Source organism: Zhenhengia yiwuensis, from assembly GCF_014384995.1.
Classification (GTDB): Bacteria; Bacillota; Clostridia; order Lachnospirales; family Cellulosilyticaceae; genus Zhenhengia; species Zhenhengia yiwuensis.
On the sequence record NZ_JACRSY010000018.1, the window covers coordinates 1 to 85,798 of the forward strand.

The 85,798-nt window shown below is 34.7% G+C and carries 88 protein-coding genes; 19 read left to right on the plus strand and 69 right to left on the minus strand.

Annotated elements, in window-relative coordinates:
• From H8718_RS11795 to H8718_RS11830, 8 genes are all read right to left on the minus strand, one after another.
• The coding region (locus H8718_RS11795) for a phage portal protein (protein WP_249333073.1) at positions 1 to 920 on the minus strand (920 nt) is incomplete at its 3' end.
• 8 nt (positions 921 to 928) lie between these two features.
• Entirely contained in the window at positions 929 to 1,669 is a 741-nt protein-coding gene (locus H8718_RS11800) for a DNA-methyltransferase (protein WP_249333074.1), read from the minus strand.
• Between the two features lie 24 nt (positions 1,670 to 1,693).
• The gene (locus H8718_RS11805) at positions 1,694 to 3,190 is read right to left on the minus strand and encodes a terminase large subunit (protein ID WP_249333075.1); all 1,497 of its coding nucleotides are present in this window, start codon (positions 3,188 to 3,190) and stop codon (positions 1,694 to 1,696) included.
• Positions 3,191 to 3,375: 185 nt separating this feature from the next.
• Positions 3,376 to 3,816 (minus strand): phage terminase small subunit P27 family, encoded by a 441-nt coding sequence (locus H8718_RS11810; protein WP_249333076.1) that lies wholly within the window; start codon positions 3,814 to 3,816, stop codon positions 3,376 to 3,378.
• A gap of 192 nt (positions 3,817 to 4,008) precedes the next feature.
• On the minus strand, positions 4,009 to 4,314 hold the full coding sequence (locus H8718_RS11815; protein ID WP_330597676.1) for a DNA cytosine methyltransferase: 306 nt from the start codon (positions 4,312 to 4,314) through the stop codon (positions 4,009 to 4,011).
• A gap of 695 nt (positions 4,315 to 5,009) precedes the next feature.
• Positions 5,010 to 5,201 (minus strand): hypothetical protein, encoded by a 192-nt coding sequence (locus H8718_RS11820; RefSeq protein ID WP_249333078.1) that lies wholly within the window; start codon positions 5,199 to 5,201, stop codon positions 5,010 to 5,012.
• An 18-nt stretch (positions 5,202 to 5,219) separates the two neighbouring features.
• Positions 5,220 to 5,789 carry a hypothetical protein gene (locus H8718_RS11825; RefSeq protein WP_249333079.1) on the minus strand — a complete coding sequence of 190 codons (570 nt, stop codon included), beginning with the start codon at positions 5,787 to 5,789 and terminating at the stop codon, positions 5,220 to 5,222.
• Between the two features lie 149 nt (positions 5,790 to 5,938).
• Positions 5,939 to 6,343 carry an HNH endonuclease gene (locus H8718_RS11830; protein WP_249333080.1) on the minus strand — a complete coding sequence of 135 codons (405 nt, stop codon included), beginning with the start codon at positions 6,341 to 6,343 and terminating at the stop codon, positions 5,939 to 5,941.
• Between the two features lie 105 nt (positions 6,344 to 6,448).
• Here H8718_RS11830 and H8718_RS11835 point away from each other — a divergent pair, with 105 nt between their 5' ends.
• Positions 6,449 to 6,850, plus strand: coding sequence for a hypothetical protein (locus H8718_RS11835; protein ID WP_249333081.1), 402 nt, complete (start codon positions 6,449 to 6,451; stop codon positions 6,848 to 6,850).
• Between the two features lie 156 nt (positions 6,851 to 7,006).
• On the opposite strand, the gene H8718_RS11840 is transcribed toward H8718_RS11835, so the two are convergent.
• From H8718_RS11840 to H8718_RS11880, 9 genes are all read right to left on the minus strand, one after another.
• The gene (locus H8718_RS11840; RefSeq protein ID WP_249333082.1) at positions 7,007 to 7,471 is read right to left on the minus strand and encodes a sigma-70 RNA polymerase sigma factor region 4 domain-containing protein; all 465 of its coding nucleotides are present in this window, start codon (positions 7,469 to 7,471) and stop codon (positions 7,007 to 7,009) included.
• Between the two features lie 22 nt (positions 7,472 to 7,493).
• Positions 7,494 to 7,808 (minus strand): hypothetical protein, encoded by a 315-nt coding sequence (locus H8718_RS11845; RefSeq protein ID WP_249333083.1) that lies wholly within the window; start codon positions 7,806 to 7,808, stop codon positions 7,494 to 7,496.
• 397 nt (positions 7,809 to 8,205) lie between these two features.
• On the minus strand, positions 8,206 to 10,359 hold the full coding sequence (locus H8718_RS20840) for a phage NrS-1 polymerase family protein (protein ID WP_249333084.1): 2,154 nt from the start codon (positions 10,357 to 10,359) through the stop codon (positions 8,206 to 8,208).
• Positions 10,360 to 10,385: 26 nt separating this feature from the next.
• Positions 10,386 to 10,940, minus strand: a complete 555-nt coding sequence (locus H8718_RS11855; RefSeq protein WP_249333085.1) for a hypothetical protein — start codon at positions 10,938 to 10,940, stop codon at positions 10,386 to 10,388.
• Between the two features lie 2 nt (positions 10,941 to 10,942).
• Positions 10,943 to 11,467 (minus strand): ERCC4 domain-containing protein, encoded by a 525-nt coding sequence (locus H8718_RS11860; protein WP_249333086.1) that lies wholly within the window; start codon positions 11,465 to 11,467, stop codon positions 10,943 to 10,945.
• Positions 11,468 to 12,106: an AAA family ATPase gene (locus H8718_RS11865; protein ID WP_249333087.1), complete on the minus strand. Its 639-nt coding sequence runs from the start codon at positions 12,104 to 12,106 to the stop codon at positions 11,468 to 11,470.
• A 14-nt stretch (positions 12,107 to 12,120) separates the two neighbouring features.
• Entirely contained in the window at positions 12,121 to 12,645 is a 525-nt protein-coding gene (locus H8718_RS11870; protein ID WP_249333088.1) for a host-nuclease inhibitor Gam family protein, read from the minus strand.
• A gap of 97 nt (positions 12,646 to 12,742) precedes the next feature.
• A complete protein-coding gene (locus tag H8718_RS11875; protein ID WP_249333089.1) occupies positions 12,743 to 13,132 on the minus strand; it encodes a hypothetical protein in 390 nt (129 codons plus the stop codon).
• 121 nt (positions 13,133 to 13,253) lie between these two features.
• The gene (locus H8718_RS11880) at positions 13,254 to 13,496 is read right to left on the minus strand and encodes a helix-turn-helix domain-containing protein (protein WP_249333090.1); all 243 of its coding nucleotides are present in this window, start codon (positions 13,494 to 13,496) and stop codon (positions 13,254 to 13,256) included.
• A gap of 257 nt (positions 13,497 to 13,753) precedes the next feature.
• On the opposite strand from H8718_RS11880, the gene H8718_RS11885 reads away from it, so the two are divergent.
• Both H8718_RS11885 and H8718_RS11890 read left to right on the plus strand, forming a co-directional pair.
• Positions 13,754 to 14,161 carry a helix-turn-helix domain-containing protein gene (locus H8718_RS11885; protein WP_249333091.1) on the plus strand — a complete coding sequence of 136 codons (408 nt, stop codon included), beginning with the start codon at positions 13,754 to 13,756 and terminating at the stop codon, positions 14,159 to 14,161.
• A 37-nt stretch (positions 14,162 to 14,198) separates the two neighbouring features.
• On the plus strand, positions 14,199 to 15,371 hold the full coding sequence (locus H8718_RS11890) for a tyrosine-type recombinase/integrase (protein WP_249333092.1): 1,173 nt from the start codon (positions 14,199 to 14,201) through the stop codon (positions 15,369 to 15,371).
• Between the two features lie 172 nt (positions 15,372 to 15,543).
• Here the strand turns inward: H8718_RS11890 and H8718_RS11895 are convergent, their stop codons facing one another.
• Positions 15,544 to 17,322 (minus strand): M3 family oligoendopeptidase, encoded by a 1,779-nt coding sequence (locus tag H8718_RS11895; RefSeq protein WP_249333093.1) that lies wholly within the window; start codon positions 17,320 to 17,322, stop codon positions 15,544 to 15,546.
• A 255-nt stretch (positions 17,323 to 17,577) separates the two neighbouring features.
• Between H8718_RS11895 and H8718_RS11900 the strand changes: the two genes are divergently transcribed.
• Entirely contained in the window at positions 17,578 to 18,435 is an 858-nt protein-coding gene (locus H8718_RS11900) for a tetratricopeptide repeat protein (protein ID WP_249333094.1), read from the plus strand.
• Positions 18,436 to 18,474: 39 nt separating this feature from the next.
• Here the strand turns inward: H8718_RS11900 and bioA are convergent, their stop codons facing one another.
• From bioA to H8718_RS11935, 7 genes are all read right to left on the minus strand, one after another.
• Positions 18,475 to 19,818: an adenosylmethionine--8-amino-7-oxononanoate transaminase gene (bioA, locus tag H8718_RS11905; RefSeq protein WP_249333095.1), complete on the minus strand. Its 1,344-nt coding sequence runs from the start codon at positions 19,816 to 19,818 to the stop codon at positions 18,475 to 18,477.
• An 11-nt stretch (positions 19,819 to 19,829) separates the two neighbouring features.
• Positions 19,830 to 20,522: a dethiobiotin synthase gene (gene bioD / locus H8718_RS11910; protein ID WP_249333096.1), complete on the minus strand. Its 693-nt coding sequence runs from the start codon at positions 20,520 to 20,522 to the stop codon at positions 19,830 to 19,832.
• Entirely contained in the window at positions 20,515 to 21,483 is a 969-nt protein-coding gene (gene bioB / locus H8718_RS11915) for a biotin synthase BioB (protein WP_249333097.1), read from the minus strand. Before bioB ends, bioD begins: the two co-directional genes overlap by 8 nt.
• A 12-nt stretch (positions 21,484 to 21,495) precedes the next feature.
• Positions 21,496 to 22,074, minus strand: a complete 579-nt coding sequence (locus H8718_RS11920; protein WP_249333098.1) for a biotin transporter BioY — start codon at positions 22,072 to 22,074, stop codon at positions 21,496 to 21,498.
• 99 nt (positions 22,075 to 22,173) lie between these two features.
• Positions 22,174 to 23,589 (minus strand): sensor histidine kinase, encoded by a 1,416-nt coding sequence (locus tag H8718_RS11925; RefSeq protein WP_249333099.1) that lies wholly within the window; start codon positions 23,587 to 23,589, stop codon positions 22,174 to 22,176.
• Entirely contained in the window at positions 23,580 to 24,254 is a 675-nt protein-coding gene (locus H8718_RS11930; RefSeq protein ID WP_249333100.1) for a response regulator transcription factor, read from the minus strand. The genes H8718_RS11925 and H8718_RS11930 overlap by 10 nt, the downstream gene beginning before the upstream one ends.
• Before the next feature lie 18 nt (positions 24,255 to 24,272).
• Positions 24,273 to 25,022, minus strand: a complete 750-nt coding sequence (locus tag H8718_RS11935; RefSeq protein ID WP_177668574.1) for a TraX family protein — start codon at positions 25,020 to 25,022, stop codon at positions 24,273 to 24,275.
• A gap of 138 nt (positions 25,023 to 25,160) precedes the next feature.
• Here H8718_RS11935 and H8718_RS11940 point away from each other — a divergent pair, with 138 nt between their 5' ends.
• Both H8718_RS11940 and H8718_RS11945 read left to right on the plus strand, forming a co-directional pair.
• Positions 25,161 to 26,822, plus strand: a complete 1,662-nt coding sequence (locus H8718_RS11940) for a sialidase family protein (RefSeq protein ID WP_249333101.1) — start codon at positions 25,161 to 25,163, stop codon at positions 26,820 to 26,822.
• 244 nt (positions 26,823 to 27,066) lie between these two features.
• Positions 27,067 to 27,390 carry a hypothetical protein gene (locus H8718_RS11945; RefSeq protein WP_177668578.1) on the plus strand — a complete coding sequence of 108 codons (324 nt, stop codon included), beginning with the start codon at positions 27,067 to 27,069 and terminating at the stop codon, positions 27,388 to 27,390.
• Between the two features lie 69 nt (positions 27,391 to 27,459).
• On the opposite strand, the gene H8718_RS11950 is transcribed toward H8718_RS11945, so the two are convergent.
• The 7 genes from H8718_RS11950 to H8718_RS11980 form a co-directional block, all read right to left on the minus strand.
• On the minus strand, positions 27,460 to 28,122 hold the full coding sequence (locus H8718_RS11950) for a hypothetical protein (RefSeq protein WP_177668580.1): 663 nt from the start codon (positions 28,120 to 28,122) through the stop codon (positions 27,460 to 27,462).
• A gap of 23 nt (positions 28,123 to 28,145) precedes the next feature.
• The gene (locus H8718_RS11955; RefSeq protein ID WP_177668581.1) at positions 28,146 to 28,796 is read right to left on the minus strand and encodes a PspA/IM30 family protein; all 651 of its coding nucleotides are present in this window, start codon (positions 28,794 to 28,796) and stop codon (positions 28,146 to 28,148) included.
• A gap of 213 nt (positions 28,797 to 29,009) precedes the next feature.
• Entirely contained in the window at positions 29,010 to 29,666 is a 657-nt protein-coding gene (locus H8718_RS11960) for a DUF488 domain-containing protein (protein WP_249333102.1), read from the minus strand.
• Positions 29,667 to 29,948: 282 nt separating this feature from the next.
• Positions 29,949 to 30,683, minus strand: a complete 735-nt coding sequence (locus H8718_RS11965) for a class I SAM-dependent methyltransferase (protein WP_249333103.1) — start codon at positions 30,681 to 30,683, stop codon at positions 29,949 to 29,951.
• 145 nt (positions 30,684 to 30,828) lie between these two features.
• The gene (locus H8718_RS11970) at positions 30,829 to 31,323 is read right to left on the minus strand and encodes a hypothetical protein (RefSeq protein WP_249333104.1); all 495 of its coding nucleotides are present in this window, start codon (positions 31,321 to 31,323) and stop codon (positions 30,829 to 30,831) included.
• 141 nt (positions 31,324 to 31,464) lie between these two features.
• Entirely contained in the window at positions 31,465 to 32,172 is a 708-nt protein-coding gene (locus H8718_RS11975) for a DUF3169 family protein (RefSeq protein ID WP_249333105.1), read from the minus strand.
• Positions 32,159 to 32,377 carry a helix-turn-helix transcriptional regulator gene (locus tag H8718_RS11980; RefSeq protein WP_177668591.1) on the minus strand — a complete coding sequence of 73 codons (219 nt, stop codon included), beginning with the start codon at positions 32,375 to 32,377 and terminating at the stop codon, positions 32,159 to 32,161. The genes H8718_RS11975 and H8718_RS11980 overlap by 14 nt, the downstream gene beginning before the upstream one ends.
• Before the next feature lie 195 nt (positions 32,378 to 32,572).
• Between H8718_RS11980 and H8718_RS11985 the strand changes: the two genes are divergently transcribed.
• Positions 32,573 to 33,976 (plus strand): VanW family protein, encoded by a 1,404-nt coding sequence (locus H8718_RS11985; protein WP_249333106.1) that lies wholly within the window; start codon positions 32,573 to 32,575, stop codon positions 33,974 to 33,976.
• A gap of 127 nt (positions 33,977 to 34,103) precedes the next feature.
• On the opposite strand, the gene H8718_RS11990 is transcribed toward H8718_RS11985, so the two are convergent.
• The 10 genes from H8718_RS11990 to H8718_RS12035 all read right to left on the minus strand — a co-directional run bounded on the left by H8718_RS11990 (position 34,104) and on the right by H8718_RS12035 (position 44,621).
• Positions 34,104 to 36,029 (minus strand): glycosyltransferase, encoded by a 1,926-nt coding sequence (locus tag H8718_RS11990; RefSeq protein WP_249333107.1) that lies wholly within the window; start codon positions 36,027 to 36,029, stop codon positions 34,104 to 34,106.
• Positions 36,030 to 36,140: 111 nt separating this feature from the next.
• The gene (locus H8718_RS11995) at positions 36,141 to 36,785 is read right to left on the minus strand and encodes a nitrite/sulfite reductase domain-containing protein (RefSeq protein WP_249333108.1); all 645 of its coding nucleotides are present in this window, start codon (positions 36,783 to 36,785) and stop codon (positions 36,141 to 36,143) included.
• 113 nt (positions 36,786 to 36,898) lie between these two features.
• The gene (locus H8718_RS12000; protein ID WP_177668599.1) at positions 36,899 to 37,843 is read right to left on the minus strand and encodes a calcium/sodium antiporter; all 945 of its coding nucleotides are present in this window, start codon (positions 37,841 to 37,843) and stop codon (positions 36,899 to 36,901) included.
• Between the two features lie 271 nt (positions 37,844 to 38,114).
• Entirely contained in the window at positions 38,115 to 39,068 is a 954-nt protein-coding gene (locus tag H8718_RS12005; protein WP_249333109.1) for a siderophore ABC transporter substrate-binding protein, read from the minus strand.
• 37 nt (positions 39,069 to 39,105) lie between these two features.
• Complete coding sequence (locus H8718_RS12010) at positions 39,106 to 39,858, minus strand: iron ABC transporter ATP-binding protein (RefSeq protein WP_283246212.1); 753 nt, start codon at positions 39,856 to 39,858, stop codon at positions 39,106 to 39,108.
• A complete protein-coding gene (locus H8718_RS12015; protein WP_177668603.1) occupies positions 39,858 to 40,808 on the minus strand; it encodes an iron chelate uptake ABC transporter family permease subunit in 951 nt (316 codons plus the stop codon). Before H8718_RS12015 ends, H8718_RS12010 begins: the two co-directional genes overlap by 1 nt.
• Complete coding sequence (locus tag H8718_RS12020; protein WP_177668605.1) at positions 40,798 to 41,751, minus strand: ABC transporter permease; 954 nt, start codon at positions 41,749 to 41,751, stop codon at positions 40,798 to 40,800. Before H8718_RS12020 ends, H8718_RS12015 begins: the two co-directional genes overlap by 11 nt.
• Positions 41,752 to 42,004: 253 nt before the next feature.
• Positions 42,005 to 42,784 (minus strand): type III pantothenate kinase, encoded by a 780-nt coding sequence (locus H8718_RS12025; protein WP_177668607.1) that lies wholly within the window; start codon positions 42,782 to 42,784, stop codon positions 42,005 to 42,007.
• Positions 42,784 to 43,980, minus strand: coding sequence for a bifunctional phosphopantothenoylcysteine decarboxylase/phosphopantothenate--cysteine ligase CoaBC (coaBC, locus tag H8718_RS12030; RefSeq protein ID WP_249333110.1), 1,197 nt, complete (start codon positions 43,978 to 43,980; stop codon positions 42,784 to 42,786). Before coaBC ends, H8718_RS12025 begins: the two co-directional genes overlap by 1 nt.
• 14 nt (positions 43,981 to 43,994) lie before the next feature.
• Positions 43,995 to 44,621: an ECF transporter S component gene (locus H8718_RS12035; RefSeq protein ID WP_177668610.1), complete on the minus strand. Its 627-nt coding sequence runs from the start codon at positions 44,619 to 44,621 to the stop codon at positions 43,995 to 43,997.
• A 477-nt stretch (positions 44,622 to 45,098) separates the two neighbouring features.
• Here H8718_RS12035 and H8718_RS12040 point away from each other — a divergent pair, with 477 nt between their 5' ends.
• Positions 45,099 to 46,445, plus strand: a complete 1,347-nt coding sequence (locus H8718_RS12040) for an MATE family efflux transporter (RefSeq protein ID WP_249333111.1) — start codon at positions 45,099 to 45,101, stop codon at positions 46,443 to 46,445.
• On the opposite strand, the gene H8718_RS12045 is transcribed toward H8718_RS12040, so the two are convergent.
• A complete protein-coding gene (locus tag H8718_RS12045) occupies positions 46,436 to 46,936 on the minus strand; it encodes a hypothetical protein (RefSeq protein WP_249333112.1) in 501 nt (166 codons plus the stop codon). The genes H8718_RS12040 and H8718_RS12045 overlap by 10 nt on opposite strands.
• A 238-nt stretch (positions 46,937 to 47,174) precedes the next feature.
• Between H8718_RS12045 and H8718_RS12050 the strand changes: the two genes are divergently transcribed.
• The 3 genes from H8718_RS12050 to H8718_RS12060 all read left to right on the plus strand — a co-directional run bounded on the left by H8718_RS12050 (position 47,175) and on the right by H8718_RS12060 (position 50,721).
• A complete protein-coding gene (locus H8718_RS12050; RefSeq protein WP_249333113.1) occupies positions 47,175 to 48,419 on the plus strand; it encodes an MFS transporter in 1,245 nt (414 codons plus the stop codon).
• Between the two features lie 12 nt (positions 48,420 to 48,431).
• Positions 48,432 to 49,529 carry an ArsR/SmtB family transcription factor gene (locus H8718_RS12055; RefSeq protein ID WP_249333114.1) on the plus strand — a complete coding sequence of 366 codons (1,098 nt, stop codon included), beginning with the start codon at positions 48,432 to 48,434 and terminating at the stop codon, positions 49,527 to 49,529.
• A gap of 79 nt (positions 49,530 to 49,608) precedes the next feature.
• Positions 49,609 to 50,721 carry a DEAD/DEAH box helicase gene (locus H8718_RS12060; protein WP_249333115.1) on the plus strand — a complete coding sequence of 371 codons (1,113 nt, stop codon included), beginning with the start codon at positions 49,609 to 49,611 and terminating at the stop codon, positions 50,719 to 50,721.
• 78 nt (positions 50,722 to 50,799) lie between these two features.
• Here the strand turns inward: H8718_RS12060 and H8718_RS12065 are convergent, their stop codons facing one another.
• A complete protein-coding gene (locus H8718_RS12065; RefSeq protein WP_249333116.1) occupies positions 50,800 to 51,723 on the minus strand; it encodes a DUF368 domain-containing protein in 924 nt (307 codons plus the stop codon).
• Positions 51,724 to 51,841: 118 nt separating this feature from the next.
• Here H8718_RS12065 and H8718_RS12070 point away from each other — a divergent pair, with 118 nt between their 5' ends.
• The 6 genes from H8718_RS12070 to H8718_RS12095 all read left to right on the plus strand — a co-directional run bounded on the left by H8718_RS12070 (position 51,842) and on the right by H8718_RS12095 (position 57,024).
• Complete coding sequence (locus H8718_RS12070) at positions 51,842 to 52,930, plus strand: sensor histidine kinase (RefSeq protein WP_249333117.1); 1,089 nt, start codon at positions 51,842 to 51,844, stop codon at positions 52,928 to 52,930.
• On the plus strand, positions 52,920 to 53,627 hold the full coding sequence (locus H8718_RS12075; RefSeq protein ID WP_177668624.1) for a response regulator: 708 nt from the start codon (positions 52,920 to 52,922) through the stop codon (positions 53,625 to 53,627). Before H8718_RS12070 ends, H8718_RS12075 begins: the two co-directional genes overlap by 11 nt.
• Before the next feature lie 107 nt (positions 53,628 to 53,734).
• Positions 53,735 to 54,007: an OadG family protein gene (locus tag H8718_RS12080; protein ID WP_177668625.1), complete on the plus strand. Its 273-nt coding sequence runs from the start codon at positions 53,735 to 53,737 to the stop codon at positions 54,005 to 54,007.
• 20 nt (positions 54,008 to 54,027) lie between these two features.
• The gene (locus tag H8718_RS12085) at positions 54,028 to 54,378 is read left to right on the plus strand and encodes an acetyl-CoA carboxylase biotin carboxyl carrier protein subunit (RefSeq protein WP_249333118.1); all 351 of its coding nucleotides are present in this window, start codon (positions 54,028 to 54,030) and stop codon (positions 54,376 to 54,378) included.
• Between the two features lie 28 nt (positions 54,379 to 54,406).
• Entirely contained in the window at positions 54,407 to 55,582 is a 1,176-nt protein-coding gene (locus H8718_RS12090) for a sodium ion-translocating decarboxylase subunit beta (protein ID WP_249333119.1), read from the plus strand.
• 14 nt (positions 55,583 to 55,596) lie between these two features.
• On the plus strand, positions 55,597 to 57,024 hold the full coding sequence (locus H8718_RS12095) for an oxaloacetate decarboxylase subunit alpha (RefSeq protein ID WP_249333120.1): 1,428 nt from the start codon (positions 55,597 to 55,599) through the stop codon (positions 57,022 to 57,024).
• 49 nt (positions 57,025 to 57,073) lie between these two features.
• On the opposite strand, the gene H8718_RS12100 is transcribed toward H8718_RS12095, so the two are convergent.
• The 6 genes from H8718_RS12100 to H8718_RS12125 are packed head-to-tail and all read right to left on the minus strand — an operon-like array spanning position 57,074 to position 62,071.
• A complete protein-coding gene (locus H8718_RS12100; RefSeq protein WP_249333121.1) occupies positions 57,074 to 57,604 on the minus strand; it encodes a HugZ family pyridoxamine 5'-phosphate oxidase in 531 nt (176 codons plus the stop codon).
• 12 nt (positions 57,605 to 57,616) lie between these two features.
• Entirely contained in the window at positions 57,617 to 58,423 is an 807-nt protein-coding gene (locus H8718_RS12105; RefSeq protein ID WP_249333122.1) for an ABC transporter ATP-binding protein, read from the minus strand.
• The gene (locus tag H8718_RS12110; RefSeq protein WP_177668637.1) at positions 58,424 to 59,404 is read right to left on the minus strand and encodes a FecCD family ABC transporter permease; all 981 of its coding nucleotides are present in this window, start codon (positions 59,402 to 59,404) and stop codon (positions 58,424 to 58,426) included.
• 2 nt (positions 59,405 to 59,406) lie between these two features.
• Entirely contained in the window at positions 59,407 to 60,339 is a 933-nt protein-coding gene (locus H8718_RS12115) for an ABC transporter substrate-binding protein (protein WP_177668639.1), read from the minus strand.
• A gap of 2 nt (positions 60,340 to 60,341) precedes the next feature.
• Positions 60,342 to 61,568 (minus strand): coproporphyrinogen-III oxidase family protein, encoded by a 1,227-nt coding sequence (locus H8718_RS12120; RefSeq protein ID WP_249333123.1) that lies wholly within the window; start codon positions 61,566 to 61,568, stop codon positions 60,342 to 60,344.
• 2 nt (positions 61,569 to 61,570) lie between these two features.
• The gene (locus H8718_RS12125) at positions 61,571 to 62,071 is read right to left on the minus strand and encodes a flavodoxin family protein (protein WP_177668643.1); all 501 of its coding nucleotides are present in this window, start codon (positions 62,069 to 62,071) and stop codon (positions 61,571 to 61,573) included.
• A 149-nt stretch (positions 62,072 to 62,220) separates the two neighbouring features.
• Between H8718_RS12125 and H8718_RS12130 the strand changes: the two genes are divergently transcribed.
• The gene (locus H8718_RS12130; protein ID WP_177668646.1) at positions 62,221 to 62,859 is read left to right on the plus strand and encodes a helix-turn-helix transcriptional regulator; all 639 of its coding nucleotides are present in this window, start codon (positions 62,221 to 62,223) and stop codon (positions 62,857 to 62,859) included.
• A 63-nt stretch (positions 62,860 to 62,922) separates the two neighbouring features.
• Here the strand turns inward: H8718_RS12130 and H8718_RS12135 are convergent, their stop codons facing one another.
• From H8718_RS12135 to H8718_RS12200, 15 genes are all read right to left on the minus strand, one after another.
• Positions 62,923 to 64,260, minus strand: coding sequence for a dicarboxylate/amino acid:cation symporter (locus tag H8718_RS12135; RefSeq protein WP_249333124.1), 1,338 nt, complete (start codon positions 64,258 to 64,260; stop codon positions 62,923 to 62,925).
• A gap of 217 nt (positions 64,261 to 64,477) precedes the next feature.
• Complete coding sequence (locus H8718_RS12140; RefSeq protein WP_249333125.1) at positions 64,478 to 64,765, minus strand: hypothetical protein; 288 nt, start codon at positions 64,763 to 64,765, stop codon at positions 64,478 to 64,480.
• Positions 64,766 to 64,884: 119 nt separating this feature from the next.
• Positions 64,885 to 65,637, minus strand: a complete 753-nt coding sequence (locus tag H8718_RS12145) for an exodeoxyribonuclease III (RefSeq protein ID WP_249333126.1) — start codon at positions 65,635 to 65,637, stop codon at positions 64,885 to 64,887.
• Between the two features lie 18 nt (positions 65,638 to 65,655).
• A complete protein-coding gene (locus H8718_RS12150) occupies positions 65,656 to 66,303 on the minus strand; it encodes an HAD family hydrolase (RefSeq protein WP_177668650.1) in 648 nt (215 codons plus the stop codon).
• Positions 66,304 to 66,348: 45 nt separating this feature from the next.
• A complete protein-coding gene (locus H8718_RS12155) occupies positions 66,349 to 67,590 on the minus strand; it encodes an MFS transporter (RefSeq protein WP_249333127.1) in 1,242 nt (413 codons plus the stop codon).
• Positions 67,591 to 67,666: 76 nt separating this feature from the next.
• The gene (locus tag H8718_RS12160) at positions 67,667 to 68,500 is read right to left on the minus strand and encodes an ABC transporter substrate-binding protein (RefSeq protein ID WP_177668654.1); all 834 of its coding nucleotides are present in this window, start codon (positions 68,498 to 68,500) and stop codon (positions 67,667 to 67,669) included.
• A 15-nt stretch (positions 68,501 to 68,515) separates the two neighbouring features.
• Positions 68,516 to 69,439 carry a prenyltransferase gene (locus H8718_RS12165; protein ID WP_177668656.1) on the minus strand — a complete coding sequence of 308 codons (924 nt, stop codon included), beginning with the start codon at positions 69,437 to 69,439 and terminating at the stop codon, positions 68,516 to 68,518.
• Positions 69,439 to 70,266, minus strand: a complete 828-nt coding sequence (locus tag H8718_RS12170; RefSeq protein WP_249333128.1) for a carbohydrate ABC transporter permease — start codon at positions 70,264 to 70,266, stop codon at positions 69,439 to 69,441. Before H8718_RS12170 ends, H8718_RS12165 begins: the two co-directional genes overlap by 1 nt.
• Complete coding sequence (locus H8718_RS12175; RefSeq protein ID WP_249333138.1) at positions 70,259 to 71,134, minus strand: carbohydrate ABC transporter permease; 876 nt, start codon at positions 71,132 to 71,134, stop codon at positions 70,259 to 70,261. Before H8718_RS12175 ends, H8718_RS12170 begins: the two co-directional genes overlap by 8 nt.
• Complete coding sequence (locus H8718_RS12180) at positions 71,124 to 72,428, minus strand: ABC transporter substrate-binding protein (protein WP_249333129.1); 1,305 nt, start codon at positions 72,426 to 72,428, stop codon at positions 71,124 to 71,126. Before H8718_RS12180 ends, H8718_RS12175 begins: the two co-directional genes overlap by 11 nt.
• Positions 72,425 to 73,504, minus strand: coding sequence for an ABC transporter ATP-binding protein (locus H8718_RS12185; RefSeq protein ID WP_249333130.1), 1,080 nt, complete (start codon positions 73,502 to 73,504; stop codon positions 72,425 to 72,427). Before H8718_RS12185 ends, H8718_RS12180 begins: the two co-directional genes overlap by 4 nt.
• 222 nt (positions 73,505 to 73,726) lie before the next feature.
• Positions 73,727 to 74,476: an NAD-dependent protein deacylase gene (locus H8718_RS12190; protein ID WP_249333131.1), complete on the minus strand. Its 750-nt coding sequence runs from the start codon at positions 74,474 to 74,476 to the stop codon at positions 73,727 to 73,729.
• A 95-nt stretch (positions 74,477 to 74,571) separates the two neighbouring features.
• Entirely contained in the window at positions 74,572 to 74,703 is a 132-nt protein-coding gene (locus H8718_RS20615; protein ID WP_283246213.1) for a clostri-philic family protein, read from the minus strand.
• A gap of 91 nt (positions 74,704 to 74,794) precedes the next feature.
• Positions 74,795 to 76,258: a DEAD/DEAH box helicase gene (locus H8718_RS12195; protein ID WP_249333132.1), complete on the minus strand. Its 1,464-nt coding sequence runs from the start codon at positions 76,256 to 76,258 to the stop codon at positions 74,795 to 74,797.
• A 27-nt stretch (positions 76,259 to 76,285) separates the two neighbouring features.
• Positions 76,286 to 76,912, minus strand: coding sequence for a YczE/YyaS/YitT family protein (locus H8718_RS12200; protein ID WP_249333133.1), 627 nt, complete (start codon positions 76,910 to 76,912; stop codon positions 76,286 to 76,288).
• A 150-nt stretch (positions 76,913 to 77,062) separates the two neighbouring features.
• Here H8718_RS12200 and H8718_RS12205 point away from each other — a divergent pair, with 150 nt between their 5' ends.
• On the plus strand, positions 77,063 to 77,455 hold the full coding sequence (locus tag H8718_RS12205; protein ID WP_249333134.1) for a DUF2500 domain-containing protein: 393 nt from the start codon (positions 77,063 to 77,065) through the stop codon (positions 77,453 to 77,455).
• Between the two features lie 134 nt (positions 77,456 to 77,589).
• On the opposite strand, the gene H8718_RS12210 is transcribed toward H8718_RS12205, so the two are convergent.
• From H8718_RS12210 to H8718_RS12225, 4 genes are all read right to left on the minus strand, one after another.
• A complete protein-coding gene (locus H8718_RS12210; protein ID WP_249333135.1) occupies positions 77,590 to 78,090 on the minus strand; it encodes a hypothetical protein in 501 nt (166 codons plus the stop codon).
• Positions 78,091 to 78,113: 23 nt separating this feature from the next.
• On the minus strand, positions 78,114 to 82,496 hold the full coding sequence (locus H8718_RS12215) for a PolC-type DNA polymerase III (RefSeq protein WP_249333136.1): 4,383 nt from the start codon (positions 82,494 to 82,496) through the stop codon (positions 78,114 to 78,116).
• A gap of 146 nt (positions 82,497 to 82,642) precedes the next feature.
• Complete coding sequence (locus tag H8718_RS20845; protein ID WP_249333137.1) at positions 82,643 to 84,850, minus strand: sensor histidine kinase; 2,208 nt, start codon at positions 84,848 to 84,850, stop codon at positions 82,643 to 82,645.
• On the minus strand, positions 84,825 to 85,517 hold the full coding sequence (locus H8718_RS12225; protein WP_177668678.1) for a response regulator transcription factor: 693 nt from the start codon (positions 85,515 to 85,517) through the stop codon (positions 84,825 to 84,827). Before H8718_RS12225 ends, H8718_RS20845 begins: the two co-directional genes overlap by 26 nt.
• Positions 85,518 to 85,798 lie beyond the last annotated feature (281 nt).

Here is an 85,798-nt window from a genome sequence, read left to right on the forward strand (position 1 = left end):
GCCTTATTAATAGCCTTCTCAAATTTGTTTACGATTGGCATAATAGCCAGTTTTACAAAAGCATCCCACACATCTTCAGGAATCGTTGAGTTAAATAGATTGACTGGTACATTAAAGAGCCTACAAATATCTGCATCAATAGCATTCTTAGATTCAATCATCTGCATTTCTGCACCAGTTTGTTGCAATTCATGATAGGTAATACCTTCATTTAGGACAATACAATCATTATTTTGTTCATAAAGTCTTTTCCAAGCTTTCTTCAACTCTCCAATAGCTTCTGCAGTCAATCGCCTTGTACTTTGTAGAACGCCACGCTTTACACCTCCATTTCCCATCGTTTGAGTGGTGTAATTCATATTATCTAAAGCTTGCTTTAAGATGTTATTACACTCCACTACAATCCCTTTTCCTTTTACCCCATCAACTGTATTCTTGGTACAGATAATAAAGTTATCAGGATTAAAATTCTGCCCCTGAATACTTATTGTAACTGTCTTAAAGATAATGTCAGGCGAGTATAAAAGGGATATATCTGTTGTGGGTATGTAATAAAGTGACCATCTATCCTTTGAATACCCTTGTCCACACATATAGACATAGCAGGCTCCATCCAATAGGTAATCTCTCACCATAGCTTTCTTAAGTTCATCACCACTCATAAGGCTATTAGGCGAGTCATTTAATAAATCTATTCTTTTATCTCCTTTTACTTCTTCCACACTACCTTCTAGTTCCTTGTAAAGCTTTACTTCTAAGTTGGATATGACATTGCTTATAAGTTCCACATTCGCATAAACAGAAGGAAGTCCAATAGCCTGTTCTCTTGATAGCGTCTTACTCTTAATCTTTTCATGTTCTGCCCCTTCTAGGTGTAAATCTAATTCTTGAGGACTTACCTCTACACTTTGCCTATTCAAAAAGTCCCTTAAGCCCATTGTTTTTCACCTTGAGTTAAGGAACCTTCTATTCTTTCTTTAGCCACATTAAAATACTTCTCATCCATCTCAATACCTATAAACTTTCTATTCGTATTCATACAAGCTACTCCTGAAGTTCCTGAACCCATACAATTATCAAGTACTGTCATGCCTTCATCTGTATAAGTTTTAATAAGGTATTCAAATAATGGAACTGGTTTTTGAGTAGGGTGAAACCCTCGTTCTGATTTGATGTTAAGCACATTAGAAGGATAATTAGTCCATTGAGGTGTAAATTCACCATTTAGAGTATCACGATAAATCCAATCTTCATTTTTTAATGGTTTTCTAATCCGACTTTTAGGCTTTTCTATCCTAACTAATCCTTGTGGATTATATTTAGGTGCCTTTTTGTAAAAGACGCATACATCTTCCACTCTTCTCATAGGCTGATACTTGGCAAAACAAAAGCCTGTAGGTATATTTTTAATCCAGTACCAACAATACCTAAAGCGTTTTCTATTACTTTCAATCAACTGAGTTGTAAAGGGCTGAGCTGCTGTTAATACAATAGCCCCATCCTCTTTAATAATTCGCTCATATTCCGTCCATAGCCTATCTAAAGGAATGATGGAATCCCACTTACACTCTGTTGTTCCATAGGGTAAGTCACACAAAATCATATCAACTGAACCTGTAGGAATCTCTTTCATGACTTCTAAACAATCTCCTTTATATAACTTATACATTCATTCTCCTCTCTAAAATTCCTATTAAAAAACCTGAACAACAAAGTCCTCTTGAAGCCTATCTTTTTCAAGGAGATACATGGCATTAATCAGTGAAGCCACCATATCTATTTTCCCTGTCGATTTCTTCTTGTTGACGTATCTGTTCAAGTTCGTATCATATAGACACCTTGCATTCGCAAAGTTAATTTCTAATAATCGGTTACGCTCATAACCAAAATGTTGTGTAAGGACAAGCTCCTCTAATAATTTAGTTGGACTATGTAGCACACTTGAGTGCTGTTTAATTTCTATCGTTTCATACCCACTACTTTCTAGCTTTTGGGCTGTACTAAGGCAATTGTAGCGATCAAACCCTATTCCCATGATAACCACGCCGTATCTTTTTTCTAACCCAAGTATAAAGCTTTCAATAAAGCCATAGTCAACTACATTTTCACCACACGCAAAGCAATTACCATTTCTAATCATAGCCTGATAATCTACCTTTTCAACCCGAGTCTTTTCTTCTATCCTATCAGCTGGTATGAAAGCCCACACATTCGCATAAACCTTGCCACCTTCCTCAGTAATCATCGCTACGGAACAGTTATCCGTTGTCATGGCTAAATCAATGCCTATATAAACCTGTCTACCACACCAACTAAATGGCTCATGCAATCTACACTTTCTTACTTCTTCTGTAGGAATATAGATTTCTCCTATCATCCCATCAAGCCATATATTAAGGTGCTTACACTTGAAAGAGGTTAACTTAGCCCCTCCCATCTCAAGAGCCTTTTTATATTCACTTTCTAGGTATTCCTTACCATCCTCTAGGGTGCTTTGCAAAGGATTAGCTTTCATGAAGTTCTCAACTGTCATTTCATCTTTTTCATCTAAGCTATAGAGCATAGCAAAGAGCTTTTCATCTTCTACCACACCATCAATAACCTTCTTGCTGTAATCCGTCCACTCAAGAAATGGGTTCTGTGTGTTTGGGTAGCTAGTAGAAATTAATATTAAAAGCCTATTTTGAACTGAAAGCATACCTGAAGTCATAGATTCAATAAGTCCACCATCTTTAGCGGCTCCTACCTCATCTATACATGCAGCTGAAACTCTTAAGCCATCTGTCGTATTATAGTCACTGGATAATGCTTTAAGGGTATTCTTATTTAATTTGCATGTAATGGTGTCCCTTTTAATATCAAACTTATCTAAGATGAAAGGACTTGATTCAATGAGTTTTTTAGTTTCATTATAGACAATCTTTGCTTGTTCCCTTGTATTGGCACAAAGGTAGAACTCAGAATATCTAGGTTCTAAAAGCATCAATATTACCATTATCAATGCACTATTTACGCTTTTTGAGTTTTTCCTTGCTATCCATAGTAAACAAATTTCATACCTACGCTTATCAGGTCTATCTTTCCTTTTCCAGCAAAAGATATTAAGTACAAAAAAATACTGGTAGCCCACACAAGCCTCATATAACGATTGGCCTGCTACAGCTCCAGTAGCAAAATTAATTAGTTTCATGATGTTCATTATCTTATCGGCTGTTTCATAATCAAAGAAATAATCTAGTTTCTCCTCATGATTTAGCTCATAGATAAACTTTTTGCATATAGCTTTTATGTATTTGTTGGTCGGAAACTTGCCATCTAGTACATTCACAGCATACTGATAAGCTGGCGAACTAAAGTCCCTATTATTTAATCTTATTAACCATCACCTCCTAAAATTGAAAGGAGTGGGTCAGTCTTCTCAGCCTCAGCCACATAATTCATGTTTGCTAATTTAGCTCTTGATTGCGGACTTAAACTCAGTTCATTGCAAAGTCTAAAGAACTCCTTCATATATGAATTTTTAATCTTAATATGTGGGTTAGGATTGCCATCCAAGTCAACTACACCATTCTCATTAATATGGGTCTCACACGTCTGAATACGATCAATAGTAATAGCTGTTTGGGCTAATATGTAAACATCTAGGTTACTTAATATTCCTGAAGTCTCTAAATAATTTACTATCCCTTCAAAGAATACCCTTTGCTTTTTAGTCAAAAAAGAAGGTGGTCTAATATTATCAGACTCACCCTTTAGTTTCATTTCATATTCTAAGCGTTTATTAATTTCATCTTTTGTCATAAGCCCCGTTTTCATAGTTATACTTTTTGCTGGTCGTGCGATACTTAATCCCTCCTTCTATCATTTTATTTTTTAATTAATTTATTTTAAGAAATCTTTGGCCACAGGATTAAACCCTAGTTTTTATTACTTATTTTTAATTTACTTTATGAAATGTTATTGCCTGCATTAAAAACTTGACTTTTATTATTTTATTTTTTAATTAATCTATTTTGCTTCAAACATAGAAAAGAGGTTTTTATGAATCTCCATTAATACATTCACTACTATGCTATTTCCAGCTTGCTTATATAGTTGAGAATTAGAGATTCCTATCCCTTTTACTTTTAAAAAATCATCATCTGAAAATCCCATTAACCTCCAGTATTCTATAGGCATCAATTTTCTTATACGATAATCTATATCTAATATACCTTGTTGCGGGTTAGTTGTAATTGTATGTGCCACACCCTTAGCTACCCTACCCCTTCTACTCTTACTTGTAGGCCTTTCCAAATCAATAGAATCTCCCAACGTAGCTATAGCATAACCCTTTTTAGTGGGCTCACTGATTTTAACGAGTATAAAAAAAGAGCCACAATATGTGACTCATAAAATTATTTTCTATGCTTATTTTTTAATTATCCTATTTTCTACGGAATATTATGTACCCAATAAACCACCCCTTCACTTATAGAAATCATTAATATAAGACTGGTGGCAGTCATTTAGTATATAAACTCATAGTAATCTCAATAATCCTAGCTTTATATCGTTAAAAAGAAAAAAGCAGGCTATTGTTAAACCTACTTCTCTTGAAAGTTAAAATGTATTTTTAATTATTCTATTTTAGCTTAGTAAAAATGGTTAAATATTATACCATAATTACTAAGCCTCTTTTTCTTATTTATTATATATTTATGGTTAAAATTACTTGTTACTTATAAAAATTCTTTATTATATCTAGAAATTTACTTAGTAGTACCCAAACTGTTTTTCTTTCTTGTTTTTTACAATTCCATACTATCATTACTACGTTAATTTTTTCTATATTTATAGAAGTTTTATTATCCATAATTGCCTCCATCGAGGCTTAGCTAAAACTATTTTAGCATATATAATTAATCCTATCAAGAAAATTTCATTTTTAAAAAAATATATCTTTTGATGGAGGCGCGTGGCCTTGAATATAATAAAAAATCCCCTTACTGTAGCAAGGGGGGGTATTTCTATCTAGTTTCCTTATCCTTATTATCTTTTTTAGAGTTAAGTTCTTGAAAAAATTCATACTTCCCATCATAACCTTCATTCACAGCTACAATGCCAATAGGCTGCGCATCTATCTGCAGTATTGAATCTATTGAACTAGATGTATTTTCAGGATTAATCTCTACCTTATTCTCTCCAAATTTACCACTCATAATAGTTCCTCCTTTCTATCATAAATTCATATATATTGCCACAAAAATTAGTGACCACATTAAAACTACTAATGCCTTATTAAAAGCTGCTCCCCTAGTATTATTTAATACTCTATGTGACTTGATTACATTTACGTATGTAAGCACTATACTTGCAGTTCCATTAACTCTATCCTTTATCATCAACTGAGTATTAATTTCATTTATATCCAAAGTATCATGCTTATCAACTTTAATTACTCTATATAGGTTAAAGAAAGTTACTACAAAACCACAATATACCAGTATTGCAACTAGATCCTTTAAACCAAAATTCGATGTTAAAAATACTTCTTTGATTGGTACTCTTTCTAGTATAAAAACTAAAATACCTCCAACAGCAGTTAATACAATTCCTGCTCTATTTTCAAAACTTTGTTTCTTATTTCTTTCATACTCATACTCTTTTTGCACAACCTCAAAATATTCTTGAATTGTAGTTTCTTCTATTTTAATTTTTTTTGGTTGGTTGTTCTGCTGAGTTTGTTGGGTATTTTGAGTTGGTTGTGTTTCCTGTTTCTCTTGCCTTGGTTCTGCCCCTTGATCCATAACCACATCCCTCTCTTCTAATATGTTTCATCAATATTCTATATAATTTTACTCTAAAGCACAAGTTTTAATTAAAATATATCTATCAAATATTCTTATTTAAATTAGCTACCGAAATATCTATTACTTCCAATATTGAATCACTCTTCCTAACGAAGCTCCCCTATGCCCATTATGAATTGAGTTCTATCTTCTGTTTTATTTACTACATCAATTTCTCTATTCCAATCCACCACACTACTATCCCTCATCTGCAAGTTACATGTCCTACACAACACAGCCACATTCTCTTCATCTAACCTTAATTCAGGATAATCTTTAAACGACTTGATATGATGCCCTTGCAAGTTGTCAGTAACAATTAACTTCCACTTACTCCAGCACCTCTCACAATAAGGATGTTCTTTCACTTTCCTATTCCTGAGCTTTTGCCACGCATAAGATGAATAAAAGCGTCTCTTTTCATCTGATACTTTCCTATTATATTTTGGTGCACACTCACACCTTTGTTTATGTAAAATGATGTTTCCACATCTACTGCAAACTTTCTTCATGATGTTTTCTCTAAAATAAAAATAGTAGCCATTGTGACTACTTATATATTACTTTCTATTATAAACTGTTGTATACTAATCTAAAAATGTATAGGAGGCCTTAATATGTATAAAATAGCCTATTTGGATAAAGATATTGAACTGGTATCAATTGATGAAGTTATTGATTTGATTACCACCTTAGTTAAAAGAGACATCTACCCTTCACCTTATTTCTTATCTATCACACTGCCCAATAAAAATATCATTTATTTTGGTATAGGTTCTACTCCAAATCACATTGTAGTTTTCTTTAAGCCCTATTCCATCCTTGAAGATGATAAAATTTCACGCAATACTTCTCAATCATATGAAAACTCACCCGTTATCAAATTCTTAAATCCACATTCTACACATAGCTTCGAATGTAATGAGTATAACCTACTTCTCTTTGATTCTGTTATTCCACACCTCCATTCACTATTAATTGATGGAGATATGTCATGTATTCCCTGTTATTCTTATTAAAACAATACCCCCAGTATTTCTACTGAGGGCACCTTAAGGAATGTAAAACAAAAAATATTTAAGGGTGGAGTTAAATATGAAATTTAAGACACTATTATCTTAACACTTCTGATGTATCATTTATAAGTCAATTTTCCAATCATTTTTGTATCATTTTTATATCATTTTCCTATCACCCAGCACCAATAGTGGAATGAGCTTATCTTTTAAGGCGCCATTCTTTCTCCTATTAAACGTAGGTGTTGTAATATCGAGTATTTCACACACTCTATTAATGGAGTAATGCTTGAAGTAACGCATTTCTACTAGCAATAATTCCTTTTCACTTAGCACCTTTAAGGCATTCTCCACCTTTCTTACTTGCCTTTCTCTACGTCTTATGGCTTCTTTAAGGTTAAGAACCTTCTCCTCTAGTCTTTCCTCTCTATTAATCACTTCATCTTCCACAGAACTACTAAAGGCATACGTAACACTTCCAGCTTTCTCATTAGGGCTGGCTCCTCTGATACCTATTACCTCTTGTATTTCTTCTAAATCTATTTGTAGGTTAGCGATCTCAGCCTTTAGTTTGGGTACTTCATATAAGATGCTTTCTACCTTTTTATAATTACTTTCTTTCACGCTGTCCCTCCTATGATGTCTTTTACTTTAATAATACTTCTATCAGTTCTAACACCTCAAATTCAATCACACTATTAAATCCTTCTTTGGCGAGCTGTTGCAACTTGTCCATAATCTCATGCAACTTCAGAAAATACTCCCATTCCCACTCACCTTCTTTATAAGCTTCTATAAGTTCGGCTTTCTCCTGCCTTGCCCTTGTTAAATCTATTTCACCTCTTTCGTATTGCTTGTATAACCCTCTTGAGGCAATATAATAGTTCTGTTTATAGGAGGTTAATCCTTGTGGCAAGTCTTCGCCTGATTTAGCCAATTTATCTAATTCTTTCATCTTCATCTCTGTTCATCCCTCCTGCCTGTTCATTTAACCACGTTTCTCATCTTCAACCTATTTTTTCTACATATTTCTTTATAACTTACTCCATTCATCGCATTAGCACCATTTACAAGCACAAAAGCACAAAACTTTTTCTCTATGTGTGCACGCTGTATCCTTTGGCACTCAATGGATTGATCCACATCAACACAAAAGCACATTACTTTTACAAAACTTCAGAGTTTATACGCCCTACTCTATATATTATATATATATACTTTTTTATATATATTTTAGTGTACTAATGTGATAGAAAGGCTGTAGTCATTGATACTCAAAGGATTGAGCAAACACAAAACTGCGTACACTAGACCACAGTATAAAAAGTTTTGTACACTTTCTATTCAAACTGTAGACATTAAAATGGCAAAGTCAGTCCCTCTACATAGGGTAGTTTCCAAAATCTTTGTCTCGTTTTTGCCTTACCTTTGCCTGCTATAAATGGCTCTTCTGACTTATAACCTTTCTCATTTAATGTATTTCTTATAGCATTAGCCTTGCAATGAATACCAAACTCATCACGTAGGTATTTCGCAATCATACTTACAGTACAAGCACCTAGCTTTTCACTTTCCCAATCAAAAATATCATCTAATGCAACTTCTACTTCTGACTTCGTAGTAAACGCTACATTCAATGTGTTATTAAACGCTTGTTCTTCTGCTGTCATATAAAGTGGTTCGTTCGCTTGCACTTTCTTTGCGTAGAGATGCATTAACTGTCCCCATAACCTTGTAGGATTCACGTCATTGATATACTGTAGGCTTTCAACTGGCAACACAACAAATCGCCTATTCCCTGTCTTATCACGTAGAAATTCATCATCATTAACCGTTCCCATATAGGCTGTTCGTCTTGGATAGATACAGAAGCTCCTTCCATAAGGATGTCTAAACTCATCATTCTTATTAGATATAAAACTTTTGAGTTTATCTACATCCGACTTTTTAAAGGTACTTCCTATCTCACCTAACTCTACCACCCAATACTTGGTGGCTTGCATAATACTATCATTCTTTTCAAGATTTAAAGTTAACCCATCTCTATAAAATTGAATAGGAATAAATGAGGTTGCCCATCTCGTCTTTCCCAATCCTTGCTTTCCCTTAAAAACAATAACAAACTCTAATGATCGGTTTGCTTCCATTGTATTAAAAGCAATATGGATACAATTGAGAAGCCACTTAAGCAGTATCTTGTTGTAGAAATCTATTACTTCCTTGTCTTTTGTTTCATACTGAACTGTAGCTAACAATTTTTCTATTTCATCTGTTCCTGTATCTTCTGTAACACTCTTACATTCATTTAGAAAGTCTCCTACTGGGTTATACCTATTTTCAGCACCTATAACATACACAAAATCATAGAGAGACTCCTTAGAGAGCTTATAGTCATTTTCAGTGCAGAAGTCTTTTATTTTAGTAAAAGTTACATCAGCTAAACTCTCATCATGTTCTATCCCTTCAAATTCTAATCTTCTTGTTAGGTCATTCAATCTTACCTTTATCCCTTTATGTTTGAGCAGTATCTTCATATTCTCAGCTACTTTCATAGGCTTTTTACCATCTAATATAAAAGGAATATAAGTTACTGTAGGTTGAGCTATTGCATTTGATTCTCCTTGTTCTGCATGCCCTTTATGTGGTTTATTTGTTCTAATCTGCTTGTTATAACTTGGGTCATAAAAACAATTAGCCCCATCTATAGCCTGTGTAATAACCTTACAGCCATAAGTATAGAGTCCTCTTAACTTGTCCCATTTTTCACGCATTAATCCACTTGATCTAAACAACCTATCCACAGTATCAAAATCTCCCTGTGCATAAAAGGCTAGCATATTACAAAGGGCCAGGTCTGCCTCTGATTGTGAGGGATACTTACCACTCCAGTTGCCACTATAGAGTTCATTAAATAAATCCCACTGTTTTGACCTTCTAATAGTCTCAATAATATCAGCATCGCTTCGATTAAAGTTGTAACTTGCTGGTGCCTTCTTTTTAGCGCGTTGCTCCTTCTTCAGATACTTATCAAAAAGTGGCTTAATACTCTCTGTGCAATCCCTTAGCGTGGTATAAGGTTCAATGACTTTCCCTGTTACTGTAAAGAATCGCCCTTTCTCGTAACACTCAAAGTTGCCTTTTCTGCAAGCTCCCTGTGGCTTAGTGCCTTTACAAATGACATGGATACCCTTACCGCTTGGTGAGACTTCGGCATAGCTGCCTAGTGTGGTTATCACTTCATTGACTATAGAATCTTTCAAGTCTACTCCATCTATATCTACACCAAAGATGCCATCCCCTAGCATAAAACCCAATCCATCATACTTCCCTACTACACGCATAGCTGTATCATAATCACACCATGTACGAGGGTTATTACTTTGTGCCATGCCACCCGTTCTAGCATTAAAGGGCTTTTTAGTGTATTTACCTGTCTTTTCATCTAAGAACATTCTGTACACTACCCATCTGTTCATTTCTTTAAGTTCTTGTGGTACATCACTATAACGCACTCTCTCACCTCTTTTCTAGCTGTTTTCTAGAATGGTAAAGAATCATCTTCCCAATCTATCTGAGTCTCTACTACAGGTATAGCTTGCTTTTTAAGTAATACTGGCTTTGGAATAAGAGCAGTCTTGACACTTTCTGTATCTGTTGTATAGCGTAATGTAGTAAAGAACCCCGTATTCCCTTCAATCTCGTATTCCTTCTCACCAAAAATACCACCAAAGAGTTTGGCTCTCAGGTTGTGCTCATTCCAATCCCACTTATAGCCTGTATTACTCTTTTCAATGTGGTGAATAAAAGTCTTGAAGTTCTTTTTAATTTGCTCATCCTTTTCACTTCCATCATCTTTAGGGCAAGTTAGCCTATAAGTACCTTTCCACTTTTTATCACCTTTTTGTTTTTCATATTGCTCTAGATAAAAGTTCTTATATGGGCCTTCTGCAATATCAAAATGAATCACTACCACATTCCCCCAGCCATAAACCTCTTCATTTGCATCTATAATCTTACAAACATAGCCTCCTACAGGAAGCTTTCTTTTTTCTCCTCTAACTTGTGTTGTTTCGTATCCATTCCATTTTTTCATTTTTATATTTCTCCTCTTCTTAGTAATTCTCTTAGTGTGTAAATTAATGTCTTGTATATAAAGTCACCACTATAAGTGCTGTCTTTTAAAAAAGTAACTTTCAAATCATATCGAGCTTCAAATACTTTAAGGGTAGCATTGAATGAATTAGGTAAATACTTTGTATTGTAGTTATGCAATAAGATATCTTCATAACTAGCATTTTCTATGAGTAGGTGCAAACATCCTCTCGCCCTTAGGAATTCCTTTTCAATACGTTCTCTACTCTGCGTGAAGTTACCACTTAATTCATTAAGATTAGCTTTTCTTTCAATCGTGCATATATCTTGCAAATAGAAAGCTCTGTTCCAATGTGGAAGCTGTACTTTTAATGTGTAATCACCAAAATCCAGTTTTTCACATACGTACTTAATCTTGTGTGCTTCAAAGTACTCAATAATATGCTTACACCTCTGTTCCCTCGTATCAATTACCACAATAGCCTCTTTTAAGATTTCTTTGATTTCCTTATCCGAGTACCTAAACATCTAAAACTCCTCTAAGACACGCAATACTGGCACAATATCGTTCTCTATCTCATCCTCTTCAAATGCACCAAAAGGTGTCTTGGCTGTAGAGTTCTTGCTGTGGGTTTCAAAGATGTATCTACCATCCTTACATTTTGCTAATAAAACCACATTAAACTTAGATTCAGGAACCAACTTGTTCAGTTTCTTTCCTGTGGTCTTCATCCTTGTCCACATATAGCCATCCTCTGTGCGTTCCGTTTCACTATGGGCTGTATAAATAATAGTTAGGTCATCTCTAAGGTCACATACCACATCCAAGATGCTATAAATATAACTTGCTAAGTCTAACCACTTATCAAAGTTCTTCTCTTTAGACCGTCTCATTTCTTCACCAATCATAATGCCATTTAAGGTGTCTACCACGATATACTTCAGATCACTCTTTTCACTAATGCCTTTCATCAGGGCTAATACCTTATTAGGATCATCTGTAGCAATGTAATTTTTATTAGCTGCATTATACTGTTGTCTAAAGCCTCTCCATGCACTTCCCTTTTTATCTGCATCGATATAATAAGTTTCCTTTGGGTCTAAATTCCTTAATGATGTGGTTTTACCAGCACCTGATTCACCTATAATACAAATTGCTTTTGCCATCTTTCTTACTCCTTCTAATATTTAATTTCTAGCTCTTCTGATTTCATAATTGTGTTAAGCCCTTTTATATTAAGGATTTCTCCTGTATTGACATCTACAATCCCATCATCTGTAGGTAGTAACGACTTTTTAAAGTCTGCCCACTTAAAACTCAATACTTCTTTTTTACTCAGAAACTCTTCTCTTTGATTGGCCTGTGCCCACTCTATAAGCTTCTCTGTATCCTTTTCAAAGTCTTCTTTAGCCTTTTTAACAATCACATCCCCACTAAGGAGTTCTACCTTTTTCATTGTCTTTGTCTCATGTTGTGGTACTTGTTCAAATAAAAATTTAAGCTGCGTTCTTAAATAATCTCGTTTATTATTCAAACTTAGCTGTCTTTCCTCAAACTTATTGGTCAGTTCCTCACTTTGTAAAATAAACATCTCTCTAAGTTCAGCTAATTTATAATCAAGTTCTTTTATTTCTTCTAATAACTTATTCATTTCTACTTTCATTTGAACAATTGTTTCATCTACTTCAATTACTTTCTTAGCCATTCGATTCTTTCCTTTTATATTTTTAGTTTTTAAATTAATAATTATTTTATAATCTAATTGTTGCACAAAAAAAAATTCTTTCTTTCTCTCTTTCTCGTTAACATGCATTCTTTACCTCATATTCTTCTCTCTCATCACTACCCTGATACTTCAATAGATATTCCATGTTACTATCACAAATATTTTTAAATACCTTATTCATAAGCGTACTAAACTGTTCATAATCTTGAAAACATATATCCAATCCACTCTTTAGACTTCTCATTAACTCACATGCTTGATGAATCCAAAAACCATGCGTTAGCTGTTTCTCATATGGAATAATAGACTCTGCAAAGTCACCTTCTATAATTTTAAACCAAGCTGAGAATACTGGATCACCTTCTTTTGTTTCCTTCAAATGCATCTTATCTACTTTTACATTATAGAAACCATAGGGTACTACTCTCTTTTTCATAGGTTCTAGTGCTCTACATAATTTACTCATGTGCCATCCCCTTATTCTATTTGATGTATTATTAATAAGTTATACAAAATAATTCACTTTTTTTCACATTTAATACTATATCATACCTGTAATATTTTTTCTTTACGCAATATATGGAAATCTATACACCATACCCCATAACTTCAGCAATATCAACAGCTCTTATCTTAGTGGTTCCAAATTTTATAGCTGGAAGCTCTCCTCTTTTAATCATGCAGTAGACTGCCTCACGTGTAACTCCTAAAATTTCTGCTACCTCTTGCACAGAATAAAGTGCCTTGTTTAGTCCCAATGTTCTTTTTTCAAGTTCCTCTACCCTTCCTATTAACTCATGTACTACATTTTGTAATTCTTTGTTTGTCATTATTCTCATTATCCTTTCTATCTGTTTTCACTAAAACTTATACCCTATTCCTTTAAAAGATAACTATTCATGAGTAAAATAAATCTTTTCCCATATAATAATTAGTACTTTATAAGGTTATAGCATTATTTTAGCTATCATTCAGTCAAGTAAATTTCGTTTTTTCACTTGACGAATACCAATATATTATTTTATTATCTAATAGTCAATAAATACTTCGAAAAAAGACTAATGGAAATTAATAGGAGTGAACACAAATGAACAAAAGAGAAAATAATATAAAAAATACAGGACTTATTATTAAAGACCTTTGTAAAGAAAAAGATATTACAGTTCAGGAACTCGAAAAAAGATGTGGTCTGGGAAATGGAAGTGTTAATAGATGGGTTTCAGGCTCTAGCCCTACTATTAAAATGCTTACCCCTATATCAGAATATTTTAATGTCAGCATAGATTACTTAGCTGGCCTTACTGAACAAAAAGATAAATTCGATGAATGGAATAAAAAATATAATGTAAAAAAACTAGCTGATGAGGCAAAGCTCTTTGATTCTATTGGGAAGCTAAAGCGACTTTTTTCAGATGTAGAACTTATTGACCTCAATGAAAATGATATGGCTCTTTTAAAAGCCTATCTAGAATTATTACAAAAACGAAAAGAATAGCCACTGTGGCTATCTAGACATCAAGAGGGGGCTAATTATGGCATCAATATCAAAAAGAACTAGAAAAAATTCTAAAGGAGAATCTGTATCACACTGGCGAGCTCAAGACATCGTTAATGGAAAGCGTGTAGAATTCACTGCAAAAACCAAAAGACTTGTAGAGGAAAAATTAAGACAATATATTAATGATATCGAACAGTATGGTAGTGTTCTAGATAAAGATGAATATTCATTGTCTGAATGGGTTCATATTTTTCTTTATACTAAATCTTATCCCACTGTAGCAAAATCTACTTTTCATCGTCAACAGGCTAGCTACAAACATATTTCCACATCTTCTTTAGGATCTGTTACCTTACAAAATATTTCTCCACGTCTTATTCAAAAGTTTATTAATTCCTTGGAGCTGTCCAACTCATCACTGCGCCAAATTCGCATTTTACTTAATCAATCTTTTGAATATGCTATAGATAATAATTTATTAAGGACAAACCCTATGAGAGGGGTTATTGTACCTAAAAAAAATAAAGATAATACCATTAGAGTACTTTCAAAAGAGCAACAAAAAAACTATATCCTTGCTCTTGAGAATGAGCCTAACAGGCTGCTTTTTTTAACTGCTCTGTTTACAGGATTAAGATGTGGAGAACTCATCGCCCTAAAATGGAAAAATGTAGATTTAGAAAAAAGTACTCTTTTCGTATGTGAAACTGTAGTTAGAACTAAGGTCTATACTTCAACTGGTAAGTCACATTTTGAAACTGTTACAAATCAACCAAAAACTCAATCTAGTATTAGAACTGTTCCTCTACCTGAATTTCTCACTCAAGAGCTTTCTGTTTATAAACCTTCAGGCACCAATATAAGTGAACAATATGTCTTTGGAACATCCATTGGAACTCCACAATGGGACTGTAATATTAGAAATTGGCATTATAGAGTATGCCAAAAAGCTCAAATTAACCCTACAATATCTATAGAAAATGGTAATCAAGTTGTTAAATATATAGGAGTTCCCTTTCACGCTTTAAGACATACCTTTGCAACGCGTATGATAGAGGCCGGGGAAAATGTAAAAGTTATTCAAGAACTACTAGGACATTCAGACATTCAAACAACACTTAATATTTATACACATGTTCTTGAAGAAACCAAAATAGCTTCTGCGAAAAAGCAACATAATCTTTATTATGACTTACTTTCTCTTTAAAGCAATATTTCCCAATGGTTTAAAGGATATTTTTTTCCCTCATTTTTTCCCTCACTTTTTCTTGAAATATATCTAAAACAACTTAAAAACTCATATAAAATGCTAAAAAAATATATAAAAAAAGAACCTTCCTTACTCACCAAAACAGCAAGTAAATCAGGTTCTATCCTACTTATATTTCATAACTTAATCTAATAAACTCTTCAATATCTTCTTCTATTGTTTTAAGAGAGCTTCTCCAAAACTCAACATCATGAACATCAATATTTGCAGCACTTGTAACATCTTTAATTTTCATTTTACCAGTAAGACTTAGCAGTTTTTCATACTCACTTGGGAAAGTATCCGGACGCTCTAAATACTGCGCATATAATCCTTTAGCAAAGAGTAACCCAAAAGCATATGGGAAGTTATAGAAATGTACATCTGCATAATAATAATGTGGTTTCCATGTCCACATATAAGGATGTAAGAAGTTTGGATCTAAACCATCACCATAGGCCTCTTTTTGTGCATCTAACATAGCCTCTTTAATTTCTTCTACTGTAAGAGGACTTTCTTCTCTATGATTAAAAACTGTTGTTTCAAATAAATATCTAGAATAAATATCTACAATAACTTGTGTGGCATCAGAAATTTCTGTTTCTAAAATAGCGAATGCCATCTGCTTGTCAGCTTGTTTAATAGCAGCTTTTTTAACAATGGTCTCACAAAATGTTGAAGCAGTCTCTGCAAGTGGCATTGGATAGTGTGTATTATGAGCGGATTCATTTTTAAGGCATTCGCTATGGAAGCCATGTCCAAGCTCATGAGCCATGGTGATTACATCACTGAAGCTATCTCCATAGTTAAGAAGGATTCTTGACTCTTTGAGTGTACGGATACTTGAGCAGAATGCTCCACTTCTTTTACCTTCTTTAGGCATCACATCAATCCAGTTATGATCAAAGGCCTTTCTTGCAAAGTTTCCTAAATGCTCACTAAAGCTTCTAAAGTTTTCTTCTACAAAGGCTTGTCCTTGTTCATAGCTATAAGTCATATCTGCACTAGAAACAGGTGCATACAGTTCATAAAATGGTAATCCATTCTTATAACCTAAAAGTTCTGCTTTTCTTCTTAAATAACTTCTGAATTTTGGCATAGACTCCTTCATCGCTGCTAACATAGCATCTAAAGTTTCCCTGTCCATACGTGAATTTTGAAGGGTCATTTCAAGTGGTGAACTGTAACCCCTTAACTCACTTAGAGTAAGCGCTTCTCCTTTTATACCATTTAGAGCAGCCGCTACCCCTTCTTCTATTTTTTTATAGGAAGCAATTTCTGCATGATAAGCCTTTTCTCTTACTTCCTTATCCGTATCATAAGCCATATTGAGGACCACAGTAAGAGGATATTCTTTTATCTCCCCTTTATCTTCTATTTCTACCTTATGCATAGATACAAGTAAATTTTTATAATTAGCCCATGCAGATGAACCTGTGTTTTTCATACGTGCAATAATAGATTCTTCTCTTTCATCCAACATATGTGCATTATCTTCTACAATTTCATTTAAATAGAATTCATGTTCTTTTAAAAGTGGTGAACTCTCTATAAGCTCTTGCAGATTTTCAATACTACTTATCCACTTACTTGTTTTGGTTATGGTTTCAGCCAAAGTATTCATCTTTGTTCTTAAAATATCACTATATTTAAGTGCTAATTTATTTTTTGAATCTGTAGCTGAAACAAGATGGCAAAAAGCACCTAACTTTTCTCTAATAGCAAAAAGCTTTAATTGCTCTTCAATAATCTTTTCTAATTTCTCTTTTTCATCTTCATGATTATCTAGGGCCTGCTCTGCCCATTCAATCATTTTCTGCAATTGTACATCTAATTTCTTTAAATCCTCTTGAAAGTTTTCCCCTTCAAAGGAATCATACAATTCTTTTAAACTCCATTCTAAACTCATAAGTGACCTCCCATATTTTTTAGTTATTATATCATAAATTAAATATTTATATATAAAAAATCACTTTATTTTTAGAGTTTATTACACATTCCTTTTTTAAGTTTAAATACTAAAGACAAATATTATTTTATAAGTCTTCTATACCCAATGTCTCTTCTTCAAATTCCACTTCAATTTATATAAGGCAGTTTTTTGACCTTGTCTTGTATGATATAATAAGAAATGAAATTTTATAAAATCACTAGAGGATAAACTATGGATATGATACAACTAGGCGAAGACGCCTATGAAGATGGTAAATATTTAAAAGCCCTTAACTACTTTTTAAAAGGCTACGAACAAGACCAAGATACGTATACACTTCTTAATATTGCTCTTACTTACCAGGCTCTTAAGGATAATGATAAAGCTATGAGTATTTATAAAGAAATTATACAGGAAGATCCAGATGAATCGATGGCTTACTATGGCATAGCTTCTCTATATGATGACCAAAAAGATTATGAACAAGCTATTTATTATTATGAGCAAGCCATTGAAGTAGACCCTATGTATGACAGAGCTTATTTCTTCCTAGCCAATGCTTATGATACTATTGGCGATACACAAAAGGCTATTTACTATTATAAAGCGCTCCTGGAGATGGTTCCTGATGACTTCTGGGTCCTTACTAATCTAGGGTCTATCTATGAAAATGAGGGCCTTATAGACTTTGCCTATCAAATGTTTAAAAAAGCATTAGCTCTAGAGAGTACAAATGCTGTTGGCTTATTTAACATGGCTGTTATTTTGAGTAAGCTTAAACGCTTCAAGGAATCTATGACTTACTACGCAAAGTCTATCAATGAAGATCCCTACTATCCCTATGCCTATCTTAACTTAGCTGTTCTCCACAAAGAGCACGGTGATCTTAAACAAGGACTAGATATCCTTACAGAAGGTATTCGCTATAACGAGGAGGGCTTCCTTTACTATAATAGAGCTTGTTTCTACGCACTTCTTGGCTATAAAGAAGCCAGCAAAAAAGATTTAGACCACTCTATCACCCTTTATGCAGGTTTTAGGGAGTATGCTAAACAAGATAAGGATCTTGTAGATATTATTAATTTATAGAATAAAAAGGTGACTATTACTTAGGAAATAGTCACCTTTTTATCTATTAAAATAGTTCTCTACACTTTCTTTTGCAATAGCAAGCATTTCATCCATTTCGCTTTCTGTTAGAGTAAGTGGTGGATTGAAATAAAGTACATTACCAAGTGGTCTTAAAATTAAACCTTTAGAAACAGCTATTTTATAAATTTCATAACCTACTCTTAAACTACTATCAAAGCTCTTTTTAGTGGCCTTATCTTCTACTAATTCTACAGCATTAATAAATCCAATCTGTCTAATCTCTCCTACATAAGGATAATCCTGAAAAGTAGCTTTAACTTTCTTATTAAATATGGCATTACGTTCTGGTAATTCTTCTAAGATATTCTCTTTCTCAAAAATATCCAGTACAGCTAACGCACAACTTGCGCCAAGTGGATTACCACTATAGGTATGGCTATGCATAAAAGCTTTGCCTTCCTTATAATCTGCATAGAAAGCTTCATAGATTTTATTCGTTGTTACAACTATAGCCATTGGCATATAACCACCTGTAAGCCCTTTAGAAAGACAAATCATATCCGGTGAAATTCCAGCATGCTCACAAGCAAACATCTTGCCTGTACGCCCAAAGCCTACAGCAATTTCATCTGCTATAAGATGAATGCCATACTTGTCACATGCCTGTCTTAACTTCTTAAGATAAATTGGTGGGTAAATTTTCATACCCGCTGCTGCTTGTACTAAAGGCTCTACAATAAAAGCTGCTACTTCTTCACCTATTTGAGCTAAGCTTTCTTCCACCTTTTCAAAACACTCACCCTGGCAACTTGCTCTATCTAGTCTATAAGGACATCTATAACAATCTGGTCCCTGTACTCTTATTACATCAATCATAAGCGGTTTATAGACTTCTGTATAAAGGTCTAAGTCCCCTACAGATAAGGCGCCTATTGTCTCTCCATGATACGCATCTGTTAGAGCCATAAACTTCTTTCTCTGACTATCACCTATCTGAGCATGATAATGGAAGCTCATCTTAAGCGCTGCTTCTACCGCTGCCGACCCATTATCTGTAAAGAAAAATTTATCTAACCCTTCTGGTAAGTACGTATGTAATCTATGACATAATTCAATCACTGGCTTATGTGAAAAGTTGGCAAAAATAACATGTTCTAAGTTCTGTACCTGCTGAATAAGGGCCTCATTAATCCTTGGATTAGAGTGCCCAAACAGGTTACACCACCAAGAACTTACTGCATCTAAATATTTCTTTCCATCTACATCATAAAGAGCGAGACCTTCCCCTTTCTCAATGACAATAGGACTAAAAGTTTCATAGTCTTTCATTTGTGAACAAGGGTGCCATATATAATCTAAATCCTTTTGTACATAATCCATTTAACCCCCTCCTATTTGCAAAGGCTCATTAGTTTTTCTGCATCTAAATTAATACCTACATTTTCTTCTGTAGCACTTGGAATCACTGCAATAACTTCTACCCCAGTAAGTGCTTCAATCATTCTTTTATTATCTTCATGAAGTGTATTACCTTCTTCATATCCATTTAAGATAATGCCTTTTACTGCTAAACCTTGGCTTTGTATGTACTTCACAGTAAGCACCGTATGATTAATGGTACCAAGTCCTGCCCTCGCTACAACAAGTATATCTAAATCAAGCCTTTTTATAATATCTTCTAATAAAATGAACGCTTTTTCTGTAGCTTGTATAGGACAAATAATACCACCACTTCCTTCTACAAAAAGATATTCATACTTATTTAAAAGTGCTTTATAATCTACTTTAATTTTATCCAAATTAACTTCTATTCCCTCTATTTGAGCAGCTAAATGAGGTGATACTGCTGTTTCAAAAGTATAAGACACACATTTATCATAATCTTCCTTGAAATCAGCTATACCCATAACATACTTAGCATCTCCAGGAATCAGCTTACCTTCTTCATAATAAGCACCACTTAGTGCAGCTTTATAATAACCTGCCTGAATGCCTTTATCCCTTAATGCCTTAATCAGGTGCGCTGTAACAAAAGTTTTGCCTACATCTGTATCTGTTCCTGTGATAAAAATACTTTTACTCACTAAGTCTCACCTCGAATCCTAATGTTTTAAGCATCTTAAGGTCATCTTGTATAGTGTTACCACATGTTGTAAGTAGATTTCCAGTAATTGTCGCATTAGCTCCACCTTCAAAAGCCAGGCGGCCATTATCTGTCAGGTACATTCTCCCTCCAGCAAGCCTAATAAAAGCTGTTGGGTGGATAAATCTATAAATAGCGATACTTTTTAGTACTTCCTCCTCTGTAATAGGCACCACCTTCTCCATAGGCGTTCCTGGGATAGGTACGAGTACATTAACTGGTATAGAGGTTACCCCCATCTCTCTTAACTCAAAAGCCATGTCAATACGATCTTCCATTGTTTCTCCAAGCCCAAATAATCCACCACTACATACTTCTAATCCTACTTTTTGAGCCGCCTTAATGGTTTTGATCTTATCCTCATAGGTATGTGTGGTACAAATTGAAGCAAAATAATTTCTGGACGTTTCTAGATTATTATGATACCTAACTACACCAGCCTCTTTAAGCTTAGTAAAATCCTCTTCATCTAAAAGACCATGTGAAGCACATAGCTTAATCTCGCCTTCTTCACTCATTCTTTTATAGATTTTGGCCACATCCTCTACTTCCTTTTTAGAAAGCCTTTTACCTGAAGTTACAATAGAGTAACGTAGTACACCTTCTGCTTCATATAACTTGGCATCTTTTACAAAGATTTCTCCATCTAATAAAGGATATGTTTCTACCTGTGTATTGTAGTGCGCTGACTGAGCGCAGTACTTACAATTTTCCGAACAAGCACCACTTTTACCGTTGATAATAGAACATAAGTCAAATGTATTTCCGCATAATTGCTCTCTAATAGACTTTGCATAGTTTCTTAGCACTTCTACATCATAATCCATAAGCTTATAAGCTTCTTCCTTACTGATACTGTAGCCTTCTAATACTTGTTTATAAAGATTTTTTATCCACTCCATTTTCTCCTCTCCTTATGCTGTCAATCTATTTCTTCTAAGGGCAGGAATCATCTTAACCCCCATTATGGCCGTGATGATACATATTAAAATATCACCTGGTGCACAAGAAATAGCACCACCCCATACAGCTACCCATACACCCATTTCATTACCTATGTAGAAATTATAGATGATATACATATAAACAACACCTAATACATAAACCACTATGAGCCCTATAAGAGATGCTATAAATAAATTTTTAAAATTAATCTCTTTAAACTTCTCTACGCAAAGTCCAATGACATAAGCACCTAAGACAAAACCTATTAAATAACCAAAGGTTGGCTTAACAACATAATGTAAACCACCTCCTTCTGTGAAAACAGGTATACCTACTAGTCCTACAAGTACATAAATAAGCTGTGAAAGTGCCCCCACTTTGGAACCTAATAATACACCTGCTAATGCACAAAATAAAAATTGTAAAGTAAAAGGTACAAGTGGTGGTGGTAATGGAATTTTAATAAATGCTCCTATGGCTGTTAATGCTGCAAATAATCCACATAATGTAATAGTCCTTGTCCGACTCATTGATTTTGTATTTATCATAATTTTCTACCTCCTTATTTAAAAATAAGTTACCATACAAAAAAATATAAGTCAACTTTTATTTTTATAAAAGTTGACTTATATTTTTAATCTATACCTTTATTTAATCTGCAAGTTCGTAATTTTTACACCTGCACCACCATAAGCTGTATTATAAAGCTTTACTTCCGCGCCCATTTTTTTAGCAATCATTTGTACTGCATATAATCCTATACCAGCATGCTCCTTATTATTTCGCGATGTATCTTCTTGATAGAATAAACTTAGTCCATGTAATAATGTTTCCTCAGTAAAGCCACATCCACTGTCTTCTACTATAACGTCTACTCCCTTATCTCCCTCTACTATAGCAGTACTTATACTTCCTCCTACGGGTGTAAACCTTATGCTATTACTTATAAGGTTATCCATCATTTCTCTAAAAGCATGTCTGTCTAATGTATAACTTACTTTATTAAGTTTAAGATTCCACTCTAAATCTAATTTCTTTTCTCCTAATAAGAGTTTATAATCTTTTACCATCTTACTCAGCTCTTCTTGGAAATCTATTACTTCAGGTCTCATCTTATACTCTAATTGATGTAAATGATTAATTTCATGAATATCTTCTACTAACTTCATGAGCCGATCTATATTATGATCTATAGCCTCTATCTTCTTAATAACAATTTCATCTTGAACTGTATCCATAAGCATTTCTGTATAACCTTTTATAATGGTAACAGGGGTTCTCAAATCATGTGAGAGGGAACTGATTAGATTTTTACGTTCTTCTTCTTGCTTCCAGCTCACTTCTAAAGCTTCTTTAAGCGCTAAACGCATAGTTTCAAAACTACGTGTTAACTCACCTAGTTCATCATTACTGTCTGAATTTAAGCTAACATCTAGGTTATGTTCTTCTATTGCTTTAATGCCTTTACTAAGTTCCTGTAAGGGCCCCTCAATGGTCCGTAAGAACTTAGAAGCATAGATAAGGGTAAAAAATACTAAGTACACAAAAGGGGCAACGACTAAAATAAGATTCATATTTTGAGCAATCCAGTTAAGAGCCTTGCCCTCTGCACTATTAGACATGGTATAGGCGACTACCATACTTCCTTTTAGCCTTCCTGCTTCTACAATTGGAAAATATCTTATTACCTTAGGCCTTAGTATACCTATTACCTGTTTTTGCTCACTTAGTAGCCGCTTAGTATCCCACTCCATAATAGGAAGTTGTCTGTATAAATCATGGGCATAAATACGCTCTCCCTGTTCATCCCTTACCTCATATGCTAGAGCATCTCCTTCTACAGCATTCTTCATCTCTTGTTCAAATCCCACATTCAGTATTTCTCCCTTATACTCTAATATAGCATTTCTAATAAGCGGAATCTGTTTGTCATAATAATCGGCACCTCTTATAAGTCCCATATTAATCAAGCTGAACATACCCAAAAGGCTTAACCCACAAGCTACACCTGTCCACAGTAGCACTTTAAAAAGATAAGTAATAAACCTTGCCTTTATTCCCATCTGTATCCTATCCCCCATACTGTCTTAATGTACTCTTCAGTCTCTCCCGCTTCTTGCATCTTCTTCCTTATATTTTTAATATGCTCTGTAATGGTACGACTCTCCCCTTCTACGTCATATCCCCATAGCCGTTCATACATCTGCTCTTTAGAAAAAGTCTGCCCCTTATTCATAGCCAAAAAGCTTATAAGTTCAAATTCCTTCTTTGTAACATGAATATCCTGCCCCTTTATACTTACAGATTCACTCTTCAAATCAATCATACAGTTTTTATGATAAAGTATACTCTTTTTGCTGTCTGTACGCCTTTCTTCTCTTCTTAAATGGGAATCTATTCGTGCCTTTAATTCTTTCAATCTAAAGGGTTTAATTAGGTAGTCATCTCCACCTAACTCTAGCCCTCTTATAATATCTTGCTGGCCTACTTTAGCAGTTAGAAAAAGAATTGGACACTGCACTTTATCCCGTATTTGCAGACATAACTCATAGCCACTTACATCAGGCATCATCACATCTAGTAAAATAAGGTCTAGGTGCACATTCAGTTTCTCAATAGCTTCTGTAGCGTGATGGGCTGTATAAACTAAATAGCTCTGTCCTTCTAAATAGTCTTTCAGCATATCCGTTATTTCTTTTTCATCATCTACTACTAAAATGTTATACATAAGGGCCTCCTTTATCTTCTACATCAATCCTACTTTAATGATATAAATGATAATCAAATGAAGTGGATAAAAAGCATAGAATAAAATTTTTAAGTTCTTTCCTTTCTCTCCATTATAAAATCTTATAAGAATAAGGGCTAGTAAGCTACACATATTCTGAGCAAAATCAAATAGGATAGGTCCATAATAGTTTGGTCCTGTAATAACTTCTATAATTTCACTTGCTGTCATAATACCCATAGCCCATGTTCCTACAATAGCATAAATCTGATACATAGAATGATAAATGACAGTAAGTATACTCACACTTATAGCCATCTTCTTAAATTCATTGTGATATTTATAGAAGAAGAATATCATAAGTACACCATAAATATCTCCATCTGTCATAAAAAGTACACCGCAAAGTGCTCCCAATATTACAATTATACATTTTCCTTTGAAGTGAGCCTTATCATAAAGCCAAATGGTTACAAGCCCTATAACCAGATTAAATAGAGTATTGAGCCCACTAAAACCTTCACCAAAGGCTAACCTAAATGTCATTACAAATGGTATTTGTGAAATAAGTGCAATACCTAATAAACGAAGCAAATAGTTACGTCTACTATGCGTTTTAAGAAACCCCTCTGTTATAAAGTAACAAAAGATAGGAAATGTAATACGTCCTATAAAATGAAAAAGTGCTATATCCGGAAATAGTACCCAGCCTATATGGTCTAATACCATCCCTATAATCCCAATAAGTTTTAATACATTTGCATTCATTCATGCTTACCTCTTTTCTTTTTAATCTAAAAAGATTTTAAAAGGTAATTATCAAAAATTTATCAAGAAAATTTGTCTATTTTATATTATAATTTAATTTATATTTCTTTATTTTATATATAATAAAAGGAGTTTTTCATGACAACAAATATTTTTGTAAGCACCAATCCAAACAAACTTCACTCACCAGACCTTGCTGGAAATCCTGAGCATATGGGAAATCTACAAGGATGTCGTATTCCTTCTCTTCTTATGGCTCATTCTCATGATGAATCTACACCTCATACGCTTCTTGCTATTGCTGATATTGGTAATGATAGCGCTGACTGGGGGAAAGTAGATATTGGCCTAAGACGTAGCTTTGATAACGGTAAAACTTGGACAAGTCCTGTACAAACCATTTTGTCTTTACCTGCCCATCATGCTCCCCAAGAATTTCATGACTGGCATTCTGCTTTTTATATTGATGCTGTTACCACGCAGGCTAAAAATGGAGAGCTTGTTATGCTTGTTGATATGTGGCCAGAATGCAAAGGGTTACATGCATCCTCTTATTTAGAGGAAGGCACAGGCTATAAGTTAATTGATGGCACTTACTATCAAGTACTTTATTCTGGAGACTCTAAAGTAACAGATGAGTCTATAGAATCTTTTGGCGATGCCTATACCATTCGTGAGGATGGATGGATTTATGATGCAAAAAACCAGAAAACTCGTTACTACATACCTCAGCATCATCATGCTGACCATCGCTATATCACTATGGGAGATATGTACTATGCAGTAGGAGAAGGTGACTATATCCATAAATGTCCACCGTTAGTTCCACTAGACCCTTCTTCAGATCCTACAACTCCTCATGATATTTATGTAGGCAATATTTATTTAAACTACCATAAACCTCATTTTGACCCAGAGCATCCTGTTTTTGTTCAAAAACGTCATATCACTGTGCCTGATTCTCTTTATGAGACTTATGAAACAGACCCAGCTCCACTTAGAGCCGCTGTAACCTCTTACCTTTGGGTAACCCGTAGTACTGATTTAGGTGCTACCTGGTCACAACCTTATGATATTACCCCACAAGTTAAAGTCGATTCGGATGGTGCTTTTTTAGGTACAGGCCCTGGTACTGGCCTTACCCTTAAGCATCAATCTAATCCAACTAGAAATGGCAGAATCATTATGCCTGTTTATGCACTCGATAAGGCTGCAGCTATTTATAGTGATGATAACGGCTATACTTGGCATAGATCGGATACCAATGGCAACAGATATATGAATAATATTGATGAATGCCAACTCATTGAGCTGTTGAATGGAGACATTATTTCATTTGGTAGACAGTATACAAAAGGTAAAACACCTATTTCTATTAGCCATGATGGCGGAGAAACTTGGAGTGAGCAACAAACCACAGACCTTATCTCTGTTCGCTGCCAAAAGTCAGTCATTACTTATCCAGTAGATACCTTCCCTTATCCGGAGCAAATGCAACAAGGGAAACAATATGTACTTTCCTCCCATCCAACAGGTAATGCCCCTCTTGATGCCTCTAGAACGAATGGTGTAATCTCCTTAGGAGAAGTACAAGAAGATGGCACTATACACTGGATTAGAGAACGCTCTCTTAACTTCTCTCCTAACCCTTATGAAAATGTTAAAGGGTATGAAAGATTCTTTGGCTACTCTAGCCTAGCTGTTCTAGAAAATGGTCATATTGGCATCCTCTATGAGCCACAACCTAATAATTGTATTGTCTTTACTTCTTTTGATCTAAATTGGCTATTTGAAGCATAATTAAAAAGCCAACCTAAAACTATTCCCATCCTTAATGGAAGGTATCATTTTAGGTTGGCTTTGGTTACTTTATAAATGTCTTCTCCACCACCAATAGGCTATGAAGATTGCAATAATGATAATAAATGTAATAAGTATAGCTGGTGAACCATGTCTTATAGCAGGCATTCCATAATACCAACTATTAAAGAATCCCCCTGTAAAGAATGGGTTAGGTCTATACGTATTCCCTGATTGTGTGTATGTGTTATCCTGCGGTTTAGAAGTACTAAAAGATCCTGAGTTCACCTTATTTGAATTTGAAGATTTTGACTCAGTACTTTCTGTTTTACTACTAAAAGATCCTGAGTTTACCTTGTTTGAATTCTTATTAGAAACAACCCCACTATCTTTTATCGTGCTAGATTTTGGCGCAGTACTTGACTTAGATGAGGACTTCGTTGAAAAAGAACCTGAGCTTACTTTATTTGAACTACGTTTAGTTGTTGAAGATCTTGTAGAAGATGACTTGCTTCTAGATGATCTAGTAGAACCGGATTTCGGTTTTGCTTGGACCGTATACACTTGACCCAGCCCTACGTTAATAATAATACAGCTTATAAAAACCCAAAGAAATCTTTTTAAAAATATCCTTTTTTTATTCATAGCAATCAAATCCTACAAAAATATCATAAACTTTATCTAACAACTCTTCATCAATGGATAAATAGTCTACTGACCCATTTGTGTATTTACAATATTCTAGAATATGTTGATTTTCCTTATTATTTCGTTCTACTAAATAAATGTAGTGCTTATTAGAAAAGTCATCTGTTAATAATCCTACTACTTCAAAATGGACATCTCTGTGTTCATCATTTGAGTAAAGTGTAATAGGTGCCATTCCAGTTGTTACATAGTAGCGCTCTTTATCACAACCTACTACTTTTGAGTTGTAACTACAATAATGACAAGATTTGAATTTACATTCATTCACACAAGACCCACATTTACAAGTATGACAAAGTTTAAGCTTATTTAAATCATCTATAATACCAGACTTAAACTTTAAAGCATCCTTTTTATACTGCTCATCACTTTTTAAGAAGTCTAAAGGTCCCTTACCATCTGCTAGACGGTCTGCTTCATCTAACTTCTCAAGGTAGTCTTTAATAAGATGAACTTTTCGCTTAAAAAAACGTTTGTCTACTTCCTCTTGTGATAAAAAATTTTCTATCTCTTCTATATTCATAATTAAATCAATATATGCCTGACTATATGCCGCACGCTCAGCATCTGTAAAATCTTTAATTTTATTCATCTGCTAAATCCCCTTTAATTAGGTTATCTATATTTATTAAGTTCGTCTTGAATAGAGGCATCTTTATTATCTGATAAGTATTCACTTAGTTCTGCATCTACATCAGGGCGTTTAAATTCTTCCAGACCTTGAGCATAGCTTTCAGCTTCCATTACTTTTTGCTCAATATCCGATAAAGAAATGTGACTTTCTTTGTTCACTTCAGTTAAAATTTCATTCACTTTACTTTGTGCCTTAGCTGTAGCGTATCTGGCAGATAACTCTGATTTCTTAGTCTTAAGTTCTTTAACTTCTTTTTCAAGTGCTGCTACATTAGTCTTTACTTTATCTGCTGTTGTCTGTAAAGTTTTAATAGTTGTCTCTAAACTTGCTACTTCTTGATCAAATTCTTTTTTCTTTAATAAGAAAGTTGTAGCTTTTTCTTCATCTCCTGCCGCAAGTGCCTTGCGGATACCTTCTTCATATTGTTTAATTTTTTCTTGAATTGTCCTTACTTCAGTTTTCTTTTGAGAAATTGAACCAATGAAAGATGCACTTTCAAGTTTTGCTTTATTGATTGCCTCTTCACGTTTTCTAATGGCTAAGTCAATTTGTTCAATAGGATCTTCTATTTTATCTAAAGCTTTATTGGCTTTACCACTAATAATGTTACCAAGTCTACTAAAAAAACTCATATCTATCCACTCCTTAATTTTGAACTCTAATTTTACCCTCAGTTTTTTAATATTCTGTAGATATATGAATATATACTACCATGTAATAACTGAGTATTCTATAGTAAAACTATGAACAAATTTTAAAGAGTGTAAAAATAAAAGCCAATCTAATCCTTATTCATATTTTAAGCAGCTGATAAGTTTAGACCGGCTTTTATTATATTTGTAAACCTATCCGTTTGGATTAGGTTTAGGAAAATCATAATCATCCTTTAATACACGTTTGGCATTAACAATGAAAACTTCTTTACTACACCTTGCATAAGCTTCTTCTAATTTTTCTGCTTCTGTCTTAATAGGACCAAATAAGTCTATCTGGTCAACTGGCTCACAAAATTCTTCTTTCATACGCTGCTCCATATGAGCATGGGTTTCTAGCGTCCCATCATGCAAAATATGGCGTACTTCATAACCCATTTCAGCAAATTTTCTTGCTACAAGTGTACTTCTATGACAATCTGTTGGGTCCTTTTCTGCGCACATAAAAGCAATGGTATACCCTTTTTCTAGTCCATTTTCTATTCGCTTAATACCCTCTAAAAAAGCCTCTGTCTTAGCCAGTTTAGTAAAATCTAAGTAGCCTTCCTTTGTATTAAGTTCTATTTGATCTTTTATAATCCCAAAAGACTGATACATATGAATATAAGCTATGCCTCTTTGTTTTAAGTATAGCTGCAAAATTTCCTTATTAAATTGAGGATGAAAACCTGAATAGGCCATAGTCCTTACATCGACTACGCAGTTAATATTATATTTCAGTAAAAGTTCCAGGAAACTTTCCTGTGTGTGATGTGCATAGCCAATAGTGTAGAGAATACGATTAGTCATAGGTTTTCTCCTTTCTTAATTTTTACTTCTATTACTCCTGTAAATTGTAGTATGAGTCTGCATACTCTAGGCTATTCCTTTTATACTTTATTATTTTATAAATTTATGGATAGCCTTAATCACCTTCATATCATTATTTTCTACTGCATCCATTACGCAATGATGAATATGCTCTTGTAAAATAAGCTTCCCACATTATTAAGCGCTGATTTCACCACTGCAATTTGAGTTAAAATTTCCTATATAAAGGCCTTCTTCCCCCACTCTCTTATATGTAAACATTTATTTCTTTTTAGCATGGATAATCAGCATCATAGGACGTCTTAATTCATCTTGCATTTCTTTATTATCTTTGAGTAAAGATGGTTCAGGCTGTGGCTCTACTACCTTCATAATTTCAAAACCTGCTCCTATTAGGTCATTAATATAAGTTGTTACTGTTCTATGATACTTGACCATTTCTGCTCCTAAAAACTGTGCCTTACGGGCTCCCTCATAAAAATAATGGTCTACGGGCCAGTGCATACGATTTCCTTCCTCATCATAAGTCCAATCTTGTGGACCATTAGCAGTAAATACTGGATGTTCTACTGAGAAGATAAACTCTCCCCCTTCCCTCAAGCACTTATTGACTTTCTCACATACCTTACTAAAAGTCTCGATATAATGAAATGCTAAAGAGCTTATAACCACATCAAACGTCTTCTCAGCATAATCTATCTCTTCAATAGGCTGCTTAATATATTGAATGATTGTTGACTTTGTCATAGCCTTTGCTTGATTTAGCATGTTTTCTGACAAGTCTATCCCTATAACAGATTCAGCTCCGTGCTCTTGTGCATATCTACAATGCCACCCAAACCCACAACCTAGGTCTAAAACATGCTTACCTCTAAAATCTGGAAACATCTTTTTTAGCTCATGCCATTCACCAGCACCTTCTAAACCTTTCACTGAACGTGCCATCTGCTTATACGCATTAAAAAAGTTTATATCATCATATTTATTCTCTTTCATCTTAAATATCTACCTTACTATATTTATATAACTTAATATAATTTTATCACACTTATACAAAAAAGCCTTACAACCCCAAGAAACTAAAATGCCCCTACCTACTGAGCAGGAAGCATTTTAAATCTCGTTTTTGTAAGACTTTTTTCTATAGACCGCAGTCTATTTCAATTTCAACATTATAAACTTCATTTTCAAATAAACTATTTAAGAACTCCGCCATAAAGTACTTCTTGCTCATTTTTTTTAGTTTATTTCTATCTGTAATCTGACACTGATTTAAAAGCACTTTTGCTTCACTGATACAACTATTCATAATACCTTGAATTTCTCTCTTTTTCTGTTCTGCCTCTGCACTTCTATTACCACTATAAAGAAACTCTCTCAAATGGATAATAGCATCCCTAAAAGTCTCATTTAAGGCCTCTACTTTTGCAAGAGCTTCCTCATCTGTTATAGCGCCTTTAAGACTTAATTGTACTGGATTTATATAGAGTCTATCTTCAACAAGCATACAAACTGTATCTTCTTTAGCTAACTCCATTACTTTACCTAATTCTGTTAATGCATAGCTTTGCCCATTTAGTTGATATTGCGTTTCAAAGGCTTCTTTAGTTATTTTTTGTATTGTTAATTGATTCATATTCTAATTTCTCCTATGTTGCAGACACTTTAATCATGCCCTCTTTCTTCTATTACTTTTTTATTATAACATAATGAGTCTTATAGAGACATATATGCTTTTATTCGATTTATATTCTAAAGTACACAAAGACCTAGCCCTTTACGCTCTAGGTTTTTTATTTGCATGATAAGTCATTAAAATCGTCTGTGCTCCCCAAATAATTCCAATTGGCAAATAAATAGCAGGACTAATTTCAAATACTCTACTTAATAGATAACAAGCGATAAATAGGAATACATACAGCGGTATCATAGCTGAAAGTGTATTAAAGCTTGCTTTTCCTGTTTTATACTTTTCACATTCATCTAACCTGTCAAAGTAATGCTCATGGAATTTCGGATCTAAAGGATCTGCATTTAGTTCTGGTCTTACCTTCTTAACCAAAGAGATATGTCCAACCTCTCCTAAAAAAGCTATACATACGTTAAGCATAAAAAGCATTGAAGCAGGTATTGTAAGTTCAAATAAATTGACACCTAATGCTGTAAAGTTGATCACCGCACATAGAGTGCAACACATTAAGGTTATACCCATTACTTTTTCATATTTTTCATAAAATGAGCCTTCTTCCTCACAGTATCCATCTTTTTTAAGCTGCATGCTAAAGTAAAAATATCCTCCTATACCTGCAATCCCTGTAATAAGTGCAACTATAAATAAGCTAGGCGCTAAAGCTTCTAACACATTTACAATATTATGTAAGTTATCAGCTGATTCCATTCTACTGATTAAACTCCCTACTATCGCTCCTATAAAACCACAAATGATAAAAATTGAAATACCTTTTTTCCAGTTATAACTTTTCATTTCCGTCCTCCTCTAACCAAAATAATTCTTCTATTGATTTATTAAATATCTGAGCAAGCTTAATGACTAATACAATAGAAGGATGATAATCTCCACGTTCAATGCTACTGATAGTCTGCCTTGAAACACCACATCTCTTACCTAATTCTGTCTGACTTATAGCCAGTTCTTCTCTTGCCTGTTTCACATGATTATAAAGTGGCATCTAACTCACCTCCTGTTTGACAAGTAAAGTTGTCATATCCCAAATATAATTCATGACAACTTTACTTGTCAATGACAAATTTACTTGTCATTAATAAAATCTATATTTTCCTTTAAATCCTTATATTATAAATTTCATCTTTGACACTCCCTTACATCTCTGTTTATAATTATGTAAACAGCAAAGGAGATTGATATGACGAAAAATAAACACCGAAAATATAAATTCATTATCCCTATTTTATTACTTATCCCTATTATCTATATCATGAGCGTATACAATCAAGTAAAAGCATACGATACTGTGCTAGCTCATAATATATGGGTTAATCATTTTGACATAGGTGGCATGACCCCAGAAGAAGCTAGCGAATATCTGAGCCAAAACCTTATATCCACGCTTGATAGCAAAACTATTACACTTACTACTGAAAATACCACTTCTACAGTAGATATTACATACAAAGAATTAGGTGTAACCTATAACCTAGATGAAATTTTATCTGAGGCTATACAAATTGGACACGAAGGTAACCTTTTTGAGCGCTATAAATCACTTAAGAATCCATCGGTTGAACCGCTCCATTTTACACTTGCTCCAAATCTAGACTCTTCCAATTTACAAGAACGCGTAGAATCTTATCTTGAGCCCTTCTACAAAGCTCCAGTTAATGCGGAGATTAAGAAACACCCAAGAAGCTTTGAGATTACCCCTGAAGTACCGGGCTATAAAGCCGATCTTGACTTTGCAGTGACTCAAATTCAAGAACTAATAGCACAAAGTGAAGAAGGCACCATATACCTTCCACTTATTACATTAGAACCAGAATATACTTCAGATATTCTCCAAGATTATAAAACACCTCTTGCTAGTTTCTACACGACCTTTACAGCAGATAGTCCTGATCGCAATACGAATATTACACTTGCAGCCCAGAAGATTAATACAACCCTCCAGCCAGGGGAAAAGTTTATGTTTTCTAAGCAATTAGAACCTATTACTATTGATGCAGGCTATAAAAATGCCAAAGTTATTACAGGTGGTGAATTTGTAGATGGCATTGGTGGGGGGATCTGCCAAGTATCTTCAACCCTTTATAATGCAGTCATCATGACAGATCTAGATATATACATGCGCCGCAATCATTCTCTACCAGTATCCTATACACCACTAGGCCGAGATGCAACCTATGCTACAAATAGTGTGGATTTCCAATTTATTAACAACTCTGGTTATCCTCTCTATGTAGAAAGCTATATTGAAGATAATAAAGTCTTCGTTAACCTGTATGGTCACAAAGACTTTAAGCCGGATTATACAGCTCAATTTGAATCAGAACTTGTCGAGACATTAGAAGCACCAGAGCCACTCTATAAAGATGATCCTACTTTGCCACCGGGCAAAGAAATCATCAAATCTCATGCTAAAGAAGGACACAAAATAGTACTTTACAAACTTTACTATAAAAATGGTGAACTTATTAAGAAAGAAAAAATTAATACGAGTACCTATAAACCTCAACGCGCAGTTATTCTTCGTGGTCCACAACCGCAGAGTTCTGAAGCGAGTTCTATAGCAGCTGATTCTAAACCTCAATAGAAAACTTTACATAGTAATGAATTTAACTAAATAAAATAATAAACCCACAAAAGGACACTTTATAACAATGCATTCTTCTGTGGGTTTCACTTCTTATATAAATACTGATTTACTTCACCTTTATGACCTAGGGGCTTAAATATTGATATTCTTGTACTCTTCTATATTCTTCTAAATAAATAGGAGCTTTATTAATCTCATAATAGGCACCTATATTGCGTAAATAGATTTTTATAATAGCTTGCATCTGATCAGGTTTTAAATCTTCAAACTGTAGCCCAACCTGATCTTGTTGTATTCTAACTACTTTACCTTTTAAGATGACTTTTCTTCCTTCATCTATTAGCTTAATATGCATCTCTTTTCCCAATTTCATTCTATGAGCTAAGGGACATTGTATGCCTATCCCTCTCTCCGATAAATCCTTTAAATAGCCTCTATAAGTGTACTTTCCGTTTCTGAGTTCTATCACCAAATCTTCTTTTATCTTAATGCGTTCTACACTTCGATAAATAGGTTTTTGATAAGCTACATAAATACTTACAACTGCTCCTATCAAATTATACATACTCCAAATAACATTAATGCTATAAGCTCCAAATGCTATCTTCCCTTGCAATACAGCATATGTACCAAGTCCCCAACCTACTAATGTTAAGATGGTAATAATAATATGTGGTAGACTTGTTTTAAATTGAAAATAGGCTTTTTCATTTACAACATCCTTAGGTGTTACATTAAATTTAGTATTTAAAGCAAACAGCTCTCTTATCACTGAAAAACTTATATGTGGTGCCATAGCTACTTCATAGAAATGCGACCATTGTAAACTTCTTGTATGCGGTGATAGTGTCTTGAAAATAAGCCATTGTCCAATTAGAAATGGAATAAAATAACCTAATATTTCCTGTGTCGAACTTTCAATAATAAGAGTATGAGTGATTAAATACATAATAGGTGCTAAGATATAAATCATTTTCTGAATGCTCGAACCCCAGTACAATACACCGTCTATATAAGCAATACGCTGTGGCCAAGTTAAACCTTTTGTAAAAATAGGATTGAAGTGTTTTATAACTTGTAAGTTACCTCTACACCATCTATCCCTCTGCATAACTAGATCGGAATAAGTTGTTACGCTTAACCCAAGTACGAGTACCTCGTTAATAAATACACTTTGATAACCTTTGGATTGCAAAAACATACCTACAGCCATATCCTCTGTAATAGAGCAAGTTGGGTATCCTCCAATTCCATCAACACAACTCCTTCTAAAAACAGCATTGGTACCTACATGTAATACTGCATTAATAGCTGCCCTAGCCTCTTGTACATCTCGCATGAAAAAGTCCTGCTCATTAGGTATATCTTTTTTTAAGTTATACTGATACATATCCTGGTTATAGTAGAACTGCGGTGTCTGAACAAAGGCAACTTCTTCCTCTATAAAGTAGCCTACCGTCTTTTCTAGAAATTTTTCTGTTGGCAGCATATCGGCATCTAAAACAGCGAATAAGTCTCCACCTATATACTTTAGAGCATTATTAATGTTACCAGCCTTTGCACCTTCATTTCCTATCCTTGTTATGTACCCTACTCCATAAGTCTGGCACAACGTCTGTAACTCTTTTCTTTTTCCATCATCACACACATAGATTTTCATCTTATGCTCTGGATAATGCATATTTAAACTTGCTACAATAGTCTTCTCTACAAGTTTAATAGGTTCATTATAAGTACAAATAAGTACATCTACACTAGGAATTTGATTTCTATTAAATCCATCTAACGTTTTTTTAGGAAGCCTATAGGTCCTTGAAAACAAATATTGAAAAATAAGAAATTGAGTTAATCCTAATAGTTCAGCTACCATCAATATAATACCTGCCCCAAACGATGTCAAAGAACTTGTAGGAATAACTGTAAAACGCCACATAATATAGATAATAACTATTGCAGTATTGGTAAAAAGAAAAACTCTACGATACTTTATCCATTTTTTCGAAAGAATAAAAGTGCTTAAAATACATAGCATAGCAAAACAAAAATACATATTTTCCCTCCCTTCTATCCTTCCATAATAATACATTATTCCATATCAAACCATACTTAATAGTAATTCTTTCCTATGTTTATTTATTTGTTTTTATTTATTTGAAGATAATTAAACTTCTTGAATAAGTCTAATAAAATGGCCTAGTCCTATGCGGTCAATAAAGAAACCTAATTTCTCTCCTGGATCTGCTTTTTCTTTATATACTTTTATTAATTTATCAACATACTCTAAGGCTTCTTTTTCAGTAAGACCTGTAACTAAAGTATCTGCCATTCTAGGATGATATCCTGCTGATCCCCCTGCTATAATCTTATAGCCTTCCTTATCTCCTATAACCCCAATATCTTTACTATAGACACTCCCACATGCATTTAGGCATCCTGCTACCCCAATCTTAGTCCTGCAAGGCATCTCTTCCCACTGGTATTTTCTAGAAAGCTTCATTCCAATGCTTATTGAATTAACTTTTGAGCGCTTACAAAAAGCCGCTGGACACATTTCTACATTTTTAATAGAATTCTGCTCTCGTACAGCAGGCTCCATTCCAAGTTCTTCCCATATATACGGTATATCTTCTGCTTGTAAGTTCGTAATTAGGATGCGCTGTCCTGATGTAAGTTTTAGTACACCTTTATATTTTTTAGTGACTTCACCTATTCTAATTAACTGATCAGGTGTAATAAAACCTCCTGGAATATGTGGTGTTATGGCATAAGTACGTTTGCCATCTCTTATTTTTTGTAAATTTGCCATATTATCTTCCTCAAATCTATTTTTTATTTTTATTATAATTCATATTCTAGTATGAATAAAAGTCCTACAGTCTTAGTATCAAAACTGTAGGACTTTTTAATTTACCTAATCTACTATCTCATTATAATATAAGCCATATAAATAACATAACTTCCTACAAGAAGACCACCTTCAACACGGGTAATCTTTTTATTAATTGCAAAGAAGTAAGTAGCGATAGTTACAATAATCATAATTAGAATATCCGTAAAAATTGGACCTGCCATCTCAATTGGATTAATTACTGAAGATACTCCTAGGATAAGAAATACATTAAAAATACATGAACCAATAACATTACCTAATGCAATATCACTTTCACCTTTTCTAGCAGCCACAATAGAAGTTACAAGTTCTGGAAGTGATGTACCAATGGCAATAATTGTAAGACCAACAAGTGTTTCACTCATCCCCCATGCACGTGCAATGCTTGAAGCACTATTTACTACCATATCTCCACCAATTACAATACCAACGATACCACCTATTGCAAATAAAATACTCTTACCAAGTGGCATACCTTCTATTTCTTCTTCCTCACCATTAGCTCTAGCTTTTAATGCTACTTCAATTAAGTAGTACATAAAAATGCCGAAGAATAATAAAAGCATAATCCCATCTATACGAGATAACATATTAACATTCCCACTATCAAGGGCTATGTCTTGAACCATAATAAAGAGTGCTACACCTGATAACAGTGTAAATGGAAATTCTTTAACAAGTACAGACTTTTTAACAGCTAAGGGATAAATTATAGCAGCGGAACCGACTACCATAAGTAAGTTGAAGATATTTGAACCTACTACATTTCCTACAGCAATACCATTTTGTCCTTTCATAGCAGAACTTACACTTACAGCAAGCTCTGGTGCACTTGTGCCAAATGCAACAATTGTCAGACCAATGATAAGTGCTGGTACTTTAAGTGCCTTAGCAATGGATGATGCGCCATCTACAAAGAAGTCGGCACCTTTAATAAGTAAGACAAAACCAATTAATAACAAAATATAATCCATATTCATTTCCTCCCTTTATTTTTTGAAGTCAATAGCACATAAAAAACCTTCAGAATAAAAGGGGGATTCTAATATTCCCCCTTATTATTCTGAAGGTCTTGCATCAAGATAAATCTTGTTAATTAACCGAGTGCCCCTAGCACCGTCATGACGATTAATTATCACAAATTGTGTAGCTACTCCCCTTCAAAAGGTATTTTGTGCTTGTCTACGGTTTATTATACCATAAATTTGTAATTACACAATCTTAACATGATCGTTTAAATTATATTTACTTAATAGCGTTTGCGATATCTTCCATCATTATACGTGTTGCTGTTAAACCGCCACCTGATAAGTACCATGGCTGTTGGCTAAGGTATACAATGTTACCATTTTTGTATGCATCTGTTGTTTTAACTAACTCGTTTTCTAAAATTTCTTTTGCTGGTACTGCATCTCCCATCATAGAGCCTCTATCTAAAACGAATATGAACTGTGGATTTTTCTCTACAATGTATTCAAATGATACACTTTGACCATGTGTTGTTTCTTCTAATGTTTCATCAATATTTGTGAAACCTAAGTCATTGATAAATGAGAAACGTGAGTTATTACCATAAGCACTTACTGAACCATCATTAATAAGTGTAATTAAAGCATTATAGCCTTCTGCTTCCACTTTTTCTTTAATAGCTTGTATTTCTTTTTCAATTTCCGCTACCTGAGTATTTACTTGTTCTTCTACACCAAACATTTCTCCAAGAAGAGCCATATTTGATTTAAATGATGCTGTATAGTCATTGTTGTCAATTGCCATTGAAATAGTTGGAGCGATTTCTGTAAATTTATCATACATATCTGCTTGTCTTCCGCCAATGATGATAAGGTCTGGCTTAGTACCATAGATTTTTTCGAAGTCTGGTTCTTTTACTGAACCTACATCTACTAAATCATCACGATCTAGTGTTTCAAGATAACCTGTTAAACTTGATTTTGGAGCTGCTACAACTCTATCAGCTAAACCTAATTCTTGCATAGCATCTAATACACCAAGTTCAAATACAACTACTTTAGATGGATTTTTCGGTACAACTGTTTCACCAAGTGTGTGTGTTACAGTCATTGTTTCATTTTCTACTACTTCTTCTGTAGCTTCTGGTTTTGACATCCCTTTAAAGATAAATATACCTGCAATCAGTACAAGAATGATTGCACCAATAATCATACCTACTTTTTTATTCATGATTTTCTCTCCCTTTACTTTCTATTTTAATTTTCTTTTAGTAATATACACAAATATTTTGGTTATTTAAGCGATGAATGCAAAATGGCATTTCATAAATTTCTTCTAAGACTTCTTTTTTAATAATTTCCTTTGTTGGTCCTGCTTTAGCTACCTTACCATTTTTAAAAGCAATAATATGATCTGAGTAGCAAGAAGCAAAGTTAATATCATGCATAACAATAATAACTGTTTTGCCAAGCTCTTCTGAGAGCTTACGGATAACCTGCATCATCTTCACAGAGTGATGCATATCTAGATTATTAAGTGGCTCATCAAGAAGTACATATTCTGTATCTTGAGCAATAACCATGGCTATGTACGCACGTTGTCTTTGACCACCACTTAGCTCATCTAAGTATTTATCTTGCATATCTGTAAGCTCCATATAATCAATAGCTTCCTGGATATGCTTTTCATCTTCTGGTGTTAAACGGCCTTGTGAATGTGGAAAACGACCAAATCCTACAAGCTCTTTAATTGTAAGCTTAAGTGACATATGGTTAGACTGCTTTAAGATAGCAAGCTTCTTTGCTAGCTCATTACTTTTCCACTCTTCTAATTTCTTACCTTCTAGTGTAACTTCACCAGAGTCTCTTTGGACCAATCTTGTAATCATACCAAGTACTGTACTTTTACCTGCTCCATTAGGCCCTATAAAAGAAGTTACTTTTCCTTTTGGAATTTCTAAAGATACGTCTTCTACAACATTTTTATTTCCATATTTCTTAAATAGATTTGTAATCTTCATTATTGTCTACTCTCCTTTAAGAGCAAGTAAATAAAGTAAACGCCACCAATAAGGTTTACAACTACACTAAGCGTTGTACTAAAGTTAAGTACTTGTTCTACAATAAGCTGTCCGTATATTAAAGTCAGTCCGCCTAGTAAAATAGCTGCTGAAATTAAATACGTATGTTTGTACGTTTTTAAAATTTGTCGTGATAAGTTTACAACTAATAAACCTAAGAATGTGATTGGTCCAACTAATGCTGTTGAAATAGATACAAGAATGGTTACAACAATAATAAGCTTTTTCACGACCCTATCATAATCTACACCTAAGTTAATAGCATGGTCACGACCAAGTGCAATAACATCGAGTACAGTAAGCTCATCCCATACAAAAGGTATAATAAGTAAGATAAGGATAACTGCTAAAATTAAAATACTCGTATTAATATTATTGAAACTTGCAAATAAGTTATTTTGCAGTGCTAAAAATTCATTTGGATCAATAACCCTTTGCATAAAGGATGATAAGCTTGAGAATAATGTTCCAAAAATCATCCCTACAAGAAGTAGGAAAACAATATCCCCTTTTCCCCTTTCAAAGAGCACCTTATAAAGCGCTACTGAACACACAACCATAATACCAAGCGCAATGATAAAGTTATAATTCTGGTTAGTAATCAGTGGGCTAGTACTTCCTAGTACAAACACAATAAACGTCTGAACTAAAACATATAAAGAATCTAATCCTAACACACTTGGTGTTAATATGTGGTTATTTGTAATAGTTTGAAAAATAACAGATGAACTTCCTATACAAAAAGCTGTAAGGAGCATTGCAAAAATCTTAGGGATACGGTTTCCCATAGCATAATCTATATAACTCCACTCTACCCCTACAAATAAGAATAAAATTATTCCTACTGCAAGTAAGGCTGTAAGTAAGGCCAGACGGCGTTTATTTTGCATGTTTTTCCCTCCTTAAAATGAGATATAAAAAGATGATACTTCCTACTACACCTACAGTAAGACCAATTGAAATCTCATAAGGGAAGATGACAATACGTCCAAATATATCACATGCTAGAAGGAATACAGACCCAATAAGTGCTGTATCAATAAGTGTTCCTTTAATACGATCACCTTTATAAAGGGAAACGATATTCGGTACAATCAGCCCAATAAATGGAATACTTCCAACTGTAATAACCACACTTACAGTAACTAGTGCTACAACTGCTAGACCCATATAAAGGATACGATTGTAATTGATACCGAGGTTTGTCGCAAAATCCTCACCCATCCCTGCAATGTTAAAATGATTTGCATAAATAAATGCAATCACTACAAGAGGAATACAAAGATAAAGCATTTCATAATTTCCTTTTAAAATCATAGAAAAATCCCCTTGCATCCAAGCACTTACATTTTGCATAATGTCATACTTATAAGCGATAAAAGTTGTAATAGAACCTATAATATTTCCAAACATAATCCCTACAAGTGGTACAAATACAACGTTCTTAAAGGTAATTTTTCGGATAACCATCATAAAGGCCATAGTTCCTGCTAGTGCAAAGATAAAGGCAACACTTGTTTTAAGCATAATACTTGCTCCTGGGAATAAAACCATCCCAATTACAACACCAAGCTGTGCAGCATCTATTGTGGCACCTGTCGTTGGGGATACGAATTTATTACGGCTAAGCTGCTGCATAATAAGTCCGCTAATACTCATCCCTATCCCCGCCATCAGTAAGCTGATAAGACGTGGCATACGACTAATCATGAAAAGTTCTATTGCAGCTTCATTGCCTGAAAGTATATCCATTACTGTTATCTCCTTAGCCCCAATAAAGAGGGACATAACAGATAAGATAATCATAAGTATAATAAGTAATAGTCGTTTCATCTGCTCTCTCCATATATGTATGTTGATTAATTTTAATGATAATTCTTTTCACTTACAGAGTATACATGTAAATGATAATCACTGTCAATATGTTTTTTTAATAATAATTATCACTTTTATTAAAACACCACTTAGTAGCTTTACTTTTTAAACAAAACAAAGCACCTTGCAAAACTTATTTAAGTTTTGCAAGGTGCTTCTTATTGACCAACTACTATAAATCTTTATACTTTATATAGATCATACGCTATCTTTAGCCTAAGGCTTTATTTTTTTCATAAATAAGGACTAAACCTTTTAGTGTGAGTAAACCATCATATTCATCAATGACCTGTGTCCCATCTTGAATAATTTTAGCTAATCCCCCTGTTGCAATAATTTTCATATGAGGAGCATTCATCTCTTCTTTTACTTTATTTACAATATACTCAACTTGTCCAATATATCCATATACAAGCCCTGCTTGCATACTCGAAATTGTATTCTTGCAATCTAATATACTTTTGGGTCTCTTAATCTCCATATGTGGCAATTGAGCAGCTCTTTGCCACATCGCATCTGCGCTAATTCTAATTCCTGGTGTAATTAAACCACCAATAAACTCACCTTTTTCATTGACAATATCATAAGTTGTAGATGTACCAAAATCAATCGTCATACAAGGTCCTCCATGTAACTCATAGGCAGCTACACAATTTACAATACGGTCTGCACCTACTAATTTAGGATTATCTGTTCTTACTGATAAGCCTGTCTTAATCCCAGGTCCTACTATAAAGGGCTTCTTATTTAAATATTTTTTTATACTATTTGTAATGGAGTGCATAATATTAGGCACTACAGAAGAAATAATTACATCTTTTATATCCTTAACATTAATCCCCTTATTTCTTAACATTTCTACCATGGTAATACCATATTCATCTGATGTTCGCGGGATTTGTGTTGTCATTCTAAAACTGACTACTAACTCCATATCTTTCATTACACCCATCACAACATTTGTATTACCTATATCTATTGTCAATAACATTATTCTACCTCACTTAAATAAGTCTTAACTTGGTCAAGTATAATATCCCCTAACTCATTTTTCGTCATCTGTGGATATTCTATTATTTCTCCATTAGATTTAATAATTGTAGCAATATTTGTATCACCTTTAAAACCTGCTCCAGATTGAGCAATGTTATTAGCTACTATAAAATCTAGGTTTTTGTTTTGTATTTTATTTTTAGCATATTCCACCACATGCTCCGTCTCTGCTGCAAAACCTACTAATACTTGATGCTTCTTCTTCTCGCCTAAACTTTTTAAAATATCTGGGTTAGGCACTAAATTTAAAACTAATTCTTTACCATTCTTCTTAATTTTATGGGCACTCTCATTCTCAGGTCTATAGTCTGCCACAGCCGCAGTTTTAATAACTGCATCCGCCCATTCAACATGCTCATCTACCGCCTTATACATATCTCTTGCACTTTTAACATCGATACGCTTTACCCCTCTTGGACACTCTAACTGGGTAGGACCAGAAACAAGAATAACCTCTGCACCCCTTTTGACTGCCTCAGTAGCAATTGCATACCCCATTTTCCCTGAAGAATGATTCGTAATATAACGCATAGGATCTATAGCTTCAATTGTAGGTCCTGCAGTTAATAGAAGATGCTTTCCTTCAAGATCTCTTTCTCCTTCAAGCTCTTTTGTTACATAAGATACAATTGTATCAGGAGTAGGTAGTTTACCACTTCCTATATCACCACAAGCAAGCCATCCAGAATCAGGCTCTATAAACAAATACCCTTTAGATTTTAAGTACGCTATATTTTCCTGCACAATTGGATTTTCATACATAGCTGTATTCATAGCCGGTGCAATCACAACAGGTCCTTTTACTGCCATAACAGTAGTTGTAAGCATGTCATCAGCTATGCCATTTGCTATTTTTCCAATTACATTAGCAGTTGCTGGGGCAATAAGCATCAAATCAGTCTTTTTTGCCAAAGCTATATGTTCTACTTCCCACTTATGCGGTCTTGCAAAAGTATCTGTTACAACATAGTTATTTGTAATAGTCTCAAATGAAAGGGGCTTTACAAATTCACATGCATTTTCTGTCATAATTGTATTAATCTCATACCCTAACTTTCTCAATTTGCTTGCTACATCTAGTAGTTTATAGACAGCTATACCACCTGTCACACCTATCAAAACATGTTTTTTCATATGTCTCCCTCTCTTTAGTATAATTTTTCTTTAAAGACACTCTTTAGTACTTTACAAACTAGAGTGACTATAATTGCTGCTACAATTGCTTCTGGTATGCCATTAACGCCTATAATCCCCATAATTACTCCAAACAGGGCTTCAAAAGTAACTTCTTTAGCTGCAGCATATTGCTGCCCAAAAAATATATAAATACCACTCATGACTAACACAGTATTTGTAAGAGATCCTACAACACCCGCTGTAGCATAAGCAATAACTTTTGTTTTATCTATCTTACTAACCCACTTATAGCTGTAATAAGCTACAATTCCTATCAACATACGTGGTACAAGTGCAATTACTAAACTCCATATATTACCTTGTGCACCTCCTATTGTAATAAAAGGTGAAAATACAAAAGATGTAAGCGCTGGACTTACCGTATTAATAATAATCGATAATATTCCAAATGCCCCTCCTAATATAGCCCCTGCTAAAGGTCCTAAGAAAATTGCGCCTATAACAACCGGAATATGTATGGTTGTTGCCTTAGTAAATCCTAAAGGCACAAATCCCAGAGGAGTAAATGCCATTATAATTTCTATAGCCAATAGTACTCCCATTAATGTTATAAATTTTGTATTTTTCGACTTTTTCATCTTATTCCTCCTGCTATCGCTCTTTTATTAAGATGCAATGCTTATTTAACATGGTCATTATATCATACTCCTTGAATAATGCTAGAGAGTCATGCTATCTTAATTAAGATAAGTACATACTTTTCTTGTCCTATTGGTATAAGCTTTGTATGCCGTTTAGAAATATAAAAAATGATTTTCGCCTCAGTCAAGATACATTCTTTAATCAGTCCTACTTTGATTTATATACACTATGTGATATACTCGACTTGGATAAACTTCAACGCTATCATTCTTTTAACTCTACACTTTGTGTGCATACTATCCTTACCCATTACCTTGCTTTCGACCATCAAGAAAGTACACCTTGTGATTATTATGAACTTTTTATTCCCTTAAAAGCTCTAAGGGATTAAATGCTATTAACCTTAGAGTTACTCCAAAGTTTATGCTCGATAATGATCTAACTATTACTTGAACTTAAAGGGGGTATAAAATATGGATCATACATTAGAACTTGGCCAAGAAAAACTGGGCAAGCTTTTCATTAAATATTCTATTCCAAGCATTATAGGGATGCTTTTCTTCTCTATTTATATTGTTATTGATGGTATTTTTGTAGGGCAAGTTGTCGGTGCTAATGGCCTTGCTGCCATCAATATTGCCATGCCATTTTTCAGTATTGCTATGGCTGTTAGCATTATGGTTTCTTCAGGTGCTAATACAATCGTCGCTATTGAATTAGGACAAGGTAATATAGCTAAGGCACGTCAAACGTTTAGCTTAGCTTTCTATACTTTAATGATTTTATCTACTACAGTGTGTATTCTTACACTGGTTTTTATAGAACCTATCTGCAAGGCATTAGGTGCTACACTAGAGCTTATGCCAATGGTTAAACGTTACTTAGCTGTACTTTGTATTTTTACACCTGTATTTACCGGAAGTGGTCTCTTATCAGGCGGTATCCGTAGTATGGGTAAACCAACCTATTCTATGGTATGTACGGTCATTGGCTCAGTGCTTAATATTATTTTTGACTATCTACTTGTTGTGGTATGGGGCATGGGCGTATTTGGAGCGGCACTAGCTTCTGGACTTGCCTTTATGATTGCCTTTATTGTAGGTTTTGTTGCCTATTTGCCACGCAAAAGTACGCTTCACTTTACAACTTGTAAATTCGATTTTAGAAAAATAGTCCGTTTCTTCTATAACGGTTCATCTGAAGCTTTAACAGAAGTTGCTGTAGCTTTTTCAACTTATATCTTCAATATTGTTCTCCTTATGCGTATTGGTGAAAAAGGCGTATCTGCCTTTTCCATTATTAGTTATGTGACTTCGCTCATCATTGCTGTTCTATTAGGTGTCGCAACAGGCATTGCTCCTATTACAGGCTATAATTATGGTGCAGGTCACAAAGAACGTGTCATTTCCCTTAACAATCTAGCCCTTAAAGTTATGGCTACACTAGGGATTATCTGCACACTAGGTATGTTTATCTTTGGTAAACCTCTTATTCTACTCTTTGCTCCAGGAGACCCGGAACTTATTGAAATGACTGTATGGGCCACTAAACTTTACTCTTTAGCTTTCCTTGTTAATGGTATTAACATTTTAGGTTCTGCTTACTTTACTGCCTTAGAGGATGCCAAAACTTCAGCACTTATTTCTCTCCTACGTGGTATTATCTTAATCTTTATTGGTATTCTGATTCTACCTCAATTCCTTGGTGATGCAGGTATTTGGTTAACTGTATTTTTCAGTGAAATGATTACACTCTTATACACTCGATATCTTTTCCAGAAATCTTATCGTCACCTTAGACAAAAAGCTACTCATTCTTGAGTAGCTTTTTCTTGTTCTTCTTCTATTTCCTGTGTTATCTGAGCAGATTCTGTTTGGGACACTTCCTTATCTGTAAGTTTAGCAATAAGTGCTGGCATTAATACAAGTATACTAATAAATGCTACTATAATAGCAATCTTAATCCATCCCATAGCTATATGCCACTCCACCTTATTTCGCATAGCCCAATCTGGCTGATTTTCTCTCTCAATCATCCAATACTGAAAGCGTTTCATCCACTGAAACCATCTTATTCTCTTGAAAGACGTTGGCTCATAGGGTTTTCCCTTAAACATGTACAATCTAGATGAATTTCTAAAGAAAGGTTTATATAAAATCCACCCCGTCGTTTCCCATTCATCTACAAAATCATATTCATATTCAAGTACCCACCTAACCTTATCTGATTTAATGGTTATCATCTTACTTTTGTGTTTACTTGATAGAAATTCAGAAAAGTGCTTTTCTATCTTTTGCATCTGTGTCGCCACCCTTATATCCCCCTATTTTAGATATATACATACACTATTATACATAATCCCCTACATAATCTACATATTTTTGGCTAAATTCTTAAACTCACAAAGATTAATACATATCTTCTATCACGTATTTTAATTTTCTTACTTAAATATTTTTATATAATGATCTAAATTTATATTTGACTTTCATATAAATTCAGATTATTATTTTATTATATTTTAGATGAATATCTAAAGGAGGATTTATATGAATATCTATAGTTCTTACAAAGATCTAAAAACAGAAAAAGAATATTGGAAACTCTTTGTTGCTAATACCATTAGCAGACTAGGTGATTCTATCGATGCTATTGCTTATAGCTGGATGGCGTATGAAATTACAAATTCTGCTTCTTGGCTCGCTATCATTATGGGCGTAAATGCTATCCCAACTATTCTCTTTCAACCTTTAGTCGGTGCTTTGGTTGAACGTATCAACCAGAAAAAACTTATGGTCCTGACTGATCTTGGACGTGGTCTTATTGTCTTTTTAACAGCACTCTTCCTGATAACGGGTGATCTTACAGCTTGGATTCTTCTCATTTTTACATTCCTTAATTCTACACTTGAAGCTTTCAGAATGCCTGCTGGTATGGCAGTCTATCCTAAAATTATTTCTAAAGAAAAATATACTCTTGCAACCTCTCTTAATCAATCTATTTCCCAAATTGCTCAAATTATAGGTATGGCTGCTGCTGGATTTATTATAGGACTCATAGGTACTGGTGGTGCTATTATGATTGATGCTACTACCTTTATCATTTCTGGTATCATCCTAAGTTTTCTTAACCTTAAGCAATCAACCTCATCTGAAAAAATGGAACTGAGTTTCAAAAACTATGTGATAGATCTCAAAGAAGGCCTTCATTATTTCAAAAGTCATAAACTTGTTTTAGTCATCTGCCTATTAGGAAGCTTAATGAATGTGGTTGTATTTCCTATAGGCTCTTTCCAAGCTGTCTATATTAATGATACTTTAGGGCTTGCAGCCATTGCACTTTCTGTTTCTAGCATTGCCTTTTCCTTAGGTATGGTACTAACTTCTTATCTTTATCCTAAAATGAGTAAACATATTCCCCGCTACAAGCTTTTTCTAGGCTCTTGGGGAATCCTTATGGTTCTTCTTATAGCTCTATCTTTAAATGGACCTCATTTTATACCTACTGTCATCTGGATTATGCTCTTCTTAACATTCTTCCTTAGTGGCTGTTCACTTGCTCTTCTTAATATTTCAGCTAATATATCTTTCATGGAACATGTAGAAGAAAATTATCTAGCTCGTATAGGTGGGTTATTTAATAGTATGGTTATGCTTGCTACGCCTATTGCCTCTTTCTTCTTCGCTCTTATAGCAAAGTTTTTAAATATAAGCCAAATCTTCCTCTTAACAGGTATCAGTGGTATGATACTCTTAATTGTAATGTACTTTAACCAAACATTAAAAAAACTATAAGAGGTGACTTAATTGAATTACATCCTTACTGAAAATACCACGCCTTTACTAGAAGCTTTTCTTCTTTTAGGCAATATTATTAATGACAATAATCCTAAAGAGCAACAAGAAAATTTACTTAAATGCTCTACTCCAGCAGCAACCCAAGTTGCCATGAAACTTGATACCCCTATTAAAGTTTATAACTCTGTAAAAGAACACATAAGCTCAAACTTAGATCGCTTAAACTTCTTTTTTAAAACATGGGAAGACCCTCATACTTCTCTGGCTTCTCTACTTTTTGCCTCTACCTTAGATACTTCTTTTAATGACCAACTTGCAAACTTTAAAGCTTTTTCTTCTGAAGAACGTTTTGAGTTTTTAAAAGGCTGTGTGTTAAGTGTTGGGCTAGATGAAAATATTATTGATAAGAATAACCCCGAATATGACATGATTAAAACTGAAAAAGATCTTTTTAACTGTATTGAAAAAATCAAAGATCTTTCTTATGAACATAAATATCATTTACTTCTGCTTTATTATCATTTTGAGGATTTACTTCAAGAATTACATACCATCCTTCTTGATACACTATCCATTATGGAACCTTTCTTTAGAGAAATGCAGATAACTATTACAGATTTTGTAGAAGATTTTAAAAGAAATTTAACTGAGCATGGTCTTTATTTCTTTGAAAAAGAGTTTGGCATAACGCTTAAATCCGATAAACTTAAAATTTATCCTACTTTTAATGGTTTTAATAATCTTATTCTAGAAAATTTCCTTGGCAGAGGTTCATATGACCATATGTTTCTAGGTATTTATTTATTTGAAATAATACGTCTTAAAAATGATGTCTTTATGGATGAGAAGAATCTAGCGCCTTTTTTAAAAGCCATATCCGACCCTAGTAAACTTGAAATTTTAAAACTTCTAAAATATGAAAAACTCTATGCCAGCCAGTTAGCCGAAAAGCTTCAAATTAGCAACGCAACTATTTCTCATCATGTATCTACTCTCCTTAATCTAAATCTTCTTACGTTTGAGAAAGAGCAAACTAAAATTTACTTTTCTTTAAATAAAGAAAAAGTACAGATTTACTTAACTTTGCTTCAAAGAGTTTTTGAGTAGACCTTGTTTTTTCTAGTACATCCTCGGTATTATGTGTATAATAAGATTTAGTAAAATTAATGACATTAGGAGTATTACTATGGAAAATACATTTTCAACTCTTGGCTTAGACCCATCCCTTATAGAAGGCTTGGCTAAACAAAATATCACAGAGCCTATGCCTATTCAATCGCTTGTTATCCCTACTGCACTTGAAGGTAAAGATCTTATTGCCCAGGCCCACACAGGAAGCGGTAAAACTTTAGCTTTCTTACTACCACTCTTTACAAAGGTGGATACAAAGCAGCGTCAAACACAAGCACTTATTTTAGCACCTACTCACGAGCTTGTTGTTCAAATTCAAGAGCAAATTCGTCTTCTTGCTGAAAATAGTAGTAAAGCTGTAACAAGCCTTACTATTATGGGGGGCATGAATATTGAAAAGCAAATTGAAAAACTTAAGAAAAATAAACCTCATATTATTGTAGGCTCAACAGGTCGTATCCTAGACCTTATGAAAAAGAAAAAGATTACTGCTCATACCATTAAAATGATTGTTTTAGATGAAGCGGATAACCTTCTAGATAAAAATCAAAGTCATCCTATTAAAGATATTTTAAAAACCGTTATGCGTGATACGCAGATTATGCTATTTTCTGCAACGATTAATGACTTTACACTTAAAACAGCTGAAAGCTTACTAAAAGACCCCGTAAGACTTAATGCTTGCGAAGAAACTATTTTAAATCCAAACATTACACATCTTTATACGGTAGTAGAGTTTCGTAAAAAACTAGAGACACTTCGTAAAATGCTTACAACTCAGAATCCAACAAAGTCTCTTGTTTTCCTTAACAATAATCATGAAGTGGAAGTTGCCGTAAATAAACTCGCTTTCCATGATAAAAAGGTTGGTGGCCTTTACGGCAGCCAAACGAAAGAACAACGTAAACAAACACTTGACCAATTTAGAAGTGGTAAACTAAATGTCCTTGTTTCTTCTGATCTTTCTGCACGTGGTCTAGATATTCCAAATATTAGTCACGTCTTTAGCATGGACCTTCCTCCAAGTGCTCATGACTATTTACATCGTGCTGGTCGTAGTGCACGTGGTCATAACAAAGGAACTTCCATTTCTATCTTAACCCCAAAAGATTTAGCAACAGTTAAAGAGTATGAGAAAAAACTAGGTATTCAAATGACTGAACTTTAACTAATCAAGCCTTTTCTATTACACACAAAAGCCTTAGCAAGCTAGAGACCTCTCTAGCCTTGCTAAGGCTTCTTTAATTTATTCTGATAGCATAGTAGCAACCTTTAACCCAAACATCAGGCAAATACATCCTATGACTAAACTTAGTATGGATACCTGCTCTATCTGGGCTACAATTAAAATAGCCACTGGAGAACTTATAACCAGACCTAAAATGGCCCAATAGACAAGTGTTTTTGCCTTTTGGAAAAGAAATTCTATAAGCTTGGCTATTAGAAATATACCCAAGCCTACTCCTATAGCAAAGGGAATAAGCATAATAGCTGATTGTATACATGCTACAAAGTTAAATGTCACTAAATGCTTAATCACCTGATTAATCGTTTCAATAATAGGTAAATAATACCCCATAATGGTTAAGACCATAGATCCACTCACTCCAGGAATCACCATAGTTGCTGATGCTATGATACCTACTACAAACATTTTGATAGAACCTATAAGGCTAAGTTCTAAATCTACCTGTATGTTTTGATCCCCATTTACTAAACTTAGACCTACTACAAGGACAAACATCAAGACAAAAGCTATAATATATCTTATATTGATTTTCTTATTTTTTACATTTTTATAGAGCATAGGCACTGAGCCTAAAATTAAACCTATAAAAAATAGATTAGTTGGCAAAGGATAATTAAGAAAAAGCCATTCTATAATAAAAGATAAACCTATAATGCCTACTACTACCCCTATCCCATATGGAATTAAAGTACGTATGCTTTCTTTAGGTTTCTTAAACAAGTGTGTTACAGCTGAAATAATCTTATCATATATGCCCATAGATACTGCGAGTGTCCCACCGCTTACACCTGGAATAATATTAGCAATTCCTATTATAATACCTTTAAACAATTCTTTTATGAAGTTTAAATTCCCCATCTTACCATCCTTTAGCATTTTATATTTTGTTTTTATTTTTATTTCTAGTACTACATCTATCATTTTCTTTTCCTTAATACAATATGCCTTAGTATTTCTTAACGACTTCTTAGCAACTTGACTATTGGTCTTTTTTTACTCCTATTGTATAATAAAACATTATAATTTTAGAGGTGTCCTCATGCTAAAAGATATGACTTTAAAAGATTTTCTTAAAGATTGTTGCATTACTGTTACTCTCCTTATCATCGCCACTTTTTTTGCTTTCTCTTTTCATATAGCTACTAAAAACTCTCCTAACATTGGAATTATTTATATGCTTGCTATTGTTTTAATTGCAAGGCTAACTTCTGGCTACTGGTTTGGTGTTATAGCTTCTTTAGTAGGTGTTGTCTGCGTCAATTTTCTCTTTACCTACCCTTATCTAGAGCTAAACTTTATACTTACTGGCTATCCTGTTACTTTTCTAGGTATGCTTTCTATCTCTCTACTTACAAGCACAACGACAACACATCTTAAACATCAAGCGCGTATTATTACGGAACGCGAGAAACTTCTTCTTGAAGCAGAGAAAGAAAAGATGAGAGCCAATCTACTTAGAGCCATTTCCCATGATCTCCGTACACCTTTAACCAGTATTATCGGCTCTAGCAGTACCTACCTTGAAAATCATGAAGCTTTATCTAAGGCCCAACAAATAGACCTAGTCCAACATATTTATGAAGATTCTAACTGGCTTTTGAATATGGTAGAAAATCTTCTTTCTGTTACGCGTATACATAATGATTCTGCCTCTGTTACAACTTCTTTAGAACCCATTGAAGAAGTCGTTTCAGAAGCTGTATTTCGTCTAAAAAAAAGGTTGCCTAATGCTCATATTAAAGTCAGTGTACCTGATGAATTTCTCATGATTCCTATGGATGCTATCTTGATTGAACAAGTTATTATTAATCTTCTTGAGAATGCCATTATTCATTCTCATAGTATTAAACCTATTGAATGCTCTGTAGATTATGATGATCATTTTGTGTCTTTTCATATTATTGACCATGGAATTGGCATTCCCGAAAATAAACTATCTAGTCTATTTGATGGCAATTCCTATATGGACACAACGGGTTCTGATATACATAAAGGCATGGGCATCGGCTTATCTATTTGCAAAACCATTATTATAGCCCATGAAGGTATGATCTTCGCATCAAATCATAAAGATGGTGCAAGTTTTACTTTTAAATTACCTAGGGGGAATGAAACCAATGACTTATAAACTTTCTGTATTAGTAATTGAAGATGAAAAAAACATTTGTAATTTTATTGAAACCACCTTACAAACTCAAAACTATAAAGTTTTTAAAAGCTATTCTGCATCAGAAGGCCTCTCCCTCATAACTTCTCAATGCCCTGACCTCATTTTACTAGACCTAGGTCTACCTGATTTAGATGGTATAGAAGTGATTCGTCAAATTCGTACTTGGTCTAATACTCCTATTATTGTTATTTCTGCTCGTAATGTAGAGAAGGAAAAGGTTAAGGCACTGGATTTAGGTGCAGATGATTATATTACGAAGCCTTTTGGAACAGCAGAACTTCTCGCACGCCTACGTACAGCTCTCCGTCATAGTCAAACTACACATCTTTCTTCTAGTACCATTCATACTTTTCGTAACAACGAACTTAAGATGGATTTTAATAGACGTCTTATTATGATTAAAGACGAAGAAATTCATCTTACTCAAGTAGAATATAAAATCGTTTCTCTCCTTGCGAAAAATGCTGGTAAAGTTATGACTTATGATGCTATTATTACAAACATCTGGGGCCCTTATGCCGATACCAATAATCGTATTTTACGTGTGAATATGGCTAATATTCGCCGTAAAATGGAAACGAATCCTGCTGAGCCTAAATATATTTTCACTGAAATAGGTATAGGCTATCGTATGATTGAAGAAGATCCTTGTTAAGATTATGCTAAGAAACCTCCTTTTGAATTGATAAGTACATTTAAGTGGTCTATTATTGTATTGAATTTTCCAACTTTTTACTTATTAAATTTAAGGAGGTTATTTTAATGGAGCCATCCAATGTATTTGTCTGTCTTATGGGCCTTGGGACTGTATTTGTTGGCTTAACCTGCATTATTATTTTGTGCCAAGTTATGAGCTTTCTGTGCATGAGAAGCGAAGCTCATAAGCCTGTTATATCTTCTGAAACACCAGCGCCAAAATCCACTTCTCCCATTCCTAATAGAGGTGAATTTGTAGCTGCTGTATCGAGCGCCATTGCTGAGGATTTAGGTGAAGATGTTTCTGCTATACGTATTATTTCCATAACAAAGCTATAGTTAAGAAAGGTGAGTGCAATATGAAAAAGTATAAAGTTAATGTAAATGGAACCGATTATGAAATTGTTTTAGAAGTCATCAATGAAACAGAATGTCACACTCCTGTAACGCTTACCCCAAATTCTATTTCATCCCCTACTCCTACTGCTACTTCTCGTTCTTACCCTATTAAAAGTCCTATGCCTGGTAATATTTTATCTCTACATATTACACCAGGCAAACCTGTAAAAAAAGGTGAAGTCCTTATGATTTTAGAAGCTATGAAAATGGAAAATGAAATTCTTTCTCCTTGTGATGGCCAAGTAACGACTATTCATGTTACCCAAGGAACTACTGTTGAATCCGGTAGCCTCCTTTGTGTAATAGAATAAAGAAGACTATGCGGGAGGTACATAATCTATGGACGCTGTTATAAATTTTCTAAATCAGACAGGCTTTTCCTTAATTCTTGATTATCCTCAAACTTTAATTATGCTAGGTATTGCCTGTTTTCTTGCCTACTTAGCTATTGTAAAAGGCTTTGAACCCCTTCTTCTTCTGCCTATCGCCTTTGGTATGTTACTAAGCAACTTGCCTGGAGCTGAAATGTTCCACGAGGCACTTTTTGAAGGTGGCAAAGTTCATTGGGATTTATTTGGAGGACAAGGTGATATTATGCCTGGTCTATTAGACTTTCTCTACCTAGGTGTTAAACTAGGTATTTATCCTTGCCTCATCTTCCTAGGCATTGGTGCTATGACTGACTTTGGTCCACTACTTGCCAATCCTAAAAGTTTGCTTCTTGGTGCAGCTGCTCAATTAGGCATCTTCCTCACTTTTGTTGGCGCTAGATATTTAGGCTTTACTCCTGCTGAGGCAGGTTCTATTGGTATTATCGGTGGTGCTGATGGCCCTACTGCGATCTATACAACGACCCGCCTTGCACCCCATCTTCTTGGCCCTATTGCTGTTGCCGCCTACTCTTATATGGCTTTAGTCCCTGTTATTCAACCACCTATTATGAAGCTACTTACTACTAAAGAAGAACGTAAAATTCAAATGCATGAGCTACGCCATGTTTCTAAACGCGAAAAAATCGTGTTTCCTTTTGTTGTCACCATCTTCGTCGCCTTACTTGTTCCATCTGCTACACCTTTAGTAGGCACACTTATGCTTGGTAACCTATTCCGTGAATGCGGCGTAGTAGATCGGTTAAGCCAAACAGCTCAAAATGGTCTGATTAATACCGTTACTATTTTCTTAGGTATTTGTGTTGGTGCAACAGCTACAGCTGATACATTTTTAAGTCTATCTACTATTAAGATTTTAATTATGGGTGTTACAGCCTTTGCACTTGGTACAGCTGGCGGTGTACTCTTAGCCAAATTTATGAATCTCTTTCTTAAAGATAAGATTAATCCACTTATTGGTTCAGCCGGTGTTTCTGCTGTTCCTATGGCGGCAAGGGTCTCTCAAGTCGTAGGACAAAAAGAAAACCCTGGCAATTTCCTACTTATGCATGCTATGGGTCCAAATGTAGCTGGTGTTATCGGTTCTGCTATTGCAGCAGGTGTACTGCTTGCCTTATTTGGTTAATGGAGGGATAAAACATGAAGAAACAAATCTATATAACAGATACAATTTTAAGAGATGCCCATCAATCTCAAGCCGCTACCCGTATGAAACTTGAAGAGATGCTCCCTGCCTGTAAACTACTTGATGAAATGGGCTACTGGTCACTTGAATGCTGGGGGGGTGCTACTTTTGATGCCTGTATGCGCTTTTTAAATGAGGATCCTTGGGAAAGACTACGTACATTAAAAGCTCATTTACCTCATACTAAACTTCAAATGCTTTTAAGAGGACAAAATATATTAGGTTATAAACATTATGCCGATGATGTTGTAGATGCTTTTTGCCGAAAATCTATAGAAAATGGTATTGATGTGGTACGTATTTTTGATGCACTTAATGACATTCGTAATATGGAACGTGCTATGAGAGCAGTTAAAGAATATGGTGGCATCTGCGAAGCCGCTATCAGCTATACTACGAGCCCTTTCCATAATGAAGACTATTTTGTAAAATTAGCTACAACCCTTGAAGAAAAAGGTGCTGATGTGATTTGTATTAAAGATATGGCAAATCTCCTCCTTCCTTTTGATGCCTATAATCTCGTAAAGCGTCTTAAAGAAAATATTTCTGTGCCTATTCATCTTCATACACATAATACAACTGGAACAGGTGACATGACCTACCTCCTCGCTATTCAAGCTGGCGTAGATATTGTAGACTGTGCCCTCTCCCCTCTTGCAAACGGTACTTCTCAACCTACTACAGAATCCTTAGTAGCTACCTTGCAGCATACAGACTATGATACAGGACTTGACCTTTCTAAACTTAGTCAGGCTGCCACTCACTTTAGAGGTGTTGCAAACCGCCTTAAAACAGAAGGTTTCCTAGATTCTAAAGTCCTCTCGGTAGATACTAATACACTCCTTTATCAGGTCCCTGGTGGTATGCTCTCTAACCTTATCTCTCAACTTAAACAAGCAAAAGCTGAAGATAAGTATTATGAAGTCCTTGCAGAAATTCCTCGTGTACGTGAAGACTTCGGTTATCCTCCTCTTGTCACCCCAACAAGCCAAATTGTAGGCTCACAGGCTGTCCTTAACGTCTTATCTGGTGAGCGTTATAAGGTATTTACAAAAGAATCTAAAGGATTGCTCAGAGGAGAGTACGGAAAAGTTCCAGCCCCAGTTAATGAAGTTGTTAGAAAAAAAGCAATAGGCGATGAAGAGGTTATAACCTGTAGACCAGCAGACCTTCTTCCCCCTGAACTTGAAAAGTATAAATTAGAAGCTGGCCTCCTTGCTCATAATGAAGAAGATGTGTTAAGTTATGCGCTCTTTCCTCAAGTAGCTAAATCCTTTTTTGAAAAACGTGAGAGTCCTGCCCCTTTCCTGCATTCAGCGCAAACTCCTCCAACTCATGAGCCTCAAATACGTACGCTCTACGTACAAGATTTATTTCATTAAAAGATAAGGCTATTGCAGTATTCAAATCTGCAATAGCCTTATCTTTTATTTATTGTTTTGACATACCATGTGGATGTCCCATATCTTGTGGGCGACTCATGCCATGTGAATGAGGCATACCTTGTCCATGCCCAGCACCTGTTACTTGCTCTTGTATCCACTCACCATCTTTAAGCTGAATATTATAAGCTTTACCAAAGCCTTTTACAAGTCTCCCATGATGAAGCTCTAACTCAAACATATCAAAATCCAATGTTTTAAGTACTTGTAGCATTTCTTTTCCTTGAACACCTTCAAAGGCTTCCCAAATACTATCTGGTACTTCTTCCATTTTTGTTGCCGTTGCATTAAAAGATACTCTACATCTTGCAAATACTGTTTTTGAAGCTGCTTCATCTTCAATAAGCATAATAGCAATTTTAGGGTTTCTTGAAATATTATAGTAATGCTCTGCTGCTTTACTAATATAGATGTAAATTTTATCTCCTACTTTCGCAAAAGGTGCATAACTGATAAAAGGTTCTCCCATCTCAGTTAATGAACTAATCATAAGAGACTTTTGTTTAAATAATTGTTCCATAAGTCATTCTCCTTAATTTGCTTGTTGCAATATACAGTGTCCTCTACATGTTTTGATAGGGTGAATACGAGGTTTTGAAGTAAGAGGATTAATATCAATATCGCATTGAATATTATAAATTTCTCTTAGTAACTGCTCATTAATGAGCTCACAAGGTGACCCATCCCCTTTAATTTCACCCTTTTTCATAATTACTAGCCTATCGCTATACTCACTAGCTTGGTTCAAATCATGTAAAACCATAATAATTGTCATATTAAATTTTTCATTAATGCTTCTAATAAGCTCCATCAGTTCAAGCTGATGTGAAATATCTAAGTAAGTAGTTGGTTCATCTAAGAGTAAGACTTCTGGCTTTTGAGCAAGAGCCATAGCTAGCCATACTCTTTGTCTTTCTCCTCCGGATAAACCACTTACTAACCTATCCTTATAATCCTTAAGCCCTGTGTGTGTAAGGGCCCAGTCAATAATCGTTTCATCTTCTTTATTTTTTGTTTCAAACCATTTTTTATGCGGCAATCTACCGTAGTAAACAAGTTCCTTAACCGTAATCCCAGCTGGTGCCTCATTATGCTGAGAAAGCATAGCTATTTTACGTGATAAGTTTTTAGTTCCAATAGAATGAATAGGATTATTTTCTATAAGTATGCTTCCTTTCATAGGCTTTAATACTCTAGAAAGGGTTTTAAGAAGCGTTGATTTACCACAACCATTTGGTCCTAATATAGAAACGACTTCACCTTTATGAATATTAAGACTTAAATCCTTAATAACAATTTTTTCATCATAACCAATTTGTATGTGCTCTGCACGAATCATTTAGTACGCTCCTTTCTTTCTAAGTAAATAAAGGAAGAATGGTCCTCCTACAATGGCCATAATAACACCTACTGGAATTTCGATAGAACCTCCTATAGTACGTCCTAACGTATCAGCTATAAGGAGCACTGTACTCCCTAACGCCATACTAAATGGCAAAGTATATTTATGATCATTCCCCATTAACATACGTGCAATATGTGGAACAATAAGGCCTACAAAACTTACAATACCTACAACTGCAGTCGCCGTAGCTGCTAAAAATACTGCAACTGCTGAAATAATTATTCTTGCCCTATGAATATTAAGACCTAAGTTGACAGCTGCCTCATCACCAAGCTGAAGGATATTTGCACTTCTAATAAGGAAAAATGAAGCAATAAGACCTACGATAGAGTAACCTACTAAAGTTTCTACATCGCCCCATGTCTTAGTCGCAAGACTACCATTTAGCCATAACATAGCACTTTGAATACGGTCACTATACATGGTAGAGAAGAAGGAAATAATCCCACCTAAAATTGTATTAACAGCTACCCCTGCAAGTACAATACGGTTAGGCTGAAGTCCTTTCTTCCATGCCATCGCATAAACAAGTATACAGGCAATACTTCCGCCTACGAAAGCAACAATAGGTAAAATACCTGTATGTGCTGGAGAAACAAGTAAGATAATAATAGCACCTACACTTGCACCACTAGATACCCCGGTAATCCCTGGATCAGCCAGTGGATTTTTCATAACAGCCTGTAAAAAAAGCCCTGCTACTGCCAAATTTGCTCCTACTAACACAGCTAATAAGTTACGTGGCAAACGCATCTTAAGTACAATAGTACGTACCATCTGGTTATCCCCTTGAAGAAGTTCATGTATAATCTCGCCAAAACCTAAGTTAACACTCCCAACAGTGGAAAAGAGGATGATTAGTGTAATAAGTAAAATATTGGCTGATATAATCCAAAATAGTTTTTTGTTTTTCATTATTATTCACCATATAAAATGTCACCTAATACTTCAATAGCATCTACAACATGAATATTAGCAGATACCCCAAATATTGTTGGGTCTAGGTCAATGACTCTTCCTTCTTTAACTGCATCTAATGTTGCAAAAGCTGGATTCTTATCAAAAGCTTGGTCAAAAGACTTCTTCGTTTCTTCTAGATTACCATGAGCAAAACGTAAAATATAATCTGGATTACTTGCTACAATCTGTTCCATACTAAAAGGTATATAATCTGATTCTACATTTAAGTCATCTGTAATATTGTTAGCACCTGCAGTATCTACTAAATCACCTAAATAAGAGTTATCTGTAGCTAACATAAAGTTTTCACCACCACCAAATAATACGGCTACTGTTGGGGCTTCCCCTTTTATTTTACTTTTGACAACTTCTTCTACACCTTCTAGCTCGCTAATAAGTGCTTTAGCCTCTTCTTCCTTGCCAATAACCTGACCAAGTTCTTCTATACTTCCTAAGAAGTTTGTATAAGTACTTGTGTTAAAATAGAATGCTTCCATACCAAACTCATTCATACTTTTTTCCACATTTTCTTTAAACATGCTGTCTATAACAACTAAATCTGGATCAAGCGAGGCAATAATTTCAAAGTCTGGACTCATAGCCTGACCAATTTGTGTAACCCCATCATAACGTGTTGGTAAAGTATATTTTGTATTTGGTACACCTACTAAATCTGTTTCAAGCTTATCAAGTACTTGTGTCGCTGCTACTGTAGCTGAAACAATATTCATATCCGTTACAGCTTCATCTTGCTTAGTCTCTTCTTGTTTTGTTTCTTCTTGTTTTGCTACTTCTTGTTTGATTTCTGGCTGAACCTCACTTGATGTGCTACATCCTGTAAAGGCCACAGCACTTATGCAAAGTGTTGCTGCTATATATCTTAACTTCATTTTTATTCTCCTTCTTGTACTCTCATATCATAAAGTAATCTTGAAATATTATTGCCCCAGAAAATGCCCTTAGAAGTAAAGTGATAACTACTTCCTTCTTTTTCTATATAACCTTTTTCAAGCATTTCTAGAAGTGTTTTCTCATACTGAGCTAGGTCAATGTAAACACTTATATCCTCTGGTAAATAACCTTTTTGAAGCGTACCTTTAAAAATAGCTAAATCTCTATAGGCTGGGCTAAAGAGCATACCATTTCTTGCGCCAAAGGTCTTAATACTTTCCTCATATTGATCTAAATTAATGGGATTCATAAGCATAAGGCCACCTACGCTACCTCCTGCGCCTGCACCTAATGGCAGTGTGTCCATACCTTCATGGCGATTCATAACATATTTATACTGGTCACGTGTTACCATCTTTGTAAGTTCTAAGAATCTATAACCTGCTTTTTTCATCTTCTCACTTATGATATCAAAAAATAATGTATCTTGATTAATGCCTTGAGCATCTTCTATAGTGGTAGCTTTCATATCAATAAGTGAATACATAGAGAAACCATCTAACTCCAATGCTATGATTTTATCTAAATCCTCTTCTAAATCCTCTTTAGTCTGACCTGGGTAATTATAAATCAAATCCATGCTTAAAGTTTTAAAGCCCATATCTTTCATTTGCTTTAACTTCTCATAAGCCGTTTCACCACTGCCTATACGTCCCATAAGCTTTCTACCTTCATCATTGAAAGTCTGTACACCTACCGAAAAACGTGTAACCCCTTCTTCTTTAAACATTTGAAGTTTCTCATGTGTTAACTCTGTTACTGTTGTCTCAATAGTAATTTCTACATCTGCACTTAAGTTAAAGTATTCTCTTAATGCACGTAATACTTCTCTTAAAGCCCCTGTATTTAGAGTAGTAGGTGTTCCACCCCCAAAATAAATAGCATCAAAAGTTAAGTTTTTAATATAGTCTAAGTCTTTATAAGCTTTCATCTCTTCTATAAGAAGTGTATGGTAATTCTCTCTTGGTGATTGAAGACTTCTTCTCATGTTGCAGAAACTACAAATCTTACTGCAGAAAGGAACATGTATGTAAATAGTTGCTTTTTTGCTTACAGCTTCATCAGGCAAGGTTACATTTAGAAACTCTGATACTTTTCTTGGGCCTCTTGTATAACGCGCCGCTTCTGCCATAGCACTATGATGCGTCTTGAGTCTTTCTTTAAACATGCTTAAATCCTTTCTCTAAACATAATAGCCGCTGAAAGCATATCTGCTTCGTTAGGGTGCTGTTTAGCAATTTCATACCTTTTTAGTTTTTCTGGTGTAATGGCATGAGGATTACCCGGTTCAAATTTTTTGAACACTTCTATTAGCCTTTCATCCACAGCTCCTTGGCAAATATATTTTCCGAGAATAGTATTTTTCTCTTTAACTAAATCTTCTCCTCTTAATAGGCTATCCCATCCATGTTGGGAGTCTGGATATGCACCTAGTGTTGCAAAAATTCCTACACGTTTTCCTTCAATCCCTTTCATAAACTCTGCTGCTTCGTCATTTGGGCCACCTTTATCTACCCAATAACCTACTAAAAGAGTATCATATGCATTTAAGTCTTCTACTTCACTAATAGCCTTAAGATCTACATTTTCTAGTTGGATATTTTTATAAATACCTTCTGCTAATCTTTTTGTATTCCCTGTTTTACTTGAGTACGTGATTAATAATTTCATGATGACCTCCCAATTTATCTTATTTATTCTAAATGTTTAAATTAAAATTTTGATATTCATTTTCATTTACTAGATTAGTTTATCATGCTATACTCACTCTATGTTTCATTATATTTCGTTGTTTTTTTAAAAGTTTTAGGAGGTTAATCATGGAAATTCTACTCAATCATTCACCTATTTGTTCCTTACTTTACCTAGGTAACACTCAAGGTGCACTGAAACTTTTTGAAGAGCGTTTTGATACGCTTAAAGAAAATAATTGTTTTTCCCAATGTAAACTTTTTGTTATATCACTCAACTTTTGTATCTATAACTATATTTTAATCAAAGAAAATAATTCCTTACATCAGTGCTGCCTGGCTAATAATGTACATATTTCTAATGCACTTGATTTAGCTTCGCTCAAAAAAGCTGGTCTAGAAACTATTAGTAAGTATGCAGGTTGCCAAGACTACTTATTTGAGAAGTTTTCACATCCTGAGATTAAGAAAGCTATTCAGTATATACACGCTCATATGGAAGAACCACTCACCTTAGAGTCTGTCTGTGAAGCTATTAACTTAAATAAATGTTACTTCTGCACTTTATTTAAAACCCATACCAGTAAAACCTTTACTCAGTATCTTAATGAAGCCCGTATTCATGCAGCCAAAAAACTTATGTCAGAAACCCAGCTCACCCTTCATGAAATCGCTTTTCGCTGTGGCTTTAATAGTTATTCTTACTTCTGTACTACCTTTAAGAAAGTTATAGGTCTATCCCCTTCAGAATTTCTTGTGGCTTCTTAGCGCAAATAAAGAAGTACCCCTATGCATCTACAGAATGCATAGGGGTACTTCTTTATTTTATCTTTATTTATAATATGTTTCCTCGTCAAAGGCACCTTCTGATTTTGCTACCACCACTGCAGTTGCTGCATCTCCTACTACATTGAGTGAAGTTACAAGCATTTCTACTGGTCTATTAATTGCTAAAATTAAAGAGTATGCTAGTACAGCTGCATCATTTTGATACCCCATACCTGTTAATACTGTAAATAGGATAATAGCACCTGCACCTGGAGCAGCTGGTGTTCCTATGGATGCAATAAGGGCTAAAAGACCGATCGTTATAATTTTTCCTATTGTTACTTCATATCCTGCGCTTGATGCAATAAAAATAGCTGCAATAACCTGCATGATCGCTGTACCATTCATATTAATTGTCATACCAAGTGGTAAGATAAAAGATGCTACCTCTTCATTAACCCCTAATTCATTTACTGTTGTCTGTGTATTAAGAGGAAGTGTTGACGCTGATGAAGAAGTTGAAAATCCAAATAAAGCTACTTTAGCAATTTTCTTCACAAATGGTATTGGATTTAAACGTGTTGCAATTAAAATAAATATTGCATACCCCACTATTAAGAAGATAAGTAATGCTACTGTTACAATCCCTACATAAGCAAGCGCTGGTTTTAAATGCTCTATACCATATATTGCAAACGTTCTTGTAATAAGTACAAAGATTGCAACCGGACCGAATTTAGTAATGACAAAACCTAAGAATACTGTAATCATCTTATTAAGTTCTACTAAAATCTTTTTAATGATGACAATTTCATCTTCAAGTTTATGAATAATAAGCCCTGTCACTACTGCTAGGAATACAATCGCTAATACTTTTCCATTTTGTGTAAAAGCACCTGCAATATTGTTTGGCACTGCTTCTAAGATTACAAGAAGTGGATTTCTTCCTTCACTTCCTGCTGCTGCAGTAATATTACTAATACTTACCTGGAAAATACCAGCTTTATGTGCTACGAAACCGAGTACACCTGCAAATCCTAGTGCAAAGATTGATGTTGCAAGGAATCCCATAATCGTTTTATACGAAATACGACCTAATTTTTTAGTATCTGTAATATGACACATAGCAAGTGCAATAGAAGTAAAGACCATTGGAATAATTACAAGCTGAAGGGCATTTACAAAAAGCTGTCCTAATATATAAAAGATTCCTAACCCTTGGCTACTTCCATTAATATCTTGGAATAAAATTAAATTAATTGTCTGCCATACATTTTCTTTACCTGCTCCTAATAAATACTCTCTTAAAAAGATGAAAAGCATTCCGGCAAGTAATCCTCCCCCTAGGGCAATCCCCATCTTCATGGCCAGTTTATTTGCATGATTTTTCGTTTTTGTCATGATGTTCTCCTAAGATGTTTATTTTTCTAGGACACCAAAAAAAGCCCTAATATCCCTTTAAGATATTAAGACTCATACACCGTTCAATGTATAACCTTCTTAGCCTCTCTGGACTATCTTAAAGGTATCCTATTCATTATGTATGAGTATATAGTAACCGGTTTCTTATGTCAATAAAGTCCCAAAATGTCGTACTATTATTAATTCATTTTATCTACTATTTCTTCCCACAAATTGGGCACTCTTCTACCTCCTTTTTAATTAAGCTACCACAATCCTTACATTTCACTTTTCCTTCTAAGTCAGCCTGAATTAATAAATGCTCTAGGTTATTGATTTTCTTCATCATACGTTTTTGATTCATGATTATATCTGATAACCCTATGCAAATGGCAGCAATCATCCCGATAAAGATAGCAATAGGAATACCCTCCGCACCCAAAATAACTACACTTAATCCTACTCCTATAAATCCAATCCACCCTGCTATGTACAATACTTCCATAATCTCACTCTCCCCTTTTAGTTTTATAACTTGCGAAACTTTGGTTTTATGTATCATTACTAGAATATAAAAAAGACTTACTTTTATTATTTCTTAGCAAGTCTTTTCTTTTGTGTCATCTATTCAAGCTCTATACCAACTGGGCAATGATCTGAGCCCATTATTTCATGATAAATGGTTGCATTTTGAATGCGTTCTATAAGTCTTTTAGAAATTAAGAAGTAGTCAATACGCCACCCTGCATTCTTCTCACGTGCTTTAAAACGATAAGACCACCAAGTATAAGCGCCTTCCTGCTCTGGATTAAAGAAACGGTAAGTATCTACAAATCCACTTTCAAGAAGCTCTGTAAATTTGGCACGTTCCTCATCTGAGAAACCTGCTGAACCTCGGTTTGTCTTAGGATTTTTAAGGTCAATCTCTTGATGGGCTACATTAAGGTCACCACACACAACAACAGGTTTCATTTGGTCAAGATCCACAAGATATGCTCTAAAAGCATCTTCCCATGCCATTCTAAATTCTAACCTTGCAAGCTCTGACTGAGCATTTGGTGTATAAACCGTTACAAAATAAAACTCTGGGTATTCTAGTGTAATCACCCTACCTTCATGATCAAACTCCTCTATTCCCATACCAAGTTTTATACTAAGAGGCTCCTCTTTTGTAAAGATAGCTGTCCCTGAGTAACCTTTTTTCTCAGCATAGTTAAAGTATTGATAATAGCCAGGAAGGTCTAATTCTATCTGTCCTTCTTGTAATTTACTTTCTTGAATGCAGAAAATATCTGCATCTACTTCATTAAAGAACTCTAAAAAGTTCTTTTTTACAATGGCACGTAGCCCATTAACATTCCATGATACACATTTCATCTTCTGTTCTCCTTCTTGTTAATCTCCTAGTAAATAAGTTGCCAGTTGCTCTACTGTATCTGCTATACAACACGCTCCTGCTTCTTCTAATTCATTATCTTCACTATAACCATAGCTTACGCCAATAGCCTGTAGACCATGCTTTTTAGCGCCTAATATATCGAATTTTCTATCTCCCACCATTATAATGTGGTCTTTTTGAGTTAAGTTATACTTTGCTAAAATATAACCTATAACCTCATCTTTCTCTACACGTGTGCCATCTAACTGTGAACCTACTATTTCAGTAAAATATTTATCTATATTAAAATGTGCTGCAATTTGGCTTGCAAATACAGTAGGTTTTGAAGTAGCAATAAAAAGCTTCATGTCTCTACTATGAAGCTCTTCTAATAATGCTACTATACCAGGATAAACTTCATTTTCATAGAGTCCTATAGGTTTAAAATATTCTCTATAATCTTCTACTGCCTGCAGCGCCTGTTCTTCACTAAAGTTATAAAACTCCATAAAAGAATACTTAAGAGAAGGGCCAATAAACTTTTCTAGCTCATCCCTGCTTTCCACTTCTATGCCATGTTTTTTAAGGGCATACTGTACAGCTTTTGTAATACCTTCTTTAGGATCTGTCAACGTTCCATCTAAATCAAATAATATGTATTTCATCTTAACCTCCCTTTCTAATCTACTCACTTCTAGTACTTAGCTTAATCATATCACAACTTTATAAATCTTTTCAAAAAAATACCTTAAAGTCTCTTCTTTAAAACAGACTTTAAGGTGCTTTTTAGTTATTTTCTTTTTCGTTTTAAATATTAAATAGGCCACAAGACAGGCTCCTACTACGGATACCCCTACTAAAATAGTAGCTGACATCTGCCATCCCATACTTTCTGCTGTCCCCAGTATGACCGGACTACAAGCAAATACACCAATATAATAAACCAGATTAACGAGGGCAAGTGTATAGCCTATACAAGCTGGTCTCTTAGCTACTGCTGGTGCTATGCAGAACATCGCTGTTAAAGTAACACCACCAAATAAGGCTGTGAGTATTGTATGTAAAACAAAAGTTGTAGGACCTAATAAAGTTGTCATCATGCATGTTAGGGCAAGTGCAATAAATCCAAGTAAGGTCACTAACATAGGCTTACCTGTCTTATCTACAATAAAGCCACACAGAATACAGAAAGGAATCCCAAACAGACCATTTAAGCTAGCATAGAAATTTGCCTCATTAGGCGCTAGGCCATAAAGTCCTGTAAAAAGCTGAGGATAGCTTGTTACAAAAGTAAAGAGTACAAAAGCAATACACCCCATAGCACCTGCTACAATCCATGTATGCTTATTTTTACTAGCTTCTTTCAATAAGCCTTTCTCTTGCCTTTCACTTTGCATATCTTCTGGCATTTTGATAAAAACCAAAACGAGTACAAAACAAAGTGCAGCAAGTCCTCCTACTATGAACCATAAGCTTTTTAAACCAAAAGTATTTGTAATTGGTAAGCAGGCATTCATTGTGATAAAAGAGCCCACTGCTGCAAAAGTATTAAAGATTCCAATTGCTGAACCTGCCTTTTCACCAAACCATGTATTAATCATAACAAGTGCTACAAGAATAATCATGGCAAAGGCTATACCTTCTATCATACGACTTAATAAAAGTACATGATATACCTTTGTCATGCCTCCAAGCATATTTCCTACACATAAACTAGCCATCAGACAAAGTAAAAGTTTTTTAGGCCCTAATTTATTCATAATACTTGCTCCTGGAATAGCAAATACGATTCCACCTACTGTAAAAATAGACATAAGCCAAGAAGCTTCTGAAAGTGAGATATTCATTTGTTCACTAAGTAGGCCCATAATAGGTGGTACCTTTAATTGACTAAGTGCTACCGTAACCCCCGATAAAAATAAAACTAAAAACATAAACCATTTGCTTTTCAAATTAAGTCTCCTCCGGTTGTAAAAATATAAAGTTTGATTAACTTTATAAGTCTACTACAAGGCAGCCTTAAAATCCTTAACATAGGCTTTGTTTAATCAGCTCTTTTCCATCATATAGCCTTGTAATTTCATTCTCTCTATACATCCATTCCATACAGAGGTTAAAGTCTTCTAACCGAATGGGTGCTTGATTTTCAAATTCGAAATTTGCCATTCGCTCTGCAAAAGCAAGGGGATAACCTAATTCTTGATGGCATACTTTGACTTTTTCTTTGCTTTCTAATGCATTAAAAAGCTGCCCGGCTTCTTCAAGCGCATTATGGAAAGCCTGTACACTCTCTCTATGCTTCTCATAGAAAGTTTGACCAAAGGCCCACATAACAAGATTTTTATCACTATTTCTCGTACTCCATATAATATGATGTCCTTTTTCTGTAAGGTCTGTTACAAAAGGTTCTATAGCTACAAGAGCATCTATTTCTCCCTTTTCTAATGCCTGCATACGCTCATAAGAGTTATTCATCCATACAATCTTCGCATCTGGCACTATATCTTTTAAATCATTTTCAAGATATAGCCTAAAGAGCCCTTTACGGTTAACTCCTACTTTAATGCCTTTATAAGGAGGTGTAAGTCCCTTTCTACCTACAAGATGAATAGTACGTGTTAGATTAGAGGTGAGTACAGCTTTTTTCCCTTGTTCTAATATATAGAAGAAGAAAGTTAAATCCCCCATCATTACATCTGATTTACCTTCTATAAAAGGTTTATTCCCATCAAAGGTAAAATCTTCTGCTAAATCTAGATAAACTTTTAACCCACGTTTTTCAAATAATCCTCTTCGATCTGCTAATAAGGCTGGGATAATAAGAGGGTTTTTCTTTGTATGATGTAAATGAATTGGCTCCATATAAACTCCTTTCGCTTACTGCATGATAAGTCCAAGTAAAAATTCTACACTTAAAATCGCATGAAAACTATAAATAAGCAAAAGTGGTCTTGGCCCCCACTCCTTGCCCATAGCAGGATATACTTCCTTTATCTTGTAGTAGTCTTTATACCAGCGTCTATATCCAAATTCACCAAATATAATAAGACCACTTATAAACATCCACCAAGTAATGCCTCCTATAAGAAATAATGCACCCCAGCATAATACCATAAAAATGGCCTCTGGAATAATAATCTTAATGGAGTTTCTAAACCCAATAACATGAGGAAGTGTTACTCTTGCACCTTTATCTTTTTCATAATCTGAAGTATTGTTTGTAGACATTAAAAAGACCGTCATCATCATAGGAATACAAGCATAAAGTACAATCTCTGGTGTTAAATTTCCTACTTGTATAGCGGTAGACAGAAAGCTACTTAATCCGCCTACAAAAAGCCCCGATATAGCTTCTCCTATAGGATAAACAATATAGGGTTTAGGCCCTAATGAATAAGTCACTGCTGCTAATGCACCTAATAGACCCATTCCTAATATAAACAGACTCTTTGTAAGAAGCACTACCATAAGCCCACTTATTCCTCCCAAGGCTAGAAAGCCTACCAGTACAATAAGAGCATCCTTAAGTGTAGCATCTCCTCTTACAAGTCCTTCACTCCCTTTATGGCCTGTCATTGTAGATTCATTTTCTTCCTTTTTCAGATAGCCTCTTATTTCATTCGCTACATTCGCTACAATATTAAAACTAAATCCACTTATAAAGAACCATACAAGTGTCCAAAATTTTAAGCTTCCACTTAGATAAGCTCCATATAATCCCCCACTTAATATAGGAAGACCTGTAGCAAAGCCTGTCCTAATTTCCATGACTGTGTACGCACGTTTTAAAAATTCTTTCATTATCGTATACTCCCTGCTGTAATACCTTGGTAAATATATTTTTGCAGCATAAAGAATAGAATTAACATAGGTATCATACTGATTAAAATAGCTGCACTTATAACATGCCAATCTGTTTGGTTAGGGCCTACAAATCTATAGATAGTCGTTGAAACTGTATTCATCTTCTCCCCCGGCATATAAAGATATGGAATATAAAAATCATTATAAATGGCAATCATTTTAAGTAAGGCTACTGTAGCCGTAGCAGGTTTGAGAAGTGGAAAAATAACCCTACTATAAATCTTATAGTAAGATGCTCCCTCTAAAATCGCTGCCTTATCCATTTCCTTAGGAATTTTATCTAATGCCTGCAGATAGATATAGACCATAAGCACATCTGCTCCTATGTAAATAACGATAGGTGCCAATAGTGTATTATAAAGTCCTAGCTTATGCATGAGCTTAAACGTGCCCACCTGTGAAATTTCCAAAGGCACAATAGAGACTAATAGATAAGCAAATAAAATAGTCTTTTTAAACTTAAAGTCAAAACGGTTAATGATATAGGCTACCATAGAACCAATGATAATACTTCCACCAACTCCAAAGAGCAGTAAAATAAAAGTGTTTGTAAATCCCATAAGCATTTTGCCTTCATTAAAAGCTCTTATATAATTATCAAAGTTCAAGAAGTTCTCAGTTGGTACCATTCCAGCTGTATTTACAAACTCATCATACGTTTTAAAGCTACCAAAGAATAAAGTTATAAGCGGGAAAAATATAATAAAGCTCCACAGCAATAAGCTTCCATATTTTAATAGACTTATCATGACTTTTTTAATCATCTTCTACCCCCTTATAGATTTTATTTTGAATAGCTGTAATGGCTAAAATAACAAGACTAACTATAACAGCCATACTCGCCGCAAGACCAAACATCTTCTTCTCAAAAGCTGTCTTCATAGTTTGAAGTAAGAAAGTCATAGTCCCATTAGAGCCATTTGTTAAAATGAGTGGTAATTCAAAAGTAGATAGAGCGCCTATTGTTAATAATATGAAATTTATTTTAAGTACGATTTGAATACCTGGTAAAATAACAAGACGCACTTTCTGCCACCAACTAGCTCCTTCTATCTCTGCTAACTTGTAATGTTCAAGTGGGACACACTGAACAGCCCCAAAATATAAAATAAAACTTTTACCTGTATGACGCCATATAGAAATAAAACCTAGGGTATAATTTACAACTCTAGGATCTCCTAACCAATAGCGTGTATGCTCAGTAAGTCCTATCAGTTCTAAGAGACTGTCAAAACTTCCTCCCGGGCTAAAAAATAGTCTAAAGAGCATCGCTACAGCCATCCCACTTATGAGGCAAGGAAATACAAAAGTTGCCTTAAAGAAATTTTTACCCTTTACTTTAGTAGAGAGTAAAATAGCAAAAAAGAGAGCAATCACAATCTGTATAAACCCTGCTATAAAATAAATTAAGCTATTAAAAAATACTTTTAAATAAACTGGATCTGTTAGAATTTTAATATAGTTAGAAAAACCTACATAAGTTTTAACTGGTGACAGACCATTCCATGAGGTAAAACTATATTCTATGAGTGCAAAAATAGGATAAATGCCAAAAGTAAAAAGTAATAATAAAGGACAAAAAAGAAAGCAGCCAATCAGCTGTCTTTCTTTTTTAGTTTTATTACTTAGCATATTCACTTGCAGCCTTTTCCCAACGTGCTTCAAGGCTATTTACATAGTTTTCATAGCTTTCATATTGATCAGGGTAAAGTCCCATATTAATGACTTGTTGAAGTACCTCTGTAAGTCTTGCTACACCTACTTCATTGGCAATGCTCGTGTAAACTGTCTCTACTTCAGCCGTTACTGGTGGGGCTGTTAAAACAATATTATTATTTTCAAAGATAGCTCTTTCTTCAGGATCTAAGTCAGCAAGTGCTGGTGACATACCACCTAAATCATCAGCATATTCACTTTCAGCTGAGATAAAGAAATCAAGGAAAGCTCTAGCAGTTGCTTTATTTGTACTGTTTACATTGATTCCTACTACTTCCGGTGCCCCAAATGCAATACTTGTTTTGCCATTTACCTTAACTGGCATAGGTGCAATCTCAATATCACTTACATCTGAAAGTTCCTCAATCGCTTTTTCATCTTGAGACCCTTTCATCATCATAGCAATTTTACCATCTGCTAGCATTTGTTTACCTTGAGCAAAGTCAATAGTAACTGGGTCTGGCTCAGTAAACCCATTTGTTGTAAGGGCATAGAAAAGATCCATGACTTGTCTTATAGGCTGTCCTGGCATGAAAGCTGTACCACTTTGAAGCATAGCCTCTTTATAATTTTCTCCTCCGAAAGATGAGAGCATGCCCCCCCATGTTCCAAGTCCTGAATTATAGTTGGTAAAGAAAGGAATAGCATCTGTATTGTCTTTAATTTGCTGACAAGCTGCTAAAAGCTCTTCTATTGAAGTTGGAAAAGTTTTAATCCCTGCTGCTTCAAATACATCCTCATTATAAATAATCCCTAATGAGTTAATAGCTGCTGGTAGTCCATATGCTATGCCATTATAATCAGCTTCCGTTACATCAATATAAGCTTTACCTAACTCTTCTACTGTACCTAATGGCTCAAAATAGTTTGGATACATTTCAGGCTCGCCTGACATGCTGAAAGGTACAAAAAGAACATCCCCATAATCTGTTGTATTCATTCTTGTTGTAATATAGTTATTATAATCTGAAGAAGATTCCCAAATAATATCTGTTACAGATGGGTAGAGAGCTTTAAACTCTTCTTCTATATCTGCAAAAAGTTCCTCTGCATCTGTACGAGAAGTTACAACTGTGATTGTTCCTCCTATGTCACTTGTATTCCCATTAGTTGTTCCACCATTTGGAGTAGTGCCTTGACCTCCATTTCCATTTGCACAACCTGTAAAAATCATTGGAATAAGGGGTAGTACCGCCATCCATTTTCTCATGTTACATTCCTCCTAATATTTTCTTTAGTTTCTTGGTCAAAATAATGTGCTTTCTCTAGGTCTAGTCTTATCTTAACAGTGTCACCTTTTTTGTAAGCTACATCTCCATACGCTTTAGCAGTAAAACTGCAATTTTTATATTGTAAATAAAGAAGTGATTCACCGCCCAAATAATCTACTTTCTGAAGAACTGCTTCTAAATGCACCTCTCCTTCTGTTACTATTTGAATATGTTCACTCCTTAGACCTAACAAATAGTTTCTATCTTCCTCTAGAACTTGCTTTTTTGTAATAATTTCAATCTCTTCTTCTAAAAGTATGCCTCGCTTTGTTCCTTTGCATGTAAATAAACTAATAGAAGGTCTACCGATAAACTGTGCTACAAACAAATTCTTAGGTTCTTGATAAATTTCACTTGGAGAGCCTACCTGCTGAATCTCTCCCTTATTTAAAATCACAATGCGGTCAGCCATGGTCATAGCCTCTATTTGGTCATGAGTCACATAAAGCATCGTTGCATGAAGGGCCTCATGCAACTTTTTAATTTCCTGGGACATATTATCTCGTAATTTAGCATCTAAATTTGAAAGTGGCTCATCCATTAAGAAGAGCTTAGGCTTTCTCACCATTGCTCTTGCAAGGGCTACACGCTGTCTTTGTCCTCCAGAAAGTTTTTTAGGTTTGACCTTTAGATAGGATTCTAACTCTAAAAGTTTTGCTGCCCATGTTACTTTCTCTTCTATAACTTTCTTAGATTCTTTTCTTATCTTCATACCAAAGGCAATATTGTCATAGACAGTTAAGTGAGGGAGTAAAGCATAGTTTTGAAAAACCATAGCTACATCTCTATCTTTAGGATGTTTATCTTGAATAGACTGACCATCTATTAAAATATCACCACTTGTTAAGGTTTCAAATCCACAGATCAGCTCAAGCAAAGTAGACTTTCCACTACCGCTTGGCCCTACTACTACAATGAGTTCACCATCTTCAACTTGAAGATTAAAGTCTTTGAGAGCATAAGACTTATTGGTTTCATATCTCTTAGAAACTTTATTAAACGTCACATTTCCCATGTGCTTCACCACCTTTATGTATAAGTGCCTAGCACATTATTATATAATCCTTTACGCTACCTGTCAATTTCCCCCATATACACTTTGTTAGTTTAATCAACTTTAAAAAAAACATACGAAAAAGGTGCTAGAAGCTCTCAAATAACAAAAAGCTCTAACACCATCCCTTCTGATTTATACACAAAACAAATTTTCATCTTCAAAGAATCTGCTTCATAATATTCAAACTGATTTAAGTATACTTATATTCTCAACGACTTCTTGCATTACTTTTGAAATATCATCATTAATTAAAAGGTCCGCTTTATTATCGGCTGAAGTGGTACTTTTATTAATTAATATCAATTTCTTGCCCGTAAAATAATCAATTAATCCTGCTGCGGGATACACTACTAATGAAGTCCCTCCAATAATTAGTGTATCTGCTTTAGAAATTGCATGAACTGCACCAGAAATTATCTGTTCATCCAGTCCTTCTTCATAAAGAACAACGTCTGGTTTCACGACACCTCCACATTTTTCACATTTTGGAATTCCATCCGATTGTAACACATAATTCACATCATAAAAGGCATGACACTTCATACAATAATTTCTCAGTACGGAACCATGAAGCTCATATACCTTCTTAGATCCTGCTGCCTGATGTAGTCCATCAATATTCTGCGTTACGACGGCTTTTAACTTACCCATTTTCTCGAGCTTAGCAAGTGCAATATGACAATCATTTGGTTTTGCCTCTGGATAAATAAGATTTTTCTTATAAAAATCATAAAATTCTTCAGGATATCTTACAAAAAATGAATGGGATACTGCCTGTTCGGGTGTAAAGTTTCTATTTAATTTTTTACTATAAAGTCCATTAGAACTTCGAAAATCAGGTATTCCACTTGAAGTGCTAATGCCTGCCCCTCCAAAGAAAACAATATTTTGACTTTCTCTTAAAATTTCAGTTAATCTTTCTATACTCATCTAAACATCTCCATAAATTATTCTTATTTCTTATTATGGCATAGAACCGAGTATAAAAAAAGATGGAGAGTCTTTCTTCTCTCCATCTATACTTTCTATTTGATTGGATTTCCATTAAAGTCCTCATAACTTGTCTGTTTCTTAGCTTCACCATGGTTATTTTGGTGTTCATGTAGGCGTCTTCTTCTTTCACCTTTTTGCTGAGATTGATTAGGTTTATGATTCATCCTTTAACACATCCTTTCAGAGATAGTTTATACTTATCATCTTAAAGTTATGTGTCCATAAGAAGACTGTTTATTTTTCCTATTTCAGTTCTTACTCATTTTTACTTGAACCTTTATAAGTCTTTTTCGTCTTACTTACTCTTCTTAAACGCCCTTTAATAGGAGTTGTTTGAAGCTGTTTGTATACAGATTCTCCTTTGTGATTAAGAATTTCTACAAAAGTAGATATATCTTGAATCTCAATAATACCTATATCATCTGCACTCATACCTTCTAAATTACAAAGTGTCCCTACAATATCTACAGGGCGCATTTTTGTCTTTTTACCAGCATTAATATGAAGTTTCATAATCTCTGCACTGAGCTTTTCACCTTTTGTTTCAACCTTTTTCATAGGTGTAGACATTTTCTTTTCAAAATGCGCTTTAGCCTCTCCAACCTCTGTTTCACTTGGAACCCTATCCAAGGTGAGCGTATGCCCAATATAGTCTTCTAAGGCACTTAGCCTGTCTTCTTCTAATGGTGTTACAAGCATAAGGGCTTTCCCTGATTTACCACCTCTACCTGTACGTCCTATACGGTGTACATAGTTTTCAAGGTCTTCTGGCACATCAAAGTTAATGACGTGTGTAATATGTTCAATATCAATGCCCCTTGCTGCTACATCTGTTGCTACAAGGTAACGGAAGCGGCCATTTCTAAAGTCCTCCATAACAGCAAAACGGTCTTTTTGCTCCATGCCACCATGGATTTTAACGCATGGATAACCTAACTGTTTGAGTCCTTCATATACTGAATCTACACCTTCTTTACGATTACAGAAAATCATACAGCTTTCAGGACTTTCTACTGTTGTTATAGCTTCTAAAGCCTGCATCTTATCTCTATCTTCTACTTTATAATAAACCTGTTCCACCCGATCAGCAGTAAGAGTGGTACTTTCTATTTCTACCGTAACAGGATTTATCATATAAGACTCACATAGCTTTTCAATATGTGGTTTCATAGTAGCTGAAAAGAGCATAGTGACACGTTCTTTTGGAAGAGTTTTAATAATGTTTTCAACCTGGTCAATAAAACCCATTCTTAGCATTTCATCTGCCTCATCTATCACTAAATACCGTATTTCGTCTGTAATAAAAGTTCCTTTATCTAAATGATCTTGTACACGCCCCGGTGTCCCTACTACAATATGTGTCTTTTGTTTCAAACCTTTTTGCTGAATATGGAAAGGTGACTTACCATAAAGAGCCATTACCTTCATTCGCTTAAATCGACCAATGTTAAAAAAATCTTCTTTTACCTGCATAGCAAGTTCACGTGTAGGTGTTAGGATAAGGGCCTGAGGTTTATTTTCATCCCAATTGATTCTCTCACAAATAGGAATAGCAAAAGCCGCTGTCTTACCACTTCCCGTCTGTGATTTTACAATGACATCCTTACCCTCTAAAGCAAGAGGAATGATAGCTTGCTGTACTTTGGTTGGTGTATTAAAATGCAATAAATCGAGTGCTTTTATAAGTGTATTACTAAGTTGATAATCTTTAAATTGCATATATTGTCCTTCTTCTTTCTTTTATATTTATACAGCTTCCATTGCATCTTCTGCTAAGAAAGTCTCTGTAAATCTTTCAATTCTCGGGAAAAAGAATTCTACAATAGGTCCTAATAAAAAGATACATAGTAAAGTTCCTATACCTATCACACCGCCTAACATAATCCCTACAATAGCAAATAAAATATCTGTTACCATACGTACTTTACCATATGGTTTACTTAAAAAGTCCACAACTGTAAAGTATACAAGGTCATTAGGTGGCACACCTAAAGTAGCACATTTTAAAATAGGTACCCCTATGCCAATAATGATACATGCTACGATAAATAAACTAATTTTTATAATAAGTGGATATGTACTTAATTCAAATGGTGCTACAATAAGAAGCATCCAATCTAATACTACTCCTACACATAAAATACTTAGGAAAGTACCAATATGTATGTTTTTACGGTCAAGCATAAGAATGATAAAGAAAATAATAGCTGTTAATAATCTGTTCGCTGCCCCAGGTGTTATCCCTAATAAGCCTGCCATCCCCTGTGTGAAAATGGTAAAAGGGTCAGAACCTAGATTCAGCTCTAAAAATAAGGCTACACCAAATTGAATAATAAAAAGTCCCATAAAAAAAAGTAAAAGTTTTTTTAGCATAATAAATCCTTCCTTGTAGTATATAAAAATGTCTTATGTTCTATGCTTGATTATAACTACTTTTACTCGTCTATGGCAAGAATCTTTGTTGAATATTAAACTTTTTTCAATTATACTGATATTAATATACACTTTAGGGAGGATTTAAAAATGGGATTTCATTCAGGCTTTGGCATGTATTCTTTGATGGATACACTTTTTCCATTTATATTTTTTATTGTTTTCTTTATTATTATAACGGTATTTATCCTTTCCTTTGCACAAGGCATTAGAACTTGGAACAAAAATAATCATTCACCCTTACTTACTGTACCTGCTAAAGTTGTAGCCAAACGCAGTCATACGAGCCATTCCCATAATACTCATGACAATATGCCTCATTCGAGTAGTTCTACAAGCTATTATGTTACTTTTGAATTTGAAAGTGGTGACCGCCTAGAACTTCATGTTGCTTCCAATGAGTATGGCTACCTTGTAGAAGGTGATATGGGTAAGCTTACTTTCCAAGGTACACGTTATAAAAATTTTGAGCGTATAAAATAAACTTATAATCTTTAAGAGTACAGCATCTGTATAGAAGTATAAATATACCTTTTAATAGATAGGTAATTTATTTAAAAAAGCCTAAGGGGTTACTCATTCCAAGTATCCCCTTAGGCTTTTACATATCTTTCTTGTTACATAAACTGCATAATAAAGTCGCCCATAAGCTCTCTAAGCTCCCCTGCATCAAATACAGGTACTGCTTCTGACTGCTGCTTAAGACCACCATCTTTATAAAGAACTTCTTTAAAAGAATATGCTTCATCTACTAGTTGAACAATCAGACCATAAATTAAATTCTCTCCTAATTCTAGTTCACCCAACTCTAGCCCTTCATATTGTTCTTCTCTACCATCAAATACAGTGAGTTTCCCTTCATATTCTACTGCAAATGAAATAAATAAGCTGTTAAGCTCATCTTGCTCTAGATAGTAATGTACACTTTTAATAATATTATTAAGACTCATATGAGGCTCTAGATTGGTATAGCGATTACGATAGTATTTATCATCCATCTCATCTTGTTCCATAAATACAAAGGCTGCCTCTACACTATCAGCGACTCTTATAAGTCCGTCTAAGTCATAATCCTCTGCATAATAGTTTAAATCATTAATTTCAATATTATGGTTCATTGTAATCTCCTACTTCTTTATGTTTAAAATAAGTCTAACTGATTAGATTCTGATAAATGTCCTAGTATACCTAACTCGGACATTTTATCTGTAACAGTTTTACTTACTTTAGCACGGTTTCTAAAGTCTTCCTTTGAAAGGAAAGGACCATCTTTAATAGCCGTTACAATCCCTTCCGCCGCTTTCTCCCCAAGTCCATCAATAGCACTTAAGGCCGGCATAATCTTGCCATCTATAATTTGGAACTTCTTATCATCTGCAACAGCTAAGTCAATTGGCATAAAGTCAATACCACGGGCATACATCTCCTGAACAAGACGCATATCTTTTAAAGTATCTTGCTCTTTGGCTGTTTGATTTTCTTTCCCTTTATTCATAATTTCTTTCATATGATATTCCAGTCTTTCTTTCCCTTGACACATCAGTTCATAAGAGAAGGAAGACGCACGAATACTAAAGAAAGCGGTGTAATAAGCAAGTGGATGGAAAATCTTATACCAGGCAATACGCCATGCCATCATAACGTAAGCTGCCGCATGGGCTTTCGGGAACATGTACTTAATCTTTTTACAGGACCAAATGTACCAATCTGGTACGCCGTATTTAAGCATTTCTTCCTCCCATTCTGGCTTAAGCCCTTTCCCTTTACGTACACTTTCCATAATAGTGAAGGATAAGGCTTTATCCATCCCTTGATTAATGAGATAGGTCATAATATCATCACGTGTACAAATAACCGTTGAAATCGTTCCTTTTCCTTCTTCAATAAGTGTCTGTGCATTTCCTAGCCATACGTCTGTACCATGTGATAGTCCAGAAATACGAACAAGGTCAGAGAAACTCTTTGGTTTGGCATCAACTAACATCTGAATAACGAAGTCTGTACCAAACTCTGGTATACCTAATGAACCCAGTGGGATACCTCCAATATCTTTAGGTTCAATACCAAGAGCCTTCGTACTATGGAATAGAGACATAACATCTTTATCATCTAGCTTTACAGTATGAGAATCAATTCCTGTAATATCCTCTAACCTACGAATAATAGTTGGATCGTCGTGCCCTAGAATATCGAGCTTTAGTAAGTTATGGTCAATGGAGTGATACTCAAAGTGCGTTGTAATAATAGGTGTTGTTGTATCATTGGCTGGATGCTGAATCGCTGTAAACTCATAAATCTCTCTATCATGAGGCACTACGATAATACCACCTGGATGCTGCCCTGTTGTACGTTTAACACCTGTACATCCTTCAGCAATACGTCTCATCTCTGCACGTCTCTTATGCAGACCTCTTTCCTCACAGTACTTATAGACATAGGCAAGGGCCGTCTTCTCTGCCATTGTACCAATGGTTCCTGCTCTAAAGGCCTTTCCTTCCCCAAAGATTACTTCTACATATTTATGAGCCTTAGCTTGGTAATCTCCTGAGAAGTTAAGGTCAATATCGGGTTCTTTATCTCCCATAAATCCAAGGAAAGTTTCGAATGGAATATCATGACCTTCTTTTAATAGTTCATGCCCACATTTAGGACAGTCACGATCTGGCATATCACACCCAGAACTTCCAGCATAAGCCTTAACTTCTGGAGAGTCAAAGTCTACAAAGTGACATTCAGGACAGATATAATGAGGGGAAAGTGGGTTAACTTCTGTAATCCCTGACATCGTTGCTGCAAAGGAAGACCCTACAGATCCCCTTGAACCTACTAAATAGCCATGGTCATTAGAATCCCATACCAGTTTCTGTGCAATGATATACATTACGGCAAAACCATTTGAAATGATAGAGTTAAGCTCTCTTTCAAGACGCTCTACAACTACCTCTGGAAGCTCTGGTCCATAAATCTCATGGGCCTTATCATAGCAGATGCTTCTTAGTGTTTCATCTGAATTTGGAATTTCAGGTGGACACTTATCTGGTAATACAGGAGAAATCTTATCTATTTGGTCATTAATAAGATTTGTATTGGTAATAACAACTTCTCTTGCCTTTTCCTTGCCCAAATATTTAAATTCTTCAAGCATTTCATCTGTTGTTCTAAAGTATACCGGTGGCTGGTCATCAGCATCTTTAAAGCCTTTTCCTGCCATAATAATACGCCTATAAACTTCATCTTCTGGATCTAAGAAGTGTACATCGCAAGTAGCTACTACTGGTTTGCCATACATATCACCAAGCTCAACAATACGTTTATTATAGTTAATTAAATCTTCTACTGTACTTGCTTCATATTTATCACTACGAAGCATAAAACTATTATTGCCAACTGGCTGGATTTCTAAATAATCATAGAAGTTTACAATACGTCTTAATTCATTTTCGTCCTTTTCTCTTACAATAGCTTGGAAAAGTTCACCTGCCTCACAGGCCGACCCAATAATAAGACCTTCTCTATGTTTCTGAATAAGACTCTTTGGCATACGAGGACGTCTTGCGAAATAATCTAGGTGAGAAGCTGAAACAAGTTTATTAAGGTTAATACGTCCTGTTTCATTCTTGATTAGAATAATCCCATGATAAGTTGGCAGCTTCTTAATATATTCAGGAGATACATCCATCTGATCATTAAGCTGGCCCAGGTGTGTAATCTCCCGCTCCTTAAGCATCTCTATAAACTTCATGAAAATTTCACTTGTAGCTGTCGCATCATCTACCGCTCTATGGTGATTTTCTAAGTTGATTCCTAAATGTTTGGAAATATTATTTAACTTAAAGTTTCCAAGGTGTGGCATTAACATACGAGCTAAGGCTACGGTATCTAATACTGTATAGTCACAAGGTAGATTTTGTCTTTTGGCATTTTCTACTATAAAACTCATATCAAAATCTGCATTATGAGCAACCATAACACTACCTGTACAGAATGCCATAAACCTTGGTAATATCTCTTCAATAACAGGTGCATCCATGACCATACGGTCATTAATGCCTGTTAAGTTTTCAATTTGATAAGGGATAGGTACCTGTGGATTAACAAATTCACTAAAAGTATCTACAACCTGACCTTTTACTACTTTTACTGCCCCGATTTCTATAATTTTGTTTTGATGTGGACTAAAACCTGTTGTCTCTAAGTCAAAGACTACATAGCTATCCTCTAAGCTTTGATTTTTAGAGTTTACTACCATTTCTTTCATATCATCTACAAAGTAAGCTTCTACTCCATAAATGACTTTAAAGGGCTCATCCTTCTTAACACAGTGATTAGCAATAGGGAAAGCCTGAAGGCATCCATGATCTGTAATAGCTACTGCCGGCATGCCCCACTCTTTGGCACGGTTAATCATCTTGCTAATATCTACAACGCTATCCATATCGCTCATGACTGTATGAAGATGAAGTTCTACACGCTTTTCTTCACTGGTATCTATACGCTTGGTTGTAAAATCGGCACTTGGTTTAATACCTTGTACGGAACCGATACTGATTTCTCTATCATATTTGTCCATCATAGCCATACCTTTTACACGATAAAAACCACCTTTTTTAAGATTACCCAGTACATCTACTAAATCATCATTTTTAACAAAAAGCTTAACTGTAATGGTATCTGTAAAGTCTGTAATATCAAACATAATAATGGTTTTTTCCATACGGATTTCACGTGTTTCAATGCCTATCACTTTACCCTGAATGACAACTTCACCAATTTCATCCACAATTTCATCAATTGGTGTAACTTCTCCATCACAGTATCGGCCATAGAATACATCTGGATCTTGGGCTTTCTTACGATATTTTTCTTGATTGGCCTTGATTTCTTCAGGTGCTTTCTTAGGTTTTTCTACCTCTTCTTCCTTCTTCTCATGCACACGTACGTTACCCATTACTGTGCTCACTTCTCGTTTAATCTTCTGCTCATTTTCCTCAGCAAGTGTATGATGCGCAAGTACTGTAAATTCAAAACAAATCTGTATACGTCTATCAAAACGTTCTCTATAAACACTTTCTAAGAATGTTTTAATCTCTTCAGCCTTTCTTCTTGCAAAGAGGCTATTATCTAAGGTTACTGTTAAGGTGTCCCCTTCTACAGTCCACTCCGACATACGAATCATAGCAGAAAACATTTCACTTTTTGCGGATATTTCATAAAGCAAACTGTCTTTATAAACATCTGTTATATATTTTACAGTATACTGCTCTGAGAGCAGATACTTTTCCCTAAGTTGTATGGTAACAGGTGTATTAGGAAACAGCTTGTTTTTAATATGTTCTTGCATTTTAACAATTTGCGCATGATGAATGATTTCACGACTACATAAATGGAACATAAGTACATTTGTACTATTATCTAAAACAACTTTTTCTACATCTACAATAGAAAACAGCTGCATAAGTTTATCTTCTACTTTTAATTCAGGCAAAACTTCAAAAAAACGTCTTACCTCAGCTGTTTGGTCCATGCTTGTCTCCTCCCACACTTTTATTTATTATTAGTATTCTATCTGTATTTCTTAGAAATAACAAGGAAGTACTACAACTAGATACTTTAAGTCAATCAACACAAAAAAGCAAGCTGCCTCTCTAGGCAACTTGCTTCTAATATTTGCTAATGTGGGAATTCAATCACCACTTTAAATAAATCTCCATCAACCTCTAAACCAAGCTTGCCGCCTTGTACTTCTACAAGACTTCTTGCTATAGCGAGACCAAGTCCTGAACCTTCCGTAGTTCTAGAGCTTTCTCCTCTTACAAAACGTTCTAGGAGTTCTTCCGCTTCTATAGCTAACTGCTCTTTTGAAATATTTTTAATCACAACACAAGCTTTATTTTGTAAGTTATACACATCTATATACACACGTGTGTATGGCATCGCATACTTACATACATTAGACAATAGATTTTCAATGACTCTGCACATATGTCTGCCATCTATAGGCACCATAACTTCTTCGACTTTGTTAAACACAATATTTAAGTGCCTCTCCTCTAGTCTGTCGGTATATTCCCCTACACTTTGAATGACTAATTGGTCTATACGCGTCGGCATAAGTTCTGCTTTAACATTACCTGTAGCCGCCTTTGAAGCTTCTACGAGATCCTCTACAAGCTGCTTAAGTCTATTACTACGTTCATCTAGAATACCAATATATTCCCTAGCTGTACTATTGTCTATAGGTTCCTCTTTTAATAAATCAATATAACTGATAATAGAAGTAAGTGGTGTCTTAAGATCATGAGAAACGTTAGTAATCAGTTCTGTCTTAAAACGCTCACTTCTTAAAGCATCTGTTACAGCTGACTCTAATCCATCTCCAATATGATTAAGTGCATTAGCTGTTTCTTTCATGGCAGGAAGGGTGTACTTTAGTTCGACCTTTGCTTTAAGGTCACCTACTGCTACCTTCTTAATACCTTTAGCTATCTGCATATAATCTACTACAAGCTTTATACTTATAAGAGCCACGCCTATATTAAGACATACTAATCCCATAAAAGCTAGAAGACTCATTATACCAAAGCCCATTAGAAAAGTTAATATACCTATTCCACTTAACACAAGATAAATAAGGATAACACCAATCACTACAAATGGCAAAGTTCCCTCTGTCATATTCATAATAAGCCAATGTCCTAGGCGTACTATTAAAATATACTGCTTCCAACTTCCATTTTTTATATGCTTCACTATGCTGCTTATAAAGAGAACCGTTAAACTTACAGCTATAACCAACATAAAATTAAACACAATCACACCAATTTCAAATGGGCTTCCCCCATAAGGTAACCATTCTTTAGAAAGTACCCTATCTAAAGCAAAAGCTGAACCTATAAAAACTATAAACAATGCTGGTATATAGAGCATAGTCTGAACTTCAAACGGTAACTTATCAAAGACGTTTAAATATATCTTCCCTTTTTTCTCTCCTTGACCTACTACACTTAGCCATAATAGACCTGCTATAATTGCTATAGCTATGCCTATCACAAGACCTACATAAACTTTCTCCTTAATAGCAAGCGCTCTATCTATCTGTAATTTATTTGTATAGAAAGAATCACCTGGTACAAGCTCATCTCTAAGTGCTACGTAGACTTCATATTGATCCGTATAGTCTACACCTTCTCCATAATAGTAATTATAGTAACGACTTTCTAATCCACCATAATAATCTACTTGTACTCTTCCATTTTCGTAAAGTAAGGCACTGTCGCCATTCCCTTTTACATAGTGTTCTCTTGATTTAAAATCTTCTAGTATCTCTAAACTATTCGTACCATTATAATCTTCTCTATTGGTTACAACTTCACCTGTTTCTTTATTTCTCGCAAAGTATTCAATATTAGGTGTATCTAAGCTCGTTTGAATTGTGGCAAAGTACTCCTTACGATCCTTTATAATACCTGATACAGCTTTTGCTTTTTCTTCTGTCCATCTCTTTATAGAAAGTACTTGCTCCGTTATAGCTACAGTTTCTTCACTTTTTTCTTCTACTCCTTGCTCCTGTTTATCAGGGTTATACCCCTCTATCATAGACAAATCTATACCTAAATATCTTGCAGCCTCTTCATCTGTCACCTTATCAGGATTAAAAATATCCTCATCTACATATCGTACAATCCAGTCTCTTACGAAACCAGCTTTATCCATAATATTACTTTGATACTCCCATGTTTCATAATAACTTTCTCTGTATGGCATTATAGCTATTCCAACCAAGCTATTCCCTAAAAGTATCCCTGCTAAACAAAGCAATGCAAATAAGAAACTTTTATGTACCTTACTGTACTTAAATTTTTTCCACCATGTAGCCACTGCCCCACACCACCTTTATATATTTTGGTTCTTTAGGATTAATCTCAATTTTTTCTCTAAGTCTCCTAATATGGACAGCTACTGTATTTTCAGGTGCATGCGCTACCTCCTGCCATACATTTTCATAAATTTGATGTATCGAGAGAACTTGTCCCATATGTTTCATTAGATAAACAAGAATCTTATATTCTGTTGGGGTCAACTTAACCAGATCACCATCTAAAGTCACACTTCCTGTATCTAAGTCCAGCCAAAGTCCTCCTGTTGATAGACACTGCGGCTTAGATGCCATACTTCCAAGTGTCGTATATCTTCTAATTTGTGATTTGACCCTTGCTAAAAGTTCAAAGCTATTAAAAGGCTTCGTCATATAATCATCTGCACCAAAGTTAAGTCCTGCGATTTTATCTGTATCCTCACTTTTAGCAGACAGCATAATGATAGGAATATTTTTCTCCTGTCTAATACGTAGTGTCGTAGACAAGCCATCTAACTTCGGCATCATCACATCTAGCAAAATAAGATGGATTTCATGCTGCTCTACTGCCTCTAGGGCTTCTAACCCATTATAAGTTCTTATCACTCTATAGCCCTCTTTTTGCAAATGAAGAGCAATAGAGTTTACAATGAGCTGATCATCATCACAAACTAGTATAGTATACGTCATCTTTTATCCCCCCGCTTAAAACTTTTTAGACTTATTATACATGAGATTTCTTCCCAAGGTCATATCTTTATTGTAAATCCCAAAACTTACAAAGTTATAACTAGCTTTCTTACGATTTCGTCATAATTTTTATACTCAAAATCTATCTTCTCTTATAAATAAAATCATAACCACCCGTCTAACGGGTGGTTTGCTCTAGCCCTATAAGGGCATGTTACTAGCAATGCCTTAAGGCATATTGAATAGTTCGCCAACTGCATATTTTTTTCAAGCAGCCTCTA

Excerpts from the sequence above, each read along its gene's own strand:
- H8718_RS11800 (WP_249333074.1), bottom strand. The coding sequence starts at position 1,669 with ATGTATAAGTTATATAAAGGAGATTGTTTAGAAGTCATGAAAGAGATT.
- H8718_RS11805 (WP_249333075.1), bottom strand. The coding sequence starts at position 3,190 with ATGAAACTAATTAATTTTGCTACTGGAGCTGTAGCAGGCCAATCGTTA.
- H8718_RS11810 (WP_249333076.1), bottom strand. The coding sequence starts at position 3,816 with ATGAAAACGGGGCTTATGACAAAAGATGAAATTAATAAACGCTTAGAA.
- H8718_RS11820 (WP_249333078.1), bottom strand. The coding sequence starts at position 5,201 with ATGAGTGGTAAATTTGGAGAGAATAAGGTAGAGATTAATCCTGAAAAT.
- H8718_RS11825 (WP_249333079.1), bottom strand. The coding sequence starts at position 5,789 with ATGGATCAAGGGGCAGAACCAAGGCAAGAGAAACAGGAAACACAACCA.
- H8718_RS11830 (WP_249333080.1), bottom strand. The coding sequence starts at position 6,343 with ATGAAGAAAGTTTGCAGTAGATGTGGAAACATCATTTTACATAAACAA.
- H8718_RS11835 (WP_249333081.1), top strand. The coding sequence starts at position 6,449 with ATGTATAAAATAGCCTATTTGGATAAAGATATTGAACTGGTATCAATT.
- H8718_RS11845 (WP_249333083.1), bottom strand. The coding sequence starts at position 7,808 with ATGAAGATGAAAGAATTAGATAAATTGGCTAAATCAGGCGAAGACTTG.
- H8718_RS11855 (WP_249333085.1), bottom strand. The coding sequence starts at position 10,940 with ATGAAAAAATGGAATGGATACGAAACAACACAAGTTAGAGGAGAAAAA.
- H8718_RS11860 (WP_249333086.1), bottom strand. The coding sequence starts at position 11,467 with ATGTTTAGGTACTCGGATAAGGAAATCAAAGAAATCTTAAAAGAGGCT.
- H8718_RS11865 (WP_249333087.1), bottom strand. The coding sequence starts at position 12,106 with ATGGCAAAAGCAATTTGTATTATAGGTGAATCAGGTGCTGGTAAAACC.
- H8718_RS11870 (WP_249333088.1), bottom strand. The coding sequence starts at position 12,645 with ATGGCTAAGAAAGTAATTGAAGTAGATGAAACAATTGTTCAAATGAAA.
- H8718_RS11875 (WP_249333089.1), bottom strand. The coding sequence starts at position 13,132 with ATGAGTAAATTATGTAGAGCACTAGAACCTATGAAAAAGAGAGTAGTA.
- H8718_RS11880 (WP_249333090.1), bottom strand. The coding sequence starts at position 13,496 with ATGACAAACAAAGAATTACAAAATGTAGTACATGAGTTAATAGGAAGG.
- H8718_RS11885 (WP_249333091.1), top strand. The coding sequence starts at position 13,754 with ATGAACAAAAGAGAAAATAATATAAAAAATACAGGACTTATTATTAAA.
- H8718_RS11890 (WP_249333092.1), top strand. The coding sequence starts at position 14,199 with ATGGCATCAATATCAAAAAGAACTAGAAAAAATTCTAAAGGAGAATCT.
- H8718_RS11895 (WP_249333093.1), bottom strand. The coding sequence starts at position 17,322 with ATGAGTTTAGAATGGAGTTTAAAAGAATTGTATGATTCCTTTGAAGGG.
- H8718_RS11900 (WP_249333094.1), top strand. The coding sequence starts at position 17,578 with ATGGATATGATACAACTAGGCGAAGACGCCTATGAAGATGGTAAATAT.
- bioA (WP_249333095.1), bottom strand. The coding sequence starts at position 19,818 with ATGGATTATGTACAAAAGGATTTAGATTATATATGGCACCCTTGTTCA.
- bioB (WP_249333097.1), bottom strand. The coding sequence starts at position 21,483 with ATGGAGTGGATAAAAAATCTTTATAAACAAGTATTAGAAGGCTACAGT.
- H8718_RS11920 (WP_249333098.1), bottom strand. The coding sequence starts at position 22,074 with ATGATAAATACAAAATCAATGAGTCGGACAAGGACTATTACATTATGT.
- H8718_RS11925 (WP_249333099.1), bottom strand. The coding sequence starts at position 23,589 with ATGGGAATAAAGGCAAGGTTTATTACTTATCTTTTTAAAGTGCTACTG.
- H8718_RS11930 (WP_249333100.1), bottom strand. The coding sequence starts at position 24,254 with ATGTATAACATTTTAGTAGTAGATGATGAAAAAGAAATAACGGATATG.
- H8718_RS11935 (WP_177668574.1), bottom strand. The coding sequence starts at position 25,022 with ATGAATGCAAATGTATTAAAACTTATTGGGATTATAGGGATGGTATTA.
- H8718_RS11940 (WP_249333101.1), top strand. The coding sequence starts at position 25,161 with ATGACAACAAATATTTTTGTAAGCACCAATCCAAACAAACTTCACTCA.
- H8718_RS11950 (WP_177668580.1), bottom strand. The coding sequence starts at position 28,122 with ATGAATAAAATTAAAGATTTTACAGATGCTGAGCGTGCGGCATATAGT.
- H8718_RS11955 (WP_177668581.1), bottom strand. The coding sequence starts at position 28,796 with ATGAGTTTTTTTAGTAGACTTGGTAACATTATTAGTGGTAAAGCCAAT.
- H8718_RS11960 (WP_249333102.1), bottom strand. The coding sequence starts at position 29,666 with ATGACTAATCGTATTCTCTACACTATTGGCTATGCACATCACACACAG.
- H8718_RS11965 (WP_249333103.1), bottom strand. The coding sequence starts at position 30,683 with ATGAAAGAGAATAAATATGATGATATAAACTTTTTTAATGCGTATAAG.
- H8718_RS11970 (WP_249333104.1), bottom strand. The coding sequence starts at position 31,323 with ATGAATCAATTAACAATACAAAAAATAACTAAAGAAGCCTTTGAAACG.
- H8718_RS11975 (WP_249333105.1), bottom strand. The coding sequence starts at position 32,172 with ATGAAAAGTTATAACTGGAAAAAAGGTATTTCAATTTTTATCATTTGT.
- H8718_RS11980 (WP_177668591.1), bottom strand. The coding sequence starts at position 32,377 with ATGCCACTTTATAATCATGTGAAACAGGCAAGAGAAGAACTGGCTATA.
- H8718_RS11985 (WP_249333106.1), top strand. The coding sequence starts at position 32,573 with ATGACGAAAAATAAACACCGAAAATATAAATTCATTATCCCTATTTTA.
- H8718_RS11990 (WP_249333107.1), bottom strand. The coding sequence starts at position 36,029 with ATGTATTTTTGTTTTGCTATGCTATGTATTTTAAGCACTTTTATTCTT.
- H8718_RS11995 (WP_249333108.1), bottom strand. The coding sequence starts at position 36,785 with ATGGCAAATTTACAAAAAATAAGAGATGGCAAACGTACTTATGCCATA.
- H8718_RS12000 (WP_177668599.1), bottom strand. The coding sequence starts at position 37,843 with ATGGATTATATTTTGTTATTAATTGGTTTTGTCTTACTTATTAAAGGT.
- H8718_RS12005 (WP_249333109.1), bottom strand. The coding sequence starts at position 39,068 with ATGAATAAAAAAGTAGGTATGATTATTGGTGCAATCATTCTTGTACTG.
- H8718_RS12010 (WP_283246212.1), bottom strand. The coding sequence starts at position 39,858 with ATGAAGATTACAAATCTATTTAAGAAATATGGAAATAAAAATGTTGTA.
- H8718_RS12015 (WP_177668603.1), bottom strand. The coding sequence starts at position 40,808 with ATGCAAAATAAACGCCGTCTGGCCTTACTTACAGCCTTACTTGCAGTA.
- H8718_RS12020 (WP_177668605.1), bottom strand. The coding sequence starts at position 41,751 with ATGAAACGACTATTACTTATTATACTTATGATTATCTTATCTGTTATG.
- H8718_RS12025 (WP_177668607.1), bottom strand. The coding sequence starts at position 42,784 with ATGTTATTGACAATAGATATAGGTAATACAAATGTTGTGATGGGTGTA.
- coaBC (WP_249333110.1), bottom strand. The coding sequence starts at position 43,980 with ATGAAAAAACATGTTTTGATAGGTGTGACAGGTGGTATAGCTGTCTAT.
- H8718_RS12035 (WP_177668610.1), bottom strand. The coding sequence starts at position 44,621 with ATGAAAAAGTCGAAAAATACAAAATTTATAACATTAATGGGAGTACTA.
- H8718_RS12040 (WP_249333111.1), top strand. The coding sequence starts at position 45,099 with ATGGATCATACATTAGAACTTGGCCAAGAAAAACTGGGCAAGCTTTTC.
- H8718_RS12050 (WP_249333113.1), top strand. The coding sequence starts at position 47,175 with ATGAATATCTATAGTTCTTACAAAGATCTAAAAACAGAAAAAGAATAT.
- H8718_RS12060 (WP_249333115.1), top strand. The coding sequence starts at position 49,609 with ATGGAAAATACATTTTCAACTCTTGGCTTAGACCCATCCCTTATAGAA.
- H8718_RS12065 (WP_249333116.1), bottom strand. The coding sequence starts at position 51,723 with ATGATAGATGTAGTACTAGAAATAAAAATAAAAACAAAATATAAAATG.
- H8718_RS12070 (WP_249333117.1), top strand. The coding sequence starts at position 51,842 with ATGCTAAAAGATATGACTTTAAAAGATTTTCTTAAAGATTGTTGCATT.
- H8718_RS12075 (WP_177668624.1), top strand. The coding sequence starts at position 52,920 with ATGACTTATAAACTTTCTGTATTAGTAATTGAAGATGAAAAAAACATT.
- H8718_RS12080 (WP_177668625.1), top strand. The coding sequence starts at position 53,735 with ATGGAGCCATCCAATGTATTTGTCTGTCTTATGGGCCTTGGGACTGTA.
- H8718_RS12085 (WP_249333118.1), top strand. The coding sequence starts at position 54,028 with ATGAAAAAGTATAAAGTTAATGTAAATGGAACCGATTATGAAATTGTT.
- H8718_RS12090 (WP_249333119.1), top strand. The coding sequence starts at position 54,407 with ATGGACGCTGTTATAAATTTTCTAAATCAGACAGGCTTTTCCTTAATT.
- H8718_RS12095 (WP_249333120.1), top strand. The coding sequence starts at position 55,597 with ATGAAGAAACAAATCTATATAACAGATACAATTTTAAGAGATGCCCAT.
- H8718_RS12100 (WP_249333121.1), bottom strand. The coding sequence starts at position 57,604 with ATGGAACAATTATTTAAACAAAAGTCTCTTATGATTAGTTCATTAACT.
- H8718_RS12105 (WP_249333122.1), bottom strand. The coding sequence starts at position 58,423 with ATGATTCGTGCAGAGCACATACAAATTGGTTATGATGAAAAAATTGTT.
- H8718_RS12110 (WP_177668637.1), bottom strand. The coding sequence starts at position 59,404 with ATGAAAAACAAAAAACTATTTTGGATTATATCAGCCAATATTTTACTT.
- H8718_RS12115 (WP_177668639.1), bottom strand. The coding sequence starts at position 60,339 with ATGAAGTTAAGATATATAGCAGCAACACTTTGCATAAGTGCTGTGGCC.
- H8718_RS12120 (WP_249333123.1), bottom strand. The coding sequence starts at position 61,568 with ATGTTTAAAGAAAGACTCAAGACGCATCATAGTGCTATGGCAGAAGCG.
- H8718_RS12125 (WP_177668643.1), bottom strand. The coding sequence starts at position 62,071 with ATGAAATTATTAATCACGTACTCAAGTAAAACAGGGAATACAAAAAGA.
- H8718_RS12130 (WP_177668646.1), top strand. The coding sequence starts at position 62,221 with ATGGAAATTCTACTCAATCATTCACCTATTTGTTCCTTACTTTACCTA.
- H8718_RS12135 (WP_249333124.1), bottom strand. The coding sequence starts at position 64,260 with ATGACAAAAACGAAAAATCATGCAAATAAACTGGCCATGAAGATGGGG.
- H8718_RS12140 (WP_249333125.1), bottom strand. The coding sequence starts at position 64,765 with ATGGAAGTATTGTACATAGCAGGGTGGATTGGATTTATAGGAGTAGGA.
- H8718_RS12145 (WP_249333126.1), bottom strand. The coding sequence starts at position 65,637 with ATGAAATGTGTATCATGGAATGTTAATGGGCTACGTGCCATTGTAAAA.
- H8718_RS12150 (WP_177668650.1), bottom strand. The coding sequence starts at position 66,303 with ATGAAATACATATTATTTGATTTAGATGGAACGTTGACAGATCCTAAA.
- H8718_RS12160 (WP_177668654.1), bottom strand. The coding sequence starts at position 68,500 with ATGGAGCCAATTCATTTACATCATACAAAGAAAAACCCTCTTATTATC.
- H8718_RS12165 (WP_177668656.1), bottom strand. The coding sequence starts at position 69,439 with ATGAAAGAATTTTTAAAACGTGCGTACACAGTCATGGAAATTAGGACA.
- H8718_RS12170 (WP_249333128.1), bottom strand. The coding sequence starts at position 70,266 with ATGATTAAAAAAGTCATGATAAGTCTATTAAAATATGGAAGCTTATTG.
- H8718_RS12175 (WP_249333138.1), bottom strand. The coding sequence starts at position 71,134 with ATGCTAAGTAATAAAACTAAAAAAGAAAGACAGCTGATTGGCTGCTTT.
- H8718_RS12180 (WP_249333129.1), bottom strand. The coding sequence starts at position 72,428 with ATGAGAAAATGGATGGCGGTACTACCCCTTATTCCAATGATTTTTACA.
- H8718_RS12185 (WP_249333130.1), bottom strand. The coding sequence starts at position 73,504 with ATGGGAAATGTGACGTTTAATAAAGTTTCTAAGAGATATGAAACCAAT.
- H8718_RS12190 (WP_249333131.1), bottom strand. The coding sequence starts at position 74,476 with ATGAGTATAGAAAGATTAACTGAAATTTTAAGAGAAAGTCAAAATATT.
- H8718_RS20615 (WP_283246213.1), bottom strand. The coding sequence starts at position 74,703 with ATGAATCATAAACCTAATCAATCTCAGCAAAAAGGTGAAAGAAGAAGA.
- H8718_RS12195 (WP_249333132.1), bottom strand. The coding sequence starts at position 76,258 with ATGCAATTTAAAGATTATCAACTTAGTAATACACTTATAAAAGCACTC.
- H8718_RS12200 (WP_249333133.1), bottom strand. The coding sequence starts at position 76,912 with ATGCTAAAAAAACTTTTACTTTTTTTTATGGGACTTTTTATTATTCAA.
- H8718_RS12205 (WP_249333134.1), top strand. The coding sequence starts at position 77,063 with ATGGGATTTCATTCAGGCTTTGGCATGTATTCTTTGATGGATACACTT.
- H8718_RS12210 (WP_249333135.1), bottom strand. The coding sequence starts at position 78,090 with ATGAACCATAATATTGAAATTAATGATTTAAACTATTATGCAGAGGAT.
- H8718_RS12215 (WP_249333136.1), bottom strand. The coding sequence starts at position 82,496 with ATGGACCAAACAGCTGAGGTAAGACGTTTTTTTGAAGTTTTGCCTGAA.
- H8718_RS12225 (WP_177668678.1), bottom strand. The coding sequence starts at position 85,517 with ATGACGTATACTATACTAGTTTGTGATGATGATCAGCTCATTGTAAAC.